The sequence below is a fragment of the Enterobacter cloacae complex sp. 394F7 genome, from assembly GCF_057320385.1.
Map to the genome: position 1 here is coordinate 55,723 of NZ_JBXWCS010000003.1, position 115,343 is coordinate 171,065.

General features: G+C 55.6%; 95 protein-coding genes, 4 tRNA genes and 1 pseudogene (1 of these 100 running past the window's edge). 55 read left to right on the forward strand and 45 right to left on the reverse strand.

All coding sequences use genetic code 11. From position 1 onward, the window contains the following. The 3 genes in view from AC2FAK_RS05150 to AC2FAK_RS05160 are tightly spaced (at most 12 nt apart) and all read right to left on the reverse strand, a layout consistent with a single transcriptional unit that may run on beyond the window. A protein-coding gene (locus AC2FAK_RS05150) for an ABC transporter ATP-binding protein (protein ID WP_023620437.1) crosses the window boundary here: on the reverse strand, positions 1-1,081 show its 5' portion. Its footprint begins 44 nt before the window's first position; the window shows 1,081 of its 1,125 coding nt (coding positions 1-1,081); its start codon is at positions 1,079-1,081; the stop codon falls past the left edge of the window. 12 nt (positions 1,082-1,093) lie between these two features. Further along, positions 1,094-1,996 (reverse strand): carbohydrate ABC transporter permease, encoded by a 903-nt coding sequence (locus tag AC2FAK_RS05155; protein ID WP_023620436.1) that lies wholly within the window; start codon positions 1,994-1,996, stop codon positions 1,094-1,096. Further along, entirely contained in the window at positions 1,989-2,879 is an 891-nt protein-coding gene (locus AC2FAK_RS05160) for a carbohydrate ABC transporter permease (RefSeq protein WP_013098570.1), read from the reverse strand. The genes AC2FAK_RS05155 and AC2FAK_RS05160 overlap by 8 nt, the downstream gene beginning before the upstream one ends. A 408-nt stretch (positions 2,880-3,287) precedes the next feature. Here AC2FAK_RS05160 and wzz(fepE) point away from each other — a divergent pair, with 408 nt between their 5' ends. After that, positions 3,288-4,412 carry an LPS O-antigen length regulator Wzz(fepE) gene (wzz(fepE), locus tag AC2FAK_RS05165; RefSeq protein WP_013098569.1) on the forward strand — a complete coding sequence of 375 codons (1,125 nt, stop codon included), beginning with the start codon at positions 3,288-3,290 and terminating at the stop codon, positions 4,410-4,412. A gap of 40 nt (positions 4,413-4,452) precedes the next feature. Here the strand turns inward: wzz(fepE) and AC2FAK_RS05170 are convergent, their stop codons facing one another. Next, on the reverse strand, positions 4,453-4,776 hold the full coding sequence (locus AC2FAK_RS05170) for a cupin domain-containing protein (RefSeq protein WP_095454964.1): 324 nt from the start codon (positions 4,774-4,776) through the stop codon (positions 4,453-4,455). A gap of 135 nt (positions 4,777-4,911) precedes the next feature. Between AC2FAK_RS05170 and AC2FAK_RS05175 the strand changes: the two genes are divergently transcribed. Beyond that, entirely contained in the window at positions 4,912-5,604 is a 693-nt protein-coding gene (locus AC2FAK_RS05175; RefSeq protein WP_095454965.1) for an aspartate/glutamate racemase, read from the forward strand. Here AC2FAK_RS05175 and AC2FAK_RS05180 read toward each other — a convergent pair. Further along, a complete protein-coding gene (locus tag AC2FAK_RS05180) occupies positions 5,599-6,525 on the reverse strand; it encodes a LysR family transcriptional regulator (RefSeq protein ID WP_095454966.1) in 927 nt (308 codons plus the stop codon). The genes AC2FAK_RS05175 and AC2FAK_RS05180 overlap by 6 nt on opposite strands. 122 nt (positions 6,526-6,647) lie before the next feature. On the opposite strand from AC2FAK_RS05180, the gene lysA reads away from it, so the two are divergent. Continuing rightward, positions 6,648-7,910 carry a diaminopimelate decarboxylase gene (gene lysA, locus AC2FAK_RS05185; RefSeq protein ID WP_040021662.1) on the forward strand — a complete coding sequence of 421 codons (1,263 nt, stop codon included), beginning with the start codon at positions 6,648-6,650 and terminating at the stop codon, positions 7,908-7,910. On the opposite strand, the gene AC2FAK_RS05190 is transcribed toward lysA, so the two are convergent. Beyond that, positions 7,880-8,917, reverse strand: a complete 1,038-nt coding sequence (locus AC2FAK_RS05190) for a LacI family DNA-binding transcriptional regulator (RefSeq protein WP_013098564.1) — start codon at positions 8,915-8,917, stop codon at positions 7,880-7,882. The genes lysA and AC2FAK_RS05190 overlap by 31 nt on opposite strands. A gap of 300 nt (positions 8,918-9,217) precedes the next feature. On the opposite strand from AC2FAK_RS05190, the gene AC2FAK_RS05195 reads away from it, so the two are divergent. The 4 genes from AC2FAK_RS05195 to AC2FAK_RS05210 all read left to right on the forward strand — a co-directional run bounded on the left by AC2FAK_RS05195 (position 9,218) and on the right by AC2FAK_RS05210 (position 13,315). After that, positions 9,218-10,543, forward strand: a complete 1,326-nt coding sequence (locus tag AC2FAK_RS05195) for a PTS sugar transporter subunit IIC (protein ID WP_013098563.1) — start codon at positions 9,218-9,220, stop codon at positions 10,541-10,543. 7 nt (positions 10,544-10,550) lie between these two features. Continuing rightward, the gene (locus tag AC2FAK_RS05200; RefSeq protein ID WP_094084733.1) at positions 10,551-11,978 is read left to right on the forward strand and encodes a glycoside hydrolase family 1 protein; all 1,428 of its coding nucleotides are present in this window, start codon (positions 10,551-10,553) and stop codon (positions 11,976-11,978) included. A 90-nt stretch (positions 11,979-12,068) separates the two neighbouring features. Then, on the forward strand, positions 12,069-12,842 hold the full coding sequence (locus AC2FAK_RS05205; protein WP_013098561.1) for a GntR family transcriptional regulator: 774 nt from the start codon (positions 12,069-12,071) through the stop codon (positions 12,840-12,842). Beyond that, positions 12,839-13,315, forward strand: coding sequence for a GNAT family N-acetyltransferase (locus tag AC2FAK_RS05210; protein WP_040021659.1), 477 nt, complete (start codon positions 12,839-12,841; stop codon positions 13,313-13,315). Before AC2FAK_RS05205 ends, AC2FAK_RS05210 begins: the two co-directional genes overlap by 4 nt. On the opposite strand, the gene galR is transcribed toward AC2FAK_RS05210, so the two are convergent. Further along, on the reverse strand, positions 13,276-14,292 hold the full coding sequence (gene galR, locus AC2FAK_RS05215; RefSeq protein WP_013098559.1) for an HTH-type transcriptional regulator GalR: 1,017 nt from the start codon (positions 14,290-14,292) through the stop codon (positions 13,276-13,278). The genes AC2FAK_RS05210 and galR overlap by 40 nt on opposite strands. A gap of 422 nt (positions 14,293-14,714) precedes the next feature. Here galR and aas point away from each other — a divergent pair, with 422 nt between their 5' ends. Then, positions 14,715-16,874, forward strand: a complete 2,160-nt coding sequence (aas, locus tag AC2FAK_RS05220) for a bifunctional acyl-ACP--phospholipid O-acyltransferase/long-chain-fatty-acid--ACP ligase (RefSeq protein WP_038420521.1) — start codon at positions 14,715-14,717, stop codon at positions 16,872-16,874. Further along, positions 16,867-18,060 carry a lysophospholipid transporter LplT gene (gene lplT, locus AC2FAK_RS05225; RefSeq protein ID WP_038983856.1) on the forward strand — a complete coding sequence of 398 codons (1,194 nt, stop codon included), beginning with the start codon at positions 16,867-16,869 and terminating at the stop codon, positions 18,058-18,060. The genes aas and lplT overlap by 8 nt, the downstream gene beginning before the upstream one ends. Before the next feature lie 90 nt (positions 18,061-18,150). Here the strand turns inward: lplT and AC2FAK_RS05230 are convergent, their stop codons facing one another. From AC2FAK_RS05230 to AC2FAK_RS05245, 4 genes and pseudogenes are all read right to left on the reverse strand, one after another. Continuing rightward, positions 18,151-19,191: an NADP(H)-dependent aldo-keto reductase gene (locus AC2FAK_RS05230; RefSeq protein ID WP_095454967.1), complete on the reverse strand. Its 1,041-nt coding sequence runs from the start codon at positions 19,189-19,191 to the stop codon at positions 18,151-18,153. A gap of 132 nt (positions 19,192-19,323) precedes the next feature. After that, positions 19,324-19,542 (reverse strand): YgdI/YgdR family lipoprotein, encoded by a 219-nt coding sequence (locus AC2FAK_RS05235; protein WP_013098555.1) that lies wholly within the window; start codon positions 19,540-19,542, stop codon positions 19,324-19,326. Positions 19,543-19,670: 128 nt separating this feature from the next. Continuing rightward, positions 19,671-20,363 (reverse strand): DNA mismatch repair endonuclease MutH, encoded by a 693-nt coding sequence (gene mutH, locus AC2FAK_RS05240; protein ID WP_095454968.1) that lies wholly within the window; start codon positions 20,361-20,363, stop codon positions 19,671-19,673. A gap of 154 nt (positions 20,364-20,517) precedes the next feature. Next, positions 20,518-20,604: pseudogene (locus tag AC2FAK_RS05245) on the reverse strand (hypothetical protein); the annotation flags it as partial. Positions 20,605-21,046: 442 nt separating this feature from the next. Here AC2FAK_RS05245 and rppH point away from each other — a divergent pair. The 12 genes from rppH (at position 21,047) to recD (ending at position 39,433) form a co-directional block, all read left to right on the forward strand. Beyond that, positions 21,047-21,577 carry an RNA pyrophosphohydrolase gene (gene rppH / locus AC2FAK_RS05250; RefSeq protein WP_013098553.1) on the forward strand — a complete coding sequence of 177 codons (531 nt, stop codon included), beginning with the start codon at positions 21,047-21,049 and terminating at the stop codon, positions 21,575-21,577. A 12-nt stretch (positions 21,578-21,589) separates the two neighbouring features. Then, positions 21,590-23,836 carry a phosphoenolpyruvate--protein phosphotransferase gene (ptsP, locus tag AC2FAK_RS05255; RefSeq protein WP_095454969.1) on the forward strand — a complete coding sequence of 749 codons (2,247 nt, stop codon included), beginning with the start codon at positions 21,590-21,592 and terminating at the stop codon, positions 23,834-23,836. Positions 23,837-24,081: 245 nt separating this feature from the next. Further along, complete coding sequence (gene lgt, locus AC2FAK_RS05260) at positions 24,082-24,957, forward strand: prolipoprotein diacylglyceryl transferase (protein WP_014833123.1); 876 nt, start codon at positions 24,082-24,084, stop codon at positions 24,955-24,957. A 6-nt stretch (positions 24,958-24,963) separates the two neighbouring features. Beyond that, positions 24,964-25,758 carry a thymidylate synthase gene (gene thyA / locus AC2FAK_RS05265; protein WP_013098550.1) on the forward strand — a complete coding sequence of 265 codons (795 nt, stop codon included), beginning with the start codon at positions 24,964-24,966 and terminating at the stop codon, positions 25,756-25,758. A 184-nt stretch (positions 25,759-25,942) separates the two neighbouring features. Further along, entirely contained in the window at positions 25,943-26,407 is a 465-nt protein-coding gene (locus tag AC2FAK_RS05270) for a prepilin peptidase-dependent protein (protein WP_023620429.1), read from the forward strand. Next, positions 26,398-26,961, forward strand: a complete 564-nt coding sequence (locus AC2FAK_RS05275; protein WP_095454970.1) for a prepilin peptidase-dependent protein — start codon at positions 26,398-26,400, stop codon at positions 26,959-26,961. The genes AC2FAK_RS05270 and AC2FAK_RS05275 overlap by 10 nt, the downstream gene beginning before the upstream one ends. Next, on the forward strand, positions 26,958-27,359 hold the full coding sequence (locus tag AC2FAK_RS05280) for a DUF2509 family protein (protein ID WP_095454971.1): 402 nt from the start codon (positions 26,958-26,960) through the stop codon (positions 27,357-27,359). The genes AC2FAK_RS05275 and AC2FAK_RS05280 overlap by 4 nt, the downstream gene beginning before the upstream one ends. Further along, positions 27,344-27,667: a prepilin-type N-terminal cleavage/methylation domain-containing protein gene (locus tag AC2FAK_RS05285; RefSeq protein WP_095454972.1), complete on the forward strand. Its 324-nt coding sequence runs from the start codon at positions 27,344-27,346 to the stop codon at positions 27,665-27,667. The genes AC2FAK_RS05280 and AC2FAK_RS05285 overlap by 16 nt, the downstream gene beginning before the upstream one ends. Before the next feature lie 12 nt (positions 27,668-27,679). Further along, positions 27,680-31,054, forward strand: a complete 3,375-nt coding sequence (gene recC, locus AC2FAK_RS05290) for an exodeoxyribonuclease V subunit gamma (RefSeq protein ID WP_095454973.1) — start codon at positions 27,680-27,682, stop codon at positions 31,052-31,054. A gap of 140 nt (positions 31,055-31,194) precedes the next feature. Next, positions 31,195-34,077: a pitrilysin gene (ptrA, locus tag AC2FAK_RS05295; protein ID WP_095454974.1), complete on the forward strand. Its 2,883-nt coding sequence runs from the start codon at positions 31,195-31,197 to the stop codon at positions 34,075-34,077. Then, positions 34,074-37,616, forward strand: a complete 3,543-nt coding sequence (recB, locus tag AC2FAK_RS05300; RefSeq protein ID WP_095454975.1) for an exodeoxyribonuclease V subunit beta — start codon at positions 34,074-34,076, stop codon at positions 37,614-37,616. Before ptrA ends, recB begins: the two co-directional genes overlap by 4 nt. Then, a complete protein-coding gene (gene recD / locus AC2FAK_RS05305) occupies positions 37,613-39,433 on the forward strand; it encodes an exodeoxyribonuclease V subunit alpha (protein WP_095454976.1) in 1,821 nt (606 codons plus the stop codon). The genes recB and recD overlap by 4 nt, the downstream gene beginning before the upstream one ends. Before the next feature lie 54 nt (positions 39,434-39,487). Here the strand turns inward: recD and argA are convergent, their stop codons facing one another. Continuing rightward, entirely contained in the window at positions 39,488-40,819 is a 1,332-nt protein-coding gene (gene argA / locus AC2FAK_RS05310; protein WP_013098542.1) for an amino-acid N-acetyltransferase, read from the reverse strand. A 227-nt stretch (positions 40,820-41,046) separates the two neighbouring features. Between argA and amiC the strand changes: the two genes are divergently transcribed. After that, positions 41,047-42,300 carry an N-acetylmuramoyl-L-alanine amidase AmiC gene (amiC, locus tag AC2FAK_RS05315; RefSeq protein ID WP_013098541.1) on the forward strand — a complete coding sequence of 418 codons (1,254 nt, stop codon included), beginning with the start codon at positions 41,047-41,049 and terminating at the stop codon, positions 42,298-42,300. Positions 42,301-42,388: 88 nt separating this feature from the next. On the opposite strand, the gene AC2FAK_RS05320 is transcribed toward amiC, so the two are convergent. The 3 genes from AC2FAK_RS05320 to AC2FAK_RS05330 form a co-directional block, all read right to left on the reverse strand. Further along, positions 42,389-42,465, reverse strand: a tRNA-Met gene (locus AC2FAK_RS05320). Between the two features lie 33 nt (positions 42,466-42,498). Continuing rightward, positions 42,499-42,575: transfer RNA gene (locus AC2FAK_RS05325), tRNA-Met, on the reverse strand. 34 nt (positions 42,576-42,609) lie between these two features. Next, positions 42,610-42,686 (reverse strand) — tRNA-Met (locus tag AC2FAK_RS05330). A gap of 209 nt (positions 42,687-42,895) precedes the next feature. On the opposite strand from AC2FAK_RS05330, the gene mltA reads away from it, so the two are divergent. After that, positions 42,896-43,993: a murein transglycosylase A gene (mltA, locus tag AC2FAK_RS05335; protein ID WP_014833112.1), complete on the forward strand. Its 1,098-nt coding sequence runs from the start codon at positions 42,896-42,898 to the stop codon at positions 43,991-43,993. Positions 43,994-44,069: 76 nt separating this feature from the next. After that, the gene (gene tcdA, locus AC2FAK_RS05340) at positions 44,070-44,876 is read left to right on the forward strand and encodes a tRNA cyclic N6-threonylcarbamoyladenosine(37) synthase TcdA (protein ID WP_014833111.1); all 807 of its coding nucleotides are present in this window, start codon (positions 44,070-44,072) and stop codon (positions 44,874-44,876) included. Here tcdA and csdE read toward each other — a convergent pair. Both csdE and csdA read right to left on the reverse strand, forming a co-directional pair. After that, the gene (csdE, locus tag AC2FAK_RS05345; RefSeq protein ID WP_023622033.1) at positions 44,867-45,313 is read right to left on the reverse strand and encodes a cysteine desulfurase sulfur acceptor subunit CsdE; all 447 of its coding nucleotides are present in this window, start codon (positions 45,311-45,313) and stop codon (positions 44,867-44,869) included. The genes tcdA and csdE overlap by 10 nt on opposite strands. Then, positions 45,313-46,518, reverse strand: coding sequence for a cysteine desulfurase CsdA (gene csdA / locus AC2FAK_RS05350; RefSeq protein ID WP_095455276.1), 1,206 nt, complete (start codon positions 46,516-46,518; stop codon positions 45,313-45,315). Before csdA ends, csdE begins: the two co-directional genes overlap by 1 nt. A 192-nt stretch (positions 46,519-46,710) precedes the next feature. Between csdA and AC2FAK_RS05355 the strand changes: the two genes are divergently transcribed. From AC2FAK_RS05355 to rlmM, 4 genes are all read left to right on the forward strand, one after another. After that, positions 46,711-46,938, forward strand: a complete 228-nt coding sequence (locus AC2FAK_RS05355) for a YgdI/YgdR family lipoprotein (protein WP_008499648.1) — start codon at positions 46,711-46,713, stop codon at positions 46,936-46,938. A gap of 349 nt (positions 46,939-47,287) precedes the next feature. Then, positions 47,288-48,205, forward strand: coding sequence for a glycine cleavage system transcriptional regulator GcvA (gene gcvA / locus AC2FAK_RS05360; protein WP_023622031.1), 918 nt, complete (start codon positions 47,288-47,290; stop codon positions 48,203-48,205). Positions 48,206-48,244: 39 nt separating this feature from the next. Continuing rightward, complete coding sequence (locus AC2FAK_RS05365; protein WP_003862756.1) at positions 48,245-48,640, forward strand: DUF423 domain-containing protein; 396 nt, start codon at positions 48,245-48,247, stop codon at positions 48,638-48,640. Beyond that, the gene (gene rlmM / locus AC2FAK_RS05370) at positions 48,633-49,733 is read left to right on the forward strand and encodes a 23S rRNA (cytidine(2498)-2'-O)-methyltransferase RlmM (RefSeq protein WP_095455277.1); all 1,101 of its coding nucleotides are present in this window, start codon (positions 48,633-48,635) and stop codon (positions 49,731-49,733) included. The genes AC2FAK_RS05365 and rlmM overlap by 8 nt, the downstream gene beginning before the upstream one ends. A 42-nt stretch (positions 49,734-49,775) precedes the next feature. Here the strand turns inward: rlmM and xni are convergent, their stop codons facing one another. The 5 genes from xni to queF form a co-directional block, all read right to left on the reverse strand. Further along, positions 49,776-50,531, reverse strand: a complete 756-nt coding sequence (gene xni, locus AC2FAK_RS05375; RefSeq protein ID WP_095455278.1) for a flap endonuclease Xni — start codon at positions 50,529-50,531, stop codon at positions 49,776-49,778. A 112-nt stretch (positions 50,532-50,643) separates the two neighbouring features. Further along, positions 50,644-52,011, reverse strand: a complete 1,368-nt coding sequence (locus tag AC2FAK_RS05380; protein WP_020689323.1) for an L-serine ammonia-lyase — start codon at positions 52,009-52,011, stop codon at positions 50,644-50,646. 65 nt (positions 52,012-52,076) lie between these two features. Continuing rightward, the gene (locus AC2FAK_RS05385; RefSeq protein ID WP_013098531.1) at positions 52,077-53,372 is read right to left on the reverse strand and encodes an HAAAP family serine/threonine permease; all 1,296 of its coding nucleotides are present in this window, start codon (positions 53,370-53,372) and stop codon (positions 52,077-52,079) included. Positions 53,373-53,883: 511 nt separating this feature from the next. Further along, positions 53,884-55,248 carry a nucleotide 5'-monophosphate nucleosidase PpnN gene (gene ppnN, locus AC2FAK_RS05390; protein ID WP_013098530.1) on the reverse strand — a complete coding sequence of 455 codons (1,365 nt, stop codon included), beginning with the start codon at positions 55,246-55,248 and terminating at the stop codon, positions 53,884-53,886. Between the two features lie 116 nt (positions 55,249-55,364). Then, positions 55,365-56,207 (reverse strand): NADPH-dependent 7-cyano-7-deazaguanine reductase QueF, encoded by an 843-nt coding sequence (gene queF, locus AC2FAK_RS05395; protein ID WP_013098529.1) that lies wholly within the window; start codon positions 56,205-56,207, stop codon positions 55,365-55,367. A 68-nt stretch (positions 56,208-56,275) separates the two neighbouring features. Between queF and syd the strand changes: the two genes are divergently transcribed. The 8 genes from syd (at position 56,276) to AC2FAK_RS05435 (ending at position 64,625) form a co-directional block, all read left to right on the forward strand. Continuing rightward, positions 56,276-56,821 (forward strand): SecY-interacting protein, encoded by a 546-nt coding sequence (syd, locus tag AC2FAK_RS05400; protein WP_023620564.1) that lies wholly within the window; start codon positions 56,276-56,278, stop codon positions 56,819-56,821. Positions 56,822-57,451: 630 nt separating this feature from the next. After that, complete coding sequence (locus tag AC2FAK_RS05405) at positions 57,452-57,781, forward strand: YqcC family protein (RefSeq protein WP_013098527.1); 330 nt, start codon at positions 57,452-57,454, stop codon at positions 57,779-57,781. Next, positions 57,778-58,563 carry a tRNA pseudouridine(65) synthase TruC gene (gene truC, locus AC2FAK_RS05410; protein WP_013098526.1) on the forward strand — a complete coding sequence of 262 codons (786 nt, stop codon included), beginning with the start codon at positions 57,778-57,780 and terminating at the stop codon, positions 58,561-58,563. Before AC2FAK_RS05405 ends, truC begins: the two co-directional genes overlap by 4 nt. Before the next feature lie 15 nt (positions 58,564-58,578). Then, positions 58,579-59,025: a flavodoxin gene (locus AC2FAK_RS05415; protein ID WP_058680950.1), complete on the forward strand. Its 447-nt coding sequence runs from the start codon at positions 58,579-58,581 to the stop codon at positions 59,023-59,025. 334 nt (positions 59,026-59,359) lie between these two features. After that, positions 59,360-60,715 (forward strand): galactarate/glucarate/glycerate transporter GudP, encoded by a 1,356-nt coding sequence (gene gudP, locus AC2FAK_RS05420; RefSeq protein WP_013098524.1) that lies wholly within the window; start codon positions 59,360-59,362, stop codon positions 60,713-60,715. Further along, entirely contained in the window at positions 60,715-62,055 is a 1,341-nt protein-coding gene (locus AC2FAK_RS05425; RefSeq protein ID WP_058680949.1) for an enolase C-terminal domain-like protein, read from the forward strand. The genes gudP and AC2FAK_RS05425 overlap by 1 nt, the downstream gene beginning before the upstream one ends. 15 nt (positions 62,056-62,070) lie before the next feature. Continuing rightward, the gene (gene gudD, locus AC2FAK_RS05430) at positions 62,071-63,408 is read left to right on the forward strand and encodes a glucarate dehydratase (protein WP_029882847.1); all 1,338 of its coding nucleotides are present in this window, start codon (positions 62,071-62,073) and stop codon (positions 63,406-63,408) included. A 77-nt stretch (positions 63,409-63,485) separates the two neighbouring features. Beyond that, positions 63,486-64,625, forward strand: coding sequence for a glycerate kinase (locus AC2FAK_RS05435; protein ID WP_095455279.1), 1,140 nt, complete (start codon positions 63,486-63,488; stop codon positions 64,623-64,625). 70 nt (positions 64,626-64,695) lie between these two features. Here AC2FAK_RS05435 and barA read toward each other — a convergent pair whose 3' ends face one another. Further along, positions 64,696-67,455 carry a two-component sensor histidine kinase BarA gene (barA, locus tag AC2FAK_RS05440; protein ID WP_023620554.1) on the reverse strand — a complete coding sequence of 920 codons (2,760 nt, stop codon included), beginning with the start codon at positions 67,453-67,455 and terminating at the stop codon, positions 64,696-64,698. A 57-nt stretch (positions 67,456-67,512) separates the two neighbouring features. On the opposite strand from barA, the gene rlmD reads away from it, so the two are divergent. The 5 genes from rlmD to eno all read left to right on the forward strand — a co-directional run bounded on the left by rlmD (position 67,513) and on the right by eno (position 75,193). Then, the gene (rlmD, locus tag AC2FAK_RS05445; RefSeq protein ID WP_320736870.1) at positions 67,513-68,811 is read left to right on the forward strand and encodes a 23S rRNA (uracil(1939)-C(5))-methyltransferase RlmD; all 1,299 of its coding nucleotides are present in this window, start codon (positions 67,513-67,515) and stop codon (positions 68,809-68,811) included. A gap of 51 nt (positions 68,812-68,862) precedes the next feature. Beyond that, a complete protein-coding gene (gene relA, locus AC2FAK_RS05450; RefSeq protein ID WP_013098518.1) occupies positions 68,863-71,094 on the forward strand; it encodes a GTP diphosphokinase in 2,232 nt (743 codons plus the stop codon). A gap of 66 nt (positions 71,095-71,160) precedes the next feature. Beyond that, positions 71,161-71,952, forward strand: coding sequence for a nucleoside triphosphate pyrophosphohydrolase (gene mazG, locus AC2FAK_RS05455; protein ID WP_029883908.1), 792 nt, complete (start codon positions 71,161-71,163; stop codon positions 71,950-71,952). A gap of 223 nt (positions 71,953-72,175) precedes the next feature. After that, positions 72,176-73,813 carry a glutamine hydrolyzing CTP synthase gene (gene pyrG, locus AC2FAK_RS05460; protein WP_013098516.1) on the forward strand — a complete coding sequence of 546 codons (1,638 nt, stop codon included), beginning with the start codon at positions 72,176-72,178 and terminating at the stop codon, positions 73,811-73,813. An 81-nt stretch (positions 73,814-73,894) separates the two neighbouring features. Continuing rightward, positions 73,895-75,193 carry a phosphopyruvate hydratase gene (gene eno, locus AC2FAK_RS05465; RefSeq protein ID WP_013098515.1) on the forward strand — a complete coding sequence of 433 codons (1,299 nt, stop codon included), beginning with the start codon at positions 73,895-73,897 and terminating at the stop codon, positions 75,191-75,193. Positions 75,194-75,246: 53 nt separating this feature from the next. Here the strand turns inward: eno and AC2FAK_RS05470 are convergent, their stop codons facing one another. Beyond that, a complete protein-coding gene (locus AC2FAK_RS05470) occupies positions 75,247-76,356 on the reverse strand; it encodes an SDR family oxidoreductase (protein WP_094084749.1) in 1,110 nt (369 codons plus the stop codon). 356 nt (positions 76,357-76,712) lie between these two features. Beyond that, positions 76,713-77,537: a MurR/RpiR family transcriptional regulator gene (locus AC2FAK_RS05475; protein ID WP_047024544.1), complete on the reverse strand. Its 825-nt coding sequence runs from the start codon at positions 77,535-77,537 to the stop codon at positions 76,713-76,715. 166 nt (positions 77,538-77,703) lie between these two features. On the opposite strand from AC2FAK_RS05475, the gene AC2FAK_RS05480 reads away from it, so the two are divergent. The 3 genes from AC2FAK_RS05480 to queE are packed head-to-tail and all read left to right on the forward strand — an operon-like array spanning position 77,704 to position 80,696. Next, complete coding sequence (locus AC2FAK_RS05480; RefSeq protein WP_095455281.1) at positions 77,704-79,263, forward strand: maltose/glucose-specific PTS transporter subunit IIC; 1,560 nt, start codon at positions 77,704-77,706, stop codon at positions 79,261-79,263. Then, positions 79,263-79,970, forward strand: coding sequence for an N-acetylmannosamine-6-phosphate 2-epimerase (locus AC2FAK_RS05485; protein ID WP_023620545.1), 708 nt, complete (start codon positions 79,263-79,265; stop codon positions 79,968-79,970). The genes AC2FAK_RS05480 and AC2FAK_RS05485 overlap by 1 nt, the downstream gene beginning before the upstream one ends. Before the next feature lie 54 nt (positions 79,971-80,024). Further along, on the forward strand, positions 80,025-80,696 hold the full coding sequence (gene queE / locus AC2FAK_RS05490; protein ID WP_094084752.1) for a 7-carboxy-7-deazaguanine synthase QueE: 672 nt from the start codon (positions 80,025-80,027) through the stop codon (positions 80,694-80,696). Positions 80,697-80,784: 88 nt separating this feature from the next. Here the strand turns inward: queE and queD are convergent, their stop codons facing one another. Then, entirely contained in the window at positions 80,785-81,147 is a 363-nt protein-coding gene (gene queD / locus AC2FAK_RS05495; protein WP_010434567.1) for a 6-carboxytetrahydropterin synthase QueD, read from the reverse strand. A 306-nt stretch (positions 81,148-81,453) separates the two neighbouring features. On the opposite strand from queD, the gene cysJ reads away from it, so the two are divergent. From cysJ to cysH, 3 genes are read left to right on the forward strand one after another with little or no spacing between them, the layout of a single operon-like run. Next, positions 81,454-83,259, forward strand: coding sequence for an NADPH-dependent assimilatory sulfite reductase flavoprotein subunit (gene cysJ / locus AC2FAK_RS05500; RefSeq protein WP_061771965.1), 1,806 nt, complete (start codon positions 81,454-81,456; stop codon positions 83,257-83,259). Then, positions 83,259-84,971, forward strand: coding sequence for an assimilatory sulfite reductase (NADPH) hemoprotein subunit (gene cysI, locus AC2FAK_RS05505; RefSeq protein ID WP_020689304.1), 1,713 nt, complete (start codon positions 83,259-83,261; stop codon positions 84,969-84,971). Before cysJ ends, cysI begins: the two co-directional genes overlap by 1 nt. Positions 84,972-84,986: 15 nt before the next feature. Further along, the gene (gene cysH, locus AC2FAK_RS05510; RefSeq protein ID WP_094916380.1) at positions 84,987-85,721 is read left to right on the forward strand and encodes a phosphoadenosine phosphosulfate reductase; all 735 of its coding nucleotides are present in this window, start codon (positions 84,987-84,989) and stop codon (positions 85,719-85,721) included. A gap of 264 nt (positions 85,722-85,985) precedes the next feature. On the opposite strand, the gene AC2FAK_RS05515 is transcribed toward cysH, so the two are convergent. Next, positions 85,986-88,694 carry a cation-transporting P-type ATPase gene (locus AC2FAK_RS05515; RefSeq protein ID WP_095454669.1) on the reverse strand — a complete coding sequence of 903 codons (2,709 nt, stop codon included), beginning with the start codon at positions 88,692-88,694 and terminating at the stop codon, positions 85,986-85,988. A 489-nt stretch (positions 88,695-89,183) separates the two neighbouring features. Here AC2FAK_RS05515 and AC2FAK_RS05520 point away from each other — a divergent pair, with 489 nt between their 5' ends. Beyond that, entirely contained in the window at positions 89,184-89,432 is a 249-nt protein-coding gene (locus AC2FAK_RS05520; protein ID WP_095454670.1) for a DUF1158 domain-containing protein, read from the forward strand. Positions 89,433-89,479: 47 nt separating this feature from the next. Here the strand turns inward: AC2FAK_RS05520 and AC2FAK_RS05525 are convergent, their stop codons facing one another. Both AC2FAK_RS05525 and AC2FAK_RS05530 read right to left on the reverse strand, forming a co-directional pair. Further along, positions 89,480-89,821, reverse strand: a complete 342-nt coding sequence (locus AC2FAK_RS05525; protein WP_014830972.1) for a RamA family antibiotic efflux transcriptional regulator — start codon at positions 89,819-89,821, stop codon at positions 89,480-89,482. 32 nt (positions 89,822-89,853) lie between these two features. After that, complete coding sequence (locus AC2FAK_RS05530; RefSeq protein ID WP_013097679.1) at positions 89,854-90,957, reverse strand: MBL fold metallo-hydrolase; 1,104 nt, start codon at positions 90,955-90,957, stop codon at positions 89,854-89,856. A gap of 190 nt (positions 90,958-91,147) precedes the next feature. Between AC2FAK_RS05530 and AC2FAK_RS05535 the strand changes: the two genes are divergently transcribed. The 3 genes from AC2FAK_RS05535 (at position 91,148) to nfsB (ending at position 92,870) form a co-directional block, all read left to right on the forward strand. After that, on the forward strand, positions 91,148-91,738 hold the full coding sequence (locus AC2FAK_RS05535) for a TetR/AcrR family transcriptional regulator (RefSeq protein ID WP_013097680.1): 591 nt from the start codon (positions 91,148-91,150) through the stop codon (positions 91,736-91,738). Continuing rightward, positions 91,728-92,096, forward strand: a complete 369-nt coding sequence (locus tag AC2FAK_RS05540) for an MmcQ/YjbR family DNA-binding protein (protein WP_013097681.1) — start codon at positions 91,728-91,730, stop codon at positions 92,094-92,096. Before AC2FAK_RS05535 ends, AC2FAK_RS05540 begins: the two co-directional genes overlap by 11 nt. A 120-nt stretch (positions 92,097-92,216) precedes the next feature. Then, entirely contained in the window at positions 92,217-92,870 is a 654-nt protein-coding gene (gene nfsB, locus AC2FAK_RS05545; protein ID WP_013097682.1) for an oxygen-insensitive NAD(P)H nitroreductase, read from the forward strand. Between the two features lie 27 nt (positions 92,871-92,897). Here the strand turns inward: nfsB and AC2FAK_RS05550 are convergent, their stop codons facing one another. From AC2FAK_RS05550 to AC2FAK_RS05560, 3 genes are all read right to left on the reverse strand, one after another. Next, entirely contained in the window at positions 92,898-93,500 is a 603-nt protein-coding gene (locus AC2FAK_RS05550; RefSeq protein ID WP_095454672.1) for a hypothetical protein, read from the reverse strand. A gap of 153 nt (positions 93,501-93,653) precedes the next feature. Then, positions 93,654-94,688 (reverse strand): DUF2157 domain-containing protein, encoded by a 1,035-nt coding sequence (locus AC2FAK_RS05555; RefSeq protein WP_095454673.1) that lies wholly within the window; start codon positions 94,686-94,688, stop codon positions 93,654-93,656. Beyond that, on the reverse strand, positions 94,685-95,554 hold the full coding sequence (locus AC2FAK_RS05560) for a helix-turn-helix transcriptional regulator (protein ID WP_058681144.1): 870 nt from the start codon (positions 95,552-95,554) through the stop codon (positions 94,685-94,687). Before AC2FAK_RS05560 ends, AC2FAK_RS05555 begins: the two co-directional genes overlap by 4 nt. A 107-nt stretch (positions 95,555-95,661) precedes the next feature. On the opposite strand from AC2FAK_RS05560, the gene AC2FAK_RS05565 reads away from it, so the two are divergent. Together AC2FAK_RS05565 and AC2FAK_RS05570 are read left to right on the forward strand one after the other, a co-directional pair. Next, a complete protein-coding gene (locus AC2FAK_RS05565; RefSeq protein ID WP_095454674.1) occupies positions 95,662-97,098 on the forward strand; it encodes an MFS transporter in 1,437 nt (478 codons plus the stop codon). 64 nt (positions 97,099-97,162) lie between these two features. Next, positions 97,163-98,407 carry a mechanosensitive ion channel family protein gene (locus tag AC2FAK_RS05570; RefSeq protein ID WP_060578484.1) on the forward strand — a complete coding sequence of 415 codons (1,245 nt, stop codon included), beginning with the start codon at positions 97,163-97,165 and terminating at the stop codon, positions 98,405-98,407. On the opposite strand, the gene AC2FAK_RS05575 is transcribed toward AC2FAK_RS05570, so the two are convergent. From AC2FAK_RS05575 to AC2FAK_RS05590, 4 genes are all read right to left on the reverse strand, one after another. Then, a complete protein-coding gene (locus AC2FAK_RS05575) occupies positions 98,408-99,379 on the reverse strand; it encodes a LacI family DNA-binding transcriptional regulator (RefSeq protein ID WP_095454675.1) in 972 nt (323 codons plus the stop codon). 75 nt (positions 99,380-99,454) lie between these two features. After that, positions 99,455-100,597 carry a Gfo/Idh/MocA family protein gene (locus AC2FAK_RS05580; protein ID WP_058651679.1) on the reverse strand — a complete coding sequence of 381 codons (1,143 nt, stop codon included), beginning with the start codon at positions 100,595-100,597 and terminating at the stop codon, positions 99,455-99,457. Continuing rightward, the gene (locus tag AC2FAK_RS05585; RefSeq protein ID WP_038418842.1) at positions 100,590-101,615 is read right to left on the reverse strand and encodes a sugar phosphate isomerase/epimerase family protein; all 1,026 of its coding nucleotides are present in this window, start codon (positions 101,613-101,615) and stop codon (positions 100,590-100,592) included. Before AC2FAK_RS05585 ends, AC2FAK_RS05580 begins: the two co-directional genes overlap by 8 nt. Before the next feature lie 15 nt (positions 101,616-101,630). Continuing rightward, a complete protein-coding gene (locus tag AC2FAK_RS05590) occupies positions 101,631-102,869 on the reverse strand; it encodes an MFS transporter (protein ID WP_029882613.1) in 1,239 nt (412 codons plus the stop codon). A gap of 205 nt (positions 102,870-103,074) precedes the next feature. Here AC2FAK_RS05590 and AC2FAK_RS05595 point away from each other — a divergent pair, with 205 nt between their 5' ends. Both AC2FAK_RS05595 and AC2FAK_RS05600 read left to right on the forward strand, forming a co-directional pair. After that, on the forward strand, positions 103,075-103,437 hold the full coding sequence (locus AC2FAK_RS05595) for a type II toxin-antitoxin system RelE/ParE family toxin (RefSeq protein ID WP_013097692.1): 363 nt from the start codon (positions 103,075-103,077) through the stop codon (positions 103,435-103,437). Then, complete coding sequence (locus tag AC2FAK_RS05600; protein WP_013097693.1) at positions 103,425-103,724, forward strand: helix-turn-helix domain-containing protein; 300 nt, start codon at positions 103,425-103,427, stop codon at positions 103,722-103,724. The genes AC2FAK_RS05595 and AC2FAK_RS05600 overlap by 13 nt, the downstream gene beginning before the upstream one ends. Positions 103,725-103,854: 130 nt before the next feature. On the opposite strand, the gene pheP is transcribed toward AC2FAK_RS05600, so the two are convergent. The 9 genes from pheP to AC2FAK_RS05645 form a co-directional block, all read right to left on the reverse strand. Further along, complete coding sequence (pheP, locus tag AC2FAK_RS05605; RefSeq protein ID WP_095454676.1) at positions 103,855-105,243, reverse strand: phenylalanine transporter; 1,389 nt, start codon at positions 105,241-105,243, stop codon at positions 103,855-103,857. A 102-nt stretch (positions 105,244-105,345) separates the two neighbouring features. Further along, complete coding sequence (locus tag AC2FAK_RS05610; RefSeq protein WP_095454677.1) at positions 105,346-107,319, reverse strand: PhoX family protein; 1,974 nt, start codon at positions 107,317-107,319, stop codon at positions 105,346-105,348. Between the two features lie 126 nt (positions 107,320-107,445). Then, complete coding sequence (locus AC2FAK_RS05615; RefSeq protein WP_095454678.1) at positions 107,446-109,629, reverse strand: TonB-dependent receptor; 2,184 nt, start codon at positions 109,627-109,629, stop codon at positions 107,446-107,448. A 224-nt stretch (positions 109,630-109,853) separates the two neighbouring features. After that, positions 109,854-110,129, reverse strand: a complete 276-nt coding sequence (yahO, locus tag AC2FAK_RS05620; protein ID WP_013097697.1) for a DUF1471 family periplasmic protein YahO — start codon at positions 110,127-110,129, stop codon at positions 109,854-109,856. A gap of 150 nt (positions 110,130-110,279) precedes the next feature. Then, complete coding sequence (locus tag AC2FAK_RS05625; protein ID WP_095454679.1) at positions 110,280-111,311, reverse strand: ABC transporter ATP-binding protein; 1,032 nt, start codon at positions 111,309-111,311, stop codon at positions 110,280-110,282. Between the two features lies 1 nt (position 111,312). Then, a complete protein-coding gene (locus tag AC2FAK_RS05630) occupies positions 111,313-112,887 on the reverse strand; it encodes an ABC transporter permease (protein WP_013097699.1) in 1,575 nt (524 codons plus the stop codon). A 24-nt stretch (positions 112,888-112,911) separates the two neighbouring features. Further along, positions 112,912-113,928, reverse strand: a complete 1,017-nt coding sequence (locus AC2FAK_RS05635; RefSeq protein WP_095454681.1) for an iron ABC transporter substrate-binding protein — start codon at positions 113,926-113,928, stop codon at positions 112,912-112,914. Between the two features lie 358 nt (positions 113,929-114,286). Continuing rightward, a complete protein-coding gene (locus AC2FAK_RS05640) occupies positions 114,287-115,117 on the reverse strand; it encodes a CPBP family intramembrane glutamic endopeptidase (protein WP_038418833.1) in 831 nt (276 codons plus the stop codon). 81 nt (positions 115,118-115,198) lie between these two features. Continuing rightward, positions 115,199-115,271: transfer RNA gene (locus AC2FAK_RS05645), tRNA-Thr, on the reverse strand. Positions 115,272-115,343: the final 72 nt, after the last annotated feature.

Genomic DNA, 115,343 nt, shown 5'->3' on the forward strand with positions numbered 1-115,343 from the left:
ACTTATTCATGTCGAAGCGGAAATAGACTTTGCGGTTAAGCCCTTTAGCAATCATCGGCTTAGCCTCTTCCGAAGGGATTCTGGCGGTCAGTTCGTGGTCTGCTACCTTCAGGTACACAAAGAATTCGTGGCCCATGTTCTCCACGCGCACCATTTCGCCGCTGCACCCATCCGGGAAAGGCGAGTCTGAGATCGACACAAATTCCGGACGCACGCCGTAGAACACGTCCTGACCGGCGTAAGCAGCGACTTTCTCCTGCGTTTGTGCATTGAGCGGCATGGTTTCATTGCCGAGGGTGATGTGCAGTTGCCCGGCTTTTTCCACCAGCTGGCTTTTACGAATGTTCATCTCCGGTGCACCGATGAATCCCGCGACGAACATGTTGTTGGGCTTGTGGTAAAGATTATCCGGGGTATCGACCTGCATGATGTGGCCCAGCTTCATTACACAAATACGGTCGCCCATGGTCATCGCTTCGGTCTGGTCATGCGTGACGTAGACGGTGGTGGCCGGTTTACCGGACTGCTTCAGCTGCTTATGCAGATCTGAAATACGAATACGCATCGAGGCACGGAGCTTGGCATCAAGGTTTGACAGCGGTTCGTCAAAGAGAAACACGTCCGGCTTTTTCACAATCGCGCGGCCAACCGCAACGCGCTGGGCCTGTCCACCGGAAAGCTGACGCGGCAGGCGGTCAAGCAGTGACTCCAGCTCCAGGATTTTTGCCGCTTCGTTTACCTGCGACTCAATTTGCTCTTTCGGCAGTTTGCTCAGCTTCAGACCAAAGGCCAGATTTTCGCGCACCGTCATGTGCGGGTAGAGCGCGTAGTTCTGGAACACCATCGCAATGCCGCGCTCCTTCGGTGCGAGGTTGTTCACGATTTTATCGCCGATCCGCACTTCACCGCCGCTGATGGTTTCCAGCCCCGCCAGCATGCGAAGGGTGGTGGACTTGGCACAGCCGGATGGACCGACGATCACCATAAACTCCCCCTCCGCGATCTTCAGGTCGATAGCATGTACGGCTTTGAAGCCGTTGGAGTAAACCTTTTCCAGTTTATTGAAGACAACTTCTGCCATGATATTTCCCTCTTAACCTTTAATTCCGCTGCTGGAGACGCCCTGCACGAAGTAGCGTTGGGCCAGGAAGAACACAATGATGGATGGCAGAATGGAGATGCTCGCCATTGCCAGAATTTCGTTCCACGGCGCACCTTCGGTAACGTCGATGGACATTTTCAGCGCTAATGCAATCGGGTATTTATCCACGCTGTAGACATAAATCAGCGGCCCGATAAAGTCATTCATTGACCACATGAACTGGAACAGGGCGACGGAGATAATGGCCGGTTTCAGGATCGGCACCACCACGTACCACAGTACCTGAAGGGAGTTACAGCCGTCGATTTGCGCCGCCTCTTCCATGTCACGCGGCACGCCGCGCAGGAACTGGATCAGCATAAAGACGAAGAACCCCTGCGTGGCGAAGGCCAGCGGCAGGTACAGTGGCATGTAGCTGTTCAACATGCCCATTTCACGGAACATCAGGTACTGCGGAATCAACAGCACGGTGCTGGGCAGCAGCATGGTGGTGATGAGCGTGGCGAACCAGAATTTTTTCCACGGGATCTCAAAGCGGGCAAAACCATACGCCACAATGGTGGAGGAGATAATGGTCAGGATCACTTTGGGGATCACGTACTTAAAGGTGTTCAGCATGTAATGGCCGAAGGTGTACTCGGTCCCGGTCTTCCAGCCGTTGATAAACCCGTCCCAGGTGGCATGTGCCGGCCACAGGCTCAGGGTAGTGAAGATCTCGTGGTTCGGTTTGAACGACGCTGAGAACATCCACACCAGCGGGTAGAGCATCAGCAGGCCGACAAACAGCAGGATCGTATAGCGAACGGTGGCGTTGATTTTCTCTCTGCGCTGCGTACGGGCAACCTCGCGTTCGGCGACGCTTCTTGCCGCGGAAAGGTGTTGAATATCAGCCATTTTTGCCTCCTTTATCGGCGGAGTAGAACACCCAGTATTTCGACGACTTAAAGGCGATACCGGCAAAGACGGCCACCACCAGGAACAGGATCCACGCCAGCGCCGCGCCATAACCCATATCGAAATATTTAAACGCCGTGTCGTAGATGTAGAGCGAGAACAGATAGGTCGAGTAGGTTGGTCCGCCGCCGGTAATGACGTACGGCCCGGTAAATTCCTGGAATGCCTGAGTGGTTTGCATGATGAAGTTGAAGAAAATCACCGGCGTAATCAGCGGCACGGTCACTTTCATGAACATTTGCCATCTGGACGCGCCGTCGATCATTGCCGCTTCATACTGAGACTGCGGAACGTTTTGCAGCGCCGCCAGGAAGATGACCATCGCGGAGCCGAACTGCCAGACGCGCAGCAGGGTCACGGACATCAGCGCCAGAGAGGGTTCACCCAGCCAGTTCACCGGGTCGAAGCCAAATACGCCAATAAAGCTGTTCAGCAGACCATCTATCGCAAATAAGGCGCGCCACAACACAGCAATCGCCACGGAGCTGCCGAGGATCGACGGAATATAGTAAGCGGTACGGAAAAAGCCGATCCCGCGTAATTTGAAGTTGAGAACAAACGCAATCCCTAATGCAAACGCGAGCTTCAGCGGAATGGTCAAAAATACATACGCGAACGTGACACCCATTGATGTCCAGAAGAGCGTGTCTTCGGTAAACATATAGCGATAGTTTTCGATGCCGTTAAACACCGGCGGGCTCATCAAATCGTAATCCGTGAAACTGAGGAAAAACGATGAGACGAAGGGGAAAGCCGTAAAGAGTATCAACCCAATAATGTAGGGTGATATCCATGCGAGCCCCAGCAGCTTGTTTTCATTCATACAGACCTACCTGGCAATCAGTGGGTGAAATGACGGTATGAGTTTCAGGACATCCGAACCGTAGCTTTCGAATAATAAAACAGTGTTTTATTTTATATTATGGCTATTTTTTCCCGCGTCATTCGCTTAATGATGGAAATGTGATCAGCATCGAAACGCTGTTTCAATAAAGTGAGGAGGGTGGCATTTTGCCGCTATTTCTGGCGATCAAGGCAGGTCTTGCATGTAAGCAGAAAGAAAAGCGGATGATTAATAACAATAATACCGGAAAGGTACTAACTACCAACTTTGATAGCCAGTACACAGATAGATCAATATCGCGTTCAGATTATTCTTACTTTCTTGTATCATCGGACCACTTGAACTCACGAGGCAGAAATTACCTGCACTCTTAACAGAAGAACGTCTATGTCAGCGATGGATTTCAAAAAAAACACGGACCTCGATTTTCCTTCTTATGCCACCCCGGCTGTCAGCACTAAAGAAATCGACCTTTTGGGGCTGTTAGACATCCTGCTTGCCGCCAAAAAACGCATCATCGCAATTGCGTTCGCGTTTGCGCTGGCCGGACTGGCGATTGCCTTTTTACTGCCGCAGAAATGGACCAGTAAAGCGGTGATCACGCCTGCCGAACAGACGCAGTGGAACCCGCTGCGCCAGATGATGGTGGCACTCCAGGTTCTGGATGTGGACGTAAAAGTGTCCCGTGATGAAGTGTTTGGACTGTTTATCAAAAAGTTTCAGTCGCAGTCATTGCTTGAAGAGTATATGAAATCCTCCCCTTACGTTATGTCACAGCTTGAGGGGACAAACGTGGATCCGCTGGAGCTGCATCGTGCGGTGGTCAATATCTCTGAGAAGATGAAAGCGATTGATAACACTCAGGTAAAAGACGCGGATAAAGCGCCTTACGTCTCCTGGACGCTCAGCTTCACCGCCCCCACGGCGGGAGATGCGCAAACCGTTCTGGAAGGGTATATCAAGTATATTGCCGCGATTGTCGAGCAAGAGATCATGCTGAATATCCGTAACCAGCTCGCCCTGAAAACGAAGGTGGTAGAGCAGCAGCTGGATCTGGATCGGGTGCGTCTGACCAATATTCACAACACCAATCTGCAGCGTCTTAACTATTCGCTGGAAGTGGCTAACGCGGCGGGTATTAAGAAACCTGTCTACAGCAACGGACAGGCCGTAAAAGACGATCCGGATTACTCCGTTGCCCTGGGCGCTGACGGTATCGCGCAGAAATTGCAGATTGAGAAAAATCTTAAGGATGTGTCTGAGCTGAATGCAGACTTCCAGAACCGTGAATATTATCTGGCGCAGCTGAAAAAACTCTCCGTTGAAGACGTTAAACTGGAACCCTTCAAGTATCAGCTTTCACCTTCCATGCCGGTGAAAAAAGATGGCCCGGGGAAAGCGCTGATTGTCATGCTGGCGGGGATCCTGGGTGGGCTGTTCGCCTGCGGTAGCGTGCTGCTTCGTGAAGCGATGCTTAGCCGTAACCCGCTGCCAGAGCCGGTAGCGGAATAACTGACGCAGAGACAAAGGGCGCTGAAATCAGCGCCCTTTTTTATTGCAAAAAATCTTCCCGTACGGGGGTAAAGGTATCCAGCAGGGTGCCGGGTTGAAGACATACGCAGCCGTGCATGACATGCGGCGCTTTGTAGAGCGTATCGCCGGCCCTGACGATATGCTTCTCTTCACCAATGGTGAATTCGAACTCACCGGACAGCACATAGGTTAGCTGTTCATGCGGATGGCTATGCAACGGGCCAATCGCGCCCTGGGCGAAATTCACTTCAACCGCCATCATCTTACCGCTATGGGCCAGGATCCGACGGGTTACGCCGTTACCCAGATCGTCAAGCGTGGTCTCGTTGTGGAAAATAAACATGCCTTCCCTCATCATAAAATGAAATATTGTTTCATTTAATTTATATCACCTCTTTTTAAAAAGAAACGGCGCGACAAAGAACTGGAAACGCGATCACAAGTTTGCTTCACTGAGATAAACAAAGAAGGAGGGATAATGAAAACAATCGGCCTGCTGGGTGGCATGAGCTGGGAATCGACCATTCCCTACTATCGTTTAATTAATGAAGGGGTGAAGCAGCGCCTCGGGGGACTGCATTCTGCCAGTCTGCTGCTGCACAGCGTGGATTTCCATGAGATTGAAGCGTGCCAGTCGAGCGGTGAATGGGACAAAGCCGGAGAGATACTGGCGCAGGCGGCACTCGGACTTCAGCGTGCCGGTGCCGAAGGGATTTTGCTCTGTACCAACACGATGCATAAAGTCGCTTCGCACATTGAAGCGCGTTGCCCGCTGCCGTTTTTGCATATTGCGGATGCGACCGGGCGCGCGATTGGCGCGGCGGGGATGCGTCGCGTGGCGCTGCTGGGAACGCGCTACACCATGGAGCAGGATTTTTACCGTGGCCGGTTGAGCGGTGAGTTCGGTATCGAAAGCCTGATCCCGGATGATGCCGACCGGGCGCGCATTAATAAGATTATTTTTGATGAGCTTTGCCTCGGCACCTTCAGTGAGTCTTCCCGGGCGTATTACGTCAGCGTGATTGAACAACTTGCCCGGCAGGGGGCTGAAGGGGTGATCTTCGGCTGTACCGAGATCGGCCTGCTGGTACCGGCTGAGCGAAGCCCGATCCCGGTATTCGACACTGCCGCCATTCACGCTGCCGATGCCGTTGAGTTTATGCTGTCATAACGGATTTTGCCGGTCAGGTAAGCGAAGCGCCACCTGACGCGCATGCTCAATCAAATGCCCGGTAAAGGCGTCAACCAGTGCCGACGCCGGGCGATGCAGGGGGCGGATCAGGCTGACGGTAAACGGGACGGAGAGGCTAAACGGGCGAATCACAATCTCGCTCCCGGCGTAGTCCAGCGCTGTAAGCGGGTTAACCACGGCTACGCCTACCCCGGCACGTACCATCGCGCATATTGAGGCCGCGCTGTGCGTTTCTACTACCATCCGGCGTTTTACCTGATGTTCGGCAAACAGCGTGTCCAGCAGCTGTCGATAGCTGTCGGTCTGCGACAGGCTAATGTAATTTTCCCCGTGGAAATCAGCGGGGGTCAGCATTGCTTTACTGGCAAGCCGGTGCCCGGCAGGAAGCACGCAAACCTCATCCAGCGTGAGCAGTTCCGTGCGCTCCGTACCTGCAGGGGTGGTGAGGGTTTCGGTTAACCCCAGGTCGTGACGCTGCGCTGAAAGCCACTCTTCCAGCAGCGGAGATTCCTGCGGCACGATAGTGAGACTGACCTCCGGATAGCGGGCCAGAAAAGGCTGCAGCAGCGTCGGTAAAAAGGATTGTGAAAAGACGGGCAGGCAGACAATCGACAGTTCGCCCTGACGAAACTCGCGCAGGCTTTCCGCCGCACTGACAATTCTGTCCAGCCCATACCACGAGCGCTGCACTTCCTCGAACAGACGCAGCCCTTGTACCGTTGGGTACAGCCGGCCCCGGGTGCGTTCAAACAGTTTCAGTCCCAGCACTTTCTCGAACCGTGCCAGCTCGCGGCTTACCGTAGGCTGCGAGGTGTGCAGCATCTGCGCGGCTTCGGTGAGGTTGCCGGCGGTCATCACGGCGTGAAAAATCTCAATATGGCGTAAGTTGACGGCGGGCATAGGGCACCTGAAAGCGAAGGACTGTCCATATCATTTTTGCATAGACTCGCGATAAAACGATATTTTTTATTCTCTTTCTGCTGTGGCGTAATCATAAAAAAGATGACCACCCGGAGAAGACCATGCCACGCCCGCTTAACCAGACTGACACCGATTTAAATGCCGATAACCTGCTGCGCCTGCCTGCCGAGTTTGGCTGCCCGGTATGGGTGTACGATGCGCAAATCGTTCGCGAGAAGATTGCTGCGCTGCATCAGTTTGACGTGGTGCGTTTTGCCCAGAAGGCGTGCTCCAATATCCATATCCTGCGCCTGATGCGCGAGCAGGGCGTGAAGGTTGACTCCGTGTCGCTGGGTGAAATCGAGCGCGCGCTGGCGGCTGGCTTCGATCCTAAAACCGATCCTGACGCAATTGTCTTTACTGCGGATCTGATCGACGACGCGACGCTTGCCCGCGTGCATGAACTGCAGATCCCGGTTAATGCCGGGTCTGTGGATATGCTGGAACAGCTTGGACAGGTTTCCCCCGGCCACCGCGTCTGGCTACGTGTGAACCCCGGTTTTGGCCATGGTCACAGCCAGAAAACCAACACTGGCGGTGAAAACAGTAAACACGGCATCTGGTATGCCGATATGCCCGCCGCCCTGGAGGTATTACAGCGTTACAACCTGAAGCTGGTGGGCATTCATATGCACATTGGTTCGGGCGTGGATTACGGTCACCTGGAACAGGTGTGCGGCGCGATGGTGCGTCAGGTTATCGACTTTGGGCAGGATCTGGAGGCGATCTCCGCCGGTGGCGGCCTTTCGATTCCTTATCGTGAAGGGGAAGAGGCGATCGATACCGATCACTATTACGGCCTGTGGAGCGCCGCCCGCGACAAAGTGGCCGCGCATGTGGGGCATCCGGTGAAGCTCGAAATTGAACCGGGTCGTTTCCTGGTGGCGGAATCTGGCGTGCTGGTTGCTCAGGTGCGTAGCGTGAAAGAGATGGGATCGCGCCACTTCGTGCTGATTGATGCGGGCTTTAATGACCTGATGCGTCCGTCCATGTATGGCAGCTACCACCATATTTCAGCGCTCGCCGCCGATGGACGCGATTTAACCGACGCCCCACGTATTGATACGGTTGTCGCAGGCCCGCTGTGTGAATCGGGCGATGTCTTTACCCAGCAGGAAGGGGGTAAAGTAGAAACCCGCGCGCTGCCGGAGGTGAAACCCGGGGATTATCTGGTGCTGCACGATACCGGCGCTTATGGGGCGTCGATGTCTTCTAACTACAATAGCCGCCCGCTGCTGCCGGAAGTGCTGTTTGATAACGGCAAGGCGCGGCTGATCCGTCGCCGCCAGACCATTCAGGAATTGCTGGCGCTGGAACTCGTCTGAGTAAAATATGGCCCCGTGGTTACCGAGTCGCGTAGTACCAGCGTACCGGTAAACGGCGGGATCGCTTCTACCGGCTGGTTTTTTGCCAGCCGGATCGCCTGGTCGATGGCCGTGACAATCATATTATCTATCGGCAGATAGACCGATGAGAGCGCAGGCTCGAGCCATTTTGCGCTGGGCGCATCGTCAAAGCCAAACAGTGAAATATCCTGCGGGATCTTCAGCCCTGCCTGGTGCAAGGCTTTGGACGCTCCCAGCGCCATATCATCGTTACAGGCAAACAGGGCGCTAAACGGCACACCGTCGGCAATCAACTCCCTGCACAACTCATACCCCCGCGTCATGCCCGCATCGCCGTACTTAATCCGCCGCTCATCCAGACGAATGCCGTGCTTTTCCAGCGCCTTACGGTAGCCCATCAGGCGGGCTTTACCGGTAGGGGTGTGGATAGGGACGGTAATACAGGCGATCTCCCGGTGGCCCTGGTTTATCAGGTAATCCACGGCCTTAAAGGCGGCATCCTGCTGTTCGAAGAAGACGCAGCGATCGGGAGCCTGGCTGACTTCCCGGTTGATGACCACCAGCGGGGTTTGCACGGAGTGGATCAACTTCATGATCGCTTTTTCGCTCATGTACCGCGTGTAGAGCACAATGGCGTCACACTTGCGATCGGCCAGCATCTGTACCGCCTGTTCTTCCTGTTCCGGCGCGTCATGACCATCGGTGACGATCAGCTGCTTCCCGTGCGTTTCGGTCTGCCGGGAGGCCTGCTGAAGGAGGCGGCCAAAGTAAAAGCCATCGAAGGTCGAGACCACCAGACCAATGCTGTTGCTGGTCTGGTTAGCCAGCGAACGCGCGAGAAAATTCGGGCGATACCCCAGCTCTTCCATTGCCGCGAACACCTGCTGACGCGTGCTCTCTTTGACCTGACCTGTGCCGTTCAGCACGCGCGATACCGTGGCTTTTGATACACCTGCGCGCAGTGAGACATCCAGCATTGTTGCCATTAGACATTCCTGATTCCACGTAACGATCTGCAGTTTAACACAGACCATCCGGCGCATAAGCGACGCGGGAAGGGCAAAACGCCCATCACGATCACGCTTTTCAGTAACGATCTGTCAGAACCGAAGAAATTGCTGCAATTGGTATACCAAATTGGTCATAAATCACGATCTAGAATACCGCTGGTGGTGTTGAGAGCTTAATCACAGAACCATTACCCTCATAAAGCTATTTTTGGTATGCCAATAGTATCCGGCTGTACACCTTATTCAATAAAAGCCCTTTTACTGAGGTAATACCCTATGGCATTGCAGGAAAAACTGATCGACGCTCTGGGCAGTTTCGCCACTAAATTCAACAGTTATCGCTATATCATGGCGATCAAGTCAGCCTTCATTACATTAATGCCGGTCATCATCGTTGGGGCGTTCTCTGTGCTGATCTCCAATATGGTGCTGGATCCGAAAAACGGCCTGGCGAGCTTCTCGTCGCTGTCGTTCCTCGCCGCGCTAAAGCCGATCACCAGCGCGCTGAATTACGCCACGCTGAACTTCCTCAACATTGGCGCGGTATTCCTGATTGGCATTGAGCTGGGGCGCATCAACGGTATCAAATCCCTTTTCCCGGGGTTGCTGGCGGTGATCTGCTTTATTTGCGTGACGCCCACCACCGTGGAGATGCTGGTGGATGGCGAAATGCACGTGGTGAAAGATGTGCTGCTGCGCCAGTTCTCAGATACCCGCAGCCTGTTCCTCGGCATGTTTATCGCCATTCTGTCCGTTGAAATCTACTGCTGGCTGGAGAACCGCCCGGGGCTGAAGATCCGAATGCCGGACACCGTGCCGCCTAACGTGGCCGCGTCGTTCTCCGCGCTGATCCCGGCGATTATTACCACCACTGCCATTGCCACGCTGGGGTTTGTGTTTCATCAGATCACCGGGATGTATCTCTACGACGCGGTGTATCAGGTGGTGCAACAGCCGCTGGAGCGGGTGGTGCAAAGTCTGCCTGGGATCCTGCTGCTGATGTTCGTTGCACAGCTTTTCTGGGTGATTGGTATCCACGGCAACCAGATGATCAAGCCGATCCGCGAGCCGCTGCTGCTGGGGGCGATCACCGTCAACATGAGTGCGTTTGAGCAGGGTAAAGAGGTGCCGAACATCATCACCATGCCGTTCTGGGATGTATATATGAGCATCGGCGGTTCGGGCCTGACTATCGGCCTGCTGATCGCGGTGATGATTGCCACCAAACGCAAAGAGATGAAAGAGATCGCCAAGCTTTCCATTGGCCCGGGGATTTTTAATATCAACGAGCCGGTGATCTTCGGTATGCCAATCATGCTTAACCCGATCCTCGCCATTCCCTTCATTATCACTCCACTGGTGACGGGCTCCATCGGCTACTTCGCCACCGTGACCGGATTTGCCGGTAAAGCGGTGGTGATGGTGCCGTGGACGACGCCGCCGCTGATCAACGCCTGGCTCTCTACGGCAGGTTCGATGGGGGCGGTGATCACCCAGCTCATCTGCATTGTGACGGCGGTGATTATCTATCTGCCGTTTGTGAAAATCGCTTCACGCCGCGCAGAGCAGGCCGCGCTGCAGCAGGCCACTGACAACCCGTGAGGATGCGATGAGCACAAAACAGATAGCCATACCGCAGGATTTTATTCTCGGCGCGGCCGCATCGGCCTGGCAGACCGAAGGCTGGAGCGGTAAAAAGCCGGGGCAGGATTCATGGATCGATCTCTGGTACAAGAATGACCGTCACGTCTGGCACAACGGCTATGGCCCGGCGGTGGCGACCGATTTTATCAACCGTTTTCGCGAGGATGTGGCCCTGATGAAGCAGGCGGGGCTAACGCACTACCGCACCTCGATCAACTGGTCACGCTTTTTAACCGACTACGAAAACGCGACGGTGGATGAAGAGTACGCTGCCTACTACGACGCGCTGTTCGATGAGATGCACCGTCAGGGCATTGAGCCGATGATCTGCCTCGAACATTACGAACTGCCGGGCGTGCTGCTGGATACCTACGGCGGCTGGGCGTCAAAGCATGTGGTTGAGCTGTTTGTCCGCTATGCGGAAAAGGTCTTTGCTCGCTACCACGGTAAAGTGACCCGCTGGTTTACCTTCAACGAGCCGATTGTCGTCCAGACCCGCGTCTATCTGGACGCGCTGCGTTGGCCGTATGAGCAGAACACCGGCACGTGGATGCAGTGGAATCACCATAAGGTGCTGGCGACGGCAAAGGTGGTGAAGCTGTTTCGCGAGAAAGGCCATCGCGGTTCTGTGGGCTGTATTCTCAACCCGGAGGTGACCTATCCCCGTTCCCGCGCACCGCATGACCTGCGGGCCGCTGAGATGTACGATCTGTTCTACAACCGTCTCTTCCTCGACCCCCTGGTGCACGGGCGCTATCCCGCAGAGCTTTTTACCCTGCTGGAGCAGCATCAGGTTGAGTGGGAGTACACCGCGGACGAGCTGGCGCTGATTGCGGATAACACCGTCGACGAACTGGGGATTAACCTCTACTACCCGCACCGTGTGAAGGCACCTTCCCGCGCCTGGCACCCGGACACGCCATTCCACCCGGCATACTACTACGAGCCGTTTGAACTGCCGGGGCGGCGCATGAACCGCTCCCGCGGCTGGGAGATCTACCCGCGCATTATTTACGACATGGCGATGCGGATTAAAAAAGACTATCGCAATATCGACTGGTTCGTGGCGGAAAGCGGAATGGGAGTGGAAAACGAAGCGCAATTTCGCAATCGCGATGGGATTATCGACGACACTTACCGCATCGATTTCATCAGCGAGCACCTCTACTACACGCTGCTGGCGCGGGAGGAGGGGGCGAACTGCCATGGCTATATGCTGTGGGCATTTACCGACAACGTCTCGCCGATGAACGCGTTTAAAAACCGCTACGGGTTGATTGAGATCGATCTGGATAACCAGCGTGCCAGACGTGCAAAAAAATCAGCCTCCTGGTTCCGGCAGCTACGCGATACGCGGAGGCTCACGCTTCAGGTTGATGATGAATGGAAGTAGGCGAAAAGCATGCCGGTTCTGGTAAAATAGCGCACAAACTGGCCGGGAGGACGCCCGGTCTGCGCATTAACTGAAAAAACAGGTGAAAACGTGGATAAGGCTGTCATCCTGCCGGAAAAAAAACAGTACCAGGAAATTGGCGAGGATTTACGGGCGCAGATTATCCAGGGGCACTATCCCGTTGGTTCGCGTCTTCCTCCTGAGCGCAATATTGCCGAGAAGTACGGCGTAAGCCGCACCATCGTGCGTGAGGCCTTACTGATGCTGGAGTTGCAGGGCACGGTGGATATACGCCAGGGCTCCGGTGTTTATGTGATGCGCATCCCCGAAGAGCATGAAAACGAAGAAGAGCGTTTTCTCAATAGCGACGTGGGGCCGTTTGAGATTTTACAGGCCCGTCAGCTCCTCGAAAGCAATATTGCCGCGTTTGCCGCCAAAATGGCGACCCGTGCAGACATCGACAATCTGCGCCGTATTATCGAGCAGGAGCAACGCGCGATTGCCGCCGACGATAATAGTCAGGACAACAATAAGATGTTCCATCTGGTCCTGGCGGGCGCGACGCAAAATCAGATGCTGCTGGCGACGGTGGAGAGTATCTGGCATCACATGGACAGCAGTCCGCTTTGGCAGCAGTTTAATGGCCACATCGCCAGCCGCGCGTACCGCCTGAAATGGCTGGGTGACCGGCAAACCATCCTGGCCGCGCTGCGCCGCCGTGACGTCATGGGCGCCTGGCAGGCAATGTTCCAGCATCTGGAAAACGTGAAAAAAAGCTTACTTGAACTCTCAGACGAAGACGCGCCGGACTTTGACGGCTATCTCTTTGAATCTGTGCCTATTTTCCAGGGTAAGCTGGTATGACTATTCTGCCGCTGTACGCCGCACCGCAGTATGCGGAGCAGGTGACCGACTGGATCTGGCAGGCCTTTGGCGACGGCCTGCCCCGGGCGTTTTTCCACAGTATTGTTGAGCACAGCCAGACGCCGGGCGCATTACCGCTGACTTTTATTGCCCTGGAGAACGAACAGCTTGTGGGCACCGTGGGGCTCTGGCGCTGCGATCTGATCACCCGACAGGATCTTTGCCCCTGGCTGGCAGCCCTGTATGTGGATGATGCGGCGCGAGGCAAGGGGCTGGCGGGGCTGCTGCAAAAGCATGTTATCCACTATGCCGCACAGGCCGGGTATGACACGTTGCATCTCTGGTCTGCCTGCCGTGACTTCTACGAACGTTACGGCTGGCAGTATATCGGCGATGCGCTGGAGTACCCGGATAAAACGGTACATCTCTATCGCTATTCGTCCGGGGCTTCGGCGGGTGCCCCAACAGAGTGACGGCGCACTAACGTTGGACTAAACAGGTGGGTGATTTCCGGTGGCTGACGCTGCTCGGCAAGTGCTAACGCCAGCTCGGCGGCCTGCGTGGCCATTGTGATAATCGGGTAGCGGACGGTGGTCAGTCGAGGGCGTACGTAGCGGGAGACCAGCACATCATCGAAGCCAATGAGGGAAATTTCTCCCGGCACCTCAATCCCGTTGTCATTTAACACCCCCATTGCACCGGCTGCCATTGAGTCGTTATAGCTGGCGACAGCGGTGAAGTTCCTTCCACGTCCTAACAGCTCGGTCATCGCCTGTTCGCCGCCGCTTTCGTCGGGTTCACCGTAGGCCACCAGCCGGTCATTGCACGGCAGGCCGTTTTCACGCAGGGCATCGTAATACCCCTGCAGGCGATCTTCAGCGTCGGAAATCGGGTGGTTTGAGCAGAGATAACCAATGCGGGTGTGACCCTGTTGAATCAGATGGCGGGTGGCAAGCCAGGCACCGTAGCGGTCGTCGAGCGCCACGCAGCGTTTCTCAAACCCGGGAATAATCCGGTTGATGATCACCATGCCGGGGATCTGCTTCATCAGATGAATGAGTTCGGCGTCGGGGATCATTTTGGCATGGACAACCAGCGCCGCGCAGCGGTGGCGGATCAGTTGCTCGATAGCCTGGCGTTCTTTTTGTTCATTATGATAGCCATTGCCGATCAGCAAAAAATTCCCGGTCTGATAAGAAACCTGCTCAACCGCTTTCACCATGGCGCCGAAAAAGGGGTCAGAGACATCACCCACAACCAGTCCAATGGTTTCGGTTGACTGTTGAGCGAGCGCACGGGCGTTAGCATTAGGATGGTAGTTCAGAGATTCCATGGCGTTTTGCACCGCCTGGCGTGATGCGTCACTGGCTTTTGGGGAGTCGTTGATCACGCGCGACACGGTCGCGACGGAAACACCTGCCAGACGGGCCACATCCTTTATTGTCGCCATTCATTACCTTCTTAGTGGGGGTAAGCGTTTACACGCCAATAAGTGTTGCGGAAAAGCGCCGTGCATTCAAGGGGGACGCACTTTCCCTCTCCACAAACGTGACGCAGCACAACCCCGGCGGTGTAATCGTTACACGGCCAGACATGTCGGAATAATGTCAATCTGAACCTTTAGTTACACTTTGCCTCAGGCTGTTGCGATTGTCCGATAGCGGGAAAGAAGACGACATTGATAAAGTTGAGATCCCAGAGGTATTGATTGGTGAGATTTCTTAGTACGGTTTCGTACTCATCTCTTGCACCAACCTGCGCGGATGCGCAGGTTTTTTTTCGCCTCTATTTTTGCTGTCGCTCCTGTACCACTTCTCGTGTAATCTGCCACCATTTACTAACCCTTCACACTGGCTGGCAAAGGGAGTTGAGATGCTTTTTGGGTTCTTTCGCACACTGTTCCGTATCCTCTTTCGCGTCCGTTTAACGGGCGATGCAACGGCGCTCCGCGGCGAGCGCGTGCTTATCACACCAAACCATGTTTCCTTTATCGACGGCATCCTGCTGGCGCTGTTTCTGCCTGTGCGCCCGGTGTTTGCGGTCTATACCTCTATTAGTCAGCAGTGGTACATGCGCTGGCTCACCCCGCTGATTGATTTTGTGCCGCTCGACCCGACAAAACCGATGATGATTAAACATCTGGTACGTCTGGTTGAGCAGGGACGTCCGGTGGTGATTTTCCCGGAAGGGCGGATCTCGGTCACCGGCTCGCTGATGAAAATCTACGACGGGGCAGGGTTTGTGGCGGCGAAGTCAAAAGCGACCGTTGTGCCACTGCGTATTGAAGGGGCGGAGCTCACCCATTTCAGTCGTCTGAAAGGGTTAGTGAAGCAGCGCCTGTTCCCGAAAATTACCCTGCATATTCTGCCGCCAACCTCATTACCGATGCCCGACGCGCCGCGTGCGCGTGACCGCCGTAAAATCGCCGGTGAAATGCTGCACCAGATCATGATGGAAGCGCGGATGGCCGTCCGCCCGCGCGAAACGCTCTATGAATCTCTGCTGTCGGCGCAGTACCGCTATGGCGCGAAGAAAAACTGCATTGAAGACATTAACTTCACTCCGGACACCTATCGCAAGCTGCTGACCAAAACCCTGTTCGTGGGACGTATACTTGAGAAATATAGCCAGAAAGGCGAGAAGATTGGCCTGATGCTGCCTAACGCCGGGATCAGCGCGGCGGTGATTTTTGGCGCAGTTTCCCGGGGCCGTATCCCGGCGATGATGAACTACACGGCGGGCGTAAAAGGGCTGACCAGCGCCATCACCGCGGCTCAAATCAATACCGTTTTCACCTCGCGCCAGTTCCTCGATAAAGGCAAGCTGTGGCACCTGCCGGAGCAGCTGACGCAGGTACGCTGGGTCTTCCTGGAAGATCTGAAAGCGGATGTGACGACGGGTGACAAGCTGTGGATTTTCGCTCATCTGCTGATGCCGCGTCTGGCCCAGGTCAAACAGCAGCCGGAAGATGACGCCATTATCCTCTTTACCTCTGGCTCAGAGGGAAACCCGAAAGGTGTGGTTCACAGTCACAAGAGCATTCTGGCAAACGTGGAGCAGATTAAAAGTATTGCTGACTTTACCGCCAATGACCGGTTCATGTCGGCGCTGCCGCTGTTCCACTCCTTTGGCCTGACGGTGGGGCTTTTTACCCCGCTGTTGACCGGTGCCGAAGTGTTCCTTTACCCAAGCCCGCTCCATTATCGCATTGTGCCGGAGCTGGTGTATGACCGTAACTGCACCGTGCTGTTTGGCACCTCAACCTTCCTCGGTAATTACGCGCGCTTTGCCAATCCGTATGACTTTTACCGCGTGCGCTATGTGGTGGCCGGGGCGGAAAAACTGCAGGAGAGCACGCGCCAGATTTGGCAGGACAAGTTTGGTCTGCGCATTCTTGAAGGCTATGGCGTTACCGAATGCGCGCCGGTGGTCTCGATCAACGTGCCGATGGCGGCGAAGCCGGGGACGGTGGGCCGTATTTTGCCGGGAATGGATGCGCGTCTGCTGGCGGTACCAGGCATTGAGGACGGTGGCCGTCTGCAACTTAAGGGGCCAAACGTGATGAACGGTTATCTGCGCGTGGAAAATCCGGGCGTGCTGGAAGTGCCGACGGCGGAAAACGTCAATGGCGAGAGTGAGACGGGCTGGTATGACACCGGAGATATTGTCCGTTTCGATGAACAGGGCTTCGTGCAGATCCAGGGCCGGGCTAAACGCTTCGCCAAAATTGCGGGTGAGATGGTCTCGCTGGAGATGGTTGAGCAACTGGCGACAGCGGTATCCGCTGACAAGCTGCATGCTACGGTTGTGAAGAGCGATGCCAGCAAAGGCGAAGCGCTGGTGTTGTTCACCACCGACAGCGAACTGAAACGCGACCGGTTGCTACAGCATGCGCGTGAACATGGCATTCCTGAGCTGGCGGTACCGCGCGATATTCGTTACCTGAAGCAGCTTCCGGTGCTGGGCAGCGGGAAGCCTGATTTCGTGACCCTGAAGGGCATGGTTGACGAGGCGGAACAGCAAAATGCGTGAGTCAGTACACACTAACACTTCCCTCTGGTCGAAGGGCATGATGGCGGTCATTGCCGCCCAGTTTCTCTCTGCCTTCGGTGACAATGCGTTACTGTTTGCCACCCTGGCATTGCTGAAGGCCGAGTTTTATCCGGACTGGAGCCAGCCCATCCTGCAGATGGTGTTTGTGGGTGCTTACATTATTTTCGCTCCGTTTGTCGGACAGGTGGCGGACAGCTTCCCGAAAGGCCGGGTGATGATGTTTGCGAACGGCCTGAAACTGCTGGGTGCCGCCAGTATTTGTTTTGGTATCAACCCGTTTATCGGCTACACGCTGGTGGGCATTGGCGCAGCGGCGTACTCCCCGGCGAAGTATGGCATCCTGGGGGAACTCACGACCGGCGATAAGCTGGTGAAAGCCAACGGGCTGATGGAGTCCTCTACCATTGCGGCGATCCTGCTCGGCTCTGTCGCAGGGGGCGTGCTGGCGGACTGGCATGTGCTGGCGGCGTTGAGCGTGTGTGCAGTGGTGTATGGCGGGGCGGTGGTAGCCAACCTGTTTATTCCAAAACTGCCGGTGGCTCGCCCGGGGCAATCCTGGCGCTTTACGCCTATGACAGGCAGTTTCTTCAACGCCTGCCGCGTACTGTGGCGTAACGGTGAGACGCGCTTCTCCCTGATGGGCACCAGCATGTTCTGGGGCGCAGGCGTCACGCTGCGTTTTCTGCTGGTGCTGTGGGTGCCGGTGGCGCTGGGGATTACTGACAATGCGACACCGACTTATCTTAACGCAATGGTGGCGATTGGGATTGTCGTTGGGGCTGGCGCGGCGGCGAAGCTGGTGACGCTTGAGACCGTTGCGCGCTGCATGCCTGCGGGGATCCTGATTGGCGTGGTGGTGCTTATCTTCTCGCTGCAACACGCCTTGCTACCCGCCTACGCGCTGCTTGTCCTGATTGGTATTCTGGGGGGCTTTTTCGTTGTGCCGCTCAATGCGCTGTTGCAGGAGCGCGGCAAGCAGACCGTTGGCGCAGGGAATGCCATTGCGGTGCAAAACCTCGGTGAAAACCTGGCGATGCTGTTAATGCTGGGGCTCTATTCGCTGGCCGTTAAAGTCGGTGTGCCGGTGGTGGGGATTGGCGTAGGATTCGGCGCGCTGTTTGCGCTGGCGATTGCCGGATTATGGCTCTGGCAGCGTCGCCGTTGATAAGTGCGGCCTGACGCCCTCACCACAGCCCTCTCCCACGGGAGAGGGGGCAAACCCTAAAAACGGCAACCAGGTTGCCGTTTGCTTTTATCACGGTGCCGGATAGGTGTATACCTGATGCACCGCTTCAATCTCTGCTAATACCTCTTCACTCAGAATCAGATGGAAACTCTCGATATTCGTTTTCAGCTGTTCCATGGTCGTTGCGCCCAGCAGAGTGCAGGCAACAAACGGCTGACGACGCACGAAGGCCAGAGCCATCTGAGCCGGATCAAGACCGTGACGTTTCGCGATATCCACATAGGCCGCCACGGCTTTTTGTGTCTGCTCACCGCTGTAGCGGGTAAAGCGGCTGAACAAGGTGTTACGTGCTCCGGCAGGTTTCGCGCCGTTAAGGTATTTCCCTGTCAACGTACCAAAGCCCAGACATGAATAGGCGAGCAATTCCACCTCTTCGTATTGCGTCACTTCGGCCAGACCCACTTCATAGCTGCGGTTGAGCAGGCTGTATGGGTTCTGGATGGTGACGATGCGGGGCAGGTCATGTTTGTCCGCCAGGTGCAGATAGCGCATCACGCCAAAGGCCGTTTCGTTAGAGACACCGATGTAGCGGATTTTTCCCGCTCGCTGGCATTCGGCCAGGGCTTCCAGCGTTTCCAGTAGCGTAACGGCCGGGGCGCTCTCATTCCACCTATAGCCCAGCTTTCCAAAGCAGTTGGTGGGGCGCTGCGGCCAGTGAACCTGATAGAGATCGAGATAGTCGGTTTGCAGGCGCTTCAGGCTGGCATCCAGCGCGGCGCGGATATTTTTGCGATCGAGGATCTGGTTTGGACGGATCCCGGCATCGTTGTTGCGTGCGGGGCCGCTGACTTTTGACGCAACAACCAGCTTTTCGCGATTCCCGCGTTTGGCGAGCCAGTTGCCGACGTAGGTTTCGGTAAGCCCCTGCGTTTCCGGACGAGGCGGTACAGGGTACATCTCTGCAACATCAATCAGGTTAATGCCCTGGCTGACGGCATAATCGAGTTGTGCATGGGCATCGGCTTCGCTGTTTTGTTCACCAAATGTCATCGTGCCCAACCCCAGTTGGCTTATTTCCAGAGCGCTGTGGGGGATACGGTGATAATGCATAGCCGGCTTCCTTCATTAGAAATACAGACCACGTCAGGAACCTCCCGACAAAGGAATATAAACATGGCAGAGGGGAAGCAAAAGGGGAAGAAAAAAATCAAAAAGGCCAGCAAGCCACTGACCTTTATTTGTTTATCGCTCGATAATCTGCGAAACTTCGTCGCGATTGATCTGCATTTTATTACCCTGCTGGTCATGGTAGCTGACCAGGCCGGTATCATCGTCGACTTCAGGTTTACCGTCGGTCAGGATCATCCGGCCATCTTTCGTCGCCATAACGTAATCGCTGCTACAGCCCGATACCGCAAACGCTAAACCCACTGCTGAAATCAACACTGCCCATTTTTTCATCGTTATCGTCCTCACCTGGCTCGTATCAAATCATAGTGTAGTATTAACCTGATATATCGAAAGGAGAAAGGGGGAAAATCTTAAATCCCCGTCGATTATGTTTGATAGTTCGCAAAATGAGTAAAAAACTATGTTTTCAGTAAGAAATGGCGAGCCAGCAGCGCACCTGTGAAGTTCTTTTTGAGATAAAAGCCGCGCGGCAACGTGAGTATCGGTTCACCCTTGGCGCCAATAGCCTCGGTGAGGGCTTTGCTGTTGGCCGCTTTCGGACGCAACTGTAAAACTTCTCCGTGTCGGGCCGTGATGCGCTCTACCTGCCCAAGGACGATCATATCCATCAGCTCTTCCCAGTCCAGCCTTAGCTGTCGCTCTTCATCTTCATCGGGACTCCAGAGCAGCGGCGCGCCTACCCGGCGTTCAGCCAGCGGGATCTGGCGTTCACCCTCTACCGGAACCCAGAGCACGCGCTTGAGTTTATGGCGTACATGGCTGGTTTCCCACGTCACGCCGGTATTCCCGGTTAACGGCGCCACGCAGACAAAGGTGGTTTCAAGGGGCTTTCCCAGACGGTCTATGGGAATGGTTTTTAGCTCAACACCCAGAGCCGCAAAATCCTGCTCGGGTTTACTTCCCGCACTTGCCCCCAGCCACTGTTCAAGCAACATGCCGATCCAGCCCTTATCCCGTTTCAGATCCTTTGGGATCGGCAACCCTGCCATCGCTGCCAGTTCGCCAAGCGAAAAGCCCGCCAGACGCTGGGCCTGCCCAAGCAGCTGGGCTTCGCTTGTTGGCGGAGAAAGCATGGGTGAAAGCGCAAGCATGACGGCAACCTTTTGATTAAAAAATAAACTAAGAAACTATCCCCTGTGGATAGAGTTTAACTTTTTCTGTACGAATATGCCATGTGCATGATTTTTAGGTTTTTTTAGTTATGCGCGACCGTCCTTTCAGAAGTGAAAAACGGGTTGTTCAATTCTGGTCACTGACAATAAACAGGATCTTACACCATGTTATCCACAGAAAAGTGGGATAACTGGGAATAACCCTGACTACTGTTTCAATTTACAGCCTTGACGTGCGACGAAAATCGAATTTTCACACAAATTGTGCCTAACTTATTGGCACAATCTGTGGATAAAACCGACGCTGTTCGATCTTTCATCAGCATAACGATCATAGGTGTGATGATCGTCACGTAATTCCTTCCTGGGGCGCTAAAAACAGAGCTAATTAAATGAATATTATAGGAATGTTTTCAGCGGGTGACACGGTGTAGCGAAGGGCTCTTCAGGTTGTTCATCGGTAATTCCACACTTCTTCACAACTATATCCACAGAAAAGGTGAATAAAATTGCCCTTGTTGCCGCTTATCTGTTTATAACTCTGCGCATATTTGTGAGTTATTCAAATGTTATTAGGTTGCAGGCCTGTAAGAGAGTGGTTTACCGCCTCCCTGTAGTGTGAAACAATCATTCATATATCAGATTTAGTTTGGGGTAGTCCGGTGATTGATGACGATGGCTACCGCCCGAACGTAGGAATAGTAATTTGTAATCGTCAGGGCCAGGTGATGTGGGCCCGGCGATATGGTCAGCACTCCTGGCAGTTTCCGCAAGGCGGGATCAACCCAGGGGAGTCCCCAGAACAAGCGATGTACCGGGAGCTGTTTGAAGAGGTCGGTTTAAGCCGAAAAGATGTTCGCATCCTGGCTTCGACCCGCAACTGGTTGCGTTACAAGTTACCGAAACGTTTGGTGCGTTGGGACACAAAGCCGGTTTGTATCGGCCAGAAACAGAAGTGGTTTCTGTTGCAATTGGTGGGCAACGATTCAGATATCAATATGCAAACCAGCAGTACGCCGGAGTTTGATGGCTGGCGCTGGGTGAGTTACTGGTATCCTGTTCGTCAGGTCGTGTCATTTAAACGCGATGTTTACCGTAGGGTGATGAAAGAGTTCGCAAGTGTTGTCATGCAGCTTCAGGAGATCCCGCCTAAGCCGCAGAGCGCACCTGCCTGGCGACGTAAAAGAGGTTAAGCTACGCAAATCATGCTCACCCGCTTGCGAGAAATAGTCGAGAAAGTGGCCAGTGCGCCTCGTCTGAACGAGGCGCTGAATATTCTGGTAACTGACATCTGTCTTGCGATGGAAACTGAAGTCTGTTCGGTGTATTTGGCCGATCATGACCGACGTTGCTACTACCTGATGGCGACCCGTGGTTTAAAAAAACCACGTGGTCGTACCGTTACGCTCGCCTTTGATGAAGGTATCGTAGGCCTGGTGGGGCGATTGGCTGAACCCATCAACCTTGCCGACGCGCAAAAGCACCCCAGCTTTAAATACATTCCCTCCGTAAAAGAAGAGCGTTTCCGCGCCTTCCTGGGCGTACCGATCATCCAGCGTCGTCAACTGCTTGGCGTACTGGTCGTTCAGCAGCGCGAACTGCGTCAGTATGACGAAAGCGAAGAGTCTTTCCTCGTGACGCTAGCCACGCAGATGGCTGCGATCCTCTCTCAGTCTCAGCTTGCCGCCCTGTTTGGGCAGTACCGTCACACGCGTATTCGTGCGCTGCCGGCCTCGCCTGGCGTGGCGATTGCTGAAGGCTGGATGGACGCCACCCTGCCGCTGATGGAACAGGTGTACGAAGCCTCAACGCTGGATGAAGCGCTTGAGCGCGAGCGCCTCACCGCGGCGCTGGAAGAGGCGGCTAACGAATTTCGGCGTTACAGCAAACGCTTTGCCGCCGGGGCGCAAAAAGAGACGGCGGCCATTTTTGACCTCTATTCGCACCTGCTCTCCGATGCACGTCTGCGCCGTGAGCTTTTTGCCGAGGTTGATAAAGGTGCCGTAGCGGAATGGGCCGTTAAAAAGGTCATCGAAAAATTTGCGGAGCAATTTGCCGCACTGACAGACGGTTACCTGAAAGAGCGTGCGGGAGATTTACGTACACTCGGTCAGCGTCTGCTGTTCCACCTTGATGACACGATCCAGGGGCCGAATGCCTGGCCAAAACGCTTTGTGCTGGTTGCCGATGAATTGTCCGCGACCACGCTGGCGGAGCTGCCGCAGGACAGGCTGGCAGGTGTAGTGGTGCGCGATGGCGCAGCTAACTCCCATGCGGCTATTATGGTTCGTGCCCTGGGTATCCCCACCGTTATGGGGGCCGATATTCAGCCCTCGGTGCTGCACCGACGCACGCTGGTGGTGGATGGCTATCGCGGTGAGCTCCTGGTCGATCCTGAGCCGGTCCTGCTCCAGGAATACCAGCGCCTTATCAGTGAAGAGAATGAATTAAGCAAGCTGGCGGAAGATGACGTCGACCTGCCTGCACAGCTTAAAAGCGGCGAGCGCATCAAAGTTATGCTCAACGCAGGGTTAAGCCCCGAGCATGAAGAGAAGCTCGGTAGCCGCATTGATGGCATCGGTTTATATCGCACCGAAATCCCGTTTATGCTGCAAAGCGGCTTCCCCTCCGAAGAGGAGCAGGTCGCGCAGTATCAGGGCATGTTGCAGATGTTTAACGATAAACCGGTCACACTGCGTACCCTGGATGTTGGGGCGGATAAACAGCTGCCGTATATGCCAATCAGTGAAGAAAACCCGTGCCTGGGCTGGCGCGGGATCCGCATTACGCTCGATCAGCCTGAGATCTTCCTGATCCAGGTGCGCGCCATGTTGCGCGCGAATGCGGCGACCGGGAACCTCAGCATTTTATTGCCTATGGTCACCAGCATCGATGAGATCGACGAAGCACGACGGTTGATCGAACGTGCAGGCCGCGAAGTTGAAGAGATGATCGGCTATGCGATCCCCAAACCGCGGATCGGGGTGATGCTCGAAGTGCCTTCCATGGTCTTTATGCTGCCGCAGCTGGCAAACCGGGTCGATTTCATCTCTGTCGGGACCAACGATCTGACGCAGTATATTCTGGCCGTCGATCGTAACAACACGCGTGTCGCCAGTATCTATGACAGCCTGCATCCGGCCATCATTCGGGCGTTAGCGATGATTGCCCGCGAAGCGGAACAGTACGGTATCGATTTGCGTTTGTGTGGTGAAATGGCCGGAGATTCAATGTGCGTTGCGATCCTCATTGGCCTGGGGTACCGACATCTGTCGATGAACGGTCGCGCTGTCGCACGTGTGAAGTACCTGCTACGCCATATCGACATCGGAGATGCCCGTGAGCTGGCCGAGCGCAGTCTTGAAGCGCAGCTGGCAACGGAGGTTCGTCATCAGGTCGCCGCATTTATGGAACGACGTGGCATGGGCGGTCTGATCCGCGGTGGCCGCTGAAGCCTTTATCTCTCTCCCAGGAGAAGAGGGAGCCGTTCGTGCGCACTTTTTCTGTGGGGATCCCTCAGCCCCGTGGGAGAGGGCAACAACCCGCACCATCCTCTATACACATCTTTTACATCTCTGACGCATCCTCTGCCTCTGCCTTATGCTATGATTCGCAACTTTGGAGCCTCTGCTGACTGCCGGGGCGCATCTCTGCCGCTGTCCACTTTCAGCGGAATAACAACATCTTGTGGTGACAGATGAACAGTGGTTATCTGCATTTTCCGGAATTTGATCCGGTCATTTTCTCAGTAGGACCTGTTTCGCTTCACTGGTACGGTCTGATGTACCTGGTGGGCTTCATTTTTGCGATGTGGCTTGCCGGCCGTCGCGCCAGTCGTCCTGGCAGCGGCTGGACCAAAAACGAAGTCGAAAACCTGCTTTATGCGGGCTTCCTTGGTGTGTTCCTGGGTGGCCGTATTGGTTATGTCCTGTTTTATAACCTCCCGGTGTTCCTCAACGATCCGCTCTATCTGTTCCGCGTCTGGGATGGCGGCATGTCCTTCCACGGCGGCCTGATTGGTGTGATCCTGGTGATGGTGATTTTTGCCAAACGCACCAAACGCAATTTCTTCCAGGTATCAGATTTTATCGCGCCACTGATCCCGTTTGGTCTGGGGGCTGGCCGTCTGGGCAACTTCATCAACGGCGAACTGTGGGGACGTGTCGACCCGAGCGTTTCCTTTACCATGCTGTTCCCGGGCTCGCGTGCGGAAGACATGGCGCTGCTGCCGTCGCATCCAGAGTGGCAATCCATTTTCGATACGTACGGCGTTCTGCCGCGCCATATGTCCCAGCTCTATGAGCTGGCGCTGGAAGGCGTGGTGCTGTTTATCATCCTGAATTTGTTTATCCGCAAACCGCGCCCGATGGGGGCTGTCTCCGGCCTGTTCCTGATTGGCTACGGTGCGTTCCGTATCATCGTTGAGTTCTTCCGCCAGCCGGATGCGCAGTTCACCGGCGAGTGGGTACAGTACATCAGCATGGGGCAGATCCTCTCCATTCCGATGATCGTAGCGGGTGCCATTATGATGATTTGGGCGTATCGTCGTCGTCCACAGCAACAACTTTCCTGAGGAACCATGAAACAGTATCTTGAATTGATGAAAAAAGTGCTCGACGAGGGCACGCCGAAAAATGACCGTACCGGAACCGGCACGCTCTCCATTTTTGGCCACCAGATGCGCTTCAACCTGCAAGAAGGCTTCCCCCTGGTGACGACAAAGCGCTGCCACCTGCGCTCGATCATTCATGAACTGCTCTGGTTCCTGCAAGGCGATACCAACGTTGCCTATCTGCACGAAAACAATGTCTCTATCTGGGACGAATGGGCAGATGAAAACGGCAATCTGGGCCCGGTGTACGGCAAGCAGTGGCGTGCGTGGCCAACGCCTGATGGCCGCCATATTGACCAGATCACCACCGTGATGAACCAGCTGAAAAACGACCCGGACTCGCGCCGTATTATCGTTTCTGCCTGGAACGTGGGTGAGCTGGATAAAATGGCGCTGGCACCGTGCCATGCGTTCTTCCAGTTCTATGTGGCTGATGGCAAACTCTCCTGCCAGCTTTACCAGCGCTCTTGCGATGTCTTCCTCGGCCTGCCCTTTAACATCGCCAGCTATGCGCTGTTAGTACATATGATGGCCCAGCAGTGCGATCTGGAAGTGGGCGATTTTGTCTGGACCGGTGGGGATACGCACCTGTACAGCAACCACATGGAACAGACGCATCTCCAGCTGACCCGTGAGCCGCGTGCACTGCCGAAGCTGATTATCAAACGTAAACCGGAATCGATCTTCGATTACCGCTTTGACGACTTCGAGATTGAGGGATACGACCCGCATCCGGGCATCAAAGCGCCTGTCGCAATCTGATACAGCAAATCGTTACATAACCGGCGCATTTACGCGCCGGTTTTTTTTCGTCTGTACTCTGTTCCCCGAGGCGTTATCCAGTCGGCGTGCAACGCGTTGCAACGGATAACATTCTCTGGATAACGCCTCGTAAAACCCCGAATTGCGGCTCGTCATGTTCACGGCGTTTCGCCACACTCCCGGCATGAAAAAAGAGCACGGCTTTACGCTTATCGAAACTCTGGTTGCCATTTCGCTGGTTATTATCCTCAGCGCGACAGGGCTCGCCGGCTGGGACAACTGGCAACAGCGGCAGAGGTTGTGGCAGGTCGCCTGTCAGGTCCGCGACTATCTGGTGTTTCTGCGAAACGATGCCAATCGTCACAACCGTGACCACCTGATCACGCTTCAGCAGGACGACAGAGGCGCCTGTTTGATGAGCTCTGCAGTGCAGGGCTGTGAGAACAATAGCCCGTATGTGCTCAGACCGTTGTGGCCTGACGTCGTGCTAAGGGAGGTTACGCCTTCATTAGGATTCTATGGATTAAGGGACACGGCGTGGGCAGGGCGGATACGCGTACAGAGCAGGGCAGGAGAATGGATGATTGTCGTCTCAAACGGAGGGCGTATCAGGATGTGCACTGTTACAGGGGAAAATGCATGCCGATGAACCAGCACGGCTTCTCACTTACAGAGGTGCTGGTTGCAATGGCGATCAGCAGCATTCTGTTACTCAGCACGTCGCGTTTTTTACCGGAGCTGCAACGGGCAGTTTTGCTGCAATCCAGGGCGCAGGAGCGTGAAGAAGAGATCTGGCAACGCCTGGTCGCGATTGGCAAGCAGTTACAACGCGCGGGATATTGCGCGGGTAATTGTCAGGGGCAGAGCCTGACCATCGGCAGGGAGGGAAGCTGTGTGATTGTCCGGTGGGATGCAAACAGTAACGGCACCTGGGACACCTCAGCATCGGATAACGAAAGTACGGGGTTTCGTCTGGAATCAGGCGCGCTGGAAACCCTGCGTGGCGCGACGGGGTGTGAAGGAAAAGGATGGGAGAAGCTTACCGACCCGGCCCGGCTTATGATCAACACATTTGTGGTACGTAAACATGAGCACCCGGGATTTGCGCCCGCGTTATATCTCGAGCTGACCGCCAGCGGGGTGAATGATAAGCACGCTGCCCCTTACCAGGTTCGCTATGGCGTTACGGGGTTTAACTTGTGAACCGCCAGAATGGGATTGCCTCACTGACGCTGGTTCTGCTGTTACTGGTGTTAGGCACACTGATCCTGACCGGCCTTAACCAGCAACTCATAACATTTACCATGCTGGTTGGCGACGAGAGCCGCGCCATCCAGCAGCAGGCAGCCACGCAGTCTGCGCTGGAGTGGGGGCGCGTTCAGCGCTGGTCGTTGCAGCCTGATGTACAGTGCAAACAGAGACAAACGCAACGTGTATGTTTGCGTGTACTGAATGAGTCGCAGGTGTTACTCATCGCTGGAGATGGAGATCTGTTGCTCTGGCGTGGCGGGGAGATTGTCAACGGGCACATACGCTTTTTACCTCATGGCTGGAGTGATTTTTGCCCGCTAAAGGAGCGTGCGTTATGTCGGTTGCCGTGAAGAATGAAAAGGGGTTCAGCATGGTCGAAGTGTTGCTGGCGATGATGCTGCTGGTGGCGATCGTAACGGCACTGTCCGGCTATCACCGGGCGCTGGCTTCCCGCTTTGCCCTGTTTAGCCAGTATCGTCAGCTCTGGCACATCACTTGGACGCAGTCGCAGATGGATGCTGGTGCGCTGCCAGCAGGCTGGCAGATAAACCGGATGCAGACAACGCAGTCTGGATGTGTCAGCATCACGGTTACACTTATTTCTCCTCTGGGTCGACGCGGTGAGATGACGCGTCTGCATTGCCCGGTTAGCCAGTAGTCGGGAGCGTCTATGTTAAGGGTCTACCACTCAAATCGTCTGGATGTGCTGGAAGCGCTGATGGAATTTATCGTTGAGCGCGAGCGGCTCGACGATCCGTTTGAGCCTGAAATGGTGCTGGTGCAGAGCACCGGTATGGCACAATGGCTGCAGATGTCGCTTTCCCGTAAATTTGGCATCGCGGCGAATATCGATTTTCCGCTTCCCGCGAGCTTTATCTGGGAGATGTTTGTCCGCGTGTTGCCTGACATCCCGGAGCAGAGCGCGTTTAACAAACAGAGCATGAGCTGGAAGCTGATGGCGCTTTTGCCAGATATGCTCACGCATGATGAGTTTGCCATGCTGCGCCACTACCTGCATGACGATACCGACAAACGCAAGCTGTTCCAGCTGGCATCACGTACCGCGGATCTCTATGACCAGTATTTAGTGTATCGTCCGGAATGGCTGACTCGCTGGGAGGCGGGTGAGCTGGTGGAAGGTCTGCCGGAGGCGCAGGTCTGGCAGGCGCCGCTGTGGAAAGCGCTGGTGGAGCATACCGAAAAGCTGGGTCAACCCAAGTGGCACCGTGCGAACCTCTACCAACGGTTCATCTCCATACTGGAAAATAGCACTGACCGACCGGCCCGGCTGCCCTCCCGCGTATTTATCTGCGGTATTTCCGCCTTGCCACCCGTCTATCTGGATGCGCTTAAAGCGCTCGGAAAACACACCGACATCCATATTCTCTTTACTAACCCCTGCCGCCATTACTGGGGCGACATTCAGGATGACCGGTGGCTTTCGCGGCTTGTGACGCGCCAGCGGAGACGTCTCTTTGAAGAACGCACGGTACCCTTGTTTAAAGACAGTGCCTCTGCCGCGCAGCTTTTTGATGAGCAGGGCATTCAGAACCTGCCAAACCCGCTGCTTGCCTCTTGGGGCAAGCTGGGCCGGGACTACATTCATATGCTCTCTGATATCACCTCGTCAGGCGAAGGCGACGTGGATGCGTTTGTTGAAATCACGCCGGACAGCCTGCTGCACAATATCCAGTCCGATATTCTGGATCTGGAAAATCGCGCGGTGATGGGCGTGACGGCAGAAGAATTTGAACGCAGCGACACGAAGCGGAGACTGGATCCCGACGATCGCAGTATCACGGTGCATGTTTGCCACAGTGCGCAGCGTGAAGTCGAAGTCCTGCACGATCAGTTGCTCGCCATGCTGCAGGACGATCCTGACCTGACACCGCGTGATATCGTGGTGATGGTGGCAGATATCGACAGCTACAGCCCCTTTATTCAGGCCGTTTTCGGCAGTGCGACGGGAGAGCGCTACCTGCCTTATGCCATCTCTGACCGTCGGGCTCGCCAGTCTCACCCGGCCTTGCAGGCATTCGTTACCCTGCTGTCACTGCCCGACAGCCGCTTCATTTCCGAAGATGTCCTGGCATTGCTCGATGTCCCCGTGCTGGCCGCTCGTTTTAACATTAACGAAGAGGGGTTGCGCTACCTTCGTCAGTGGGTAAACGAGTCTGGCGTACGTTGGGGGATCGATGACGACAACGTACAGGAGTTTGAGCTTCCCCCTACCGGGCAGCACACCTGGCAGTTTGGTCTGACGCGTATGCTGCTGGGGTATGCCATGGAAAGCAGCCAGGGCGAGTGGAACGAGGTCCTGCCTTATGATGAGTCCAGCGGGCTCATCGCGGAGCTGGTTGGGCATTTAGCCTCACTGCTGATGCAGCTTAACCGCTGGCGACGTGCGCTAATGCAGCCGCGTCCGCTGGAGGAGTGGCTGCCGGTTTGCCGGGAACTGCTCAATGATTTCTTCCTGCCGGACAGTGACACGGAAGCCGCAATGGCGCTGATTGAAACACAGTGGCAGGCGATAGTCGATGAGGGGGTGAACGCCCACTATAACGAAGCGATCCCGCTTTCGCTTCTGCGGGACGAATTGACCCTGCGCCTCGATCAGGAGCGTATCAGCCAGCGCTTCCTTGCCGGGCCGATCAATATCTGCACGCTGATGCCCATGCGTTCCATTCCCTTCAAAGTGGTGTGTCTGCTTGGTATGAATGACGGTGTTTATCCGCGAGCCCTGCCGCCGCTGGGCTTTGATCTCATGAGCCCGGCACCGAAGCGGGGCGACCGTAGCCGTCGTGATGATGACCGCTACCTCTTCCTTGAGGCGCTTATTTCCGCGCAGAACAAGCTTTACATCAGTTATATCGGTCGGTCGATTCAGGACAACAGCGAGCGTTTTCCCTCTGTTCTGGTGCAGGAACTGGTGGACTATATCGGACAGAGCCACTACCTGCCGGGGGATGAAGAACGTAACTGCGATGAGAGCGACCAGCGGGTGAAAGCGCATATCACCTGTTGTCACAGCCGTATGCCGTTTGACCCGATGAACTACGTCGCCAGCGAATTGCAGAGCTATGCCCAGGAGTGGCTGCCCGCGGCGAAAAAAGAGGGGAAGGCGCACAGTGATTTCATTCAGGAGCTCGACGCGCGGCCCATTGAAACCCTGACCTTCGAACAGCTGCAGCGTTTTTGGGCGCATCCGGTACGCGCCTTCTTCCAGCAGCGATTGCAGGTAAATTTCCGCTCGGAAGAGAGCGAAATTCCTGACGCAGAACCGTTTACGCTGGAAGGGCTGGAACGTTATCAGTTAAACCTCCAGCTGCTGAATGCGCTGGTGGAGCAGGAAGATGCTGACAAACTGTTCCGCCGCTATCGCGCTGCGGGGCAATTACCGTATGGTGCGTTTGGGGAGATCGTCTGGGAGGCGCAGTGCACAGAGATGAAGGCGCTTGCCGAGCGTGTTATCGAATGCCGACAGCCGGGAACAAGCCTCGAAATCGACCTCAACTGCAACGGTATCCAGCTGACGGGCTGGCTGACGCAGGTTCAACCGGACGGGCTGCTGCGCTGGCGGCCTTCCATGCTGAGCGTTTCACAGGGTTTGCAACTCTGGCTCGAACATCTTGTCTACAGTGCTGGCGGTAACCAGGGTGAAAGCCGGATGTTTGTACGCAAGGAGGGCGAGTGGCGTTTCCCGCCAATGGAGCCGGAGCAGGCGTTACATTACTTGTCCTTGTACATTGAAGGTTACCGTCAGGGGATGAACAAGCCGCTGCTGCTGCTGCCTGAAAGTGGCGGGGCGTGGATAAAAGCCTGTTATGACGCGCAGAATGATGCGATGTTAACGGATGACGCTTCACTGCAGAAAGCGCGGAGTAAATTTGTTCAGGCCTGGGAAGGTAACATGATGGTCCGTGGTGAAGGCGATGATGTCTGGTATCAACGGTTATGGCGAACGCTTGAGCCAGAATACTTTGAGACCATCACGGAAGAGGCACAACGTTACCTGTTACCGTTGTTCAAATTTAATCAGTCCTGAGTGCTGTATAAAAATTGCGCAGTAATGGGTGTTCATTTATGATGCACCTGCTATCACGGACTGATGTACAGAAAGAAAGAGATGCTGGCGTGTCCAGCACGAAGTTTGTTAATGATGTAGCCGTGATAAAGAGGTCGTTAATGCCAGGCAGCACCTTGTTCAAAGCGTTTGTTTTGTTTGTCGCCCTTTGGGCTCCCGTCACTCAGGCAGACTCCGGTTGGCAACCCGTTCAGGAAACTATCCGTAAGAGCGAAAAAGATACCCGTCAGTATCAGGCTGTCCGCCTTGATAACGGGATGACCGTGCTGCTGGTTTCCGATCCGCAGGCGGTGAAATCCCTCTCGGCTCTTGTAGTACCCGTTGGGTCGCTGGAAGATCCCGAAGCGTACCCGGGTCTTGCGCACTATCTGGAACATATGACGCTGATGGGGTCCAAAAAATACCCCCAGCCGGATAGCCTCTCCGAATTTCTGAAAATGCATGGCGGCAGCCACAACGCCAGTACGGCACCGTATCGGACGGCGTTTTATCTGGAAGTCGAAAATGATGCGCTGGAAGGGGCGGTGGATCGTCTCGCCGATGCCATTGCCGCACCGCTGCTGGATAAAAAATACGCTGACCGTGAACGTAATGCCGTCAATGCTGAATTGACCCTGGCCCGCACGCGAGACGGTATGCGCATGGCGCAGGTGAGCGCCGAAACCATCAACCCGGCGCACCCTGGATCCCGTTTTTCCGGGGGTAACCTCGAGACGCTGAGTGACAAACCAAACAGCCCGGTGCTTGATGCGCTGCACGCGTTTCGCGACAAATACTACTCCGCCAACCTGATGAAAGCGGTTATCTACAGCAACAAACCGTTGCCAGAACTGGCTGCCATGGCGGCGCAGACCTTTGGACGGGTACCAAATAAAAACATCGACCTGCCGCAGATAAACGTACCGGTTGTCACCGACGCGCAGAAAGGGATCGTGATCCACTACGTGCCCGCACTGCCGCGCAAGGTGTTACGCGTTGAGTTCCGCATTGATAACAATACCGCACAGTTCCGCAGTAAAACGGATGAACTGGTCACCTATCTTATTGGTAACCGCAGCCCGGGAACGCTTTCTGACTGGCTGCAAAAGCAGGGGCTGGTGGAAGGGATCCGTGCCGACTCCGATCCAGTGGTTAACGGCAACAGCGGTGTGCTGGCGATTTCCGCCACCCTGACCGACAAAGGGCTGGCGCACCGTGATGAGGTGGTCGCGGCTATCTTCAGCTATCTCTCGTTGCTGCGCGATAAAGGCGTCGATAAACGCTACTTTGACGAACTGGCACACGTGCTGGATCTCGATTTCCGCTATCCGTCCATTACCCGCGACATGGACTATGTTGAGTGGCTGGCGGATACCATGATCCGCGTGCCGGTTGAACATACCCTGGACGCGGTCAACATTGCCGACCAGTATGACGCTGAGGCGATAAAAGCGCGCCTGGCAATGATGACCCCACAGAATGCCCGCATCTGGTACATCAGCCCGAACGAGCCGCATAACAAAACGGCCTATTTCGTGGATGCCCCTTACCAGGTGGATAAAATCAGTGAGCAAACGTTCGCAAACTGGCAGAAAAAGGCCAGCGAGATCGCGTTGAAGCTGCCGGAGCTGAATCCCTACATCCCGGATGATTTCTCCCTGATTAAAACTGCGAAAGCATACCCGCATCCGCAGCTTATTGTTGATGAGCCGACGTTGCGCGTGGTGTATACCCCAAGCCACTACTTCGCCAGCGAGCCAAAAGCCGATGTCAGCGTTGTTCTTCGCAACCCGAAAGCGATGGATAGCGCCAAAAATCAGGTGATGTTTGCGCTCAATGACTATCTGGCCGGTATCGCGCTTGACCAGCTCAGCAACCAGGCCGCGGTGGGTGGAATCAGCTTCTCTACCAACGCCAATAACGGACTGATGGTCAATGCAAACGGCTATACCCAGCGTCTGCCTCAGCTGTTCCAGGCGTTGCTGGAGGGCTATTTCAGCTACACGCCAACGGAAGAGCAGTTTGAGCAGGCGAAGTCCTGGTATGCGCAGATGATGGATTCCGCTGAGAAAGGCAAGGCGTACGATCAGGCGATTATGCCGGCGCAGATGCTGTCGCAAATACCCTATTTCCAGCGTGAAGATCGCCGGGCGCTGCTGCCATCCATCACATTAAAAGAGGTGCTGGCCTACCGCGACGCGCTGAAAACTAACACACGTCCGGAGTTTCTTATCGTCGGCAACATGAGCGAGGACCAGGCCAAAACGCTGGCGGAGAACGTACGTCAGCAGCTCGGTTCAAAAGGCGACGAGTGGTGCCGTAACCAGGACGTGCTGGTTGAGAAAAAACAGAATGTGATTTTTGAAAAAGCAGGTAACAGCACGGATTCCGCGCTGGCCGCCGTGTTTGTTCCTACGGGCTATGATGAATTTGCCAGCTCTGCGCAGAGTGCCGTTCTGGGACAAATTATACAGCCGTGGTTCTACAATCAGCTGCGCACAGAAGAGCAGCTTGGCTACGCGGTCTTTGCATTCTCCATGAACGTTGGCCGCCAGTGGGGGCTGGGTTTCCTGCTGCAGAGCAGCGATAAACAGCCCGCTTATCTCTGGCAGCGTTACCAGGCTTTCTTCCCGCAAGCGGAAGCTAAACTGCGAGCCATGAAGCCGGATGAGTTTGCCCAAATCCAGCAGGCCGTCATCGCGCAGGTGATGCAGCCGCCTCAGACGCTGGGTGAAGAAGCATCCCAACTGAGCAAAGATTTCGATCGCGGTAATCTGAAATTTGATTCGCGTGATAAAGTAGTGGCCGAGATAAAACAGCTGACGCCTCAGAAGGTTGCCGACTTCTTCCATCAGGCGGTGGTTAAACCGCAGGGAATAGCCATTCTGTCTCAGGTTTCTGGTAGCCAGAACGGAAAAACGGACTACGTTAACCCGAAAGGCTGGAAAATCTGGAAGAGCGTCAGCGCCCTGCAGCAATCTATGCCCTGGAGTAAGAAAGAATGACCGACACCGCTGAGTCCCTTGATCCCTTACGTTTACCTCTGCAGGGTGAACGATTGATTGAAGCCTCAGCGGGAACGGGAAAAACCTTCACTATTGCCGCGCTTTATCTGCGTCTGTTGCTGGGCCTTGGCGGCCAGGCCGCTTTTCCGCGTCCGTTAAGCGTGGAGGAGCTGCTGGTGGTGACCTTCACCGAGGCCGCCACCGCTGAGCTGCGCGGCCGTATCCGTGCCAATATTCATGAACTGCGTATCGCCTGTCTGCGCGAAAGCACGGATAACCCTCTCTACGCGAGCCTGCTGGAAGAGATTGCCGATAAACAGCAGGCCGCACAGTGGCTGCTTCTGGCTGAACGGCAAATGGACGAGGCCTCTGTCTTCACCATCCACGGTTTTTGCCAGCGCATGCTGAGCCTGAATGCGTTTGAATCCGGCATGCTGTTTGAACTGCAACTTATTGAAGATGAGTCTGAGCTTCGCTACCAGGCCTGTGCTGATTTCTGGCGTCGCCACTGCTATCCGTTACAGCGGGAGATCGCCGAAGCGGTACATGCGTTGTGGAAAGGCCCTGAGGAGCTTCTGCGCGCCATTGAGCGCTATCTGCAGGGGGAGGCCCCGGTCATTAAATCTCCACCGCCTGCGGATGAAACGCTGGCCTCGCGCCATGAAAAAATCGTCGCGAAGATTGCAGCCGTTAAGCAAAAATGGATTGAGTCTGTCGGCGAGATCGACGCCATTATCGAAAACTCCGGGATCGACAGGCGCAAGTTTAACCGTGGTAATCAGGGGAAATGGATCGATAAGATCACTGCCTGGGCGCAGGAAGAGACGCGCGGTTACCAGCTCCCGGATGCGCTGGAAAAATTTTCCCGGCGTTTTCTGGTTGAGCGAACCAAAGCCGATGGCATTGTCCCGGAGCACCCGCTGTTTGTTGAGATTGAAACCCTGCTGGCAGAGCCATTAACCCTTAACGACCTGATGATCACCCGCGCCATGGCGGAGATCCGTGAAGCGGTGTCGCGTGAGAAACGCCGCCGGGGTGAGCTGGGCTTTGACGATATGCTAAGTCGCCTGGACGCGGCGTTGTGCAGTGAAAATGGCGAGGCGCTTGCTGCCGCCATCCGCACGCGCTTTCCGGTGGCGATGATTGACGAATTTCAGGATACCGATCCCCAGCAGTACCGCATTTTCCGCCGCATCTGGCGACAGCAGCCCAACACGGCACTGTTGCTCATTGGCGATCCAAAACAGGCCATTTATGCCTTCCGTGGGGCGGATATTTTCACCTACATGAAAGCCCGTAGCGAGGTGGCGGCGCACTACACCCTGGACACCAACTGGCGCTCCTCGCCGGGGATGGTGGAGAGCGTCAATGCGCTCTTCAGCCGCATGGATTCGGCGTTTATGTTCAGGGAAATTCCTTTCCAGCCGGTAAAGTTCGCCCCCAGAAATGCTTCGTTGCGCTTTGAATTCAACGGCGTGAACCAGCCCGCCATGAATTTCTGGCTGCTGGACGGCGAGGGGTGCGGCGTTACGGACTATCAACATGCGATGGCTCAGCACTGCGCCGCGCAGATCCGGGACTGGCTCAGCGCAGGTACGCGCGGCGAGGCGTTGCTGTGGAAGGGGGACACATCAGCCCCGGTAAAAGCATCCGATATTACGGTGCTGGTGCGCAGCCGTCAGGAGGCGGCGCTTATCCGTGATGCCCTGACGTCACTGAACATCCCGTCCGTGTATCTCTCTAACCGCGATAGCGTCTTTGAAACGCTGGAAGCGCAGGAGATGCTGTGGCTGCTGCAGGCCGTGCTGGCGCCGGAGCGGGAAAGCACCCTTCGCAGCGCGCTGGCAAGCAGCATGCTGGGAATGAACGCGCGCGATATTGATGCGCTAAATTGCGACGAAGCCGCCTGGGATGCGGTGGTCGAAGAGTTTGTGCAGTACCGCGAGCGCTGGCAAAAACGCGGCGTGATGGCGATGCTGCGTGAACTGATGAGGCAGCGTCACATTGCCGAGAATATGCTCGCCACAGCGGGCGGCGAGCGCCGTCTGACCGATATTTTGCATATCAGCGAACTGTTGCAGGAGGCGGGCACGCAGCTGGAGAGCGAGCATGCCCTGGTGCGCTGGCTGGCGCAGCAAATTGCCGATCCGAACAGTAACTCGTCGAGCCAGCAGATGCGTCTTGAGAGTGATAAACATCTGGTGCAAATCGTCACCATTCACAAGTCGAAAGGCCTGGAGTATCCGCTGGTCTGGCTGCCGTTTATCGCCAATTATCGGGTGCAGGATCAGGCTTTTTATCACGATCGCGAGTCGTTCGAAGCGGTGCTCGATCTCAGTAAAGCAGAGTCCAGCGTTGAACTGGCCGAGACCGAGCGCCTGGCCGAAGATTTACGCTTGCTCTATGTGGCACTGACCCGCTCGGTCTGGCACTGTAGTCTGGGTGTCGCGCCGCTATTCCGCCGCCGTGGCGAAAAGACAGGTGAGACCGATTTTCATCTGAGCGCGCTGGGCAGGCTGATTCAGCTCGGCGAACCCAAAGATGCGGCAGGGTTGCGTCTGTGTATAGACTCACTCTGCGGGGAACATATTGCCCTGCATATTCCGTCGCAACCCGATAACAGCCGCTGGCAACTGCCAGAGCAGCAGGCGTCTGAGCTGCATGCCCGGCAGATTACGCGAACCGTTGCAGACGACTGGCGTGTGACCAGCTACTCCGGTTTACAGCAGCACGGGCAGAGCATTGCGCAGGATCTGATGCCTAAGCTTGACGTGGATGCCGCAGGAACCGGAAGTGTGCCGGATGAACCGGTGCTGACTCCTCATCAATTTCCGCGCGGGGCGTCACCGGGCACATTTTTACACAGCCTGTTTGAAGAGCTGGATTTCACGCAACCTGTCTCTGAGGAGTGGGTGCTGAAAATGTTGCAAAGCGGCGGCTACGACGCGCAATGGCAGCCGGTGCTCAGCGAATGGATCACCGCTATCCTTCACGCCCCGCTCACGGCACAGGGTGTTTCGCTTAGCCAGCTGACCGCCAGAGATAAGCAGGTGGAGATGGAGTTTTATCTCCCCATCGCCAGCCCGCTAAGAGCCGAGGCGCTGGATGCGCTGATCCGCGAGCATGACCCGCTATCAGCCGGTTGCCCGCCACTTAACTTCCGTCAGGTTCAGGGGATGCTGAAGGGCTTTATCGATCTGGTGTTCCGCCATAAAGGGCGTTACTACCTGTTGGATTACAAATCGAACTGGTTGGGTGAAAACAGCGAAGCCTATACCCAACAGGCGATGGCCTCTGCCATGCAGATGCATCGTTACGATCTGCAGTACCAGCTGTATACCCTGGCGCTGCATCGCTATCTGCGTCATCGCATTGCAAATTACCGCTACGAAGACCATTTTGGCGGGGTGATTTACCTTTTCCTGCGCGGGGTGGATGCCGCCGATCCGCAGTCTGGTATTTTTAGTACGCGCCCGGACGCGGCACTGATTGAGAAAATGGACAGTTTATTTGCCGCAGGCACGGAGGAGTTGGCATGACGATGCAGGAATTACTGCTGGAAGCCGTAGAACAGCGTTTACTGCGCCATCTTGATGTGCAGTTCGCCATCATGGTGGCTGGCGAGCAGCCGGCCGTGATGCTGGCTGCCGCTATGCTGAGCAACGACGCGGGGGAAGGGCATGTCTGCCTGCCGCTTTCGCGCCTGACCATTGATGAGAAAATGCCTTCGGCTCTTCAGTCCTGTTTTGCCCTGCTGGGCGAGTCGGTAGACTGGCAGAGCGTTTTGCTAAGCTCTCCTGCTGTCAGCAGAGCCGATACCCAGACGCCCATGATCCTTATTGGCGACCGGTTGTACCTTAACCGGCTGTGGCGTAATGAACTGACGGTAGCGCGCTTTTTCAGCGAGACAAACGCGCCGCTTCCCTGTGAAGAAGCGCGGCTCCGGCAAACGCTGGATGCCCTGTTTACCTCAGATGAGGCGACAGACTGGCAGAAAGTGGCGGCGGCCGTCGCCTTAACGCGGCGGATCTCGGTGATCTCGGGCGGACCGGGCACGGGTAAAACCACCACCGTGGCAAAACTGCTTGCCGCGCTGATTCAGCTGTCGGGTGAGCAAAAATGCCGTATTCGCCTGGCGGCGCCCACCGGCAAAGCGGCGGCCAGGCTGACGGAGTCGTTAGGTGGCGCGCTGCAAAAACTGCCGCTCACGCAGGAACAGCTTGCGCTTTTCCCCAGTGAAGCCAGCACCCTGCACCGGCTACTGGGTGCCCAGCCGGGCAGCCAGCGCCTGCGTTATCATGCCGGAAACCCGCTGCATCTTGACGTGCTGGTGGTGGATGAAGCGTCGATGATCGACCTGACGATGATGTCGCGGCTGATTGACGCCTTACCTCCCCACGCGCGCGTAATTTTCCTGGGCGATCGTGACCAGCTTGCCTCGGTGGAAGCCGGGGCCGTGCTGGGCGATATCTGCACCTATGCGAGTCTTGGGTATACCGCGGAACGTGCTGAGGAGTTAGCCCGCCTCACCGGATGTTCGCTCGCAGCCGAAAGTCAGTCTCTCGCGGCGGCGCTGCGAGACAGCCTCTGTCTGCTGCAAAAAAGCTACCGGTTCGGGAGTGATTCCGGCATTGGCCAACTGGCGGCGGCCGTGAACAGAGGGGATCGGCATGCGACCAGTGCCGTTTTTGACGGCAGCTTCAGTGATATTGAGAAGAAATCGCTGCAAACCGGGGAAGAGTATCAGGCGATGCTGGATGATGCCCTGCTGGGCTATCAGCACTTCCTGACGAGCGTGCAGCAGCAACATACGCCTGCGCAGGTCATTGCCGCGTTTGGCGAATATCAGCTGCTGTGTGCGCTGAGGGAAGGGCCTTTTGGCGTCAGCGGCCTCAACGACAGGCTTGAGCAACTGCTTGCGCAAAAGCGCAAAATCACCCGCACGCCGCATTCACGCTGGTACGAAGGTCGGCCAGTGATGATCTCCCGTAACGATAGCGCGCTGGGGTTGTTTAACGGCGATATTGGCATTGCGCTTGACCGTGGACAGGGTCTACGCGTCTGGTTCCTGATGCCGGACGGAAGCGTGAAGTCTGTGCAGCCCAGCCGCTTGCCTGAACATGAAACAGCATGGGCGATGACGGTACACAAGTCCCAGGGCTCGGAGTTCAACCATGCGGCGTTGATCCTGCCCACCCAGCTTTCACCCGTGATTACCCGCGAGCTCATCTACACCGCCATCACCCGCGCGCGTCAGCGCTTGTCGCTCTATACCGACGAGCGTGTGCTGGTGCAGGCGATTGCCACCCGTACAGAACGGCGAAGCGGCCTGAGCGCGATATTTGAGTCCCTCTGAATGAGGTGAGAAAGAGAGGCCGGGCCGGCGCAACGCCACCCGGCGAAGGATCTGTTATCCCAGGTCGGCCATCAGCACCTTTGAGCGGCGTTGATAGTTGTACATCTCTTTTTTACTTTCAGGCAGCAAATCAATATCCACAGGCGTAAATCCGCGCTCCTGGAACCAGTGAATACTGCGCGTGGTCAAAACGAACAGCTTGCTCAGGCCCATCTGGCGCGCCTGAGCCGCCACGCGCTCAAGCAGCATCTCGCCGCGTGAAGAGCTGCGGTAGTCTGGATGGACGGCAACGCAGGCCATTTCGCCGATCTTCTCCTCCGGGAACGGATAGAGCGCGGCGCAGGCGATGGTCAGATTATCGCGCTGGATAATCGTAAATTTGTCGATCTCCATTTCCAGCTGTTCGCGGGAACGGCGTACCAGGATCCCTTGCTGCTCCAGCGGGCGAATTAACTCCAGAATACCGCCGATATCGTTAATGGTGGCGCGGCGGATCTGCTCCGCGCTCTCCATTACAATCTGGGTGCCAATACCGTCGCGGGAGAACAGCTCCTGCAGAAGGGCACCGTCTTCCTGATAGCTGATCAGGTGGCTGCGACGCACGCCGCTGCGGCAGGCTTTCACAGCACCGCGCAGGAAACGAACGGTACCAGAGTAGTAATCTCCCTCGGCTTCCAGCGCTTCCACGCGGGCCTGGGCCTCATTCGGGAAGAGCTCTGGCACGATCACCCCTTCTTCGTTCACGACGCCCTGAGAGGAGCAAAACCCAATCATTTTCTCCGCCTTCAGTTTGATCGCCAGCTGGGTGGCAATCTCTTCTGAAGTGAGGTTAAAGCTCTCGCCGGTTACGGAAACGGCCACCGGCCCCATCAGCACAATGGCACCGCTGTCCAGTTGACGATGAATGGCTTCCTCATCAATACGACGAATGCGTCCGCTGTGGCAATAGTCCACCCCATCGTCCACGCCAAGAGGCTGAGCGATGATGAAGTTACCGCTGACGACGTTGATATGCGCCCCCTGAAGCGGCGTGTTGTTCAGGCTCATGGACAGACGCGCGGTGATATCAAGCTGCAGCAGACCCGCTGCCTGTTTCACCAGCTCAAGGGTTTTGGCATCCGTAACGCGGGTATGCTTGTGATAAATCGGCTCGTGATGGTGTGCGGCCAGGTTCGCATCGATCTGCGGACGCGCACCATACACCACCACCAGGCGGATGCCGAGGCTGTGCAGCAGGCCAATGTCATTGACGATGCTGGAAAAGTTTTCATGCTCAATGGCTTCGCCGCCGAGCATGATGACAAACGTTTTTCCCCGATGGGCGTTGATATAGGGAACAGAATGGCGGAATCCCTGGACCAGTTCGGTTCTACGTTCCTTCACCATGGCACAACCCTTAATGAATGTTTATTCGTAATTTCTGTATTTTTATTCGATTGTGGCCGCATGTGCAAGCCTAAATTTTCTGCGACCCACAGAAAATAATAAGTAATCCGTGCGTTAACGTATGATTGTTTACCCTTTTATAGATGACAGTTTATGCGTCATTCGTTAAAGTTTTCGGTCAATTTTGATGTTTTGTCTGTCAATCAGATTTCTTGCTCGGGAGAAGCATGTCGGGATCCAATTCAGCAATAAGCCGCCGCCGTTTGTTAAAAGGGGCAGGGGCGATGTGGCTGCTCAGCGTCAGCCAGGTGGGTCTTGCCGCCACAAGTCAGGTGGTGGCGGTGCGCGTCTGGCCGTCGTCAACCTATACGCGCGTGACGGTGGAATCCAATCGGGTGCTGAAATATAAGCAATTTGCCCTGAGCAACCCTGAGCGTGTGGTGGTGGATCTCGAAGGCGTTAACCTGAACTCCGTTCTGAAGGGAATGGCGGCGCAGATCCGCGGTGATGATCCGTTTATCAAATCGGCGCGCGTTGGGCAGTTTGATCCGCAAACCGTGCGCATGGTGTTTGAACTCAAGCAGAACGTGAAACCGCAGCTGTTCGCCCTTGCGCCTGTGGCATCGTTCAAAGAGCGTCTGGTGATGGATCTCTATCCGGCGAATGCAACGGACATTCAGGATCCGCTCCTGGCGTTACTGGAAGACTACAACCAGGGCAATCTGGAGAAACAGGTTCCGCCTGCGCAAAGTGGTCCGCAGCCCGGAAAAGCAGGGCGCGATCGCCCGATTGTGATCATGCTCGATCCTGGTCACGGCGGAGAAGACTCGGGTGCGGTAGGCAAATACCGGACGCGGGAAAAAGATGTGGTGTTGCAGATTGCCCGCCGTCTGAAGGCGTTAATCGATAGAGAGGGCAACATGCGCGCCTACATGACGCGTAATGAAGACGTCTTTATTCCGTTGAAAGTCCGCGTGGCAAAAGCCCAGAAGCAGCGAGCGGATCTCTTCGTCTCTATCCATGCTGATGCTTTTACCAGCCGTCAGCCGAGTGGATCGTCAGTATTTGCACTCTCAACCAAAGGGGCAACCAGTACCGCGGCGCGTTACCTCGCGGACACGCAGAACGCCTCGGATCTCATCGGTGGTGTGAGCAAAAGCGGCGACCGCTACGTCGATCACACCATGTTCGACATGGTGCAATCGCTGACCATTACCGACAGCCTGAAGTTTGGTAAAGCGGTACTGGGCAAGCTGGGGCGGGTCAATAAGCTGCACAAAAACAGCGTCGAGCAGGCCGGGTTTGCGGTGCTGAAGGCACCGGATATTCCGTCTATCCTGGTTGAAACGGCGTTTATCAGTAACGTGGAAGAGGAGCGTAAGCTCAAGACGGCCAAATTCCAGCAGGAAGTGGCTGAGTCGATTCTGGCAGGGATCCGGGCGTATTTCTCTGACGGGGCGACGCTGGCACGACGTGGATAATGCTGAACGCCGGGTTAACCCCCGGCAAATTCACAAACGACAGATACAAAAAAACACCCTTAAGGGTGTTTATTGTTTTTAGAAGTATTGGTTGCGGGGGCCGGATTTGAACCGACGACCTTCGGGTTATGAGCCCGACGAGCTACCAGGCTGCTCCACCCCGCGGCACCGTACTGCTTTTACTTCATCAAATTTGATTGGTTGCGGGGGCCGGATTTGAACCGACGACCTTCGGGTTATGAGCCCGACGAGCTACCAGGCTGCTCCACCCCGCGTCACCGTACTGCTTATACTTCATCAAATTTTAATTGGTTGCGGGGGCCGGATTTGAACCGACGACCTTCGGGTTATGAGCCCGACGAGCTACCAGGCTGCTCCACCCCGCGTCCGTGGAAGCGCACTATACTCGGTTAGGTTTGTGATGCAACCCCTTTTTCACATAATTCATTAATTTTGTATGTAAATTGAACGACATTGAAACCTTTGGACTATTTTTTGCTCAGAATTTGCCAAAGGGCATGTGATTCCGTTTCATTAGAACAGTGGGTTTGTTATCTTCATCACGCGGAAATGGGCAACTTAAAGACGAGATATAATGAAAGGACGTTGGGCAAAGTATCTGATCACGGGCGCAATGGTAGCCATTCTTGCGGCCTGTTCTTCTAAACCGACCGATCGCGGTCAACAGTATAAAGACGGGAAGTTATCCCAGCCTTTCTCTTTAGTTAACCAGCCGGATGCTGTCGGCGCACCGATCAACGCCGGTGATTTCTCCGAGCAGGTTTACCAGATCCGCAATGCGTCGCCGCGCCTGTATGGCTCACAGAGTAGCGTTTATAACGCCGTGCAGGACTGGCTGCGTGCGGGCGGTGATACGCGCAACATGCGCCAGTTTGGTATCGACGCCTGGCAGATGGAAGGGGCGGACAACTACGGCAACGTGCAGTTTACCGGCTATTACACTCCGGTTATCCAGGCGCGACATACGCGTCAGGGCGAATTCCAGTATCCTATTTATCGTATGCCGCCAAAACGTGGCCGCCTGCCGTCCCGCGCAGAGATCTACGCCGGTGCGCTTAGCGAAAACTACGTCCTGGCTTACAGCAACTCCCTGATGGATAACTTCATCATGGACGTTCAGGGCAGCGGCTACATCGATTTTGGTGACGGTTCTCCGCTGAACTTCTTTAGCTACGCCGGTAAAAACGGCCATGCCTATCGCAGCATTGGTAAAGTGCTGATCGACCGTGGCGAAGTGAAAAAAGAAGATATGTCGATGCAGGCGATCCGCGAGTGGGGCGAAAAACACAGTGAAGCTGAGGTACGCGAGCTGCTGGAGCAGAACCCGTCGTTCGTCTTCTTCAAACCGCAAAACTTTGCGCCGGTGAAAGGGGCGAGCGCCGTGCCGCTGATTGGCCGTGCGTCGGTAGCATCGGATCGTTCCATCATTCCTGCGGGGACCACGCTGCTGGCAGAAGTGCCGCTGCTGGATAATAACGGTAAATTTAACGGCCAGTACGAGCTACGTCTGATGGTGGCTCTGGACGTTGGTGGCGCGATTAAAGGCCAGCACTTCGATATTTATCAGGGAATTGGTCCGGATGCCGGTCACCGGGCGGGCTGGTATAACCACTATGGCCGCGTATGGGTGCTGAAGACAGCGCCTGGCGCCGGAAACGTATTCAGCGGCTGATTGTGGTATTCTGAGCGGAATACGGATTACTGTTCAGGGTGAGGAAAAACCTCACCCTTTTTACATCTGAGGTTTTATGTCTGTGGTAATCAGCGACGCCTGGCGCCAGCGTTTTGGCGGTACGGCACGTCTCTATGGTGAAAAAGCCCTGCAGCTGTTTGCGGATGCGCATGTCTGCGTCGTGGGCATTGGTGGTGTGGGCTCGTGGGCGGCAGAAGCGCTGGCGAGAACCGGTATTGGCGCAATCACGCTGATTGATATGGATGACGTGTGCGTCACCAACACCAACCGTCAAATCCATGCCCTGCGTGACAACGTCGGCCTGGCAAAATCTGAGGTCATGGCAGAGCGTATCCGCCTGATCAACCCGGAATGTCGGGTCACGGTGATTGATGATTTTGTGACGGCGGATAATGTCGCAGACTATATGAGTAAGGGCTACAGCTACGTGATTGACGCGATCGATAGCGTGCGTCCAAAAGCGGCGCTTATTGCGTACTGTCGTCGTTACAAGGTGCCACTGGTGACCACCGGTGGCGCAGGCGGACAAATTGATCCCACACAGATCCAGGTGGCCGATCTGGCTAAAACCATTCAGGATCCTCTGGCGGCCAAGCTGCGTGAACGTCTGAAAAGCGATTTTAACGTGGTGAAAAACAGCAAGGGCAAGCTGGGCGTCGACTGTGTTTTCTCGACCGAAGCGCTGGTGTATCCGCAGGCGGACGGCTCGGTGTGTGCAATGAAAAGCACGGCGGAAGGGCCAAAAAGGATGGATTGCGCCTCAGGATTTGGTGCGGCCACTATGGTGACCGCCTCTTTTGGCTTTGTGGCGGTGTCTCACGCACTGAAAAAGATGATGGCGAAGGCGGAACGTCAGGCCTGAGCCTGACGGGCGGCGTCCTGCACCGCTTCGCTAAGGGCGACCAGGCCCTGACCGCGTGAGGCGCTCAGCTGCGCGCGCAGCCCTAACTCATCGAACAGAGCCAGCGGCGAGTGCGCCAGTAGCGTCGCCGCGCTTTTCCCTTCGATGGCGGTTAACAGCACCGCCAGCAGACCGCGAACGATACGTCCTTCGCTGTCGCCAAAGAAATGCAGTTTCTCACCGGATACGCTGAACCCAAGCCAGACGCGGTTTTCACAGCCCGCGATCTCTTTTGCCTGCGCTTTGAGATCGTCAGAAAGGGCCGGAAGCTGCTTACCCAGCAGGATCAGTTGACGATATTTATCTTCCCATTGTGTGAGCGGCGCGAAGGTCTGTTTTAACGTTTCTTCTGTGATCACTGTGCCAAACGGATGTCCGGCTAAAGCTGAGCTAGTCATTAATCCACCAGGAGTTCAAGGGCGCGGTCAACCGCGGAAATCAGCGCGTCGACATCGCTTTGGGTATTGTAAGGTGCAAACGAGGCGCGCAGTGTACCACTCACGCCAAGCGCTGCCAGCAGCGGCTGGGCACAGTGCTGCCCGGCACGCAGCGCAATGCCATATCCTGCCAGCAGGGTCACCATGTCGCTATGGTGTACGCCCGCAAAATCAAAGGCTAACAGGCTTGAATCCTGCACGCGGAACGAACGGAAGCCAGGGCGTTTTTTAAGCTCCTCTTCAGCCAGCGTCGCCAGACCCCGGCTCCAGCTCTCCGCCTGGACAATGTCCGTTTCGGCGAGCCATTCGAGCGCAGCGCTCAGGCCAATGACGCCCGCCACGTTTGGCGTACCCGCTTCCAGCCGGTAAGGGACGTCCTGGGTTTTAAAGCCCTCGAAAGAGACTTCCGCGATCATCTTGCCGCCACCGAGCCACGGCGTCATTTTTGCCAGCAGCTCAGGCTTACCGTACAGCGCCCCGATACCGGTTGGTCCGTAGAGCTTATGCCCTGAGAAGGCATAAAAATCGATATCCAGTTTTTGCACATCGGCCGGGAAATGGACCACGCCCTGCGCGCCGTCAACCATCACTATGATGCCGTTGGCATGCGCGATGCGGATAGCCTGCGCCAAATCCGGGCAGCCACCGGTGACGTTGGACATCTGTCCAAGCGCCAGAATGCGGCTGCGCGGTGTAATCAACTCCGGTAACTGTGCTACATCCGGCAGGTAATCTGTCCCCAGCGGGAGCTTCACCACCCGTGCCCCTGTTTGCTCTGCCACCATCAGCCATGGGACCAGGTTGGCGTGATGTTCCGCTTCACTGACGATGATCTCGTCTCCGGGCTGAAGCAATGGGCGGGCATAACACTGGGCCACCATGTTTATGGCTTCGGTGGTACCCCGCGTCCAGACAATATTTTTCCCGCTTTCGGCATTGATCAGACGAGCAACCTGATCGCGTGCCGCTTCGTAGCGTGCGGTTAAGCGCTGGGCCTCGGCAAACTGGCTACGATGCACATTGCCTGCGCTCAGGCTATAAAACTGCTGCGTTGCCTCAATAACCGCCTGCGGCTTTAAGGCTGTGGCAGCGCTATCGAGATAAATGCCGGCATCGGCCAGCGCCGGAAACTGTGCGCGAAACTGCGCAGGGCTGAAAGCGTTCATGGGATTCCTCATTGCATTACTGAGATCGTCGCGCAATTTCAGCGGCAGGGCAAGGAGGTTGATATCTATCAGAATTGTCTGCTTATCCCAACGCCCCTGAAAAAGCAGGTTATGCTAAATAGTGTTAGGCGGATGTTTTAGCCTGTTATAAATCGAGGTTTGAATAGCATTAATTGCTAAAGGAGAAGAATCATGAATAAGACAGCTGCAATCATTTCTGCCTGTGCGTTTACTTTTGCCCTGAGCGCCTGTTCTGGTAACAACTACGTCATGCACACTAACGATGGTCGTTCCATTGTTTCGGAAGGGAAACCGACAACCGATAACGATACCGGGATGATTTCATACAAAGATGCTAACGGGAACAAGCAGCAGATCAACCGCACGGACGTGAAAGAGATGAAAGAGATCGAGCATTAACAGATCGCTAAGCAAAAAAAAGCACCGCAAATTGGCGGTGCTACATTAATCACTATGGACAGACAGGGTAAATGTACAGGAAGTGAAAAATTGGTAGCGTTGCTACCGTGGTCTGAATCGCAGACCAATTGCAAACACAACAACACAACATCACAACCGTAAGCCAAAAGCTCTTCAGAACACGCATTCCAAAAAAAGCTTCTCGTTCCGGCTCAGGAAGTGCCGCCACTATAGGTATTTGCTGGTAGTTCCTCAACGGACAAATTATAATGGCTCAGATAAAAAAAACTAATAGGTTAAACGTTGTTTCCTGTTTGTTAAATCTCGTTAACATCTAAGCCAGATAACCATGTCCAAGCGATTGCCACCCCTAAATGCATTACGTGTTTTTGATGCAGCAGCACGTCATCTAAGCTTCACCCGCGCAGCAGATGAGCTTTTTGTGACACAGGCCGCAGTAAGTCACCAAATCAAGTCCCTGGAGGATTTTCTGGGCCTCAAGCTGTTTCGCCGACGCAACCGTTCGCTGTTGCTGACGGAAGAGGGGCAGAGCTATTTTCAGGATATTAAAGAGATTTTTTCCCAGCTCACGGAAGCCACGCGCAAGCTGCAGGCCAGGAGTGCAAAAGGCGCACTGACGGTCAGTTTATTGCCCAGTTTTGCCATTCAGTGGCTGGTGCCCAGACTCTCAAGCTTTAACTCAGCTTATCCGGGAATTGATGTCAGGATCCAGGCGGTGGATCGTCAGGAAGACAAACTGGCGGACGATGTGGACGTTGCCATTTTTTATGGGCGTGGTAACTGGCCGGGCTTGCGTGTCGAGAAATTATACGCAGAATATCTGCTGCCAGTCTGTTCACCGCTGCTTTTGACAGGCGATAAAGCGTTAAAAACGCCCGCCGATCTGGCACAACATACGCTGTTACACGATGCTTCTCGCCGCGACTGGCAAACTTATACCCGTCAATTAGGTCTTAATCATATAAACGTGCAGCAGGGCCCCATCTTTAGCCACAGTGCGATGGTGCTACAGGCTGCCATTCACGGACAGGGCATTGCGTTGGCGAACAACGTCATGGCGCAGTCCGAAATTGAGGCCGGCCGTCTGGTTTGCCCTTTTAATGATGTACTGGTCAGCAAGAATGCGTTTTATCTGGTTTGTCATGACAGTCAGGCAGAACTGGGTAAAATAGCCGCTTTCCGGCAGTGGATACTGGCGAAAGCGGCGAGCGAGCAAGAAAAATTCCGCTTCAGGTATGAACAATAACTTTTGTGTGCCGGGCACGCATTACTTTAGGACTGAAACATGACCAGCCGATTCATGCTGATTTTTGCCGCGGTGAGTGGCTTTATTTTTGTTGCACTGGGCGCGTTTGGCGCACATGTCTTAAGCAAGTCTTTGGGCGTGGTGGAGATGGGCTGGATCCAGACCGGCCTTGAATACCAGGCGTTCCATACGCTGGCTATTTTTGGGCTGGCGGTAGCGATGCAGCGCCGCATCAGCATCTGGTTTTACTGGAGCAGCGTTTTCCTGGCGCTGGGTACGGTGCTGTTCAGCGGCAGCCTTTACTGCCTTGCGCTCTCGCATTTGCGCCTGTGGGCGTTTGTTACACCTGTCGGCGGCGTCAGCTTCCTGGCAGGGTGGGTATTAATGTTTATCGGAGCTATCCGTCTGAAACGCAAGGGCGTTGTTCATGAATAAGGTTGTTTTATATTGTCGCCCGGGGTTTGAGAAAGAGTGCGCCGCGGAAATTACGGATAAAGCGGCGAAGCGAGAAGTCTTCGGTTTTGCGCGCGTTAAGGATAATGCGGGCTATGTGGTGTTCGAATGCTACCAGCCTGACGATGCGGATAAGCTGGCACGCGAGCTGCCGTTCAGTTCACTGATCTTTGCGCGCCAGATTTTCGTCGCGGGTGATCTGCTGAAAGATCTCCCGCCAGAAGATCGCATCACCCCGATTGTGGGCATGCTGCAGGGCGTGGTCGAGAAGGGGGGCGATTTGCGCGTTGAAGTGGCCGACACCAACGAAAGCAAAGAGCTGATGAAGTTCTGCCGTAAGTTCACCGTACCGCTGCGCGCGGCGCTGCGTGATGCCGGCGTGCTGACAAACTACGAAACGCCAAAACGTCCGGTCGTGCATATCTTCTTTATTGCCCCGGGCTGCTGCTACGCCGGTTACTCTTATACCAACAACAACTCTCCGTTCTTTATGGGGATCCCACGCCTGAAGTTCCCGGCTGATGCGCCGAGCCGTTCAACCCTGAAGCTGGAAGAGGCGTTTCACGTCTTTATTCCGGCGGATGAGTGGGATGAGCGTCTGGCCAACGGCATGTACGCGGTCGATCTCGGTGCGTGTCCCGGTGGCTGGACCTATCAGCTGGTGAAACGCAACATGTGGGTGTCGTCTGTTGATAACGGCCCGATGGCGCAAAGCCTGATGGACACAGGGCAGGTCACCTGGCTGCGTGAAGACGGTTTCCGCTATCGTCCAACCCGCAATAACATCTCCTGGATGGTATGCGATATGGTGGAAAAACCAGCGAAAGTGGCGGCACTGATGGCCTCCTGGCTGGTGAATGGCTGGTGCCGTGAGACGATTTTTAACCTCAAGCTGCCAATGAAAAAGCGCTATGAGGAGGTCTCTCAGAACCTGGCCTATATTCAGCAGCAACTGGATGAACACGGCATTAACGTGGAGATCCAGGCGCGTCAGCTGTATCACGATCGCGAAGAGGTGACGGTGCATATTCGTCGCTGGTGGGCGGCCGTGGGCGGGCGTCGCGACGAGCGATAGGCCCCTCACCCTAACCCTCTCCTCAACGGGGAGAGGGGACTTTTAACGCTCTAATCTCAACTGCTGCAAATTCCCGTCCAGCTGTAAATCCGTCTGTAACGTCGCCACATCCCGGCAGATAAAGGCCATTTCTTTATGGGCCTCCAGCTTCTTACGCCATTTTTCCGGAACTTCATCGAGCCGGGCGTAGATCCCTTCCAGGTTCTGAAAATCCGTCAGCAGCTGTGCGGCGCTTTTAGGCCCAATACCGGCAACGCCCGGCACCTTGGAGCTGCTGATCCCCGCCAGCCCCCAGTAGTCAGGAAGTTGCTCAGGCGAGACGCCAAATTCACTGGCAATAAACGGGGCGTCGAGCCAGCGTTTCTGGAAGTAATCACGAATGCGGATAGTGGGTGAGAGCAGCTGGCAGTAGCCTTTATCCGTCGACACAATGGTTGCCTGATGTCTGGCGCTGGCCACTTTGACCGCAAGCGTCGCCGCGAGATCGTCCGCTTCATTGCCCTGGGCGCCCCAGCAGGGCACGCCGCGCTTTTCGAATGCCGAGCGAATCATCGGCATTTCTGCATGCAAATCGTCCGGCATGGGGGCGCGTCCGGCTTTATAGTCTGGCAAACGCTGATGTCGCCAGCCGGAATTACGCGCCTCGTCATCAAATACGGCCACGACATGCGTCGGTTCGCTGTGGCGAATAAGTTGCTCCAGCGCGTGCAAACAGCTGTCCTTACAGGGCGTGCCTTGCACTGCATGGATCCGGCGAATCAGGTTGAGCGCGTCGACGATAAGCAAATGAACAGCCACAGATAATCTCCCTTCTGTCTCATGAAGGAAGGGTAACACTGTCAGCGGTATGAAACTATGCGCGGCGGGGAAAACAGGAAGAAGCCTCGCAAAACGAGGCTTCCTGAGAGGCTTAATCGCAGGTCACGATCTTCATTGCCAGACCACCGCGAGAGGTTTCACGGTATTTGGCGTTCATATCTTTACCGGTTTCGTACATGGTTTCGATAACCTTATCGAGGCAGACGCGTGGCTCGCTGGTGCGGCGCAGCGCCATACGTGCGGCGTTCACTGCCTTCACGGAGGCAATCGCGTTACGTTCGATACACGGCACCTGAACCTGTCCGGCAACCGGGTCACAGGTCAGCCCCAGGTTATGCTCCATGCCGATTTCGGCGGCGATGCAAACCTGCGCCGGGCTTGCGCCTAATAGCTCTGCCAGACCCGCAGCGGCCATGGAACAGGCCACGCCCACTTCACCCTGACAGCCCACTTCCGCGCCGGAAATGGAGGCGTTCATCTTATACAGAGAACCAATCGCACTGGCGACCAGCAGGTAGCGCGCCAGCGAGTTGGCGTTCACTTCACGGATAAACTTGTCGTAGTACGCCAGTACGGCCGGAACGATACCGCAGGCGCCGTTGGTTGGCGCCGTGACCACGCGGCCCCCTGCGGCGTTCTCTTCGTTCACCGCCAGGGCGAACATGTTGATCCAGTCTACGACGGCCATTGGGTCGGTGGTCGTTTTATCGGTGCTCACCAGCATACGGCGCAGCGCGGCCGCACGACGCGGTACGCGAAGCTTACCGGGCAGAACGCCTTCGGTGGTGATCCCGCGTTCAATCCCGCCACGCATCACCTCCCAGACGTTAGCAAAGTGCTGTTCCAGCTCCGCTTTGCTGTGCAGGGCCAGCTCGTTTTTCATCATCAGACCGGAGAGGGAAAGCCCCGTCTCCTGACAGTGACGCTGGAGATCGGCCGCAGTTTTGTACGGATACGGCACGTCAACAGATGAGGTGCTGGTTTGACCAAAGTGGTCTTCGTCGACGATAAACCCGCCGCCGATAGAGTAATAGGTCTGGCTGTAAACCGCGGTGTCGCCGGCCAGCGCGGTAATGCGCATGCCGTTTTCGTGCAGCGACAGGTTGTCCGCATGGAAATTCATGCAATGGTCAACCGGGAATTCCACTTCGTGTTCGCCGTTTGCCAGCAGCAGGCGACCGTGGGTGTTTACGTCCTGGATGAAGCCAGGGATCGCATCAATATCAACGGTATCCGGCAGGTTTCCCGCCAGGCCCATGATAATGGCGATATCGGTATGGTGGCCTTTTCCGGTCAGGGAAAGCGAGCCGTACACATCGACAACCACGCGGGTGATGTCGTGCAAGATGCCGCGTGCAATCAAGTCATCCGTGAACTGCTTACCGGCTTTCATTGGTCCGACAGTGTGAGAGCTGGAAGGACCAATACCGATTTTGAAGATATCGAATACGCTAATCATGATGCGTCCATTGCTTTCAGTCAGAGAGGAAGGAGTGCGCCGTCCGGGGACGGCGCGGGTGATAATCAGAACATGGTGTACAGGGAGTAGAAGATCGCAGAGATAGCGATAAGCCCCATGATGACCACAAAGATGTTGCTCACATGACCGCTGTACTTACGCATAGCAGGGACTTTCTGAATTGCGTACATCGGCATCAGGAACAGAATCATCGCGATAACCGGACCGCCCAGGGTTTCAATCATGCCCAGGATGCTTGGGTTCAGCGTAGCAACGGCCCAGGTGGTAAGCAGCATGAACAGTGCAGTGATTTTGTTCAGCTTGCTGATTTCAATGCTCTTGCCTTTACCGCGCAGAGATTTGATCACCATACCGTTAAAACCTTCACGTGCGCCCAGGTAGTGGCCGAGGAAGGATTTGGTGATGGCGATAATGGCGATGATCGGTGCCATCCACGCAATAATCGGTGCGTTAAAGTGGTTCGCCAGGTAAGACAGAATGGAGATGTTCTGCTCTTTCGCTGCTGCCAGGTCCGCCGGGGAGAGGCTCAGTACGCAGCTGAAGACGAAGAACATTACGGTCAGCACCATCATGATGTGTGCACGTGCCAGGATGCTGGAGCACTTCTTCTCTGCGCCTGCGCCGTACTCTTCACGCTTCGCCACGGCGAAGGAAGAGATGATCGGGGAGTGGTTAAAGGAGAAGACCATTACCGGAATCGCCAGCCACAGGGTCATCATCAGGCCGTTACCGGTTGCAGATGCGCTGCTCAGGGAGAGGGTTTCCAGCGCCGCACCGTTCCACTGTGGGATCAGGTAGCAGGCCAGCACCATCAGTGCGGCAACAAACGGGAACACCAGAACGCTCATCGCTTTAACGATCATCTGCTCGCCGAAGCGCACGATGGTCATCATACCGACGATCAGGATCAGGGACAGAATGGCACGCGGTGGCGGCGTCATCTGCAGCTGGTGCGTCATGAAGCTTTCAACGGTGTTGGTGATCGCCACGCTGTAAACCAGCAGAATCGGGTAAATGGCGAAGAAGTAGAGCAGGGTAATCAGTTTCCCTGCGCCAACGCCGAAATGCTCTTCAACCACTTCGGTGATGTCTTCGCCCGGGTTTTTACCGGACAGCACGAAGCGGGTCAGACCGCGGTGTGCGAAGAAGGTCATCGGGAACGCGATGATGGCCATAATGATCAGCGGGATCAGACCGCCGACGCCTGCGTTGATAGGAAGGAACAGTACACCAGCGCCGATTGCTGTGCCGTAAAGGCCAAGCATCCACATGGTATCCGTTTTGCGCCAACCACTTCGGGATTCAATCGAAGCAACGGTGCTGGTTTGAGTGGTTTCCATCTGTATCTCCTGGAGGAAGCAAATTGTCAGGTTTGTAGTCAAATCCGATGAAAAAATGCCTGACGGTAATATGAAATTCGTTCAGTGACGGTTTTTTAATAATTTTCACCCGTAACTATTGGCGGGCGGAAAGATACATTCTACTTATGAATGTATCAGTGATCGCGATCCCAAATGCAATAATCCACTCATGATGTGGGTATATTTAGACCATTTCTCTGTTAAAAAAACATCAAAGAGAATTTACGGGCGCGAAGGCTACCATTAACAACATATGTCCGGAAAGAGCGGCCCCGAAGATAGGTGTCTTGCGCTGTAAAGATGGTGGGTTTTAGGATTTTCTGATGAGTAATTTGCTTTAAAGCTGATAATTTATGGTTTTAAAATCCAGGTAATCGTTTGCGTTGGCGTGCAGTTTATAAATTCTATAAGCGATAACTATGAATTGATGCGAAAAAAAGGCCGGGTAACGACAGAACGCGCCCCGGCCCTCAGAAGAACGATTAACGCCTTATGTGCAGATTTCGTAGCAAGGAATATAAGCCGAGCCCGGCAGCTTCATACGGTGTTGGGCGACAAAGCCCTGCAGCATGTCGTCCATGCGGCGCATCATCTCCGGGTCACCGTGGATCTTATACGGGCCAAACTGCTCAATGGCGCGGATCCCCACCTCTTTCACGTTACCCGCCACAATGCCCGAGAAGGCGCGTCGCAGGTCGGCGGCCAGCACTTCTACCGGCTGGTCAGGATAGAGTTTCAGGTTCGCCATATTCTCATGCGAAGGCTCGAACGGGATCTGCAGATCCGGCGCAATGCGGATTGACCAGTTAAAGCTGTAGGCATCACCGGTATCACGACGGTTCTCTTTCACCAGCGGCATCGCTTTTTTCATCTGACGCGCCACTTCTGCCGCATCGTCAATGATAATGCGATAGTGACGACGCGCGGCTTCACCCAGCGTATGCACGATAAACTCGTCCAGCACGCGGAAGTAGTCGGCACTCTCTTTCGGCCCGGTCAGGATCAGCGGCAGAACCTGATCTTTGTTGGCCGGGTTCATCAGGATCCCCAGCAGATAGAGCAGCTCCTCTGCCGTACCCACGCCGCCCGGGAAGATGATGATGCCGTGAGCGATACGGACAAACGCTTCCAGGCGCTTTTCGATATCCGGCATGATAATCAGCTCGTTGACCAGCGGGTTAGGTGGCTCAGCGGCGATGATCGACGGCTCGGTCATGCCGATAAAGCGGCCCTCTTTATAACGCTGCTGGGCATGACCCACGGCGGCACCTTTCATTGGCGCTTCCATCGCGCCTGGGCCACAGCCGGTGCAGATATTCAGCTCACGCAGACCAAGCTGGGTACCCACCCGACGGGCGTACAGGTATTCGGTTTCGTTAATGGAGTGACCGCCCCAGCAGACGACCATATTCGGTGCTTCGCCAACGTGCAGGGCACGGGCGTTACGCAGAATTGAAAACACCAGGTTGGTGATATGAACCGAGCTTTCCAGGTCAAGATGCTGGAAGCGGCCCGCGTTGTGGATCTGCCCGTTAACAAACAGGATGTCACGCAGCACGGCAAACAGGTTGGCCTGCAGGGAACGAATAATCCGCCCGTCGACGAAGGCCTCTTCCGGCGGGTTGATCACTTCAAGTTTCACGCCGCGCTCGCGGCGCAGCACGTTGATATCAAAGCTTTCGAAGCGGGATAACAGTTCTTTACTGTTGTCTGTCAGGCTTCCGGAGTTCAGTACGGCAAGTGAACAGTTACGAAACAGTTGATAAAGATCGCTGCTGGCCGTGCGTTTAAGCATGTCCACTTCCAGCTGCGACAACATATCCATTGAGCCAAGCGGGCTAATATGTGTAATCAAGTGAGCTCCTTATGGGACGATTATCGTCATTCCCTGCTGATTACAATAGCCCTGCCGCGTGACGTTTCACAACCTAAAGCGCTGCATTACCCGCGCATATTGTGAAAATATTTATATTACTGACGCACGAGTCGGCCCGTCGCAGGCACAAAATCGGTATTGGTGCGCCACGGGTTAATATCCAGCCCGCCACGACGGGTGTAGCGCGCGTACACGCTCAGCGTTTCTGGCTGGCAGAAGCGCTGAATATCGCTGAAGATGCGCTCCACGCACTGCTCGTGGAATTCGTTGTGATGGCGGAACGACACCAGATAGCGCAGCAGCTTTTCCCGGTCAATTTTGGGGCCGCGATACTGGATTTGCACAGAACCCCAGTCCGGCTGGTGGGTGATCAGGCAGTTGGACTTCAGCAGATGGCTGACCAGCGTCTCTTCCACAATCTTCCCGCTTGCCGCATTTTCCAGGTACCCGGCGCTGAACTCGTAGTTATCCACCTCGATATCCTGATCGTCGATGCAGGTGCCGTTAAAATGGGCGACAGGTTGCCCTTCCAGTTCATTCAGGCGATACAGCGCAACGGTCACGTTGCCCTGGGCGCAGGCGCGTAAATCACGCTCCAGCGTGTGCTGGACCTCTTCCAGGCTGGTGAATTTGGTCTGATTAAAACTGTTGAGATACAGCTTGAAGCTTTTGGATTCCACCAGGTTAAGGCTGGCATGATCCAGCTCAACCTGGCCTACCGCCACCTGCGGCAGACCGCGAGCATTCAGCCAGGAGAGCTCATACAGCGTCCAGATATCACCGCCGACAAACGGCAGCGCGTCTGCACGCAGCCCTAAAGGATCGCGGTTAAGGCTGCGCGGAACGCCCTGCAGCAGGCTGGCATCGTAGGTGTCGCGGTAATCGGTCGATTTACCCAGCGTTAAGCCACTTAACGCCTGATGATTTTCGTAAGACATGTTTCATAGTCACTTTACAGGTACACTTAGGGCTGAGTTTATCCTGTCTTACCAGAAGAGAGAAATCGGTGGATATCGAAACTGCAAATGCCCTTAAGACCTTCACGACCCGTTACTGCGACGCATGGCATGACACCCGGGGCACCTGGCCGCAAAGTGCTGATCTCTATGGTGTGCCTTCGCCCTGCATTATCTCTTCGGTGGACGACTACGTTATCTGGCAGCCGCAGCCCTGGTCTGTCGAGGAGAATGTAAATGCGGTTGAACGGGCAATGGACATTGTGGTACAACCAGCGGTTCACGCGTTCTACACCACGCAGTTTGCAGGGGATATGCCTGCCCGCTTTGGTGAGGTAACGCTGACGCTGTTGCAGACCTGGAGCGAAGACGATCTGCAGCGTGTTCAGGAAAACCTGATTGGTCATCTGGTCACGCAAAAACGCCTTAAGCTTTCTCCGACACTCTTTATTGCCACGCTGGGCAGTGAACTGGATGTTATTTCCGTCTGCAACCTGTCTGGTGAAGTGATCAAAGAGACAATCGGCACCCGCAATCGCGAGACCCTCGCCCCCTCACTTGCGGATTTCCTTACCCGACTTGAGCCGCTTCTGTAATCCATCATGCTACAGCGCGTGTGAGAGATCTCTTACACGGTTTGTGAGAGATCGCCGCAACGATCAGTATTACCTTACGTAATTAAGAAAAATATTATGATAATTATCAAAGGATTAATAAAATTCTGACGCAGCAAACCCGCTTTTCAGAGGCTGACAACGCTTACAGGGTGGGTTGTAAGACGAAGCGGAATAGCGGATTCTATCTCTGTCGACAGGACGCCGACACGAGAAACGAACATCAGGATGATGGCGCTTCTCACACAGGACACGTCAGGATGGCGCTGCAGGAAGGCTTCAGGATGAAGCAAAGGATCACGCAGGACGCGTAAGGGACACCTCCAGGAAGGAGAACGAGAGCCGCTCAGGATGATCGGTGGGTCAGGATGGCCAGGACGTTTCAGGATGAAACAGACACATCAGGACGATGTGTGCAGGATGCAAACAGTTAACGGATGAACAGGCCTTCGGGCTTCAGGAAAAGTTGTCACGGAAGAGCAGGGAGCATAAATTGTAGCTGGAATGCTGCGAAACGAACCGGGAGCACTGTTTTTACAGTGCTCCCTTTTTTTATTTCTGCTGCCTGCAATGCTATGCTGCGCGCCGTTCATTTTTTCAGTTGAGGTTACTATGACGCAACACGATAGCGTTCGTGCCCGGTTGCACGCCATCGAAGCTCTTTTGCGCCAACATCAGCTGTGGCAGGAGACCGCGCCGCAGCCAGAGGCGTTCGCAAGCACCCAGCCGTTCTGCCTGGATACGCTGGCACCGTTTGAGTGGCTCCAGTGGGTGTTAATTCCCCGTATGCATGCGCTGCTGGAAGGTGGACATCCGCTGCCGCAGGCGTTTGCGGTCTCGCCTTACTATGAAATGGCGCTGGAGGCCACCCACCCGGCGCGTGCTGTCATGCTGGCTGAGCTGGAAAAGCTGGATGCGCTGTTTGCCGGTGATGACGCATGACGCTTGAGATCCTCTATCAGGATGAGTGGCTGGTGGCAGTGAACAAACCGTCGGGATGGCTGGTGCACCGCAGCTGGCTGGATCGTGACGAGAAGGTGGTTGTGATGCAGACCGTGCGCGACCAGATTGGTCAGCATGTGTTTACCGCCCATCGCCTGGACAGACCCACCTCCGGTGTACTGCTGATGGGATTGTCCAGCGAAGCGGGTCGTCTGCTGGCGCAGCAGTTCGAGCAGCATCAGATCCAGAAACGCTACCACGCGATCGTGCGTGGCTGGCTGACAGAAGCCGCCACGCTCGACTATCCTCTGGTGGAAGAACTGGACAAAATCGCCGATAAATTTGCCCGTGATGACAAAGGTCCGCAACCTGCGGTAACCGAGTATCGCGGTATGGCGACCACCGAAATGCCGGTGGCAACCAGCAAATTTCCCACCACTCGCTACAGTCTGGTTGAGCTTTTGCCCAAAACCGGGCGTAAACACCAGCTCCGCCGACACCTGAAGCATTTGCGACATCCGATTATCGGTGACAGCAAGCATGGCGATCTGCGCCAGAACCGCAGTGCGGCTGAACATTTTGGTTGCGATCGTCTGATGCTGCACGCAAGCGAACTGAGCCTGACGCATCCGTTTACCGGCAAACCTCTGACGATCCATGCGGGGCTGGATGATGTCTGGATGCAGGCGCTGTCACAGTTTGGCTGGCTGGGGCAACTCCCCAAAAATGAAAGGGTTGAGTTTGTACCGGGCAACGTTCAGGATGAACGGCAAGCGCAATAATTTAGGGAACATATCATGGCTGAAGTAGGCATTTTTGTCGGCACAATGTACGGCAACTCGCTGCTGGTTGCGGAAGAGGCTGAAGCGATACTCGCAAGCCACGGGCATAAAGCCACGGTTTATGAAGACCCGGAGCTGGCAGACTGGGAAAAGTATAAAGATAAATACATTCTGGTGGTCACCTCCACCACCGGGCAGGGCGATCTGCCGGACAGCATCGTGCCGCTTTTCCAGGGCATTAAAGATATTGGCTACCAGCCGGACGTTCACTACGGCATCATCGCCCTGGGCGACAGCTCTTACGCCAATTTCTGCGGCGGCGGCAAGCAGTTCGACGCAATCCTGCAGGAACAGAGCGCCCAGCGCGTGGGCGACATGCTGCTGATTGACGCCGGAGAACACCCGGAACCCGAAAGCGAATCAAACCCGTGGGTTGAGAACTGGGCCACACTGCTTAAATAACATCCTGCCCGGCGGCGCTTCGCTTGCGAGGGCATGTGGGTTTTCCTGGCCGGGTCAGGCGTTGCCGCCACCCGGCGATAACTTCCGCACCAAACGCCAATTCCGTGAACCATCTTCCATTCTTTTAGGCTTTTGCCACAAACAACCTTTCTCATGCCCCTTAATGTTGTGTTTTTGCACGGTGAGAGAACGTGTCACTCCTTCATATACTTTCCCGGTCACAATAAAACGGCTTCAGGCCGTACCAAAACGACAAACACAAATCTCATTCTGATTACCCTACCGGTGCTGTACAGAGTGAACCAGGCGAAAGCTATGTTTCAGGAGTGCAACAATGAGTACATTAAGCCACGCGGCGAGCAGTGCGGAGAAGCGCACTAATGCTCGCTACTGGATAGTGGTGATGCTGTTTATCGTCACGTCCTTTAACTATGGTGACCGCGCCACGCTGTCGATTGCCGGCTCAGAAATGGCAAAAGACATTGGGCTTGATCCGGTTGGCATGGGGTATGTTTTCTCCGCATTTTCATGGGCCTATGTTATTGGTCAGATCCCGGGTGGCTGGCTGCTCGATCGTTTTGGATCCAAGCGCGTCTACTTCTGGTCCATCTTTATCTGGTCGATGTTTACCCTGTTGCAGGGCTTCGTCGATATCTTCAGCGGCTTCGGTATTATCGTCGCGCTCTTTACTCTCCGCTTCCTGGTGGGGTTAGCAGAAGCGCCATCCTTCCCGGGTAATAGCCGCATCGTGGCCGCCTGGTTCCCGGCGCAGGAGAGGGGAACGGCGGTGGCGATTTTTAACTCTGCCCAGTATTTCGCGACGGTGATCTTTGCGCCAATCATGGGCTGGCTGACGCATGAAGTGGGCTGGTCACACGTCTTCTTCTTCATGGGCGGATTGGGGATTGTCATCAGCTTTATCTGGCTGAAAGTGATCCACGAGCCGAACCAACATCCGGGCGTGAACAAGAAAGAGCTGGAGTACATTGCGGAAGGCGGGGCGCTGATCAACATGGATCAGAAAAGCCAAAAAGCAAAAGTTCCGTTGAGCCAGAAATGGGCGCAGATCAAGCAGCTTGTCGGTTCGCGCATGATGATTGGCATCTACCTGGGGCAGTATTGCATTAACGCCTTAACCTACTTCTTTATCACCTGGTTCCCGGTCTATCTGGTGCAGGCACGCGGTATGTCAATTCTGAAAGCGGGCTTTGTCGCCTCCGTACCGGCTATCTGCGGCTTTGTGGGGGGCGTACTGGGTGGGGTGATTTCCGACTGGCTGATGCGTCGTACCGGTTCGCTGAACATCGCCCGTAAAACGCCAATTGTGCTCGGCATGTTGCTTTCAATGACCATGGTGTTCTGTAACTACGTCAGCGCGGAGTGGATGATCATCGGCTTTATGGCGATGGCCTTCTTCGGGAAAGGGATTGGTGCGCTGGGCTGGGCAGTGATGGCGGATACCGCGCCAAAAGAGATCAGCGGCCTGAGCGGCGGTCTGTTTAACATGTTCGGCAACATCTCCGGGATTGTCACCCCGATTGCCATTGGCTACATCGTCGGGACCACGGGCTCATTCAACGGTGCGCTGATTTATGTGGGTGTGCACGCCCTGGTGGCGGTCCTGAGCTATCTGGTGCTGGTGGGTGATATCAAACGCATTGAACTCAAACCTGTAGCGGAGCGTGGCTGATGACAACACAATCGAGCCCGGTTATTACCGACATGAAGGTCATCCCGGTGGCCGGCCAGGACAGCATGCTGCTTAATATTGGCGGCGCGCATAACGCCTGGTTTACCCGCAATATCGTGGTGCTGACCGACAGCGCAGGGAACACCGGCGTTGGGGAAGCGCCGGGCGGTGAGGTGATTTTCCAGACGCTGTCAGACGCGATTCCGCAGGTGGTCGGCCAGGAGGTCGCCCGTCTCAATAAAGTGGTCCAGCGTGTTCACAAAGGCAACCAGTCGGCGGACTTTGACACCTTCGGCAAAGGCGCCTGGACGTTTGAGCTGCGCGTCAATGCCGTCGCCGCGCTGGAGGCCGCCCTGCTCGATTTGCTCGGTAAGGCGCTGAACGTTCCGGTCTGTGAACTGCTGGGGCCGGGCAAACAGCGTGACGCGGTGACGGTACTCGGCTATCTGTTTTATGTTGGCGATCGGCAAAAAACCGATCTGCCTTATCTGGCGCACTCGCCGGGCCACCATGAGTGGTATCACCTGCGTCACCAGGAGGCGCTCTCCAGTGACGCGGTGGTTCGGCTGGCCGAGGCGGCACAGGACCGCTACGGTTTTAAAGACTTCAAACTCAAAGGCGGGGTATTACCCGGCGAGCAGGAGATTGAAACCGCGCGTGCGCTCAAGAAACGTTTTCCGGATGCCCGCATTACCGTTGACCCTAACGGTGCCTGGCTGCTGGATGAGGCTATCGCCCTGTGCAAAGGGCTGGGCGATGTCCTGACCTACGCGGAAGATCCGGTTGGGGCTGAACAAGGCTTCTCGGGTCGCGAGGTGATGGCGGAATTCCGACGTGCCACCGGGCTACCGATCGCTACGAACATGATCGCCACCAACTGGCGTGAAATGGGCCATGCGGTCATGCTGAATGCGGTCGATATTCCGCTGGCAGACCCGCACTTCTGGACGCTTTCAGGCGCCGTGCGTGTGGCGCAGCTGTGTGATGACTGGGGGCTCACCTGGGGTTGTCACTCCAATAACCATTTCGATATTTCGCTGGCGATGTTTACCCACGTTGGCGCGGCGGCACCGGGTCACCCAACCGCTATCGACACACACTGGATTTGGCAGGAGGGTGAGGCCCGTCTGACGAAAAATCCGCTGGAAATTAAAAACGGCACCATCGCGGTACCGGATGCGCCGGGATTGGGCGTGGAGCTTGACTGGGATCAGGTCCACAAGGCGCATGAAGCGTATAAAAAACTGCCGGGCGGCGCGCGTAATGATGCCGGGCCGATGCAGTACCTGATCCCTGGCTGGACATTTGACCGTAAGCGCCCTGTTTTTGGACGTCACTGATAAAAGGATTGCACCATGAGCACTTTTACCACCCCTGTTGTTACTTCCATGCAGATCATTCCGGTTGCCGGCCATGACAGCATGCTGATGAACCTGAGCGGCGCACATGCGCCGTTTTTCACCCGCAATATTGTCATTATTAAAGATAACGCCGGGCATACCGGCGTGGGGGAAATCCCGGGCGGTGAGAAGATCCGCAAAACGCTTGAAGACGCCATCCCGCTGGTGGTGGGAAAAACGCTGGGCGAATATAAAAACGTCTTAAATACCGTGCGGAATACCTTTGCCGATCGCGATGCGGGTGGCCGTGGGCTGCAAACGTTTGATCTGCGCACCACCATCCACGTGGTGACCGGCATCGAAGCCGCCATGCTGGATCTGTTAGGTCAACACCTGGGGGTTAACGTTGCTTCCCTGCTGGGTGAGGGGCAGCAACGCAGCGAAGTGGAGATGTTGGGCTATCTGTTCTTTGTTGGTGACCGCAACCTGACGCCGTTGCCATACCAGAGCCAGCCGGACGAGCAATGTGACTGGTACCGACTCCGCCACGATGAAGCGATGACGCCGGATGCGGTGGTGCGCCTGGCGGAGGCCGCGTACGAAAAATATGGTTTTAATGATTTCAAACTGAAGGGCGGCGTGCTGGCCGGGGAAGAAGAGGCGGAAGCTATCTCAGCCCTGGCTAAACGATTCCCGCAGGCGCGCGTCACGCTGGATCCGAACGGGGCCTGGTCGCTTGATGAGGCGATCGCCATCGGCAAGCAGCTGAAAGGCGTGCTGGCCTACGCGGAGGATCCGTGCGGGGCAGAACAAGGTTTCTCTGGCCGTGAAGTGATGGCGGAGTTCCGCCGCGCCACGGGCTTACCTACCGCGACCAACATGATCGCCACCGACTGGCGTCAGATGGGGCACACTTTGTCCCTGCAGTCTGTCGATATTCCGCTGGCGGACCCGCATTTCTGGACTATGCAGGGCTCGGTACGCGTGGCGCAGATGTGCCATGAGTTCGGTCTGACCTGGGGCTCGCACTCCAATAACCACTTTGATATCTCGCTAGCGATGTTCACCCACGTGGCCGCTGCCGCGCCGGGCACGATTACCGCGATCGACACCCACTGGATCTGGCAGGAAGGCAATCAGCGCCTGACGAAAGCGCCGTTTGAAATCAAAGGGGGGATGGTGCAGGTCCCGTCCACACCGGGTCTGGGCGTGGAACTGGATATGGATCAGGTGATGAAAGCCCATGAGCTGTACCAGAAACATGGGCTGGGTGCGCGCGATGACGCGATGGCGATGCAGTATCTGATCCCAGAGTGGACATTCGACAATAAACGTCCGTGCATGGTACGATAAACGCATTGGGACCGCTCCCATGAGCGGTTCTTTACGTGGTGTATGCTTAACGTAACGACTATGCGTAAGGATGGCTTATGAAAATTGTTATCGCACCGGACTCGTATAAGGAAAGTTTGAGTGCGCTTGAGGTTGCGACAGCGATAGAGCAGGGTTTTCGCGAGATCTTTCCTGAGGCGGTTTACGTCAAACTGCCGGTCGCGGACGGCGGTGAAGGCACCGTCGAAGCGATGATCGCGGCAACGCAGGGACGCATTGTGCATGTTCCGGTGACCGGCCCTCTGGGCCATCGCGTGGAAGGGTTTTACGGGATATCCGGCGACGAGAAGAGCGCCTTTATCGAAATGGCGGCGGCCAGTGGTCTTGAGCTGGTTGCACCTTCGCAGCGCGATCCTCTGAAAACGACCTCCTGGGGCACGGGTGAACTTATCCGTCACGCGCTGGATGCGGGCGTTAAGCATATCATCATCGGCATCGGGGGCAGCGCCACCAATGATGGCGGTGCAGGAATGGTGCAGGCTCTGGGGGCCAGGCTGCTGGACGACCGTGAACAGCTGCTGGGGCAGGGCGGAGGCGAGCTGGGCAAACTTGCCCGTATCGATCTGAGCGGGCTGGACAAACGTCTGGCCGAGTGCCGCATAGAAGTGGCCTGCGATGTGACGAATCCGCTTACCGGTAAGCTGGGCGCATCAGCGGTTTTTGGCCCGCAAAAGGGGGCCACACCCGAGATGATCATCACTCTGGACAACGCGCTTGCGCACTATGCGCGGGTCATTGCCCGGGATCTTGATATGGATGTGCTCAACCTGGCGGGCGGCGGCGCGGCAGGTGGAATGGGGGCGGCGCTGTACGCCTTCTGCGGTGCGCAGCTGCGCCAGGGCATTGAGATCGTCACCGATGCGCTACATCTGGCTGACCAGATTGCCGATGCGGATTTGGTGATAACGGGTGAAGGTCGCATCGACAGCCAGACGATCCACGGCAAAGTGCCGGTTGGGGTGGCGAAGGTAGCCAAACGCTTCAACAAGCCGGTTGTCGGGATTGCAGGCAGTCTGACGGCGGACGTTGGCGTCGTGCACGATCACGGCATCGATGCGGTGTTTAGCGTGATTTACACTATCTGCTCGCTGGAAGATGCGCTGGAAAATGCCAGCGAAAACGTCAGGATGGCCGCAAGAAATATCGCGGCGGTACTGAAACTCGGGCAGGGGATGTAGTTCTTCCTCTCCCAGTGGGAGAGGGATGAGGGTGTAGGCCCGGTAAGCGTCGCGCCACCGGGCATTTACCTCAATTTCCTAACACCTTCATCGCTTCCCGCGTCACGTTATCCATCTCATCCAGCAGCTCAAGGAACTCCGGTTCCAGTTCAGATTCTGGTGTCCCTGCGCGTAGCTGCTGCTCCAGCAGCTGGCAGAGGTTTTTCAGGCGGGGCACGCCGCTGTAGCCACAGCTACCGTGCAGCTTGTGGATAGCCTGCAGCAGCTCCTCCGGGTTTTCGCCCACCAGCTGTTCTTCTACCTTATTGCGAATTTCCGGCAGAAACGCGACCAGCATCTGTAGCATCTCGCGGGCTAAATCAGGTTTCCCCGCCGCCTGGCGTAACGCAAGCTGCCAGTCAAAAGTGGCGTTCTGATTCACGCTAATCTCAACTGGTTCTGCTGATAAGGTATACGTACCGCCGATATGCCCCGGCTTATAGCGCAGCAGCAGGTTATGCAGTTTCTCTTCGTCGATAGGTTTCGCCAGATAATCATTCATTCCGGCACCGAGCAGCTTCTCTTTCTGCCCGGCCATCGCATGCGCGGTCACGGCAATGACCGGCGTTTGCTGTTGATGAGGTAGCTGGCGGATAAGCTCACAGGCGCGAATGCCATCCATACCCGGCATTTGAATATCCATCAGAATCAAATCGAACTGCATCTGTTTGGCCAGTTCAACCGCCTCAGCACCGCTTGTGCAGAGCTCGACATGCTGAACCTGATCCTCAAGCAGCACGCCAATCAGCTTCAGGTTTGCCGGATTATCATCTACCGCCATCACGCTCATCGGCAGCCTCTGCTCGTCATTAACCAGCGCCACGGCATGCTCATTCAGGCGGCAGTAGGCCGTCAGAGCAGGCAACAAGCGTGTGGCGGTGAGCGGTTTAAGCAGACAGGCGGCCGCCCCGTCGTTTTTCAACTCTTCGGCATTGATTTGCGCATGGCACGGCAGCGCCAGCAGCAGGTAGTCGGTCATTGATGCGGCTTTCGCCAGCCGTTCCTGCTGCATGGTGAGCTCCCCGGTAAAGGTGACCGGGATCCCCATCAGCAGGATGTCGTAATGCTCAACGGTAAGTGCAGAGAAGGTCGGGCTGTAGACCACCTCCAGCGGCGTGGTGCTTAAGATGTCCAGCGTGCACTGGGCAGCGGCGGCGTTCGGCTCCACGTAAGCGAGGCGCTTGCCTTTCAGGCAATCCGTCACCGGGCCGTCCGTCAGCACGTTCGGGTTGAGATCCAGGTTGATATGGAACCAGAACGTCGACCCCCGGTTTGGCTGGCTATGGAAAGAGATATCGCCACCCATCTCTTTAACCAGTTTTTGCGTGATAACCAGCCCCAGGCCCGTACCACCGTGACGCCGTGAAATACTCGCATCCGCCTGACGAAACGCCTGGAACAGACGGGATTGATCCCGTTCGGGAATGCCAATGCCGGTATCGCGGATCTGAACTTCAATCTGTACTTTGTTATTACTGATGGCACGTTTTTCCACCAGAATGTCGATGTTGCCACTTTCGGTAAATTTGATGGCATTACCGACAAGATTGGTAATGACCTGCTGCAGGCGCAGCGGATCGCCGATGACGTTATCCGGCACGTCGTTTTTAATGTTCAGCGTCAGCTCAAGCCCTTTGTCGTGCGACGAGTGCGCCAGTAGCGTAACCACCTCATCAAGCGTACTGCGCAGCGGGAACGGAATGCTCTCCAGAATCAGCTTGCCCGCCTCCAGTTTGGAGAAGTCCAGCACGTCATTAATGATCGCCAGCAGATTGTTGGCCGAGCGTTCAATGGTGTGCAGGTGATCGCGCTGGGTGGGGTTAAGCTCGCTCTTCAGGGTCAGGCGGGTAAAGCCAATCACGCCATTGAGCGGCGTACGCAGCTCGTGTGACATATTGGCAAGGAACTCCGATTTAATGCGGGCAGCCTCCTGGGCACGCTTTTTCGCCAGATCCAGCTCGACGTTCTGGATCTCCATCTGTTCCAGCGTTTCGCGCAGATCCGAAGTGGCCTGATCCACGTTATGCTGCATCTCTTCGTGATAGGCCGCCAGCGACATCGCCATCGAGTTGATGCCGTTTTTCAGCATGTCCAGTTCGCCCAGCATAAACCCTTCCACGCGGCTGTCGAGCTGGCCACGGCGAATGCGGTCAACGGTGTTGACCATATTGCGGATGGGCCCGGTCACATCGCGCATCAGTCGCCAGCCGAAGATAAGCGCAATACCGATACAGAACAGCATCATCACGCCGGAGATAAAAATCTCTTTGTACTGCTGCAGTCGCACCGACTTGAGGTCCAGCTCCAGCGCCACATATCCGAGCATATTGCTGCTGGACTTGGCATCGGATTGCGCGGACTCATCGGGGGAATAACTTTCCGAAATAATTGGCGTGCGCAGGATCATAATATCGCCCCGTCGCATCACCGTGAGATGGCGCGGGAACGGCGAACCGTCAGGAATTTTTAACGCTGCCGGATCAAGATGAAAATTAGAGGTGACGAACAGCCGGTTATGCTCGTCATAGACGGAGATCGCACGCACAATATCCGAGTGGCGGCGATGCAACACACTGATTAACTGACCAATCGATTCGCGGTTTTGCAGGTTCATCCCGTATTCGCTGGACACGGCCAGGGGTTCGATGATGCTGGCTCCGGCATCTTCCAGCTGTCGCTGCAGGTCGTTATAGCGGTGCACAACGAAGAAGATGCTCAGCAGCAAACCGATGAGAACGGTGGGGGCGAGGATCAAAATCATCATGCGCGCGCGCAGGCTGTAGTTGGTCATGGCGTTCCGTTATGGGACAATTAAGATAATTATGTATATTTGAGAAAATTCCCGGCGATGGCGCAATTCTACTCTGCAAAGCGACGCGTGACGACGCGTCAGATCATCACTGTTGAAGCCACGGACCTTGACCCTTTTGGTCAGGGCGTCGCGCATCACAATGGTAAGACACTGTTTATAACAGGTTTGCTGCCCACAGAACGAGCAGAAATTACGCTGACGGAAGATAAACGCCAGTACGCACGCGGGAAGGTGAAGCGCCGTCTGACCACCAGCCCGGAGCGCACAGAGCCACGCTGCCCGCATTTTGGCGTCTGCGGAGGCTGCCAGCAACAACATGCCAGCGTAGTTTTACAGCAAAAAAGTAAGAGTAATGCCCTGGCACGCCTGCTCAGGCATGACGTTGACGACATCATTGCCGACCAGCCCTGGGGCTATCGTCGTCGCGCGCGGCTGAGCCTAAGCTATCAGCCCAAAAACGAGCGGCTGGAGATGGGGTTTCGCAAAGCGGGCTCCAGCGATATCGTCGATATCAGGCAGTGCCCCATTTTGGTGCCCCGTCTTGAGGCATTGCTCCCGGACGTGCACGCATGCCTGTCCGGGCTGGACAGTGTTCGCCACCTCGGGCATGTGGAACTGGTCCTGGCAAACAATGGTCCGCTGATGGTGCTGCGCCATACCGCGCCGCTGTCCAAAAAAGACCGCGAAAAACTGGAACGCTTTTCGCATTCCCACGAGCTGGCGCTTTTTCTCGCCCCACAAAGCGAGATACTGGAGCAGGTTACAGGTGACGCGCCCTGGTATGCGTCAAACGGACTACGCTTAACGTTCAGTCCGCGGGATTTCATCCAGGTTAATGACGGTATTAATCAGCAGATGATCGAAACCGTGCTGACGTGGCTGGATGTCCAGCCGACCGACCGCGTGCTTGATCTCTTCTGCGGCATGGGCAATTTCACGCTGCCGCTGGCCCGTAAAGCGGCGAGTGTTGTGGGGGTAGAAGGCGTCGACGCGCTGGTGGCGAAAGGCCAGGAGAATGCGCAACAGAACGGCTTGCAAAATGTGACATTCTTTCATCAAAATCTGGAGGAAGATGTCACGCAGCAGCCCTGGGCAAAACAGGGTTTTGACAAAATCCTGCTCGACCCGGCACGGGCAGGCGCACCGGGCGTGATGCAGCATATAATTAAACTCGCCCCGAAACGCGTGGTCTACGTTTCCTGTAACCCGGCAACGCTTGCCCGGGATAGCGAGGCATTACTCAGCGCGGGTTACCAGATTCAGCGTCTGGCAATGCTGGACATGTTCCCGCACACTGGGCATCTGGAATCAATGGTGTTGTTCGAGCACATCTAATTAGTTTGGCTTGTCGACTTCGACAGGCCCTGGTCCCTAAAGGAGAGGACGATGGTTGCGGTAAGAAGTGCACATCTTAATAAAGCTGGTGAGTTTGACCCTCAAAAATGGATCGCAAGTCTGGGAATTTCCAGCCAGCAGTCGTGTGAACGCTTAACCGAAACCTGGGCCTATTGTCAGCGCACCACGCTGGGGCATCCGGACGCCGAGCTGCTGCTGTGGCGCGGCGTGGAGATGGTCGAAATCTTATCCATGCTTAATATGGATATCGAAACACTGCAGGCCGCGCTTCTGTTCCCGCTTGCCGATGCGGACGTCGTCACGGAAGACGTGCTGCGTGAAAGCGTCGGAAAATCGGTCGTGGCGCTGATCCACGGTGTCCGCGATATGGCGGCCATTCGTCAGCTCAAAGCCGCGCACACCGATTCCGTCTCCTCTGAACAGGTCGATAATGTTCGCCGGATGCTGCTGGCCATGGTGGATGATTTCCGCTGCGTGGTGATCAAGCTTGCCGAGCGTATCGCCCACCTGCGTGAAGTGAAGGACGCGCCGGAAGATGAGCGCGTACTCGCCGCCAAAGAGTGTACAAACATCTATGCGCCGCTGGCGAACCGCTTAGGCATTGGTCAGCTCAAATGGGAGCTGGAAGACTACTGCTTCCGTTATCTGCACCCGGCGGAATATAAGCGCATAGCGAAACTGCTGCATGAACGCCGTATCGACCGCGAACACTATATTGAAGAATTTGTCAGCGGGTTGCGCCAGTCGATGAAGGAAGAGAACGTCCGTGCCGAAGTGTACGGTCGGCCAAAGCATATCTACAGCATCTGGCGCAAAATGCAGAAGAAACACCTCGCCTTTGACGAGCTGTTCGACGTGCGTGCCGTGCGTATTGTGGCGGAGCGTCTGCAGGACTGCTACGCCGCACTGGGGATCGTGCACACGCACTTCCGCCATCTGCCGGATGAGTTCGATGACTATGTCGCCAACCCGAAACCTAACGGCTACCAGTCTATTCATACCGTGGTGCTGGGCCCCGGCGGTAAAACGGTTGAAATTCAGATCCGTACCAAACAGATGCACGAAGACGCCGAGCTGGGTGTCGCCGCGCACTGGAAATACAAAGAGGGCACCTCGGGCGGAGCGCGCACCGGTCACGAAGACCGCATTGCCTGGCTGCGTAAGCTGATTGCGTGGCAGGAAGAAATGGCCGACTCCGGCGAGATGCTCGACGAAGTGCGCAGCCAGGTCTTCGACGACCGGGTGTACGTCTTTACGCCGAAAGGGGACGTTGTCGACCTGCCTGCCGGGTCAACGCCGCTCGACTTTGCCTATCACATCCACAGCGATGTCGGGCACCGCTGCATTGGCGCGAAAATCGGCGGGCGCATTGTACCGTTCACCTACCAGCTGCAGATGGGCGATCAGATCGAAATCATCACCCAGAAGCAGCCAAACCCGAGCCGCGACTGGCTGAACCCGAACCTGGGGTATGTCACCACCAGCCGCGGACGCTCCAAAATTCACGCCTGGTTCCGTAAACAGGATCGTGACAAGAACATCCTTGCCGGTCGCCAGATCCTGGATGACGAGCTGGAGCATATTGGCATCAGCCTGAAAGAGGCGGAGAAGTTCCTGCTGCCGCGCTACAACTTTAATGAGCTCGATGAGCTGTTAGCGGCCATTGGCGGCGGCGATATTCGTCTCAACCAGATGGTGAATTTCCTGCAGGCGCAGTTCAACAAGCCAAGTGCGGCAGAGCAGGATGCGGCGGCGCTGAAACAGCTGCAGCAGAAAACCTACGCTCCGCAGCAGCGCAGCAAAGACAATGGCCGCGTGGTGGTGGAAGGCGTCGGCAATCTGATGCACCACATCGCCCGCTGCTGCCAGCCTATCCCGGGGGACGACATCGTCGGCTTTATCACCCAGGGGCGCGGGATTTCGATTCACCGCTCAGACTGTGACCAGCTTGCTGAGCTGCAGTCGCATGCGCCGGAACGCATCGTTGAAGCCGTCTGGGGTGAAAGCTACTCTGCCGGCTACTCGCTGGTGGTGCGCGTCACCGCCAACGACCGCAGCGGTCTGCTGCGCGACATTACGACCATTCTTGCCAATGAGAAGGTCAACGTGCTGGGCGTTGCCAGCCGCAGCGATACCCGCGAGCAGCTTGCCACCATCGATATGACCATCGAAATCTACAACCTGCAGGTGCTGGGCCGCGTGCTTGGCAAACTGAACCAGGTCCCGGATGTGATTGACGCGCGTCGTCTCCACGGCGGTTAAACATCCTCTTCTGTAAGCCGGGTAAGGCAACGCCGCCACCCGGCATTTTTTCATCAGGACAGTACTATGACTCAAATCGACCGCCTGCTCGGCATCATGAAACGCCTGCGCGACCCGGAAAACGGCTGCCCGTGGGATAAAGAGCAGACTTTCGCGACTATCGCCCCGTACACCCTCGAAGAGACCTATGAAGTACTGGACGCCATTTCACGTGAGGACTTTGACGACCTGCGCGGCGAACTCGGTGACCTGCTGTTCCAGGTGGTGTTCTATGCGCAGATGGCGCAGGAAGAGGGGCGCTTTAATTTTGACGATATCTGCGCCGCCATTAGCGACAAGCTTGAGCGCCGCCATCCGCATATCTTTGGCGATGCCACGGCGGGCAACAGCGCGGAAGTGCTGGCGCGCTGGGAGCAGATTAAAAGCGCCGAGCGGGCTGAAAAATCCCAACACTCCGCGCTGGATGACATCCCGCTGAGTCTGCCCGCCCTGATGCGTGCCCATAAGATCCAGAAACGCTGCTCGGCAGTGGGGTTTGACTGGCACTCGCTTGGCCCGGTACTGGACAAAGTCCATGAAGAAATCGACGAAGTGATGCACGAAGCGCAGCAGGCCGTGGTGGATGAAGCAAAGCTTGAAGAAGAGATGGGCGATTTGCTGTTTGCCACCGTCAACCTTTCGCGCCACCTGGGTGTAAAAGCGGAAACGGCCCTGCAAAAAGCCAACCTTAAGTTCGAACGACGCTTTCGCGAAGTCGAGCGCATTGTGGCCTCGCGCGGCCTGGAAATGACCGGAATTGACCTCGATGTGATGGAAGAAGTCTGGCAGGAAGTAAAACGCCAGGAATCTGATCTCTAACGGAATTTTGCGATCAAGCGCAATTTGTGTGATTTTTTAAATGACAAGCGCTTGATTTGCGTCAAAAACATTTACCCAAAAGGGGCTATTTTCTCACTCCTTATGTTTGTCATGGCCTGGAATGGAGACGGAGAATGAAAGTTTGTGGCGCTCGCCGTGTTCGGGTATACTACTTTCCCGTCCTGGTTATTCCATCGTTTCACCCTAACTTCTCAGGTTCAGCATGACAACGAACTATATTTTTGTGACCGGCGGGGTCGTATCCTCTCTGGGTAAAGGCATTGCCGCAGCCTCCCTCGCAGCCATTCTTGAAGCCCGTGGCCTCAATGTGACCATGATGAAACTGGATCCGTACATCAACGTCGATCCTGGCACCATGAGCCCAATCCAACACGGGGAAGTGTTCGTTACTGAAGACGGCGCTGAAACCGATCTGGATCTTGGCCACTACGAGCGTTTCATTCGCACCAAAATGACCCGTCGTAACAACTTCACGACTGGCCGTATCTACTCCGACGTTCTGCGTAAAGAGCGCCGTGGTGATTATCTGGGTGCAACCGTACAGGTTATCCCGCACATCACTAACGCTATCAAAGAACGCATCATTGCGGGTGGCGAAGGCCACGACGTGGTGCTGGTTGAAATCGGCGGTACCGTAGGTGATATCGAATCCCTGCCGTTCCTGGAAGCGATTCGCCAGCTGGCGGTTGATATCGGTCGTGAACACGCACTGTTCATGCACCTGACGCTGGTGCCTTACATGGCAGCCGCAGGTGAAGTGAAAACCAAACCGACTCAGCACTCCGTGAAAGAGCTGCTTTCCATCGGTATTCAGCCTGACATTCTGGTTTGCCGCTCCGATCGCGCGGTTCCGGCGAACGAACGTGCGAAAATTGCATTGTTCTGTAACGTGCCTGAAAAAGCCGTTATTTCAATGAAAGATGTCGATTCCATTTATAAAATCCCGGGCCTGTTGAAATCACAGGGCCTGGACGATTATATTTGTAAACGATTCAGCTTGAACTGTCCGGAAGCTAACCTGTCTGAATGGGAACAGGTTATTTATGAAGAAGCCAATCCGGCTGGTGAAGTGACTATCGGTATGGTCGGCAAGTACATCGAACTGCCGGATGCCTATAAGTCCGTTATCGAAGCGCTGAAACACGGTGGTCTGAAGAACCGCGTCTCCGTGAACATCAAGCTGATTGATTCGCAGGATGTTGAAACACGTGGCGTCGAAATTCTGAAAGATCTGGATGCGATTCTCATCCCTGGCGGCTTCGGCTACCGTGGTGTAGAAGGCAAGATCGCCACTGCACGCTATGCGCGTGAAAACAATATTCCATACCTCGGCATCTGCCTGGGTATGCAGGTTGCGCTAATCGAATTTGCGCGCAACGTAGCGGGAATGGAAAACGCGAACTCTACGGAATTTGTGCCAGACTGTAAGTACCCTGTAGTGGCGCTTATCACTGAATGGCGCGACGAAGACGGTAACGTCGAAGTCCGTACCGAGAAGAGCGATCTGGGTGGCACTATGCGTCTTGGCGCACAGGCCTGCCAGCTGTCTGACGATAGCGTGGTTCGTAAGCTGTATGGCGAACCGGTCATCACCGAGCGTCATCGTCACCGCTATGAAGTCAACAACATGTTGTTGAAACAAATTGAAGCTGCGGGTCTGCGTGTTGCGGGCCGCTCCGGGGATGATCAGTTAGTCGAGATCATCGAAGTGCCAAACCACCCGTGGTTTGTCGCCTGCCAATTCCACCCGGAATTTACTTCAACGCCACGTGACGGGCATCCGCTGTTTGCAGGTTTCGTGAAAGCCGCCAGCGAGTATCAGAAGCGTCAGGCGAAGTAAAAAAGTTAGAACGGCAACGCGTACCTCCGGTACGCGTTGTTTGTCTGGAGTTTTAGTTTAACTTGTACTGAGGAAAATCTAATGTCCAAAATCGTTAAAGTCATCGGTCGTGAAATCATCGACTCCCGTGGTAACCCGACCGTTGAAGCCGAAGTTCATCTGGAAGGTGGTTTCGTCGGTATGGCAGCTGCTCCATCAGGTGCTTCTACTGGTTCCCGCGAAGCGCTGGAACTGCGCGATGGCGACAAATCCCGTTTCATGGGCAAAGGCGTACTGAAAGCTGTTGGCGCTGTAAACGGTCCTATTGCTCAGGCAATCATTGGCAAAGACGCTAAAGACCAGGCTGGCATCGACAAGATCATGATCGATCTGGACGGTACTGAAAACAAATCTAACTTCGGTGCGAACGCAATCCTGGCGGTTTCCCTGGCGAACGCCAAAGCCGCTGCGGCAGCGAAAGGTATGCCACTGTTCGAGCACATCGCTGAACTGAACGGCACCCCAGGCAAATACTCCATGCCTGTACCAATGATGAACATCATCAACGGTGGTGAGCACGCAGACAACAACGTTGATATTCAGGAATTCATGATTCAGCCAGTTGGCGCGAAAACCCTGAAAGAAGCAGTACGTATGGGTTCTGAAGTGTTCCACAACCTGGCTAAAGTTCTGAAAGCAAAAGGTATGAACACGGCTGTGGGTGACGAAGGTGGCTACGCGCCAAACCTGGGTTCTAACGCAGAAGCACTGGCTGTTATCGCTGAAGCAGTAAAAGCCGCTGGCTATGAGCTGGGCAAAGACATCACTCTGGCGATGGACTGCGCAGCATCTGAATTCTACAAAGACGGTAAATACGTTCTGGCTGGCGAAGGCAACAAAGCGTTCACCTCTGAAGAGTTCACTCACTTCCTGGAAGACCTGACCAAACAGTACCCAATCGTTTCTATCGAAGACGGTCTGGACGAGTCTGACTGGGATGGTTTCGCATACCAGACTAAAGTACTGGGCGACAAAATTCAGCTGGTTGGTGACGATCTGTTCGTAACCAACACCAAGATCCTGAAAGAAGGCATCGAGAAAGGCATCGTTAACTCCATCCTGATCAAATTCAACCAGATCGGTTCTCTGACCGAAACTCTGGCTGCGATCAAAATGGCGAAAGACGCTGGCTACACCGCTGTTATCTCTCACCGTTCTGGCGAAACTGAAGACGCTACCATCGCTGACCTGGCTGTTGGTACCGCTGCAGGCCAGATCAAAACCGGTTCTATGAGCCGTTCTGACCGTGTTGCTAAATACAACCAGCTGATTCGTATCGAAGAAGCGCTGGGCGAAAAAGCACCATACAACGGTCGTAAAGAGATCAAAGGCCAGGCATAATTGCTTAAGCCTTAAAATGAAAATGCCAGTCGAAAGACTGGCATTTTTTTTGGTTATTTGAAATCAACCGCCATTTGCTCCGGGATGCTCAACCCCCGGGTAGTTTGTACGCAGCGGGCAATATAGTCCGTAAAACGCGGCGGTTTAGGCATGCCCATACTGAGCAGCTTGTCGTTGCTAAAACGTACGTTCAGCGTGGCAAAGGCCCCGTATAAGCGCATTGCTCTCAGCATCAGCCGTTCGTTGCAGGGGCCAAAAATATCCTTCAGCTCACGTCGCATTCTGACCAGCGTTTCGTAACTTACCTGGGCATACTTATCACCGACCGGGGCTTTCTCCAGCGCCTGTGCCATCGCATTATCAATATCCGCAAAGCGCACGCTGTTCTCTTCTCCGGCAGAAATATGTACCACTTCTCCCGGCTGCGCAGTGCTGTTAAGCAGCATCAGCAGCGCTTCGGCGCAGTAATCCACCGGGACGACATCTATTTTGTCTTCCATTGAGCACATGAATTTTTGCAGCATTAGCCCCATGCTGAAGACCCAGAAAATACTGCTCGACGGCGTACAGCCATGACGGGTATGGCCGACCACGATGGACGGACGGGCGATGAGCAGCGGCAGGTTGGGACAGTGCTGGCGCATCAGTTGTTCAATGGTGGATTTCGAATACGTATATTCCACCAGATGCTCGGCGTTTTCTCTGAACTCCGCGCTTTCGGCGACCAGCGAATCCTGCTCCGGCGTGCACGACATGGCTGTTCCCACATGCAGAAAGCGCTGTAAACCGACAACCTGATTCATGCGTCTGGCGAGCGCCAGCGTCCCTTCCACATTCACTTTCCAGATCAGCGGATTGTTACCAAATGACGCGACGGCCGCGCAGTTAAGAACATGCGTCACTTGTTCCAGACGCGGGTCGTTCAGGAATCCCTCCGGCTGGCTGAGATCGCCGATAAGGATATTCTCCTCGTTCAACGCGGCCAGCATCTCCTCTGAAACCTTGAATTTACGCATGTTGTCCCGCACGCGTTCCAGCCCTTGTTGCGGGTCACTGGCGCGCGCAAGCAGCAGTAATTTTACTGAACTATTGCTGGTCAGTATTTTTTCAAGTACTGCACCGCCCAGAAAACCAGTCACGCCTGTAATAAATAACATATTAATCTATACCGTCTCATAATGATTGATGAGGCGGATTGTAGGCAGGCAAAAGTAAACGGCATTTAAATAGAAAAATGGCAAAGCTGACGGCGTCTTAAGCTTATTTTAAGGTAAGGAATTCAGGTGGAAATATTGGACACTAGCGGAGTAAGAAAAATTCAATTTATAAATCAAATAATTTTAACATGCTGATTTTGTTATATTATTTGTGCGGTTTTATTGCTTTTAACACTCATTGAATATGTAATAAATAAAATAATTTGTTACACCATTATGCCGCGCACGAAATAACCGTATCAGCACTTAAATGGAATCGACATCACGCCGTGCAGACTATTTTATTTAGCCTGCAAAGGGTTTTAAAGTAATAAAGGCAGCGTTGCGCTCGCGGTTTGCTGGCTAACTTCACCGTAATGGCTATCAATCGCAATCAGGGAAGTTGTAAGCAATTCAACCAGTAACATTACGCCCACTTTAGCATTGAGCGCGCCTGCGCTGAGTGGTCCTTCCGGTTTTGCGGCGACCAGCTGCATATCACTAAGCGAAGCCAGCGGGCTGCGGGGTGTATTGCTAAGGGATAACACCTTAACGCCGCGTTTGCGTGCAAGTTTTACGACGTGGAGCAAATCCCGCGTTGAACCGGAACTGGAAATGGCCACCACCAGCGTCCCTTCTGGAAGCGTTGCTGCATTCATGGCCGCACGATGCATATCGCTAAAAAGCTGTGCAGGTTTGCCGAGTCGCAACAGTTTGTAATGTAAATACTCACCGAGGATCGCGCTGGCGGCCACCCCATATATTTGTACGGCTTGCGCCTGATGCAGCGCCTGAGCGGCCTTTTCCAGCAGTGCTCTGTCGAGCAGTCTGGCGGTATCCTGCAGCGCCTGAACAGACTCATCGACGACGTTATCAATTTCGTCCCCGGCCACGCGTGCGGGCTGACCCTGCTGAATATCCAGCGCCAGTGCCATCTTGAATTCGTTATAGCCTTTGCAGCCGAGCGTCCGGCAAAGACGCGTCACGCTGGCTTCACTGGTATGGCTCTCCCGGGCCAGTTCGGTGATCGTCAGGTAGAGCACCCGGGCCGGATCGTTGAGAACAAACTCTCCCAGTTTTTTTTGCGTGGGGCTGTACCCGGAAGCCTCCTGGCGCAGCTTCAGCAGCAGGTTTTCATGGTCTGACATGCTAGATCCTTAATGCGTTTCTCTGCGTCCTAGTGTGGCGGAAAGCGGGGCAGGGATGCCAGTCATTTCGAAAAAGTATGATCGTCGTCCTGGTTTTTGATGGTAATTTTCACTATTAAATATAATTATGGTAAAAATTTTCATCGTTAACTAAGGGGATGAAAAAATGATGCAAATGTTCAGTGGTGCTTCGTCCGGCGGATGGTTTGAAAAAGCGCAGCGCTTTGGCAAATCCTTTATGTTGCCCATCGCCGTACTGCCTGCGGCGGGTCTGCTGCTGGGGATAGGCGGCGCGTTATCGAATCCCAATACGCTTACGGCATATCCGTTTTTAGATGTGGACTGGTTACAGGCTATTTTCACCATCATGAGCAGCGCCGGTTCGATTGTATTCGCGAATCTGTCGGTGCTGTTTGCCGTTGGGGTCGCCGTCGGGCTGGCAAAAAATGATAAAGGTACGGCAGGGCTGGCGGCGTTACTCGCGTTTCTGGTCATGAATGCCACCATTAACGCACTGCTGATCCTCACCGGAAAACTGGCGCACGAGAATCCGGGGGCGGCCGGGCAAGGCATGACGCTGGGGATCCAGACGCTGGAGACCGGCGTATTTGGTGGGGTGGTCATTGGTCTTGTGACCTGCGCGCTGCATCATCGGTTTAATAAGATCGCGCTGCCACAATTTCTGGGATTCTTTGGCGGGTCACGCTTTGTGCCGATTATCAGCTCACTGGCTGCGATCCTGGTCGGAGCCTTAATGACCGTAGTCTGGCCACATTTCCAGAAGCTGATCTTTGGTCTGGGCGGGCTGGTGGATGCGACCGGTTATCTGGGAACACTGCTGTACGGCTTCATTTTGCGCATGCTGGGCCCGTTCGGTTTACACCACATCTTCTACCTCCCATTCTGGACCACCGCGCTTGGCGGCAGCGAGATCGTCAACGGGCAACTGGTTGAAGGTACGCAGCGGATCTTCTTCGCTCAGCTGGCCGATCCCACGACGCGTCAGTTTTATGAAGGGACGTCGCGCTTTATGTCCGGGCGCTTTATCACGATGATGTTTGGTTTGCTCGGGGCCTGCCTTGCGATGTACCACACGGCTAAACCGGAGAACAAAAAACGCGTCGCGGGGTTGTTGCTTTCAGCGGCATTAACCTCCTTCCTTACGGGGATCACCGAGCCCATCGAGTTCTCCTTCCTGTTTATCGCGCCGGTGCTGTACGTCATTCACGCATTTTTTGACGGGCTGGCGTTTATGCTCGCGCATATTTTACACATCACCATTGGGCAGACCTTCTCCGGCGGTTTTATCGACTTTGTGCTGTTCGGCATTTTGCAGGGGGAGGCCAAAACCCACTGGATGTTAGTGCCGCTGGTGGGCGTACCGTGGTTCTTCCTCTATTACTTCACGTTCCGCTATCTGATTAATCGCTTTGATTTTGCCACGCCGGGTCGGGAAAAGGAGGCGGTGGCCAATGACGTGACTTTAGTCCAGAGCGAACGCGCAAGTGCGGTGATCGCCGGACTGGGCGGAAAAGACAATCTGGAAGAGGTGGACTGCTGCGCCACGCGTCTTCGCGTCACGGTTAAAGACGGTAGCAAAGTGAATGACGCGGCGCTGAAAGCCACCGGTGCGCGCGGCGTGATTGTGCGCGGAAATGGCGTTCAGGTCATTTATGGTCCGCATGTCACGATTATCAAAAACGAAGTGGAAGAGATCTTATCGTAATGAAAACTGTACTGGATACCCTGAAGGGAAAACTGGTCGTCTCCTGTCAGGCGCTTGAGAACGAACCGTTGCATAGCCCGTTTATTATGTCGCGGATGGCGCTGGCGGCGCGTCAGGGAGGGGCTGCGGCCATCCGTGCTAACAGCGTGGTGGATATTGAGGCGATCAAAGAGCAGGTTACGCTGCCGGTTATTGGCATCATCAAGCGGGAGTACCCCGACAGCGAGGTGTTTATCACCGCGACGATGAAAGAGGTGGATGAACTGATGACCGTCTCCCCGGCGATCATTGCGCTTGATGCGACCGACAGGGCGCGGCCTGGCGGGGAATCTCTGGCAACGCTGGTTACGCGCATTCGTACCCGTTATCCCTCGGTGCTGCTTATGGCTGATATAGCCACTGTTGATGAGGCCGTCACGGCGCAGGCGCTGGGGTTTGATTGTGTCGGGACCACGCTTTACGGCTACACCGCGCAGACCGCCGGACACGCCTTACCCGATGATGACTGTCAGTTTCTGAAAGCGGTACTGGCAGCCGTCACGGTACCGGTGGTGGCCGAAGGTAACGTGGACACCCCGGAACGCGCCGCCAGATGTCTGGCGTTGGGGGCGCATATGGTGGTGGTGGGCGGGGCAATCACCCGCCCGCAGCAGATTACGGAACGCTTTATGGCGGCAATTGACGCGCAAAGCACCGATCGAGCATGACCATCTCACGGGGATCTGCGATACTTATCGTTTATCCCCTTAACTGAGATGACTATGCAGTACCCGATTAACGAGATGTTCCAGACCCTGCAAGGCGAGGGTTACTTTACCGGCGTTCCCGCAATTTTTATTCGTTTACAGGGATGCCCGGTTGGCTGTGCCTGGTGTGATACCAAACATACGTGGGATAAACTCGCAGATCGGGAAGTGTCGCTGTTTAGCGTTCTGGCGAAAACCAAAGAGAGCGATAAGTGGGGTGCTGGCAGCGCGGAAGATCTGCTGGCCATTATTGGTCGTCAGGGCTGGACGGCGCGCCATGTGGTCATTACCGGGGGCGAACCCTGCATCCACGATCTGATGCCGCTGACCGAACTGCTCGAAAAGAACGGTTACAGTTGCCAGATTGAAACCAGCGGCACGCATGAAGTGCGCTGCTCCCACACCACATGGGTAACGGTATCGCCTAAAGTAAACATGCGCGGCGGCTACGACGTACTGTCTCAGGCGCTGGAACGTGCTGATGAGATTAAACACCCGGTAGGGCGAGTACGTGATATCGAAGCGCTGGATGAACTGCTGGCGACGCTGACGGACGAAAAACAGCGCGTGATTGCGCTGCAGCCTATCAGTCAGAAAGAAGACGCCACGCGCCTGTGCATTGAAACCTGTATCGCGCGTAACTGGCGCCTGTCGATGCAGACGCACAAATACCTGAATATTGCATAAAAAAAAGCCCGGTGGCGCTAGCGCTTACCGGGCCTACGGTTCCAGGCTTTTGTTGGCCGGGTAAGGCGAAGCCGACCCCCGGCAAGCATCACTCGCCGCGATACACGCAGCCTGCCGTACAGGTCTCTTTGATCATCACTGCGCTCAGCAGCGGTACCAGCGGTTTCATCTGATCCCAAATCCATTTTGCCAGCACTTCGCTGGTCGGGTTTTCAAGGCCCGGGATATCGTTCAGGTAATAGTGATCCAGACGATCGTAAGTCGGCTTAAATGCCGCCTTCAGCTCAGCAAAGTCCATGATCCAACCGGTATGCGGATCAACTTCACCGGTGATCTCAAGACGCACCATAAACGAATGCCCGTGCAGACGGCCGCATTTATGTCCCTCAGGAACATGCGGAAGGTGGTGGGCGGCTTCGAAGGTGAAATCTTTAAACAGTGTGGTGGACATGATCGCTCTCAGTAATGCGGAAAAAACCGCCGCATAGTACCGGAAAGCACAATTTTTAGCATTAACTAAAACGGCCTTTACCTTCATTGCAGCAAAAAAGCCGTCGCTTTGTGATTTATATCCTTATTTTACAGTCGGTTAGTTTATCGCTTTTACCGTTAAGAACGATAACTAAAACAGGTTAGTCCATTTGGTTATTTATTATTTCCATCCCTTCTTTAATTGTTATTATCCTCGCCGTTAACCTTATCTTCAGTTTGGATTTATTCGCTTAAAGTCCGCTTGGCTACTGGAACATAACGACGCATGACAACACAGGCCCCACCTTCAAATTTGCTTCCCCTGAACCCGGAGCAACTGGCGCGCCTTCAGGCTGCCACCTCTGATTTTTCTCCCACCCAGCTTGCCTGGGTCTCTGGCTATTTCTGGGGAATGCTCAACCAGCAGCCTGGCGCTGTGGCTGCGGCTCCGGCAACGGCGGTAGAAATTCCGGCCATTACGCTTATCTCCGCTTCGCAGACGGGCAATGCCCGCCGCGTGGCAGAAGCGCTGCGTGACGACCTGCTGGCCGCCAAACTGAACGTGAACCTGGTGAACGCCGGGGATTATAAATTCAAACAGATCGCGTCAGAAAAACTGCTGGTGGTTGTGGCCTCAACGCAGGGCGAGGGTGAACCCGCTGAAGAGGCGGTCGCGCTGCATAAATTCCTGTTCTCGAAAAAAGCGCCCAGACTCGATGGCACTGCGTTTGCCGTGTTCGGTCTGGGCGATACCTCTTATGAATTCTTCTGCCAGTCCGGTAAAGATTTCGACAGCAAGCTGGCGGAGCTGGGCGCAGAGCGCCTGCTGGACCGCGTTGATGCAGATGTGGAATACCAGGCTGCCGCTGCAGAGTGGCGTGCGCGCATTGTTGACGTGCTGAAAGCACGCGTACCGAAAGAGACACCAGCCCAGGCTGCGATCACCGCGACCGGCGTGGTCAACGACATTCACACCAGCCCGTACACCAAAGAGGCGCCGCTGTCGGCAAGCCTGTCGGTTAATCAAAAAATTACCGGCCGCGACTCTGAAAAAGATGTGCGCCATATCGAGATCGATCTGGGCGACTCGGGTCTGCGCTATCAGCCTGGCGATGCGCTGGGGGTCTGGTATCAAAACGATCCAGCGCTGGTCAAGGAGCTGGTCGAACTGCTGTGGCTGAAAGGCGACGAGCCTGTCACCGTCGAAGGCAAAACGCAGCCGCTCTCTGAAGCGCTGCAGTGGCACTTCGAGCTGACGGTGAATACCGCCAATATCGTTGAGAACTATGCCACCTTAACGCGCAGCGAATCGCTGCTACCGTTAGTGGGCGATAAGGCAAAGCTGCAGCATTACGCTGCGACTACGCCGATTGTCGATATGGTGCGTTTCTCTCCGGCACAGCTGGATGCAAACGCGCTGATCGGCCTGCTGCGTCCGCTCACGCCGCGTCTGTACTCCATTGCCTCATCGCAGGCTGAAGTCGAGAGCGAAGTGCACATCACCGTGGGCGTGGTGCGGTACGACATCGAAGGCCGTGCCCGCGCGGGCGGTGCCTCCAGCTTCCTGGCCGATCGCGTGGAGGAAGAGGGCGAAGTGCGCGTCTTTATCGAGCACAACGACAACTTCCGTCTGCCGGCGAACCCGGAAACGCCGGTAATCATGATTGGCCCGGGTACCGGCATTGCGCCGTTCCGTGCCTTTATGCAGCAGCGTGCGGCGGACGAGGCACCGGGTAAAAACTGGCTGTTCTTCGGCAACCCGCACTTTACCGAAGATTTCCTCTATCAGGTTGAGTGGCAGCGCTACGTGAAAGAAGGGGTGCTGACCCGTATCGATCTGGCCTGGTCGCGCGATCAGAAAGAAAAAGTATACGTACAAGACAAACTGCGCGAACAGGGCGCAGAGCTGTGGCGCTGGATCAATGACGGTGCCCACATTTATGTCTGCGGTGACGCCAATCGCATGGCGAAAGACGTTGAGCAGGCACTGCTGGAAGTGATTGCCGAATTCGGCGGTATGGATGCCGAAGCGGCGGATGAATTTTTAAGTGAGCTGCGCGTTGAGCGCCGTTATCAGCGAGATGTCTACTAATGAGCGAAAAACATCCAGGACCCCTGGTGGTCGAAGGTAAACTGTCAGACGCCGAGCGCATGAAGCTGGAAAGCAACTATCTGCGCGGCACCATTGCTGAAGATCTGAATGACGGTCTCACCGGCGGTTTCAAAGGCGACAACTTCCTGCTGATCCGTTTCCACGGCATGTATCAACAGGACGACCGCGACATTCGCGCCGAGCGTGCTGAACAGAAGCTGGAGCCGCGTCACGCGATGCTGTTGCGCTGCCGCCTGCCGGGCGGAGTGATAACCACGACACAGTGGCAGGCGATTGATAAATTCGCCGGTGAAAATACCATTTATGGCAGCATTCGTCTGACCAACCGTCAGACCTTCCAGTTCCACGGCATTCTGAAGAAGAACGTGAAGCCGGTACACCAGATGCTGCACTCCGTCGGACTGGACGCGCTGGCGACGGCCAACGACATGAACCGTAACGTGCTCTGCACCTCGAACCCGTATGAGTCCGAGCTGCACGCTGAAGCCTATGAGTGGGCGAAGAAGATCTCCGAGCACCTGCTGCCGCGTACCCGCGCCTATGCGGAGATCTGGCTCGATCAGGAAAAAGTTGCGACCACCGATGAAGAACCGATCCTCGGTCAGACCTATCTGCCGCGTAAGTTCAAAACCACGGTGGTGATCCCGCCGCAGAACGACATCGATCTGCACGCCAACGACATGAACTTTGTGGCAATTGCCGAAAACGGCAAGCTGGTGGGCTTTAACCTGCTGGTGGGCGGCGGTCTGTCCATTGAACACGGTAACAAGAAAACCTATGCCCGCACCGCGAGCGAGTTCGGCTTCCTGCCGCTGGAGCATACGCTGGCCGTGGCGGAAGCGGTGGTCACCACCCAGCGCGACTGGGGTAACCGTACCGACCGTAAAAACGCGAAAACCAAATACACCCTGGAGCGCGTGGGCGTTGAGACGTTCAAAGAGGAAGTGGAGCGTCGCGCGGGGATCAAATTTGAGCCGATCCGCCCTTACGAATTCACCGGTCGCGGCGATCGCATCGGCTGGGTAAAAGGCATCGACAATAAATGGCACCTGACGCTGTTTATCGAAAACGGCCGTATTCTGGATTACCCGGGCCGTCCGCTGAAAACCGGCCTGCTGGAAATCGCGAAGATCCACAAAGGTGAGTTCCGCATTACCGCCAACCAGAATCTGATTATTGCTGGTGTGCCGGAAAGTGAAAAGGCGAAAATTGAGGCGCTGGCGCGTGACCATGGGTTGATGAATGCGGTCAAACCGCAGCGCGAAAACTCGATGGCCTGCGTGTCGTTCCCGACCTGTCCGCTGGCGATGGCGGAAGCGGAACGTTTCCTGCCGTCATTTACAGACAAAGTGGAAGCGATTCTGGAAAAACACGGTATTCCGGACGAGCATATTGTTATGCGCGTTACCGGCTGTCCGAACGGCTGTGGCCGCGCGATGCTGGCCGAGCTTGGGCTGGTGGGGAAAGCGCCGGGTCGCTATAACCTGCACCTGGGCGGTAACCGTATCGGCACGCGTATTCCGCGTATGTTCCGCGAGAATATCACTGAGCCAGAAATTCTCGATTCCATCGACGAGCTTGTCGGGCGCTGGGCGAAAGAGCGCGAAGCGGGTGAAGGCTTCGGCGACTTTACGGTGCGTGCGGGCATTATTCGCCCGGTGCTCGATCCCGCAAGGGATTTCTGGGAGTAACCACGGGAGGTAATTATGTCCGTACTCGATCTAAACGCGCTTAACGCATTGCCAAAAGTCGAACGCATTCTGGCACTCGCAGAAACCAACGCCCAACTGGAAAAGCTGGACGCCGAAGGGCGCGTGGCGTGGGCGCTGGAAAACCTGCCGGGTGACTACGTACTGTCGTCGAGCTTTGGCATTCAGGCGGCGGTCAGTTTGCATCTGGTGAATCAGATCCGCCCGGATATTCCGGTGATCCTCACCGATACCGGCTATCTGTTCCCGGAAACCTACCAGTTTATCGATGAGCTGACGGACAAGCTTAAGCTGAACCTGAAAGTGTACCGCGCGGAGCAGAGCGCGGCCTGGCAGGAGGCGCGCTACGGCAAACTCTGGGAGCAGGGCGTTGAGGGCATTGAGAAATACAATGAGATCAACAAGGTCGAGCCGATGAACCGTGCGCTGAAAGAGCTGAACGCGCAAACCTGGTTTGCCGGTCTTCGCCGCGAGCAGTCCGGCAGCCGGGCCACGCTGCCGGTGCTGGCGGTGCAGCGCGGCGTGTTTAAAATGCTGCCGATCATCGACTGGGATAACCGTACGGTGTACCAGTACCTGCAAAAACACGGGCTGAAATACCATCCGCTGTGGGATCAGGGCTACCTGTCCGTGGGGGATACCCACACCACGCGCAAATGGGAACCGGGAATGGCGGAAGAAGAGACGCGATTCTTTGGGCTGAAGCGCGAGTGCGGGTTACACGAGGGGTAATGATTTTTCCACCCTCTCCCGGTGGGCTGAGGAATCCCCAGAAAATTAGATATGGATAAATGGTTGTTTATTGTTCAAAAATGGAGCTAAAAACAACCGATAACTCGACAGAAGATGCACATTTATGAGCGTTTTCTGTCTGTCTACGAGCTGAGTGAATCTAACTGCTCGCAAAATATTCATTCTAATCCTCTGAAACCACTAATAAAAAATTAGTGGGGATTCCTCAGCCCGGTGGGAGAGGGTTAGGGTGAGGGCAAAAGGTTATGCAGCCTTACGGAACCTGCGGGTGAGTCGCTTCTCGATTTCGACGACGAAGAACATCACGCCCGCTACCGCAAGCGTTACGAACCAGTAGCGCAGCGGCAGCGCTTCCGTCCCGAACAGCATCTGCATAAACGGCAGGTAGATGATGGCCGCCTGGAGCAGGAACAGCACGCCGGTAACCAGCCAGATCCCTTTGTTTGCCAGCAGGCCACGGTTCAGGGAGAACCCTTCGGTGTTGCGGCAGTTGATCATGTACACCCACTGGGCGCAGACAAGCATCTGCAGCAGCACGGTGCGGATGAACTCCGCGCTGTGACCGCGCGGGGCCAGCAGGGCTTCCAGCGCAAAGGCGGCGATGGCAATCATGGTGCCCACAAAGGCCACGCGCCACACGGCATACGCGTCCATTACGTGCTGCCCGGTCTGACGCGGTGGACGGCGCATGATGTTGCGCTCGGCGGCTTCAAACGCCAGGCCGAAGGAGAGCGTGGCGGAGGTTGCCATGTTCATCCACAGAATCAGTACCGGCGTGAGCGGAATGATGTTCCCCGCCAGCAGCGCAATCACAATCAGCAGCCCCTGCGCCAGGTTAGTTGGCATGATGAACAGAATGGTTTTCTTCAGGTTGTCGTAGACACGACGCCCCTCTTTTACCGCGCTGGCAATGGTGGCGAAGTTATCGTCCGTCAGGACCATGTCCGCCGCCTCTTTGGTCACTTCCGTGCCTTTGATGCCCATCGCAATACCCACGTCCGCCTGACGCAGCGCCGGGGCATCGTTCACGCCGTCGCCGGTCATGCCGACGATTTCGCCTTTGTCCTGCAGCGCTTTCACCAGGCGCAGCTTATGCTCCGGGCTGGTACGGGCGAAGATGTCATACTTCACCGCCGCGTCCGCCAGCTCGGTGTCATTCATCTTCTCCAGCTGGTAGCCGGTTACCGCCTGCTCGCTGTTGGTGATCCCCAGCATCTGGCCAATGCTCATTGCCGTCTGCGGGTGATCGCCGGTGATCATCTTCACGCGGATCCCCGCCTGCTGGCAGGCGTTAATGGCGTCAATGGCTTCCGGGCGCGGTGGATCCATCATCCCGGCGATACCGAGGAAGATCAGACCGTGGCTGAGATCGTCATGCGTCAGCGCCTGCTCGCCGTTTGCCGGTTTGAACGCTGCGGCCACCATACGCAGTCCCTGGCGCGCATAGCGCTCCATCTCGCTTTCCCAGTACGCGCGGTCAAACGTCTGCGCACCGTTGCGGGTCTGCTGCTGTGCGCAGAGGGCGAAAATCACATCCGGCGCGCCGGTGATCAGGATCTGCTCCTCACTGCCAATCTGGTAGTGGGTGCTCATGTACTTGTACTGCGAGTCGAACGGGATTTTGTTAATCAACGTGGTCATGACCGGCGCGAGGTGGGCTTTCGCCGCCAGCACCTTCAGCGCGCCTTCGGTCGGCCCACCGGTGATGCCCCACAGGCCGCGCTCGTCCTGAATCAGCTGGCTGTCATTGCACAGGTCGATGGTGCGCAGGTACTGCTCCAGCACGGTGTCCGGCTGGATCTGCATCGGTTCGTCGCTGCCTTCCAGGTAAATGTTACCCACCGGCTCGTAGCTGTTGCCGTCCACGCGGTAACAGGCGTCAGCGGTGATGATGGCCTTCACCGTCATTTCGTTCATGGTCAGGGTGCCGGTTTTATCCGAGCAGACCACGGTCATCGCCCCCAGGGTTTCAACCGTTGGCAGCTTGCGGATAATCGCCCGCTTGCGCGCCATCGCCTGCACACCCAGCGAGAGGATAATGGAGATAATCGCCGGCAGACCTTCCGGTACGGACGCCACCGCCAGGCTAATCAGCGAGAGCAGCAGCTCGCCCATTGGGATCTCGCGGAACACCAGGCTGAAGATAAACAGCGCCGCCATCATCGCCAGAATAATGGCGAAGATAGCCTTGCCCAGCTTGTCCATCTGTACCAGCAGCGGCGTGCGGTGTTTTTCAATCCCGTCCATCATCTGGTTGATGTGGCCAAGCTCGGTCTCCCGCCCGGTGGCAATCACCACGCCGATCCCCCCACCCGCGCTCACGGTGGTGCCCGAGAAGACCAGGTTAGTGCGATCGCCCAGCGGCAGTTCACCGTTCAGCGGGTTGGTGTGTTTATCTACCACCGTTGATTCGCCGGTGAGAATCGCCTCTTCCACGCGTAAATTATGTGCTTCGATTAAGCGCATATCTGCGGGAATACGATCCCCCGCACGTAAAACAATAATATCCCCCGGAACTATTTCAGTTGTGGGTATTGTTTCATGGTTGCCATCGCGAATAACGCGCGCCTCGCTGGAGAGCATATTACGAATACTCTTCAACGATTTTTCCGCGTTGCTTTCCTGAATATGACCAATTAACGCATTGATCACCGCCACGCCTAAAATAACCAGCGTATCGACCCAGTGGCCCATTATTGCCGTTAATACGGCTGCGGCCAGCAGGACATAAATCAGAACATCATTAAAATGGGCTAAAAAACGCAGCCAGGCGGGTTTACCTTTTTTCTCCGGCAGCGCATTCGGGCCATGTTTTTGCAAACGCGCCTGCGCCTCTGCACGCTCCAGACCTGTGGCCTGGCTCTGGGTGTGCGCAAGCACCTGCTCTACGGTCTGCTGGTATGCCAGCCCGCCGGAAGGCGGCACGTTCGGGGACAATTTTTTTTCGGTCATCGTATTTTTCCTTCAATATCCGGTGAACTGAAGCCTGAATTCCTTTCGGGCTAAAATAAATTCATTTTAAAGTCTTGCGAGTAAAATTGATCTACCGCAATATAATGACTTCTCGGTTATTCAAAACTGCATAAAAGTATTTCGATGAGCCAATTTTTACAAAATATTTCTAAACCAACTTTAAACGAGGAGGAACCATGTTTGGTATTTATCGCGGACGCCGTCTGGCGTTATACATTATCGCAGCCATTGTTATTGCAACGTTAATTGGATATAGCACCTATTCCTTTGTAAAATTATTTTCGTAATCCAGACATTAATTGACATAACGCGATATTCTTTTAATCGCGCGTGAGGATTTATTTTTATTTTACGAATAAGAAGCTGATAAGCGGTGATTATTTCAGTGAAACCGGGTGGGTGGGTTTATATTGCTTTACGTTCCGGGATGCCGGACAATGACATTTTTAACTGACGATTAACATTACGATGAAACACCCGTTAGAATCGCTGCTCACTGCGGGCGGCATTTTATTGCTGGCCCTGCTTTCGTGCCTGCTGCTACCGGCCCCCTCTCTCGGGCTGGTGCTGGCGCAGAAGCTGGTTCAGACCTTCCACATGGTCGACCTTAACCAGCTCTACACCATTCTGTTCTGCGTGTGGTTCTTACTGCTCGGCGCCATCGAATTCTTCGTGCTGCGTTTCGTCTTGCGCCGCTGGTTTTCTCTGGCGTCGTAAGCGTGATGCAGGCCCGGTCAGGCGAAACCGCCCCCGGGTAAAACAGCTCAGTGTGCCCTGCTGTGGTTCTCTTTACGATACGCCCCAGGCGGCTGGTTGAACGTGCGGGTGAAGATGCGGGTGAAGGTCTGCTGCGAGTCAAACCCGTAACGCAGGCAGATGTCGTACACCCGGGCGTCTGATTCGCGCAGATCCCGCGCCGCCAGCAGCAGCTTGCGTTCACGGATATAGCGCCCCAGACTCTCCCCTTTGTATTGCATAAACAGCCGCTGCAGGTGCCATTTCGAGTAACCCGCATGGCGGGCAATCTCTTCGATACGTAATGGCTGGTGCAGGTTATCGTCGATCCACTCGACGATAGTGTCGATGACTTGAGCGGAAATGGTCATACTGCTCTCCCCTTCAGCTTCCTGATTGATCATTATTCCCACCACTCACGAAATGTTTGCGTGGGATCACTCACCCGGACAGGCTCGCCCAGCGCGGGTGTCAACAGCCGATAATTTTTGTCCTTGCTGGCTTTTGCCAGTTGGATCAGCGGATCGTTCCAGGTATGTTTCGCCAGCACGAAGCGCCCGTTATGTCCCGGCACCACGGCTTTCGCGTTCAGATCCACCGAAGCCTGCGCCGTTTCTTCTGGCAGCATATGGATGTACTTCCAGTCCTGGTCGTACTGACCGTTTTCCATAATGGCTAAATCCACTTCGCCAAACTGCTCGCCGATGGCCTTAAAATGCGGCCCGTAACCTGAATCGCCGCTGTAATAAATCTTCTGTTCGGGCGTAACGAACATAAAACTGCCCCACAGGGTTTGATTGCGCTTGATGCCGCGCCCGGAGAAGTGACGCGCGGGCAGCACATGCACCGTCAGCGCCTCGCTGATGCGCACCGACTGGTTCCAGTCGCGCTCTTCAATAATCTCCGGCTTCATTCCCCAGTAACGCAGGTGCGATCCCACGCCCAGCGGAGTGACCACGCGTTTCACCTTCGGCAGCAGCGCCGTGATGGTGGCGTAATCCAGGTGATCGTAGTGATCGTGCGAAATGATCAGCAGGTCGATCTCCGGCATGCTGCTCGCCTGCCAGGGATATTCCCCGGCGAAGGCTTTGTTGAGGAATGAAAACGGTGCGGCGTAATTTCCAAGAACGGGGTCGATAAGGATCCGTTTCCCCGCCAGCTGCATATACCAGGAGGAGTGACCGAGCCACACCAGCGTCTCCTGCTCTCGCGGCAGGCTCGCGAGATCGGTTTTCACCAGCGGCAGCGGCTGTGCAGGACGGGCGTTTTCGGTCTTTTTGGTCAGGAACTCCCACATCGCCACCAGCATATTTTTGTCGCCGTTATAGCCTGGCGTGGGCAACGTATTGTGGAATTTGCCGTCGCGATACTGCGGCGAGGCCTCCACTTCCGTGAGCTGCGCACCCTGCGGTGGCTGGCCAAATCCGGCATTCAGAACAAACGGTAAACTCGCGGCTGAAGCAATAATCATGACAAACACCACGCAGATGAAGAGGGACTTTTTCATATCCTGACCCGAAAACGCGCCCCATCCGATGGTTTGCGCGGGCTGAACTTGATTATGAGTGAGTAAGCACTCATTATAGATATGATGATAAAGTCGTCAAGACGTTTTCGATCTTTGACATTCCGCGTTGCAGCGGGTCAAAGCACGTGTTTCAATCAGGGTTTTTACAATTGACAGGAGGAAAAATTTAGTGGCACGTCCGAAGAGTGAAGATAAAAAACAGGCCTTACTGGACGCCGCAACCGCGGCATTTGCGCAGTCAGGTATTGCCGCCTCAACGGCGTTAATTGCCCGTAAAGCGGGCGTCGCCGAAGGTACCCTGTTCCGCTACTTTGCTACCAAAGACGATCTGCTGAATGCCCTCTACCTGCACCTCAAGCAGGACCTCTGTCAGTCAATGCTCTCTAATCTGGACCGCAGCCTTACCACACCGAAAGAGCATACGCGAAACATCTGGAACAGCTATGTGGACTGGGGGATTCGTAACCCCGTGGCGCATGCGGCAATCCGCCAGATAGGCGTGAGTGAAAAGCTGAGCGCCGAAACGGAACTGGCGGTGAAAGAGATGTTCCCGGAGCTGCATGAACTCTGCCGCCGCTCGGTGCGCCAGGTATTTATGTCCGATGAGTTTAAAACCTTTGGCGATGCGCTTTTCTTATCGCTTGCCGAATCCACAATGGAATTTGCCACCCGCGATCCTTCCCGCGCCGTCGATTTTAAAGCGCTCGGGTTTGAGGTTATGTGGCGCGGGCTTGCCCAGGAAGAGAGCGATGGACAGTAAATCCCTGCAGGAGCACGCCAAACGCGTGGCGCTGGAGCTGCCTTTCACCGAACACTGCTGGCCGTTTGGACCGGAATACGATGTGTTTAAGATAGGCGGAAAAATTTTTATGCTGATGGGCACCGTACATGGACGGCCCCACGTCAGCCTGAAGTCAGACCCGGAAAAATCGCTGTTAAACCAGCAGATTTATCGCGGGGTGGAACCGGGCTATCACCTCAATAAAAAACACTGGATTTCCCTCTACGGTACCGACGACGTTACGCCAGAGCTGGTGACCGATCTCATCAATGACTCGTGGAATCTGGTGGTGGATAAGCTGCCGAAAAAAGACCAGAAGTGGATCAGACCGGTTTGATTGTTCGTCTGGGACGAACAGTATAAGCGCTCGAATCGCACTTATCTTTTTCCGCGTCTCGCTGTAATCTGCTCTCCTTTCGCGCCCGCGTGCGGGCGAATTTCATTACCAGGAGTTGTTATGGATATTATTTCTGTCGCCCTGAAACGCCACTCCACCAAGGCGTTCGACCCCGCTAAAAAACTGACCGCAGACGAAGCGGAAAAGATCAAAACCCTGCTGCAATACAGCCCGTCCAGCACCAACTCTCAGCCGTGGCACTTTATTGTCGCCAGCACCGAGGAAGGTAAAGCTCGCGTGGCGAAATCTGCCGCAGGTACTTACGTCTTCAACGAGCGCAAAATGCTGGACGCTTCTCACGTGGTGGTGTTCTGCGCAAAAACCGCGATGGACGATGCCTGGCTGGAACGCGTGGTGGATCAGGAAGAGGCCGATGGCCGTTTCAACACGCCAGAAGCTAAAGCGGCGAACCATAAAGGTCGTACCTACTTCGCTGACATGCACCGTGTGGATCTGAAAGATGACGACCAGTGGATGGCGAAACAGGTTTATCTGAACGTGGGTAACTTCCTGCTGGGCGTGGCTGCGCTGGGCCTGGATGCGGTACCGATTGAAGGCTTCGACGCCGCGATCCTCGACGAAGAGTTCGGCCTGAAAGAGAAAGGTTTCACCAGCCTGGTGGTGGTGCCGGTAGGGCATCACAGCGTGGAAGATTTCAACGCCACGCTGCCAAAATCTCGCCTGCCGCTGAGCACGATTGTGACTGAGTGCTAATACATACGGGCCGCTCGCAGCGGCCCTTTACGCCTTACTGATCACCAATCTGCGGTGCGGATGAACGTCACGATCGTACCCCCACGCAAAGGCGATCCAGCGCTCTTCCAGTTCCGCGTATGAACTTACTGGCGTGAGTCTCCACTCTTCTCCTTCCGTGCCGTCCGCCACGCTAATGCGATAATTCATGGTAAATGCCCAGTCGATCATGCGTAACCAGAACCGTTGACCGTCTCCGGTTTGCTCGCTGTCTGACACTACAATGTCGTATTCGCTTAGCACCCACTGAAAAAACAATTGTGGTAATCCGCTTATCACGCGTTGATGGACAGCGCGGGGCGTACGCCAGACCATAACTTGCGTTGCGGCACCGTGAGGAAAGGTGATCTCTTTATGGAACGCCAGCTTCACGGCATATGCCGTATAAGGTTTGCCTTCGTCGGTAGTGACGAGACGGTATTCATCGCTATAACGCGATTTCAGGAGCCGGTATCCTGCAGGTAGCAAATACCCCGGCAACTGAAAATCCACCGTGCCCCGCGCCAGGAATGCTTCTGTATGTTCGACATTTCGGGAGATAAGCCCGAGTTTTTGGCTAAAATCTGCTGACTCAATCATCAGTGGTGACATCGGTGGTTTCTCATCGCGTAAGTATAGTCCACTTTACAACGCATCTAAATGACGCAGATTCAGTAGGTTGGTTTAATTCAAAGCTCACCTTACGCGCTTTTTATCGATACAGCAGAACCGTCACTGATTCCCTGAATCCTTCTCGCAAAAAACTTACCTGGCCGGGTTACCCGCGTGCCAGATTCGTTCTGCATAGCGCCCAATCACCGCCAGCGACGCCGCGAGGAGCAGGAAGAACACCACTTTGTTCATCCCGTCCCAGAAGTATTCGAAATAGCGGGTGTAGAGGTTAATGGCGAGGAAGGTCAGGCCAAAACCGCGCAGCATGCCGTCGTCGGTTTTAAGGCTGATGTAAATGCAGAGCACCGCCGCCACGGCGAACAGCAGCGCCCATGGCAGTAGCGAAGCCTGCGTAACGCCATACCAGTTATCGATATCGTAGTTGCCGAAAATCGACATGATCCACAGGGCGACAAACAGATACATGAGCCCCATCGCTTTGCTGGTCGTGTATAGATGGCGCGCCTGCAGCCTTCCGCGCAGCAGCCAGCACAGTGCCAGCAGCGCACCGCCGAAGAAGATAAAGCGTACCGGGTAGTTCATTCCCAGCCAGTAGGCGCCCCAGCCGGACATATAGCCCGTCTCCGCACCAAACCAGTTACCGAGTGAGAGCAGGAAAAACAGCCACACCAGGCCGGAGCGACCAAAGAAGCCCACCAGCCCATAAACCGCACATCCCGCCAGGAACAGCGGTGCGATATGGCCGCTGCCGTTATCCAGCCGCTCCCCGAGTTGCCAGAGCGCGATGGCGGTAAAGAGCACGCCGAGAAAAAGCATGGCTTCAGTGCTGTAATGCCACTGGGTTTCACGCCGCTGTCGGCTGAAGCCCCACAGATAAAACAGCACGGCAACCAGCGCAGGCAGCCCGATGCGTGCGATGGAGGAGAAAGAGAAGAATGCAATAATGCGCGCCATCAATTCACTGTCGGAGAACAGGCTGCCGATAGCGATGATCACGCAGGCCAGCGCCGTCCAGAAGGCATAGCGGCTGAGCCGCTGCCAGTCCATGGTGACGCGTGTCAAGGTGCCCGCCAGACGCTGATGCTCGTCAGCGCTTAATGTGCCTTCCTGGTGCCACTCGTTGAGCGCGCGGCGCAAAAGCCGCTCCTGTTTTCGGGTTACCTTCATTTTGCCTGCTCCGCCAGCCATTCCATCGCCCTCTCCCCCGCGTCATCCACCGGCAGATAGACCAGCAGCCGCGATCCATTACGCGGTGCAGAGTACCAGTACATCTGCTGCAGGGTAAACTCGCCCAGCTCAGGATGGGTAAACAGCTTGAGCTGGTTCTCCACCCCGCGCACGTCATTGCGCTGATGCCACAGGGTTTTAAATTCTTCAGACACCGCAAAGAAACGCGCCAGTTTCGCTTCCCACAGCGGATCGCCCCGGTGCTCGGCCATCGCCGCGCGGAAATAGGAGACAAAGATCGGCAGCACGTCGTCACGCTTGCCAAGCCGCGCACGCCATGCGGGATGGGTGAGGAAAAGATAAATACAGTTGCGATCTTCCGGCGGGATCGCATTGAAATCGACGCCCATTAAGTGCCCGAAGCTGTCGTTCCACGCCACGATATCGAAGTTGGGTTTCTGGATGCTGGCGGGTTTCGGCATGAGGGTATCAAGCAGGCGACGCGTGCCCTCGCTGATCCCCTCGCAGCCCATCGCCTGTGGCGCTTCACCCGGCGGCAATCCGGCCAGCACAAACAGATGGCGCGTCTCGGTCGGGGTGCATTGCAGCGCTTTTGCCACTGCCGCCATCACGGTGCTGGAGGGATTAACATCTCTGCCCTGCTCCAGCCACGTGTACCAGGTCACGCCCACGTCAGCCAGCAAAGCCACCTCTTCACGGCGCAGCCCCGGCGTGCGGCGGCGGCCGCTGCGCGGCAATCCAAGACGCTGTGGATCAAGGCTCTCACGCCGGGCGCGTAAAAATGCCCCCAGCTGTTTTCGCGTGTCGTCCTTGAGTGAGACAACAGGTTCAGACATCAGCGCCATAACTCCCCCTGCATGGTAGTGCCAGTACCAGTATAAGCAAGAACTGGTACCCGTTTATCAGATCGTTGATGCTACGACCATCTGTTGAATGACGCAATGGAGTTACCATGAATACGTCAGTTGTTTCACCGGGTCGCGCAGGCCTGATATTGCTGTTAACCGGCCAGATGCTGCCGCTGATTGATACCTCGATCACCAACGTAGCGCTGGACGCTATCACCCACTCCTTGCACGCCACCGCCACCGAACTGGAGCTGATTGTCGCGCTCTACGGCGTGGCCTTCGCCGTCTGCCTTGCCCTTGGCAGCAAGCTCGGGGATAACCTCGGGCGCCGTCGTCTGTTTATGTGGGGCGTGGCAAGTTTTGGCCTGGCGTCGCTGCTGTGCGGAATGGCGGGAACCATTGAGCAGTTGCTTGCCGCGCGCATCATTCAGGGCGCAGGAGCGGCGCTGATCGTGCCGCAAATCCTCGCCACGCTGCACGTCACGCTAAAAGGCACGGCCCATGCGAAAGCGATCAGCCTGTTTGGCGGTATCGGCGGCATTGCGTTTATCGTCGGGCAGATGGGCGGCGGCTGGCTGGTGTCGGCAGACATCGCCGGGCTGGGCTGGCGTAACGCCTTCTTTATCAACGTGCCCATCTGTCTGGTGGTTCTGGGGCTGAGCCGTCGCTATGTGCCGGAAACCCGTCGCGAAACCCCGTCGCGCATTGACTGGACGGGCACCGTCCTGCTGGCCGTCATTCTCTGCTGCCTGCTGTTTCCGATGGCCCTCGGCCCGCAGTGGCACTGGTCCTGGCCGCTGAAGGCCGCACTGATGGCGATTATCCCGCTGGGGTATCTGATGGTCTTAAATGCCCGTAAAAAAGAGCGTGAGGATGCCCATCCGCTGATCCCGCCGCGTCTGATGCAGCTTCGCAGCATCCGCTTTGGCGTGCTGATTGCGCTGCTCTTTTTCAGCGTCTGGTCCGGGTTTATGTTCTGTATGGCGCTGACCATGCAAACCGGTCTGGGAATGGCACCGTGGCAGTCGGGGAACAGTTTTATCGCCCTGGGGGTGACCTATTTTATATCGGCATGGTTTGCCCCGCGTCTGATTGCCCGCTACAGCACCAGCTCGATTCTGCTGACCGGGCTGGCGATTCAGATTATCGGCCTGCTGGCGCTGATTGCTACCTTCCGTCTCTGGGGCATGGACAACACGGCGCTGACGCTGGCACCGGCAACCGGGCTGGTTGGCTATGGGCAGGCGCTGATCGTCAACAGCTTCTACCGCATCGGGATGCGCGACATTCAGCCTGACGATGCCGGGGCGGCCAGCGCGATTTTAAGTACGCTGCAGCAGGCCGCCCTGGGGCTTGGCCCGGCGATTTTTGGTGCGATCCTGCTGCACGCGCTGCAAAACCACCACGGCGATTACACCCAGGCGATTAACGTCTTCCTCGCCGTGGAAACCAGCATGATGATCGTGCTGGGGCTGGCAACGTTACGTATGCGCCATCGTCTGTGCCTGCCGGTGGAGAAAACCTGCCACGCCACCAAATAAGCCGCGAATTTGCATAATAGATCCGCAGCCGCCATTATGGGGCTGCATCAATACAGGAGACGTTATGCAGGAATTAATTGCTCAGGTTGAAGAGTTAGGGATTGAAATTAATCACACCACCTCGTTAGTGATTATCTTTGGTATTATTTTTCTTACCGCCATCATTGTTCATTTTATTCTGCACAAAGTGGTGCTCCGCGCTTTCGAGAAACGCGCGCAGGCCAGCAGCCATTTATGGTTGCAGATCATTACGCAGAACAAGTTATTTCACCGCCTGGCGTTTACCCTTCAGGGGATAATCGTCAACGTTCAGGCGGTACTGTGGCTGCAAAAAGGCAGCGAAGCAGCGGAAATGCTCACCACCTGCGCGAAGCTGTGGGTGATGGTGTATGCCCTGCTCTCTTTCTTCTCGCTGCTGGACGTGATTTTTAATCTGTCGCAGAAAATGGCGACCGCCTCACAGCTGCCGCTGAAGGGGATCTTCCAGGGGATCAAGCTGGTGAGCGCCATTCTGGTGGGGATCTTAATTATCTCCCTGCTGATCGGCCAGTCACCCGCCATTCTGATAAGCGGCCTGGGGGCCATGGCAGCGGTACTCATGCTGGTGTTTAAAGACCCGATTCTGGGGCTGGTCGCCGGTATTCAGCTCTCCGCTAACGATATGCTCAAGCTCGGCGACTGGCTGGAGATGCCGAAATACGGCGCTAACGGCACGGTGACGGACATTGGTCTCACCACGGTTAAAGTCCGCAACTTCGATAACACCATCACCACCATTCCGACGTGGGCGCTGGTCTCCGACGCGTTCATCAACTGGAGCGGCATGTCTGCCTCCGGCGGGCGACGCATTAAGCGCAGCCTGAATATCGACACCACCAGCATTCACTTCCTCGACGAGCAGGAGCAGCAGAAGCTGATTCAGGCGAAACTGCTGAAGCCTTATCTGGCCGCGCGTCATGAGGAAATAAACCTGTGGAATCAGCAAAACGGTGAAGGGGAATCGGTATTAAACCTGCGCAAGATGACCAATATCGGCACCTTCCGCGCCTATCTGAATGAATATCTGCGTAACCACCCGCGTATTCGTAAAGATATGACGCTGATGGTGCGCCAGCTGGCGCCTGACGCAAATGGTCTGCCGATTGAAATATATGCCTTCACCAACACGGTGGTCTGGGCGGAATATGAAGAGATTCAGGCTGACATCTTCGACCATATTTTTGCCGTGGTGGATGAATTTGGTCTGCGTATTCATCAGTCCCCCACCGGGAACGATATTCGCTCCCTGGCGGGCAGCATCGCACAATAATCAGGTACTGGCGCGGGAAATAAAGCGCCAGTCCAGCATCACCCTCTCCGTGGGCGCATCCGGGTTGTCGATTTTATTCAACAGCAGATCGACTGCCTTGCGCCCGATATCCCGCGAAGGCTGTTCAATGGTGGTCAGCGAGATCATCTCCGCCAGCTCCGTACCGTCAAACCCTACCACCGCGATATCCTCCGGCACGCGCAGCCCCACCTGCTGTATGGCACGCAGCGCCCCTGCCGCAAGGGTATCGGACACGGCAAATACCGCGTCCGGCGGGTTGTCCTTCAGCAGATTTTGCATCGCCGCCATGCCCGCGCTGGAGCTGAGATCGCGGGCATATTCCACCGCCTGATAATCCAGATCCCGCAGGTGGAGCACGCTTTTGTAACCGCGTTCGCGCAGGCGGGCATATTTGTAGCTGAGATCGTGATTGATCATCGCGATACGTTTGCGTCCGCCGTCGGCAAGCTGGCTGATGGCATGCTGTGACGCGTCCACATCATTGATGCCCACGCAGGAGACCGTTCCGGCATCGGCGTATTCGGCGCACTGCACCCACGGCGCGGAGCCGATCAGGGCGGCAAGTTCAGGCAATTTTGAGAAGGCATCCATGGTGATAATGCCGTCGACGATTTTGCCGGAAAGCAGGCTTAAGCCCGAGCGGGAGCGTTCGATATCAGACCCGGAATTGCACAGCAAAATACGGTAGCCGTTCTTCTCGGCTTCCTCTTCAATGCCCTTCACCACTTCGGCACAGAACGGGTTGGCGATATTCGAGACCATCACCAGGATCATATAGCTGCGCGCGGTGCGTAGCTGGCGTGCCAGCAGGTTGGGCTGGTAATTGCTCTCTTTAATGGCCTGCACGACGCGCTCGCGGTTTTTCGCCTTCACGGTATCGCTGTTGTTAAGCACGCGCGAGACCGTTGCCACGGACACCCCGGCAAGCTGAGCGATTTTCTGAATTGACATAGCGACGGCACTTCCTGCGGTTAACGTTTTATGCAGGCTACCATAAATTCGTTGCCCGGCGAACCGGGCAACGCGTTACGCTTGCACACGAACCCAGCGCTGCTGCTGATGGCTTTTCACAATGGCATCAATGATATACATCACGTTCGCCCCGTCGTGGAACGTCGCAAACGCCGGCCGTTCGGGCATCACGCCGGCCTGCACGGCACGGTAAAACTGCGCCATCATGTTTTTAAACGCATCGGGCCAGCCTTCGATGTGCCCGCCGGGGAAGTGAGCGCTGTCGGCCACATCGCGGTTCATCAGGCCCGGATCGTCACTGAGCGTCTGATTGGCCTGTGCGCGGTGGCCAATCCACAGCTGTTGCGGCACCTCCTGATCCCATGCCACCGACCGTTCGCTGCCGTTGATTTCAAACGTCAGACGGTTTTTGCGCCCGGCGCTCACCTGCGAAACGCTAAAGCAGCCTTTGCTGCCGTCGTCAAAGCGGAACAGGACGGAGCCAACGTCTTCGGTGGTGACCCGCTTGTCTTCATACTGCGCATTTTCGTCATGAGTGAAGGTGTGATTGCCTGCCACGTTTGCCTTGCGCGTCGGCCAGACGATGGATAAATCGGCCATCACCTCGGTGATGCGCCGCCCGGTAACAAACTGCACCGTGTCGCACCAGTGCGAGCCGATATCCGCCACCGCGCGCGACGCACCGCCCAGGGCCGCATCCACCCGCCAGTTGTAGTCCGTTTCCAGCAGCATCCAGTCCTGCAAATAGCTGCCGTGCGCGGCGAAGATCCGCCCGATGCTACCCGCCCTCATCATGCTTGCGGCCTGGCGCACCATGGCAAACTGGCGATAGACAAAGCTGACGCCGTGGATCACCCCTGCCTGCTCCGCCAGCGCTACCAGCTCACGCGCTTCGTCCGGGGTCATGCACAGCGGCTTCTCGGAAAAGACGTGTTTTCCCGCGCGCAGGATCTGGCGATTAATCTCCGCGTGCAGATGGTTTGGCGTGCAGTTGTGCACCACGTGTAAATCCGGATGTGCAAGCAACGCCTCCACGCTGTCGAAGGCGTGCGGCACGTTAAGCTGACGCGCTTTTGCCTGCGCCTCGGCAAACGTACCGTCGCAGAGCGCCACCACCTGCACAAACCCGAGACGCCGAAGCGCCTCGATATGCGCCGGGCCGATAAACCCGCTGCCGATAATGCCGACGTTAATCATCGTTACCCCCTGCGGCAAAATCATCAAACGCACGCCCGGAGACCGGAATGATGTGACAGCGGATAAACTCGCTGCCTTCCCTCGCGCCGGTATCGCCATCCTTCAGGCAGCACTCCCACTCCAGCACCGCCCAGCCGTCGTAGTCGTACTGGGTCAGCTTGCTGAAGATGCCTTTGAAGTCGATCTGCCCGTCCCCCAGTGAGCGGAACCGCCCGGCCCGGTTGAGCCACGGCTGGTAGCCACCGTAGACGCCGCTGCGCCCGTTGGGGCGAAACTCGGCATCCTTCACGTGAAACGCTTTAATACGCGCATGGTAGATGTCGATAAAGGTCAGGTAGTCCATCTGCTGGAGCAGCATATGGCTTGGGTCGTAGAGAATGTTGCAGCGCGGGTGGTTATCAACAAGCGCCAGAAAACGCTCAAAGGTCACTCCATCGTGCAGATCTTCCCCCGGATGCAGCTCAAAGCAGACGTTCACGCCCTGCTCGTCAAAGGCGTCCAGAATCGGGCGCCAGCGGGTTGCCAGTTCCAGGAACGCCGCCTGAAAACGCTGCTCATTGTGCGGCGGCCACGGGTAGAAAAACGGCCATGCAAGCGAGCCGGAGAAGGTGGCGTGCGCCTTCAGGCCTAATCTCGCCGAGGCCACGGCGGCCTGTTTCAGTTTTTCTGTGGCCCATGCCTGCCGGGCGGCCTCATTGCCGCGCACGGCTGCAGGGGCGAAGTGGTCAAACGCGTCACTGTACACCGGGTTCACCGCCACAAGCTGGCCTTCCAGATGGGTCGACAGCTCGCTGATCACCAGCCCGTGCTCCGCCAGCGTGCCGGTGATGTCATCACAATAGGTCTGGCTTTCAGCCGCTTTCTGCACATCAAAAATAGCCGGATGGTTACAGGGGATCTGCACCGCCTTATAGCCCATCGCTGCCGCCCAGCCCGCCAGCCCGTCGAGCGTGTTGAACGGTGCATTCACACCAATAAATTGCGACAGAAAAATACCCGGTCCCTTAATCGTTCTCATACCACCTCCAGAACATTACGCCTTGTCATCGTCATACTTAAACGTGAGAAGGAAAATCAGCGCGATCGCCGCGGCAGCCACCGCCGGGATCCACCAGAACGTGACCCACGCCTGCGGAACGGCCTGCCCGGCCACCAGGCGGTTATAGAGCGCGCCGGATATCTGCGAGCCAAGCAGCATGCCGATGCCGTAGGTGAACATCACGATCATGCTCTGCGCCTGACCTTTGACCTTTTCGCCTGCGACCCGGTCGGTATAGATAAAGCCGACGACAAAGAAGAAATCGTAGCAGACGCCGTGCAACAGAATGCCGAGATAGAGCAGGATGCGCCCCTCTTCACTCACGCCCAGCGCAAACATGGCGTAGCGCACAAACCACGCCAGCATGCCGATCAGCAACATGATTTTCACGCCCAGGCGGCGGAACAGCAGCGGAATGACCAGCATGAAGAAGATCTCAGACATCTGCCCGAACGACATGGCGGTACTGACATCCGCAATACCCGCATCCGCCAGATACGAAGCGGTGTAGGCGTAGTAGGTCCCCAGCGGGACGGAGATCAGCATCGCGCAGACGGAAAAGACGAAAAAGTGGCGGGTTTTAAGCAGCGCAAACGCATCCGCGCAGAAGAGATCGCGAACCTGCACCGGCAGCCCTTTCGCGGGAGCAGGCGTGTGCGGTAGCGTCAGGCTGTAGAGAGCCAGCAGCACGGAGCTGACTGCCGCCACCTGGAAGATGGTGACGCTTGCCGCCACGCCGGTGACGCCGATGAAAATGCCCGCCACAATCCAGCCGATAGTGCCAAACACGCGCACCACCGGGAAGGTTTTATCCACGTTCGCCAGGCTGTGAAAGGCGATATTGTTGGTCAGCGCCAGCGTCGGCATATAGCAGAGCGTATAACCAAACAGCAGACCGATCAGCAGCGCACCGTTTTCCGCAATCAGCGCGCCCGGCACAAACCAGAGGATTGCCGCCCCGGCCAGATGCATCACCGCCATCACCTTTTGCGAAGCGAAGAAGCGATCCACCAGCATGCCGAGCACAAACGGCGACAGAATAGAGGCGATAGGCCCGGCGGAGAACGCATCGCCAATCAGCAACGACATGTTGTGCTGGGTCATCACCAGACCCAGCGTGACCGACCAGCTCCCCCAGATAAAAAACTGCAGAAACATCATCAGCGACAGACGCGGCACCAGCAGCCGGTGCGGTGCTATCGCCTTTCCACTACTTTCAGTTGTTGACACCATGATAAGCCTCACCCTCAAAAGTAATCGATTACAAAATAGTTCAAACAAAAAAGTAATCGATTACAAAACAAAGATCCTGTGGATCGTAGAAGATTTGGGAGGGGGGTCACGATAAAGAGGCTTGCCTGATAAACAGATGTGTTCTGATTGGAATTATAGCCAATAGGCTATAAGATAATAAGGCGAGGAAGCTACAGGAGAAACGATGTGGAACGTCGAGACAACAGACAGATTTGATGAATGGTTCTTTGAACAAACAACAGCGTTAAAAGAAGATGTGCTGGCAGCAATGCATATTCTTTCTGAGTTTGGTCCGCAACTTGGGCGGCCGTTTGTAGACACCGTGAAGGCTTCAGCCTTTGGGAACATGAAAGAGTTACGAATTCAGCACAGAGGAAATCCCATCAGGGCCTTTTTTGCTTTTGATCCTGACCGCAAAGCAATTGTGCTCTGTGCCGGGGACAAAACCGGTTGCAACCAAAAACGGTTTTATAAAGAGATGATAGCGCTGGCTGACGTTGAGTATCACAGACATCTGGCGAATAAGGAGGCCATATGGCAACGCTAAAAGAACTTATGGCACAACAGAGCGCGGAAAGTCAGGAGCGCATTGCGGCGAAAGTTGAAGTGATGCGCAGAATTGTTGCGCTGAACCAACTGCGGGAAGAGCTCAATATTTCGCAGACAGAACTGGCCGCGGCAATGGGGGTAAAACAACCCACGGTGGCGAAAATCGAACAGCCGGGAAACGACCCCCGACTTTCAACGCTCAAACGCTATGTGAGTGCGCTTGGAGGGGAGCTAAGCATCGATGTGACGTTACCAAACGGGAAACGGATAGCGTTTGAGATTTAATAGTGCAACATGTAGGCCCGGTAAGCGCAGCGCCACCGGGCGTGAAGTCAGGTGCGGTCTGGTTTGGTGCGGTCTGTTGCCCTCACCCCGGCCCTCAACCCACAGGGAGAGGGAGAGGGAGAAAAACGGGCTAATTTTTGCGTGAGAGTTTAAACGCGATAAACAGGAACACCACCCACACCGGCAGCAGCATCGCGGACAGACGCATGTCGTCGATGGTGCACATCAGCACCAGGATCATCGCCAGGAACGCGATACAGATATAGTTCCCCGCCGGATAGAGCAGCGCCTTAAACTGCGTCTCACGCCCCTTGCGGCGCATCGCGGCGCGAAAACGCAGGTGCGCCAGGCAGATCATGATCCAGTTCAGTAGCAGCGTGGCGACAACCAGCGCCATCAACAGACCAAAGGCGGATTTCGGCAGCAGGTAGTTGATCAGCACCACCAGCGACGTAATGGCCCCGGAAAGCAGCAGAGAGTTGACCGGCACACCGCGGCGGCTGACGCGGGTGAGGAATTTAGGCGCATTCCCCTGCACCGAAAGGCCAAACAGCATGCGGCTGTTGGAGTAAACCCCGCTGTTATAGACCGACAGCGACGCCACCAGAATGACGAAGTTCAGCGCCGAGGCCACCACGTTGCTGTTCAGATCGTGGAAAATCATCACAAACGGACTGCTGTCGGACTTCACTTCCACCCACGGGTAGAGCGCCAGCAGTACCACCAGCGAGCCGATGTAGAACAGCAGAATACGGTACACCACCTGGTTAACCGCTTTTGGAATGCTTTTATGCGGATCGCGCGCTTCGGCCGCGGTGATCCCAATCAGCTCCAGCCCGCCGAACGAGAACATAATCACCGCCAGCGACAGGATCAGCCCCTTCCAGCCCGTCGCCAGGAAGCCGCCGTGCTGCCAGAGGTTGTCGAGAGTGGCCCGCTCGCCGCCGTGGCCGGAGAACAGCAGCCACAGGCCAAAGCCGATCATGCCGATAATCGCCAGCACCTTGATCAGCGCGAACCAGAACTCGGTTTCACCATACAGGCGCACGTTTACGAGGTTAACGGCGTTGATGATAATAAAGAAGGCCGCAGCCCAGACCCACGTTGGCACCTCGGGCAGCCAGTACTGCATATAGATGCCTGCGGCGGTCAGTTCGGCCATTCCCACCAGCACAAACATCACCCAGTAGTTCCAGCCGGAGAGGAAGCCTGCGAACGGGCCCCAGTATTTATAGGCAAAGTGAGCGAACGAGCCTGACACCGGCTCTTCGACGACCATCTCGCCGAGCTGGCGCATGATCAGGAAGGCGATAACCCCGGCGATACCGTACCCCAGCAGGACCGCCGGGCCAGCCATCTGAATGGCGGGGCCGATACCCAGGAACAGCCCGGTACCGATCGCGCCGCCAAGGGCAATTAACTGAATATGTCGATTTTGCAAACCACGTTGCAGCGTCGGGTTCTGTTCCGACGAAGCTTCAGCGCTACCGTTGCCTGAAGCGGATGACGCGTCTTTCACGTCCTACCCCTGTCTCTTTTTTAGAAGGGGCACGTTTTAACACTTCATGCTGGTGGTAGCAAGTTTAACGCCGGGCCACTGCGTGCACCCGGCGGATAAACGTCACGAACCGATGATCCCACCGTCCGCTTTGGTGATCACCACCGTCGACGAACGCGGACGTCCGTTCGGGTTCGCGTCTGGCCAGTTGGAAACAGCACGCGGATTGGCCGGGTCGGTAATATCATCCCCGCCCTCTCCCGGATGCTGAATGTTAATAAACAGCGTGCGGTTGTCCGGCGTAAACGCAATCCCGGTGATTTCACACCCGCGTGGGCCGGTCAGGAAACGGCGATACTCATTGGTGCCCGGAATGGTAGCCACCATCTGGTTATTGCCCATCCCTTCGTACGCTTTCTTATTAATGGTGCTGGAAGAGACATCGGTCTGGATCCACAGCACGCCCTGGTGATCGAACGACAGGCCATCCGGGCTGCCGAATGCTGCACCCTGCATGGAGCCTTTGGCCTTCGGATCGTCGCTGTCGGTACGCCCGGCCATCACCAGAATATCCCACTTAAAGCGAGCGGCGGCCGGATCGGCTCCCTCTTCGTGCCAGTGCATAATATGACCAAACACGTTGTTGGCACGCGGGTTGGCGGCATCGACCGGCGCCTTGCCCTCTTTACCGCGATCGCTGTTGTTGGTGAGCGTACAGTAGACGCTGCCGCTGGCGTGCGGATCGACCGCAATCCACTCTGGACGATCCATTTTCGTCGCCCCCACCACATCGGCCGCCAGACGGGTTTTGATCAGCAGATCGCCCTGGCTTTCGAAACCGTTGCTTTTATCCAGGCCATTCTGCCCGAAGATCAGCGGCAGCCAGTCGCCGCTCCCCTCCTCGTTGAACCGGGCAACGTACAGCGTGCCGGACGTCAGCAGCTGCATATTGGCTTCACGGTTTGCAGGATCGTATTTTTTGTCTGAGACGAATTTATAGATGTACTCAAACTTCTGGTCGTCCCCCATATAGACCACCACGCGGTTATCGGCGGCGAGCGTGACGGCGGCGCCTTCATGCTTGAAGCGGCCCAGAGCGGTGTGCTTGCGCGGCGTGGAGGTGGGATCGTAGGGATCAATCTCCACCACCCAGCCGAAACGGTTGGGTTCGTTAGGGGTTTTATCGACGCTGAAGCGGTCATCCACCTCGTTCCAGCGGTAGGATTCATCGCTGTCGCTGATGCCGTAGCGTTTTTCCAGCGGATTAAGATCGGCTTTTTTGACAAAAATATCCGACCAGTTCTCCTCGCAGGTGAGATAGGTGCCCCACGGCGTATGGCCGTTGGCGCAGTTTTGCATGGTGCCCAGCACGCGTTCCCCCTGCGGGTCAGTGGCGGTTTTCATTAAGTCCTGATGCCGGGCCGGGCCGGTAAGCTGCATCGGCGTATTGACGGTAATGCGGCGGGCATACGAAGACGGGCGAACTACCTGCCAGTCGCTGCCCGATTTTTTCACTTCCACCACCGACACGCCCATCGCATTCTGCCCCTTGCGGGCCTTGTCGAGATTCCAGTTGGCCGTGCCGTCGGTAAACAGCATCCCGTTATCGATGTACTCATGATTCAGCGCCAGCAGGCCATGTTCCGGGTTTTGTTTCCCTTGCGGCAGGCTAAACCACGCCATCCCGTCGTGGTGCATGCCCGCCTGCACGGCCTGTTCGTCGGTGGTGTTGCTGGCATCCTGTTTAAACGCCGGCATGTTGTTCTTGGTCCCCGTCGGGTCACCCCAGCGATAAAACGGACGGGCGATATAGCCTTCCGGCACCCTGACCGTATCTTCCGTGGATACGTCGATGCTGGTAAAGCCCAGGGAAACCGCTTTTGCCAGTGCAGAAGGCTTTGATACTGCGGCAATGGCGCTTTCAGGTTTGATCAGAAAAGGGAATGAAGCGGCAGCACCCGCCACGGCGCCCATCTGTAAAAAACGGCGGCGGGAGAGGAATACCTCCGCAACCTCGGAGAATACCGGGTTAGCGCTGCGGTTAGTGATATCGTCGCGATGTTCTTTTTTAAATACGGATTTGAGGGGTCTGCCCATAGCGGCTTCCTGTCATTGGCCAAGAGGTAAAGGTCTGGAGGCCAGTGTAAGAAGCTTTTATTACAATTTTATAACAAGGTACGGAAGGATGGGGGCATCCCTGCCCCGGATAACGAGGTGGAACGCTTAGAACTCGTAGCCAACCGAGACCTTAAAGGTACGCGGTTCGCCCTGCGTGATGTAGGTGCCGGAATCGTCAACGCTGGACCAGTAGTTTTCGTTAATCACGTTGTCGATGCCCGCGCGCACCGTCATCTGGTTTTCATTGTGGTTCACCGCGAAGCGATAGCGCATGCCCAGATCCAGCGTGGTATAGCTGTCGAGCTTTTTGCTGTTCGCGAGGTCGGCGTACTGCGTGCCGGAGTGGTTGACGCGGGCGTTAGCCGTCAGGCCCTCAATCGGTTTGATGTCGTACTCTGCGCCCAGCACGGCGTAGAAGTTCGGGACACCAATGGCATCGTTGCCCTGATTCACGCCGTTTTTGGTTTTGGTCAGCTCGGCCTGCAGCCAGGTGGCGCTGGCGTTCAGACGCATCCCGAGCATTGGCTCGCCGAAGACGTTCAGCTCCACGCCACGGTTACGCTGCTCAGCGTCCAGGCCGTAGTGACCGCTGTCGTCGAGGATCGCCGACGGCATTTTGATCTCAAACAGCGCAAGGGAGCCGCCCACACGACCAAAGTCCGCCTTCACGCCCACTTCATTCTGCTTAGAGTGAACGATACCGGTGCTCTGGCCGTAGTTGGTGGCCGTGTTGGGCGCGGTTTTACCCGGCTGCAGCGCTTCGGTGTGGTTGGCGTAGAGTGAGATTTCCTCCCACGGTTTATAAACCACACCGTAGGTTGGCATCCAGCGGCTGCCGTCAAAACCGTCCGCGTCGTTTTCCGCACCGGTAATTTTGTTGTACCCGCGAATGACCACTTTCTGATGACGTGCACCAGCGGTAAACAGCAGCTTGTCATCCAGCACGCCCAGGGTATCGCTCAGCAGCCAGCCCTGAGTGCGGGTGCGCCCGCTGGTCAGCGGATCGCTGTATTTGCCGCCAGAGCCGTTGAAATTGGAGCTGTCCGGCATCGCGACGCCGGTGTTGTGGTAAATGTTGGTGGTTGGGTTATCCGCCGTCGCCGACATTTTCCAGGCGATTTTTTCGTTTTTGGTCATCGCGGAATACCCCACGTTGACCTTGTGCGAGACAAAGCCGGTAGTGAAGTGACCGCGTATCCCCGCCATACCGCTGACGGAATCGCTGATACGGTTGGTATCAAGACGGCTGACCGTGGCCTTACCGCTCTTGTCCACCAGCTTCGGCGCGCTGTAGATCCCCTCTTCGTGCGCGTGCTGCGCGCCGAGACCGGTATAGGCCGTCCAGTTGTCAGTGATGTCGTACTCGCTGCGCCACATCCCGAACTCGTTTTCAATGTCGCTGTAGGCCCATTTCTGCGAGAAGTTACGATCGTTTTTCGGCGGCTCTGGCACAAAGTCCACGGCGGAAATGTTGACGCTGGTCGGGCTGCCGTGGAAGGTTTTCTTCTGATAGCCCAGATCCAGCGAGGTGCGGAAATTGTCGCCTTTGTAATCCAGACCGGTGGAGAGCAGCGTGGTGCGGCGACGGTCGTTCGGCACGCCGGTTTCTCCTTCCCGGTGAACCAGGTTCACGCGCGCGCCGAACTGATCGTTGTCGCCAAAGCGTCGGCCAGCATCGAGCGTGGTGCCAATCTGTGAGTCGGAGGTGTAGTCCACGCCCACTTTCGCCTGCGGGACGTCGCCCGCATGTTTTGGCTCAAGGTTGATCATCCCGCCCACGCCGGAGCTTGCCGCGCCGTTCATCAGCGAGTTTGCCCCTTTGAAAATTTCAATGCGATCGACCATCTGGGCATCCACCACCTGACGCGGCAGCACGCCGGACAGGCCGCCAAAGGTCATGTCATCGCCGTCAAACTTCAGGCCGCGAATACGGAAGGTTTCGGCGCTGTTACCGTAACCCTGAACAAACTGCACGCCCGCATCGTTGGCAACCACATCAGCAATGGTTTTCGCCTGCTGATCTTCCACCAGCTTCGAGGTGTAGCTGATGATATTAAACGGCACGTCCATGGCATTCTGCTGGCCGAGCATCCCCAGACGGCCGCCGTTTGCCACCTGTCCATCCAGGAAGGCGGGCACCAGCTGGTCGCCGCCGGGAGTGAAATCAGGCCCGGTGGCAGACTGGACGACCATGGTGTCTTCTGGCTTTGCCTCTGCCGCCAGGGCAGCGTGGGTCACTGCGCCAACGGCGAGCGCCAGCAGTGTTTTATGCATTCTGGTGTTGTTCATAATGGACTCATTAAATGTGCGCGCAAAAATGGCCCGTTGTCGGGCCTTAGAAAAGCTTATGTGTAATGCAAATGAGAACTATACGCATTATATCTGCGTTAGCAAGTGTAACCGCGCGTTTCGGCCTGAGGACAAGGGGGTTAAATGAAGACGGGGAAGAGAGAGGTGTTACAGAGGGAAAGCGTGACGCACAGCCACCCCGGATCCGGGATGGCTGCAGGACATTATTTTTTCTTGTAAATATCGGCCGTGCCGTGAATTTTGTTGTTGGTATTACCTGACGTGAGCACCAGTACGTCGGCACCTTCTTTATCTGCTTTTTCAATCAATTCTTTCTTTGCATCATCAATAGAGACTTCATTTGAAGTGCTTACCGTACCGATTTTTTCATACTGCGATTCGACTTTCTCGAATTCATTTTTCGTCAGCAGTTCAGCCGCAAAGGTATTGGTGGTAAACAGAAACGCCGTTCCCAGCAAAATAGCAGTCGTCTTTTTCATAACCTTTTTTCCTTGAGATTAATCAGCAACTACGAAAAACCTCACACATGATGGTGAGGTTTTATGAGCATGGTAGAGAATCTCAGGAAATGCCACACGTTAAGGAAAATTCTTTTATAACAACCCGTTGGATTAAATTACTAACGAACATTAAGAATATTCAAAAACGCGCGCCGTACCAGCAATATCAATACGCACCGCCGCCCCCGGGTACCATCCAGGCTGACTGACGGTTTTCAGGGTAATCGGCTCCGTTTGTCCGGCTAACGCCAGCGTCAGCGTGGAGAGCTGGCCGGTGAAATCCACATCAACAATCGACACCGGGCTTTCGTGCGCCGCGCATGCCGTCACGTGCAGTTGCTCAGGGCGCAACATCACTCTGCCCTGCCCCGTCGCCTGGGCGTTATCCGTGGGCACCTCGCCCAGCGCGCAGAGCGCATAGCCGCTGGCGAGCTGAGCAGGCAGGATCACCGCATCCCCCAGGAACAGCGCCGTCTCTTCATCCACGGGCTGGCTATAGACCTGATAAGGCGTGCCGACCTGAGTGAAACGTCCGGATCGCATGACCGCCACCTGCGTGGCAAAGGACAACGCTTCGTTTTGATCGTGAGTAACCAGGATCGAGGCCACGCCCGCTTCCGCCAGCAGGTCAGCCGTGGCCTTACGCGTCATGGCGCGCAGGCCGGTATCCAGCGCCGAGAAGGGTTCATCCAGCAGCATCAGGGAAGGACGCTGCGCCAGCGCGCGGGCAAGCGCCACGCGCTGCTGCTGGCCGCCGGAAATCTCATGCGGCCAGTGCGTGGCGAGTTGTCTGTCAAGCGAGACCATCTCCATCAGTGCTTCCACGCGCTGGCGCTTCTCGTGGCGGGTACCGTCTAATCCCCAGGCAATGTTGTCTGCCACATTAAGATGCGGGAAGAGCGCCCCCTCCTGAGGAACAAAGCCAATTTTACGCAGATGCGCGGGAATAAAGTTGTTCTGATCGAACAGGGTTCGGCCCTGCATCACGATCCGTCCGCTATCCGGCGTTTCGAACCCGGCAAGGATACGCAGCAGCGTGGTTTTACCCGACCCTGACGGCCCGACAATCGCCGTCCGGCTTCCCGGCGCGACGCTCAGGTTTAAGCTGTCGAGCACCTGCGCATCGGAAAACGATTTAGAAATGGACGTTAATTCAAGCATCTCATAGCCCTGCAATTTTTTTGGACTGCATATAAAGAATGGCGGTCAGCGGAAGTGAAATCAAAATCATCAGCATGGCGTAAGGCGCAGCGGCAACATAATCGATCTCGCTGGTCAGCGCCCAGAAACCGGTGGACAGCGTGCGCGTTCCCAGCGGGGAGAGCAGCAGCGTCGCCGTCAGTTCGTTACTGACGCCAAGGAAGACCAGCGCCGCCCCTGCCGCCGCACCGGGCGCGGCCAATCGCATGGTGACGCTCCACAATGCCTTCGCGGGCGTGCTGCCCAGACTGCGCGCCACGTTTTCGAGCTCCACCGGCGCCTGGGCAATCCCGGCCCGCAGGTTAATGAGCGCACGGGGCATAAACATCAGCAGGTAAGCCAGGAACAGCGTAATTTCGGTCTGATAAATCGGACGTGCATAGTGAATGGTGACCGTGACCAGCGCGAGGGCGGTGACGATCCCCGGCAGAGAACTGGTGATGTAAATGCACCCTTCCAGCATCCGGAAGATGCGGTGCGGATAACGGATACCGAGCCAGGCGATGGGAATGACACAGGCGGTGGTCAGCAGCGCGCCGCCCACGCCGAGCATCAGCGTCTGGCGCAGCGAGTGCCAGAGATCGGCGCTCATCCAGTTCTGTACGCCGCCAAGCCATATCCAGCGACACAGCACAATGAGCGGTACGCCCAGCGCCAGCACAATCAGCATGAGGAAAAACAGCTGGCCCAACGCCGCAGCAACAGGCTTTAGCGGCCAGCGCGTCTGTTCACGTGCCGCCCCTGCGCCGATGCGCGCATAACGGGCTTTCCCGCGGGTGACCCCTTCCAGCAGCAAGATGGCCAGACAGCATAGCGCCAGCACCCCCGCCAGCATGTTTGCCGCCGGGCCACTGAATGTCGACTGGAACTGGTCGTAAATGGCGGTGGTGAAGGTATCAAAGCGGATCATCACGTACAGGCCATATTCCGCCAGCAGATGCAGGGCCACCAGCAGCGCGCCGCCGCAAATCGCGAGCTTAAGCTGCGGTAACACCACGCGAAAAAAGACCCGCCACGGCGGCGTGCCGAGCGAAGCGGCAACATCTTCAAGCGTTGGATCCAGACGACGCAGCACCGCCGCCACGGGCATATAGATAAACGGGTAGTAGGCTAACACGGAGAGAAACACGCCCGCAGAAAGCCCATGCATGGAAGGCACCACACTCACCCAGGCGTAGCTTTGCACGAACGCGGGGATGGCCAATGGGGCCACCGCCAGCGCAGACCAGATCCCCCGCCCGGCCAGCTGAGTACGTTCCGTCAGCCAGGCTATCGCCACGCCGGTGACGATACAGAGTGGCACCGCTAAGGCCGTCAGCCACAGCGTGTTGCTGAGCAGTTCAGCAACACGCGGGCGAAACACCAACGCCTTAATGGTTTCCCAGCCCGTCTCAATGCCTATGGCAATGATAAAGCCCAAAGGCAGAAGCGCCATTAATGAAAACAGGACAGCTAACGCAACCATCGGCAGCGCAGGACGCCTGCGGGCAGGCTCCCGCACTCTGTTTTTGCCGATGTCGAGACTCAGACCAGACATAGGACGTTCACTTTACTCTCAGGATCACAGCAGGCCAGCTTGCGTCATCAGCTCGATGACTTTTTTACTGTTAAGCGTGGAAGGTTCCACTTTCGGTGCATCCAGATCGTTCAGCGGCACCAGTTTCGGGTTAGAGGCCGCGTTCACGCCCACCGCATATTCAAAGGCGTTATTGGTGCGCAGGCTCTCCTGCCCTTCTTTGCCGGTGATGTATTTAATGAAGGCCTGTGCCTGCGCTTTGTGTTTGCTGGACGCCAGCACGCCGCCGCCGGAGAGGCTAACAAAGGCGCCCGGATCCTGGTGTTTGAAGTAGTAGAGCTTAGTGTTTTTGCTGTTTTCACCCGTTTTGGACTGATCGACAAAACGGTAGTAGTGATAAATCACCCCGCCATCAATCTGACCGGCGTTAACGGCTTTCATCACGGTGCTGTTGCCTTTATAGGCAACGAAATTGGCTTTCATCGCTTTGAGCCACTCAAGGGTGGCCTGCTCGCCTTTCAGAGCCAGCATTGCGCTGACGATCGCCTGGAAATCGGCTCCTGACGGAGAGGCAGCCCAGCGGCCTTTCCACTCGGGTTTAGCCAGATCCATCAGCGATTTTGGCAGCTGCTGCTCGCTCAGTTTTTCCGGGTTATAGACAAACACCGTGCTGCGAGCGGCGATCCCGATCCAGCGGCCGTGTGCCGGACGATACTCCGCCGGTACCTGCTTTAATGTCTCTGCATCTAATGGTGCAAACAGTTTGGCGTTATCAACCAGCACCATTGACGGCGAGTTCTCAGTTAAAAATACATCCGCAGGCGATGCGCTGCCTTCCTGCACCAGCTGGTTGCCCAGCTCGCTGTCATCGCCATTACGCAGCGTGACCTTAATACCCGTTTCTTTGGTAAAACCGTCTACCCACGACTTCACCAGATTTTCATGCTGCGCGTTATAAACAACGATACCTTCGTTGTTATCAGCGGCAAACGATTGAGTTGAAAGGAAAAGTGATGAAGATAACAGGGCAAGCGAGAAGCATGACAGCAGGCGAGAATTCATGAACATATCCTTAATAGACCAACGTGATAAACAACAAAGGGCTGTGTGGGACAGGATTAAAGCATACAACAACGCTAATGATAATTACTATCAATCGAGTTTAGACGTAAAAGTGTAAAATTCGTTTTTAGCAGATTTTAGAATGATAAAAACCCAAATTTTAATGCGAGATAATTTTTAGATTAAGAAAACCTTAAGCCTGCCAACAATGAAATTCATTAGCCTTCTATTTATTCTGACGCGAAGGTAAATGTGTTATTCATGCCCGCGGCATATATAAAAAAAGCCCCGATGCTTCGGGGCTTTTTATGCTTATCCGGAGGCAGCCAAATTTATAAGGCCACTATTTTAAAAAGCATCACACAGACGCGTGAGGGGCGTACATCGGATAGGTGAAGAACAATAAATGCACGCAGTTCAGCCCAAAATGGAAGAACGTTGCAACCCAGAGCCTGCCGCTCCACATCCACGCCAGGCCGTAAATAATACCGGAGAGGCTGGCAAAAATAATCAGCAGTAAACCGCCGCTATAATGCATTAGCCCAAAAATGAGTGAGGCAATCAATAGCGCTACAACAGGATGCACAACCCGGGACAAGCGCTGCTGCAGATAGCCTCTGAACAAGGCTTCCTCGGCCAAAGAGACGAAGAAAATATTCGCAAGGGCAAATTGAGCAAACCATTCTGGCGCATGCGGCTCAATTCTCAGCCCGCCCAACGCAACAGCCAGAAGTAACAGCGCGGGTATCGCCAATACCAATATTCCCCAGCCGACCTTGCCAGCTTTATAAAGGGGTTTTGCTACGAATAACGTTGGCATGCACGTAATTAAAAAGAACGGCACCACTGCCTTGTCCATATTAAAGTACATACTGAACGGCATGCTTTGCGGACCAACAACGACAGCGTCCAGTACCTTCGGGTTATGGAAGCCAGGGATCGCATGCAAAACCAGGGCAACGGCGATGACCACGCACAGGCCCTCGACCAGATAAGTATATTTATTATTTTTATTACGTAGCCATTCAACAACAGACCAGCCAATAACGATTAATGCAATCACCAGCAGCGCCGGGGCGTCAAGAATGCTCTGTTTCCAGCCGAGAAATGCCGTTAACCCCAGCATCAGGTAAGCCAGGCTTTTATTCAGGGAAAGTGCGGCAAGCGAAGTTGCGAGTAGATACCACATAAATGTCCTTCATGATTGGCATGTACAACAGTGAAACGAATGTCGTGCCGGAGGCATCCCGCGGGGAAGCCATAAATAGGGTGCCGACTACCGGTATAGAACGGGTGACCTACGGATTACACGTCAGTTGCTCTACCTACTGAGCTAAGTCGGCGTTGGTCCGCCACCGGAGCCTCGAACCCCGTACTACAACATCCTGGTTTTCGCTCTTCCCGATGAGCTAGTG

Bases quoted from the DNA above. Each gene is read 5' to 3' on its own strand.
- AC2FAK_RS05275 (WP_095454970.1), top strand. From the start codon at position 26,398: ATGCCGATGAACCAGCACGGCTTCTCACTTACAGAGGTGCTGGTTGCA.
- AC2FAK_RS05425 (WP_058680949.1), top strand. From the start codon at position 60,715: ATGACAACACAATCGAGCCCGGTTATTACCGACATGAAGGTCATCCCG.
- AC2FAK_RS05580 (WP_058651679.1), bottom strand. From the start codon at position 100,597: ATGATTAACGTCGGCATTATCGGCAGCGGGTTTATCGGCCCGGCGCAT.
- AC2FAK_RS05550 (WP_095454672.1), bottom strand. From the start codon at position 93,500: ATGTCACCACTGATGATTGAGTCAGCAGATTTTAGCCAAAAACTCGGG.
- AC2FAK_RS05530 (WP_013097679.1), bottom strand. From the start codon at position 90,957: ATGAAAAAGTCCCTCTTCATCTGCGTGGTGTTTGTCATGATTATTGCT.
- AC2FAK_RS05175 (WP_095454965.1), top strand. From the start codon at position 4,912: ATGAAAACAATCGGCCTGCTGGGTGGCATGAGCTGGGAATCGACCATT.
- lplT (WP_038983856.1), top strand. From the start codon at position 16,867: ATGCGTGAGTCAGTACACACTAACACTTCCCTCTGGTCGAAGGGCATG.
- AC2FAK_RS05365 (WP_003862756.1), top strand. From the start codon at position 48,245: ATGACCAGCCGATTCATGCTGATTTTTGCCGCGGTGAGTGGCTTTATT.
- AC2FAK_RS05285 (WP_095454972.1), top strand. From the start codon at position 27,344: ATGTCGGTTGCCGTGAAGAATGAAAAGGGGTTCAGCATGGTCGAAGTG.
- AC2FAK_RS05355 (WP_008499648.1), top strand. From the start codon at position 46,711: ATGAATAAGACAGCTGCAATCATTTCTGCCTGTGCGTTTACTTTTGCC.
- AC2FAK_RS05615 (WP_095454678.1), bottom strand. From the start codon at position 109,629: ATGAACAACACCAGAATGCATAAAACACTGCTGGCGCTCGCCGTTGGC.
- barA (WP_023620554.1), bottom strand. From the start codon at position 67,455: ATGACCAACTACAGCCTGCGCGCGCGCATGATGATTTTGATCCTCGCC.
- AC2FAK_RS05480 (WP_095455281.1), top strand. From the start codon at position 77,704: ATGATGCAAATGTTCAGTGGTGCTTCGTCCGGCGGATGGTTTGAAAAA.
- AC2FAK_RS05610 (WP_095454677.1), bottom strand. From the start codon at position 107,319: ATGGGCAGACCCCTCAAATCCGTATTTAAAAAAGAACATCGCGACGAT.
- AC2FAK_RS05485 (WP_023620545.1), top strand. From the start codon at position 79,263: ATGAAAACTGTACTGGATACCCTGAAGGGAAAACTGGTCGTCTCCTGT.
- AC2FAK_RS05230 (WP_095454967.1), bottom strand. From the start codon at position 19,191: ATGCATTATCACCGTATCCCCCACAGCGCTCTGGAAATAAGCCAACTG.
- AC2FAK_RS05235 (WP_013098555.1), bottom strand. From the start codon at position 19,542: ATGAAAAAATGGGCAGTGTTGATTTCAGCAGTGGGTTTAGCGTTTGCG.
- nfsB (WP_013097682.1), top strand. From the start codon at position 92,217: ATGGATATTATTTCTGTCGCCCTGAAACGCCACTCCACCAAGGCGTTC.
- AC2FAK_RS05635 (WP_095454681.1), bottom strand. From the start codon at position 113,928: ATGAATTCTCGCCTGCTGTCATGCTTCTCGCTTGCCCTGTTATCTTCA.
- AC2FAK_RS05435 (WP_095455279.1), top strand. From the start codon at position 63,486: ATGAAAATTGTTATCGCACCGGACTCGTATAAGGAAAGTTTGAGTGCG.
- galR (WP_013098559.1), bottom strand. From the start codon at position 14,292: ATGGCGACAATAAAGGATGTGGCCCGTCTGGCAGGTGTTTCCGTCGCG.
- AC2FAK_RS05170 (WP_095454964.1), bottom strand. From the start codon at position 4,776: ATGTTTATTTTCCACAACGAGACCACGCTTGACGATCTGGGTAACGGC.
- mltA (WP_014833112.1), top strand. From the start codon at position 42,896: ATGAAAGGACGTTGGGCAAAGTATCTGATCACGGGCGCAATGGTAGCC.
- AC2FAK_RS05200 (WP_094084733.1), top strand. From the start codon at position 10,551: ATGAGCACAAAACAGATAGCCATACCGCAGGATTTTATTCTCGGCGCG.
- csdE (WP_023622033.1), bottom strand. From the start codon at position 45,313: ATGACTAGCTCAGCTTTAGCCGGACATCCGTTTGGCACAGTGATCACA.
- rlmD (WP_320736870.1), top strand. From the start codon at position 67,513: ATGGCGCAATTCTACTCTGCAAAGCGACGCGTGACGACGCGTCAGATC.
- aas (WP_038420521.1), top strand. From the start codon at position 14,715: ATGCTTTTTGGGTTCTTTCGCACACTGTTCCGTATCCTCTTTCGCGTC.
- csdA (WP_095455276.1), bottom strand. From the start codon at position 46,518: ATGAACGCTTTCAGCCCTGCGCAGTTTCGCGCACAGTTTCCGGCGCTG.
- AC2FAK_RS05585 (WP_038418842.1), bottom strand. From the start codon at position 101,615: ATGAGAACGATTAAGGGACCGGGTATTTTTCTGTCGCAATTTATTGGT.
- AC2FAK_RS05540 (WP_013097681.1), top strand. From the start codon at position 91,728: ATGGACAGTAAATCCCTGCAGGAGCACGCCAAACGCGTGGCGCTGGAG.
- tcdA (WP_014833111.1), top strand. From the start codon at position 44,070: ATGTCTGTGGTAATCAGCGACGCCTGGCGCCAGCGTTTTGGCGGTACG.
- gudD (WP_029882847.1), top strand. From the start codon at position 62,071: ATGAGCACTTTTACCACCCCTGTTGTTACTTCCATGCAGATCATTCCG.
- cysJ (WP_061771965.1), top strand. From the start codon at position 81,454: ATGACAACACAGGCCCCACCTTCAAATTTGCTTCCCCTGAACCCGGAG.
- eno (WP_013098515.1), top strand. From the start codon at position 73,895: ATGTCCAAAATCGTTAAAGTCATCGGTCGTGAAATCATCGACTCCCGT.
- recC (WP_095454973.1), top strand. From the start codon at position 27,680: ATGTTAAGGGTCTACCACTCAAATCGTCTGGATGTGCTGGAAGCGCTG.
- AC2FAK_RS05155 (WP_023620436.1), bottom strand. From the start codon at position 1,996: ATGGCTGATATTCAACACCTTTCCGCGGCAAGAAGCGTCGCCGAACGC.
- lgt (WP_014833123.1), top strand. From the start codon at position 24,082: ATGAACAGTGGTTATCTGCATTTTCCGGAATTTGATCCGGTCATTTTC.
- AC2FAK_RS05555 (WP_095454673.1), bottom strand. From the start codon at position 94,688: ATGAAGGTAACCCGAAAACAGGAGCGGCTTTTGCGCCGCGCGCTCAAC.
- AC2FAK_RS05630 (WP_013097699.1), bottom strand. From the start codon at position 112,887: ATGTCTGGTCTGAGTCTCGACATCGGCAAAAACAGAGTGCGGGAGCCT.
- pyrG (WP_013098516.1), top strand. From the start codon at position 72,176: ATGACAACGAACTATATTTTTGTGACCGGCGGGGTCGTATCCTCTCTG.
- AC2FAK_RS05385 (WP_013098531.1), bottom strand. From the start codon at position 53,372: ATGGAAACCACTCAAACCAGCACCGTTGCTTCGATTGAATCCCGAAGT.
- mutH (WP_095454968.1), bottom strand. From the start codon at position 20,363: ATGCTTGCGCTTTCACCCATGCTTTCTCCGCCAACAAGCGAAGCCCAG.
- AC2FAK_RS05570 (WP_060578484.1), top strand. From the start codon at position 97,163: ATGCAGGAATTAATTGCTCAGGTTGAAGAGTTAGGGATTGAAATTAAT.
- lysA (WP_040021662.1), top strand. From the start codon at position 6,648: ATGCCACGCCCGCTTAACCAGACTGACACCGATTTAAATGCCGATAAC.
- AC2FAK_RS05160 (WP_013098570.1), bottom strand. From the start codon at position 2,879: ATGAATGAAAACAAGCTGCTGGGGCTCGCATGGATATCACCCTACATT.
- gcvA (WP_023622031.1), top strand. From the start codon at position 47,288: ATGTCCAAGCGATTGCCACCCCTAAATGCATTACGTGTTTTTGATGCA.
- rlmM (WP_095455277.1), top strand. From the start codon at position 48,633: ATGAATAAGGTTGTTTTATATTGTCGCCCGGGGTTTGAGAAAGAGTGC.
- ptrA (WP_095454974.1), top strand. From the start codon at position 31,195: ATGCCAGGCAGCACCTTGTTCAAAGCGTTTGTTTTGTTTGTCGCCCTT.
- ptsP (WP_095454969.1), top strand. From the start codon at position 21,590: ATGCTCACCCGCTTGCGAGAAATAGTCGAGAAAGTGGCCAGTGCGCCT.
- queF (WP_013098529.1), bottom strand. From the start codon at position 56,207: ATGTCTTACGAAAATCATCAGGCGTTAAGTGGCTTAACGCTGGGTAAA.
- AC2FAK_RS05475 (WP_047024544.1), bottom strand. From the start codon at position 77,537: ATGTCAGACCATGAAAACCTGCTGCTGAAGCTGCGCCAGGAGGCTTCC.
- AC2FAK_RS05565 (WP_095454674.1), top strand. From the start codon at position 95,662: ATGAATACGTCAGTTGTTTCACCGGGTCGCGCAGGCCTGATATTGCTG.
- thyA (WP_013098550.1), top strand. From the start codon at position 24,964: ATGAAACAGTATCTTGAATTGATGAAAAAAGTGCTCGACGAGGGCACG.
- queE (WP_094084752.1), top strand. From the start codon at position 80,025: ATGCAGTACCCGATTAACGAGATGTTCCAGACCCTGCAAGGCGAGGGT.
- AC2FAK_RS05625 (WP_095454679.1), bottom strand. From the start codon at position 111,311: ATGCTTGAATTAACGTCCATTTCTAAATCGTTTTCCGATGCGCAGGTG.
- queD (WP_010434567.1), bottom strand. From the start codon at position 81,147: ATGTCCACCACACTGTTTAAAGATTTCACCTTCGAAGCCGCCCACCAC.
- gudP (WP_013098524.1), top strand. From the start codon at position 59,360: ATGAGTACATTAAGCCACGCGGCGAGCAGTGCGGAGAAGCGCACTAAT.
- AC2FAK_RS05515 (WP_095454669.1), bottom strand. From the start codon at position 88,694: ATGACCGAAAAAAAATTGTCCCCGAACGTGCCGCCTTCCGGCGGGCTG.
- AC2FAK_RS05600 (WP_013097693.1), top strand. From the start codon at position 103,425: ATGGCAACGCTAAAAGAACTTATGGCACAACAGAGCGCGGAAAGTCAG.
- AC2FAK_RS05180 (WP_095454966.1), bottom strand. From the start codon at position 6,525: ATGCCCGCCGTCAACTTACGCCATATTGAGATTTTTCACGCCGTGATG.
- truC (WP_013098526.1), top strand. From the start codon at position 57,778: ATGACGCTTGAGATCCTCTATCAGGATGAGTGGCTGGTGGCAGTGAAC.
- AC2FAK_RS05210 (WP_040021659.1), top strand. From the start codon at position 12,839: ATGACTATTCTGCCGCTGTACGCCGCACCGCAGTATGCGGAGCAGGTG.
- recB (WP_095454975.1), top strand. From the start codon at position 34,074: ATGACCGACACCGCTGAGTCCCTTGATCCCTTACGTTTACCTCTGCAG.
- AC2FAK_RS05415 (WP_058680950.1), top strand. From the start codon at position 58,579: ATGGCTGAAGTAGGCATTTTTGTCGGCACAATGTACGGCAACTCGCTG.
- argA (WP_013098542.1), bottom strand. From the start codon at position 40,819: ATGGTGAAGGAACGTAGAACCGAACTGGTCCAGGGATTCCGCCATTCT.
- AC2FAK_RS05270 (WP_023620429.1), top strand. From the start codon at position 25,943: ATGAAAAAAGAGCACGGCTTTACGCTTATCGAAACTCTGGTTGCCATT.
- recD (WP_095454976.1), top strand. From the start codon at position 37,613: ATGACGATGCAGGAATTACTGCTGGAAGCCGTAGAACAGCGTTTACTG.
- AC2FAK_RS05640 (WP_038418833.1), bottom strand. From the start codon at position 115,117: ATGTGGTATCTACTCGCAACTTCGCTTGCCGCACTTTCCCTGAATAAA.
- AC2FAK_RS05525 (WP_014830972.1), bottom strand. From the start codon at position 89,821: ATGACCATTTCCGCTCAAGTCATCGACACTATCGTCGAGTGGATCGAC.
- AC2FAK_RS05575 (WP_095454675.1), bottom strand. From the start codon at position 99,379: ATGTCAATTCAGAAAATCGCTCAGCTTGCCGGGGTGTCCGTGGCAACG.
- AC2FAK_RS05520 (WP_095454670.1), top strand. From the start codon at position 89,184: ATGAAACACCCGTTAGAATCGCTGCTCACTGCGGGCGGCATTTTATTG.
- relA (WP_013098518.1), top strand. From the start codon at position 68,863: ATGGTTGCGGTAAGAAGTGCACATCTTAATAAAGCTGGTGAGTTTGAC.
- AC2FAK_RS05595 (WP_013097692.1), top strand. From the start codon at position 103,075: ATGTGGAACGTCGAGACAACAGACAGATTTGATGAATGGTTCTTTGAA.
- cysH (WP_094916380.1), top strand. From the start codon at position 84,987: ATGTCCGTACTCGATCTAAACGCGCTTAACGCATTGCCAAAAGTCGAA.
- AC2FAK_RS05590 (WP_029882613.1), bottom strand. From the start codon at position 102,869: ATGGTGTCAACAACTGAAAGTAGTGGAAAGGCGATAGCACCGCACCGG.
- mazG (WP_029883908.1), top strand. From the start codon at position 71,161: ATGACTCAAATCGACCGCCTGCTCGGCATCATGAAACGCCTGCGCGAC.
- amiC (WP_013098541.1), top strand. From the start codon at position 41,047: ATGTCGGGATCCAATTCAGCAATAAGCCGCCGCCGTTTGTTAAAAGGG.
- AC2FAK_RS05195 (WP_013098563.1), top strand. From the start codon at position 9,218: ATGGCATTGCAGGAAAAACTGATCGACGCTCTGGGCAGTTTCGCCACT.
- AC2FAK_RS05380 (WP_020689323.1), bottom strand. From the start codon at position 52,011: ATGATTAGCGTATTCGATATCTTCAAAATCGGTATTGGTCCTTCCAGC.
- yahO (WP_013097697.1), bottom strand. From the start codon at position 110,129: ATGAAAAAGACGACTGCTATTTTGCTGGGAACGGCGTTTCTGTTTACC.
- AC2FAK_RS05560 (WP_058681144.1), bottom strand. From the start codon at position 95,554: ATGGCGCTGATGTCTGAACCTGTTGTCTCACTCAAGGACGACACGCGA.
- AC2FAK_RS05405 (WP_013098527.1), top strand. From the start codon at position 57,452: ATGACGCAACACGATAGCGTTCGTGCCCGGTTGCACGCCATCGAAGCT.
- cysI (WP_020689304.1), top strand. From the start codon at position 83,259: ATGAGCGAAAAACATCCAGGACCCCTGGTGGTCGAAGGTAAACTGTCA.
- AC2FAK_RS05190 (WP_013098564.1), bottom strand. From the start codon at position 8,917: ATGGCAACAATGCTGGATGTCTCACTGCGCGCAGGTGTATCAAAAGCC.